The organism is Microcoleus sp. FACHB-672, assembly GCF_014695725.1.
Taxonomy (GTDB): domain Bacteria; phylum Cyanobacteriota; class Cyanobacteriia; order Cyanobacteriales; family Oscillatoriaceae; genus FACHB-68.
In genome coordinates, this window is the sequence record NZ_JACJOU010000031.1 from 115343 (window position 1) to 210108 (window position 94766).

Annotated in this window: 58 protein-coding genes and 5 pseudogenes (1 of these 63 cut by a window edge); 39 read left to right on the plus strand and 24 right to left on the minus strand. The window is 45.8% G+C overall.

What is annotated here, in order from left to right; all coding sequences use genetic code 11:
- The 6 genes from H6F56_RS22460 to H6F56_RS22485 form a co-directional block, all read left to right on the plus strand.
- Positions 1–2489: the 3' portion of a PAS domain-containing sensor histidine kinase gene (locus tag H6F56_RS22460; protein ID WP_190673106.1), read on the plus strand. It extends 634 nt beyond the left edge of the window; 2489 of the gene's 3123 nt are visible here — the last part of the coding sequence; its start codon lies off the left edge, out of view; its stop codon occupies positions 2487–2489.
- A 361-nt stretch (positions 2490–2850) separates the two neighbouring features.
- The gene (locus tag H6F56_RS22465) at positions 2851–6450 is read left to right on the plus strand and encodes a PAS domain S-box protein (protein WP_190673108.1); all 3600 of its coding nucleotides are present in this window, start codon (positions 2851–2853) and stop codon (positions 6448–6450) included.
- Positions 6451–6950: 500 nt separating this feature from the next.
- A complete protein-coding gene (locus H6F56_RS22470) occupies positions 6951–8432 on the plus strand; it encodes a PAS domain-containing sensor histidine kinase (RefSeq protein WP_309236615.1) in 1482 nt (493 codons plus the stop codon).
- A gap of 1153 nt (positions 8433–9585) precedes the next feature.
- Complete coding sequence (locus H6F56_RS22475) at positions 9586–13677, plus strand: PAS domain-containing sensor histidine kinase (protein ID WP_190673113.1); 4092 nt, start codon at positions 9586–9588, stop codon at positions 13675–13677.
- Entirely contained in the window at positions 13655–14362 is a 708-nt protein-coding gene (locus tag H6F56_RS22480; protein WP_190673116.1) for a response regulator transcription factor, read from the plus strand. Before H6F56_RS22475 ends, H6F56_RS22480 begins: the two co-directional genes overlap by 23 nt.
- Positions 14363–14799: 437 nt before the next feature.
- Positions 14800–16602: a putative bifunctional diguanylate cyclase/phosphodiesterase gene (locus H6F56_RS22485; protein ID WP_242032125.1), complete on the plus strand. Its 1803-nt coding sequence runs from the start codon at positions 14800–14802 to the stop codon at positions 16600–16602.
- 261 nt (positions 16603–16863) lie between these two features.
- Here H6F56_RS22485 and H6F56_RS22490 read toward each other — a convergent pair whose 3' ends face one another.
- Both H6F56_RS22490 and H6F56_RS22495 read right to left on the minus strand, forming a co-directional pair.
- Positions 16864–18189, minus strand: a complete 1326-nt coding sequence (locus H6F56_RS22490) for a HEAT repeat domain-containing protein (protein WP_190673122.1) — start codon at positions 18187–18189, stop codon at positions 16864–16866.
- A 321-nt stretch (positions 18190–18510) separates the two neighbouring features.
- Positions 18511–19050, minus strand: coding sequence for a ubiquinol-cytochrome c reductase iron-sulfur subunit (locus H6F56_RS22495; protein WP_309236616.1), 540 nt, complete (start codon positions 19048–19050; stop codon positions 18511–18513).
- Between the two features lie 686 nt (positions 19051–19736).
- Between H6F56_RS22495 and cobA the strand changes: the two genes are divergently transcribed.
- The gene (gene cobA, locus H6F56_RS22500) at positions 19737–20534 is read left to right on the plus strand and encodes a uroporphyrinogen-III C-methyltransferase (protein WP_190673283.1); all 798 of its coding nucleotides are present in this window, start codon (positions 19737–19739) and stop codon (positions 20532–20534) included.
- Between the two features lie 77 nt (positions 20535–20611).
- Here the strand turns inward: cobA and H6F56_RS22505 are convergent, their stop codons facing one another.
- Positions 20612–20893, minus strand: a complete 282-nt coding sequence (locus H6F56_RS22505) for a hypothetical protein (RefSeq protein ID WP_190673125.1) — start codon at positions 20891–20893, stop codon at positions 20612–20614.
- A 325-nt stretch (positions 20894–21218) separates the two neighbouring features.
- On the opposite strand from H6F56_RS22505, the gene H6F56_RS22510 reads away from it, so the two are divergent.
- The gene (locus H6F56_RS22510) at positions 21219–22184 is read left to right on the plus strand and encodes a hypothetical protein (RefSeq protein WP_190673127.1); all 966 of its coding nucleotides are present in this window, start codon (positions 21219–21221) and stop codon (positions 22182–22184) included.
- 223 nt (positions 22185–22407) lie between these two features.
- Positions 22408–24987, plus strand: a complete 2580-nt coding sequence (locus tag H6F56_RS22515) for an ATP-binding protein (protein WP_190673131.1) — start codon at positions 22408–22410, stop codon at positions 24985–24987.
- Between the two features lie 196 nt (positions 24988–25183).
- Here H6F56_RS22515 and H6F56_RS27125 read toward each other — a convergent pair whose 3' ends face one another.
- Positions 25184–25852, minus strand: coding sequence for an HPP family protein (locus H6F56_RS27125; protein ID WP_190673134.1), 669 nt, complete (start codon positions 25850–25852; stop codon positions 25184–25186).
- A 1661-nt stretch (positions 25853–27513) separates the two neighbouring features.
- On the opposite strand from H6F56_RS27125, the pseudogene H6F56_RS22525 reads away from it, so the two are divergent.
- From H6F56_RS22525 to H6F56_RS22570, 11 genes and pseudogenes are all read left to right on the plus strand, one after another.
- Positions 27514–29046: pseudogene (locus H6F56_RS22525) on the plus strand (ferredoxin--nitrite reductase); the annotation flags it as partial.
- 27 nt (positions 29047–29073) lie between these two features.
- Positions 29074–29394 carry a 2Fe-2S iron-sulfur cluster-binding protein gene (locus H6F56_RS27235; RefSeq protein ID WP_323799485.1) on the plus strand — a complete coding sequence of 107 codons (321 nt, stop codon included), beginning with the start codon at positions 29074–29076 and terminating at the stop codon, positions 29392–29394.
- A 168-nt stretch (positions 29395–29562) separates the two neighbouring features.
- Positions 29563–30897, plus strand: coding sequence for a CmpA/NrtA family ABC transporter substrate-binding protein (locus tag H6F56_RS22530; RefSeq protein WP_190673141.1), 1335 nt, complete (start codon positions 29563–29565; stop codon positions 30895–30897).
- Positions 30898–30975: 78 nt separating this feature from the next.
- Complete coding sequence (gene ntrB, locus H6F56_RS22535; RefSeq protein WP_190673144.1) at positions 30976–31824, plus strand: nitrate ABC transporter permease; 849 nt, start codon at positions 30976–30978, stop codon at positions 31822–31824.
- 174 nt (positions 31825–31998) lie between these two features.
- Positions 31999–34011 (plus strand): nitrate ABC transporter ATP-binding protein, encoded by a 2013-nt coding sequence (locus H6F56_RS22540; RefSeq protein ID WP_190673148.1) that lies wholly within the window; start codon positions 31999–32001, stop codon positions 34009–34011.
- An 87-nt stretch (positions 34012–34098) separates the two neighbouring features.
- Complete coding sequence (locus tag H6F56_RS22545; protein ID WP_190673151.1) at positions 34099–35499, plus strand: nitrate ABC transporter ATP-binding protein; 1401 nt, start codon at positions 34099–34101, stop codon at positions 35497–35499.
- A gap of 215 nt (positions 35500–35714) precedes the next feature.
- Positions 35715–37238: a NarK family nitrate/nitrite MFS transporter gene (locus H6F56_RS22550; RefSeq protein WP_190673154.1), complete on the plus strand. Its 1524-nt coding sequence runs from the start codon at positions 35715–35717 to the stop codon at positions 37236–37238.
- A 248-nt stretch (positions 37239–37486) separates the two neighbouring features.
- Positions 37487–39730 carry a molybdopterin oxidoreductase family protein gene (locus H6F56_RS22555; protein WP_190673156.1) on the plus strand — a complete coding sequence of 748 codons (2244 nt, stop codon included), beginning with the start codon at positions 37487–37489 and terminating at the stop codon, positions 39728–39730.
- Positions 39731–40275: 545 nt separating this feature from the next.
- On the plus strand, positions 40276–41874 hold the full coding sequence (locus H6F56_RS22560) for a ferredoxin--nitrite reductase (protein ID WP_190673286.1): 1599 nt from the start codon (positions 40276–40278) through the stop codon (positions 41872–41874).
- Complete coding sequence (locus tag H6F56_RS22565) at positions 41867–44104, plus strand: molybdopterin oxidoreductase family protein (RefSeq protein WP_190673159.1); 2238 nt, start codon at positions 41867–41869, stop codon at positions 44102–44104. The genes H6F56_RS22560 and H6F56_RS22565 overlap by 8 nt, the downstream gene beginning before the upstream one ends.
- Before the next feature lie 197 nt (positions 44105–44301).
- The gene (locus H6F56_RS22570; RefSeq protein WP_190673163.1) at positions 44302–44754 is read left to right on the plus strand and encodes a nitrate reductase associated protein; all 453 of its coding nucleotides are present in this window, start codon (positions 44302–44304) and stop codon (positions 44752–44754) included.
- A 48-nt stretch (positions 44755–44802) separates the two neighbouring features.
- On the opposite strand, the gene H6F56_RS22575 is transcribed toward H6F56_RS22570, so the two are convergent.
- Positions 44803–44973, minus strand: a complete 171-nt coding sequence (locus H6F56_RS22575) for a hypothetical protein (protein ID WP_190673166.1) — start codon at positions 44971–44973, stop codon at positions 44803–44805.
- A gap of 2 nt (positions 44974–44975) precedes the next feature.
- Between H6F56_RS22575 and H6F56_RS22580 the strand changes: the two genes are divergently transcribed.
- The 5 genes from H6F56_RS22580 (at position 44976) to H6F56_RS22605 (ending at position 51291) form a co-directional block, all read left to right on the plus strand.
- On the plus strand, positions 44976–45554 hold the full coding sequence (locus H6F56_RS22580; protein ID WP_242032127.1) for a PsbP-related protein: 579 nt from the start codon (positions 44976–44978) through the stop codon (positions 45552–45554).
- Between the two features lie 1181 nt (positions 45555–46735).
- Positions 46736–48238 (plus strand): mannitol dehydrogenase family protein, encoded by a 1503-nt coding sequence (locus H6F56_RS22590; protein ID WP_190673169.1) that lies wholly within the window; start codon positions 46736–46738, stop codon positions 48236–48238.
- A 4-nt stretch (positions 48239–48242) separates the two neighbouring features.
- Positions 48243–48962, plus strand: coding sequence for an HAD family phosphatase (locus H6F56_RS22595; RefSeq protein WP_309236617.1), 720 nt, complete (start codon positions 48243–48245; stop codon positions 48960–48962).
- A gap of 205 nt (positions 48963–49167) precedes the next feature.
- Positions 49168–50682: a mannitol dehydrogenase family protein gene (locus tag H6F56_RS22600; protein ID WP_190673174.1), complete on the plus strand. Its 1515-nt coding sequence runs from the start codon at positions 49168–49170 to the stop codon at positions 50680–50682.
- Positions 50683–50829: 147 nt separating this feature from the next.
- Positions 50830–51291: a hemerythrin domain-containing protein gene (locus tag H6F56_RS22605; RefSeq protein ID WP_190673177.1), complete on the plus strand. Its 462-nt coding sequence runs from the start codon at positions 50830–50832 to the stop codon at positions 51289–51291.
- An 81-nt stretch (positions 51292–51372) separates the two neighbouring features.
- Here the strand turns inward: H6F56_RS22605 and rd are convergent, their stop codons facing one another.
- Positions 51373–51531 (minus strand): rubredoxin, encoded by a 159-nt coding sequence (rd, locus tag H6F56_RS22610; RefSeq protein WP_190673179.1) that lies wholly within the window; start codon positions 51529–51531, stop codon positions 51373–51375.
- Positions 51532–52047: 516 nt separating this feature from the next.
- Between rd and H6F56_RS22615 the strand changes: the two genes are divergently transcribed.
- Positions 52048–52350: an FGGY family carbohydrate kinase gene (locus H6F56_RS22615; protein ID WP_242032128.1), complete on the plus strand. Its 303-nt coding sequence runs from the start codon at positions 52048–52050 to the stop codon at positions 52348–52350.
- Here the strand turns inward: H6F56_RS22615 and H6F56_RS22620 are convergent.
- The gene (locus tag H6F56_RS22620; RefSeq protein ID WP_190673182.1) at positions 52288–53598 is read right to left on the minus strand and encodes an APC family permease; all 1311 of its coding nucleotides are present in this window, start codon (positions 53596–53598) and stop codon (positions 52288–52290) included. The two genes, H6F56_RS22615 and H6F56_RS22620, sit on opposite strands and share 63 nt — an antisense overlap.
- A 194-nt stretch (positions 53599–53792) precedes the next feature.
- On the opposite strand from H6F56_RS22620, the gene xylB reads away from it, so the two are divergent.
- Complete coding sequence (gene xylB, locus H6F56_RS22625) at positions 53793–55235, plus strand: xylulokinase (protein ID WP_190673184.1); 1443 nt, start codon at positions 53793–53795, stop codon at positions 55233–55235.
- A 171-nt stretch (positions 55236–55406) separates the two neighbouring features.
- On the opposite strand, the gene H6F56_RS22630 is transcribed toward xylB, so the two are convergent.
- The 7 genes from H6F56_RS22630 to H6F56_RS22660 all read right to left on the minus strand — a co-directional run bounded on the left by H6F56_RS22630 (position 55407) and on the right by H6F56_RS22660 (position 68046).
- Positions 55407–56171: a glucose 1-dehydrogenase gene (locus H6F56_RS22630; RefSeq protein ID WP_190673186.1), complete on the minus strand. Its 765-nt coding sequence runs from the start codon at positions 56169–56171 to the stop codon at positions 55407–55409.
- A 124-nt stretch (positions 56172–56295) separates the two neighbouring features.
- Complete coding sequence (locus H6F56_RS22635) at positions 56296–57204, minus strand: carbohydrate ABC transporter permease (protein ID WP_190673189.1); 909 nt, start codon at positions 57202–57204, stop codon at positions 56296–56298.
- A 182-nt stretch (positions 57205–57386) separates the two neighbouring features.
- Positions 57387–58475 (minus strand): response regulator, encoded by a 1089-nt coding sequence (locus tag H6F56_RS22640; protein WP_190673191.1) that lies wholly within the window; start codon positions 58473–58475, stop codon positions 57387–57389.
- Between the two features lie 182 nt (positions 58476–58657).
- Positions 58658–60430 (minus strand): EAL domain-containing response regulator, encoded by a 1773-nt coding sequence (locus tag H6F56_RS22645; RefSeq protein ID WP_190673193.1) that lies wholly within the window; start codon positions 60428–60430, stop codon positions 58658–58660.
- Positions 60431–60504: 74 nt separating this feature from the next.
- Positions 60505–61227: a response regulator gene (locus H6F56_RS22650; RefSeq protein ID WP_190673195.1), complete on the minus strand. Its 723-nt coding sequence runs from the start codon at positions 61225–61227 to the stop codon at positions 60505–60507.
- Between the two features lie 23 nt (positions 61228–61250).
- Positions 61251–62354 carry an ATP-binding protein gene (locus H6F56_RS22655; RefSeq protein ID WP_190673197.1) on the minus strand — a complete coding sequence of 368 codons (1104 nt, stop codon included), beginning with the start codon at positions 62352–62354 and terminating at the stop codon, positions 61251–61253.
- Between the two features lie 16 nt (positions 62355–62370).
- The gene (locus H6F56_RS22660) at positions 62371–68046 is read right to left on the minus strand and encodes a PAS domain S-box protein (protein ID WP_190673199.1); all 5676 of its coding nucleotides are present in this window, start codon (positions 68044–68046) and stop codon (positions 62371–62373) included.
- 687 nt (positions 68047–68733) lie between these two features.
- Here H6F56_RS22660 and H6F56_RS22665 point away from each other — a divergent pair.
- The 10 genes and pseudogenes from H6F56_RS22665 (at position 68734) to H6F56_RS22705 (ending at position 78672) form a co-directional block, all read left to right on the plus strand.
- Positions 68734–69708 (plus strand): LysR family transcriptional regulator, encoded by a 975-nt coding sequence (locus tag H6F56_RS22665; protein WP_190673294.1) that lies wholly within the window; start codon positions 68734–68736, stop codon positions 69706–69708.
- A 99-nt stretch (positions 69709–69807) separates the two neighbouring features.
- Positions 69808–70872, plus strand: coding sequence for an anthranilate phosphoribosyltransferase family protein (locus H6F56_RS22670; protein ID WP_190673201.1), 1065 nt, complete (start codon positions 69808–69810; stop codon positions 70870–70872).
- Between the two features lie 272 nt (positions 70873–71144).
- On the plus strand, positions 71145–71282 hold the full coding sequence (locus tag H6F56_RS22675; protein WP_190673204.1) for a hypothetical protein: 138 nt from the start codon (positions 71145–71147) through the stop codon (positions 71280–71282).
- Between the two features lie 120 nt (positions 71283–71402).
- Positions 71403–72047, plus strand: coding sequence for a leucine-rich repeat domain-containing protein (locus H6F56_RS22680; protein ID WP_190673207.1), 645 nt, complete (start codon positions 71403–71405; stop codon positions 72045–72047).
- A gap of 276 nt (positions 72048–72323) precedes the next feature.
- Positions 72324–72620, plus strand: coding sequence for a hypothetical protein (locus tag H6F56_RS22685; protein ID WP_190673210.1), 297 nt, complete (start codon positions 72324–72326; stop codon positions 72618–72620).
- Positions 72586–74010, plus strand: coding sequence for a DUF6745 domain-containing protein (locus tag H6F56_RS22690; protein ID WP_190673214.1), 1425 nt, complete (start codon positions 72586–72588; stop codon positions 74008–74010). The genes H6F56_RS22685 and H6F56_RS22690 overlap by 35 nt, the downstream gene beginning before the upstream one ends.
- A 93-nt stretch (positions 74011–74103) precedes the next feature.
- A pseudogene (locus H6F56_RS22695) lies at positions 74104–76005 on the plus strand (leucine-rich repeat domain-containing protein); the annotation flags it as partial.
- 69 nt (positions 76006–76074) lie between these two features.
- Positions 76075–76422 (plus strand): annotated as a pseudogene (locus H6F56_RS26555) (DUF6745 domain-containing protein); the annotation flags it as partial.
- Between the two features lie 510 nt (positions 76423–76932).
- Entirely contained in the window at positions 76933–77799 is an 867-nt protein-coding gene (locus H6F56_RS22700; RefSeq protein WP_190673220.1) for an alpha/beta fold hydrolase, read from the plus strand.
- A gap of 96 nt (positions 77800–77895) precedes the next feature.
- The gene (locus H6F56_RS22705; RefSeq protein WP_190673223.1) at positions 77896–78672 is read left to right on the plus strand and encodes a calcium-binding protein; all 777 of its coding nucleotides are present in this window, start codon (positions 77896–77898) and stop codon (positions 78670–78672) included.
- Positions 78673–78870: 198 nt separating this feature from the next.
- Here the strand turns inward: H6F56_RS22705 and glp are convergent, their stop codons facing one another.
- A complete protein-coding gene (gene glp / locus H6F56_RS22710; RefSeq protein WP_190673298.1) occupies positions 78871–80133 on the minus strand; it encodes a gephyrin-like molybdotransferase Glp in 1263 nt (420 codons plus the stop codon).
- Positions 80134–80277: 144 nt separating this feature from the next.
- The gene (locus tag H6F56_RS22715; protein WP_190673226.1) at positions 80278–80541 is read right to left on the minus strand and encodes a hypothetical protein; all 264 of its coding nucleotides are present in this window, start codon (positions 80539–80541) and stop codon (positions 80278–80280) included.
- A 435-nt stretch (positions 80542–80976) separates the two neighbouring features.
- On the opposite strand from H6F56_RS22715, the gene cobO reads away from it, so the two are divergent.
- Positions 80977–81645, plus strand: a complete 669-nt coding sequence (cobO, locus tag H6F56_RS22720) for a cob(I)yrinic acid a,c-diamide adenosyltransferase (protein WP_190673229.1) — start codon at positions 80977–80979, stop codon at positions 81643–81645.
- 35 nt (positions 81646–81680) lie between these two features.
- Here cobO and H6F56_RS22725 read toward each other — a convergent pair whose 3' ends face one another.
- The 3 genes from H6F56_RS22725 to H6F56_RS22735 all read right to left on the minus strand — a co-directional run bounded on the left by H6F56_RS22725 (position 81681) and on the right by H6F56_RS22735 (position 87484).
- Complete coding sequence (locus H6F56_RS22725) at positions 81681–82379, minus strand: hypothetical protein (protein ID WP_190673233.1); 699 nt, start codon at positions 82377–82379, stop codon at positions 81681–81683.
- Positions 82380–82653: 274 nt separating this feature from the next.
- Positions 82654–83658, minus strand: coding sequence for an RNA polymerase sigma factor, RpoD/SigA family (locus H6F56_RS22730; RefSeq protein WP_190673235.1), 1005 nt, complete (start codon positions 83656–83658; stop codon positions 82654–82656).
- Between the two features lie 721 nt (positions 83659–84379).
- Positions 84380–87484 (minus strand): right-handed parallel beta-helix repeat-containing protein, encoded by a 3105-nt coding sequence (locus tag H6F56_RS22735; RefSeq protein ID WP_190673238.1) that lies wholly within the window; start codon positions 87482–87484, stop codon positions 84380–84382.
- An 819-nt stretch (positions 87485–88303) separates the two neighbouring features.
- Between H6F56_RS22735 and H6F56_RS22740 the strand changes: the two are divergent.
- Positions 88304–88508, plus strand: a pseudogene (locus H6F56_RS22740) (transposase family protein); the annotation flags it as partial.
- A gap of 128 nt (positions 88509–88636) precedes the next feature.
- Here the strand turns inward: H6F56_RS22740 and H6F56_RS22745 are convergent.
- From H6F56_RS22745 to H6F56_RS22760, 5 genes and pseudogenes are all read right to left on the minus strand, one after another.
- Positions 88637–88816 carry a hypothetical protein gene (locus H6F56_RS22745; RefSeq protein WP_190673240.1) on the minus strand — a complete coding sequence of 60 codons (180 nt, stop codon included), beginning with the start codon at positions 88814–88816 and terminating at the stop codon, positions 88637–88639.
- A gap of 235 nt (positions 88817–89051) precedes the next feature.
- Positions 89052–89882: a hypothetical protein gene (locus H6F56_RS22750; RefSeq protein ID WP_190673243.1), complete on the minus strand. Its 831-nt coding sequence runs from the start codon at positions 89880–89882 to the stop codon at positions 89052–89054.
- 233 nt (positions 89883–90115) lie between these two features.
- Positions 90116–91930, minus strand: coding sequence for a CapA family protein (locus tag H6F56_RS22755; RefSeq protein WP_190673247.1), 1815 nt, complete (start codon positions 91928–91930; stop codon positions 90116–90118).
- A gap of 30 nt (positions 91931–91960) precedes the next feature.
- A pseudogene (locus H6F56_RS27400) lies at positions 91961–92215 on the minus strand (carboxypeptidase-like regulatory domain-containing protein); the annotation flags it as partial.
- Between the two features lie 17 nt (positions 92216–92232).
- Positions 92233–93948: an HlyD family secretion protein gene (locus tag H6F56_RS22760; protein ID WP_190673250.1), complete on the minus strand. Its 1716-nt coding sequence runs from the start codon at positions 93946–93948 to the stop codon at positions 92233–92235.
- Between the last annotated feature and the right edge of the window lie 818 nt (positions 93949–94766).

Genomic DNA, 94766 nt, shown 5'->3' on the forward strand with positions numbered 1-94766 from the left:
CTCAACAAGAAGCATCACCCGACGGAATTTTAGTCGTTGGGGAAAATAGCAAAGTGATCTCCCATAACACCCGCTTTCGCCAGATGTGGGAGATTCCAGAAGGTACACTCGCTGCCGGTGAAGACCAACTTCTGTATAACTGGGTATTCGAGTGCTTGCAAGCACCCGAAGAATTTATCGCTAAGCTAGAGTATCTCGACGCGCATCCAGAGCAAACTAGCCACGATGAGATTTACCTGAAAGATGGGCGCATTTTCGAGCGCAACTCCACACCGGCATTCATTCCAGATGGCAGATTTGCCGGCAGAATTTGGTATTTCCGCGACATCAGCAAGGGCAAACCAGCCGAAGCCGAAACCTTGCAGCAAAGTGAAGAACTGTTCCGCACCCTTTTTGAGAAAGCAGCCGTTGGCATCGCGATCGCAGATCTCAAAGACAGACGGATTCTCAACAGCAATTCCGCATTGCAGCAGATGTTAGGTTACAGCGCCTCAGAACTGCACAGCAAGACGTTCTCAGACTTTACCCATCCAGACGATCTCGCCGCCGATCTTAGACTTCACCGGCAAATGATTGCCGGCAAGCGAGAGCACTTTCAACTAGAAAAGCGCTTCATCAGCAAACAGGGCCAAGTAATTTGGAGCCGGCTGAGTGCTTCAATTGCTCATGATCGTCAAGGCAAACCTCAGTTTTCCATTGGCGTGATTGAAAACATCACTGAACATAAGCAGGCATCAGAAGCCTTGCAACACAGCGAGGCAAGGTTCCGAAAACTCTCAACCAATATTCCGGGGGCAATTTACCAATTCCTGCTGCGAACCGATGGATCTGTTGCGTTTCCCTACATCAGCGCCGGTTGTGTCGAACTTTGCGGCTTAACGCGCGAACAAATTCAGCAAAATGGGCTTCTGCTGGTCGCCTGCATACATCCCGACGATCGGCAGCAGTTTGAAGAATCAGTCGCGCTAAGCGCCCAAACCCTGCAGCCTTGGCAGTGGGAAGGCCGATTGCTGTCGGGAGATTCCTGCAAATGGATTCAAGCGGCATCGCGTCCAGAACGAACCCCCACCGGCGATATTGTCTGGGATGGTTTGTTAATGGACATTACAGAGCGCAAGCAGGCGGAGGAAACCCTGCTGCGCGTTACCCAAGCTGTGGAAAGTGCCAGTGATGCTATTTCCATTACCGATGCCACCGGCACACCCATCTATCACAATCGCGCATTTCTAAATTTGTTTGAATACACCGTGGAAGAAATGATCGCTGCCGGCGGGCCATCTGCAATTTGCTCCGACCCTGCTGAGGCAGAGTCGATGATTTCATCACTGCAAGCCGGTCTTTGCTGGAGTGGGGAATTGACAGCTCAAAGCCGCACCGGCAAGACGATGCAAATTCTCTTACGTGCCAATGCCATTATCAACAAAGCCGGTGAAATGGTGGGAGTGGTGGGCATTCATACCGACATTACCGAACGCAAACGCTCAGAACTTGCCTTGCGCCAGTCAGAAGCTCAGCTAAGACAGCAAACCAAACAGCTTAAGCGCACACTGCAAGAGCTTAAAACAACCCAATCCCAGCTGATTCAAACGGAAAAAATGTCGGGTCTCGGACAAATGGTGGCCGGCATTGCCCACGAACTGAATAACCCCGTTAGCTTTATCTACGGGAATGTTGCTTATGCTAATGACTATATTCACGACTTGCTGGGGTTAGTCTCTCGCTACCAGCAGCGCGACCAAGCCAGACAGAGTGAGGGAGAGGCAGATGAGATTGCCCAATATGCCGAAGAAATCAATCTTGATTTTCTGCTAGAAGATTTACCCAAATTGCTGTCCTCTCTAAAAGCCGGTGCTGAACGCATCCGGGATCTCGTTTTAAGCTTGCGAAACTTTAGCCGCTTAGATGAAGCGCAAATGAAGCCGGTGAATATTCATGAGGGAATTGATAGCACGCTGTTAATTTTGCAAAACCGGCTCAGAGCCAAGCGAACTCAACCGGCAATTCAGGTGGTGAAAGAATATGGTGAACTGCCCCTCGTGGCGTGTCATGCAGGCCAGTTAAATCAAGTATTTATGAACATCCTCACCAACGCCATTGACGCCTTGGAAGAGGACGCAGAACCAGAAAATTCTCCTTCCGGCTTCACGGCGAGCACTTCCCCACCTGCCACGATTCGCATTCACACCTCACTCTCACAAACTCAAAAATCTCCCAGTAAGGACTTAGCACGCAGCACTTCTATCGTCATTCGTATTGCTGATAATGGTGCCGGTATCCCCTTTGAACTCCAAGGCAAACTCTTCGATCCCTTTTTCACAACCAAGCCGGTGGGGAAAGGCATCGGTTTAGGACTTTCCATCGCTTACCAAATTATTGTTGAGAAGCATGGGGGAGTTATAAACTGTTTTTCACAGCCTGGCGGGGGAACAGAGTTTGTCATTGAAATTCCCATTCATCAGAATATCCCAGCAGCAAGCCCATCCATTTAATCCACCAATCAGCCCTTTTCAAATTGAAGGATTTCCTCCTATAAAATCTGTTAAGGAATGAATTCAAATCTAGCTAAGAACAGGTAAATTCAAAGGAGACGTCCCATTTTTGTCAATTTGTAGTGCGGGCAAGATGCCTGCTTACTTTAGTCTCAGGGAGCATCTTGCTCCGAATTCAAAGCGTCACAGCTTAACAGCCTTTATCTTTAAGGAGAGAAAACACTGAACTGCCAGACTGGGTTGAGGAGCGAATCCATCTTTTCAACGGAACAATCAAAAAAATCCTTGAAAATCTTATTTATAACCTTGTAAAATTTATCAACTTTTATACTTGTGGCCAGTCATTCCACAAGCCTGAGCCATGCCTGTGAAAAACTCGCCTTTTGATTCATCAGACTCTGAGTGTGCAATTGACCGTTACCCTTTAATTGTCAGTCCCCACACCTCAGTCGGGGAAGTGATTGCTCTGATGAACCAGACACAGAGCAGTTGCGCGATGGTGGTGGAAACATCGGCAGAGATACCCGCTTTGCTAGGAATTTTTACAGAGCAAGATGTGGTGCGTCTGGCTACCGGCGAACAGCTAGGAAAATGCCGGCACAGCAAAATTACACGCGTGATGAATTCTTCGCCGGTTGTCATTTCGCCGGCAGAAACAGAAGATATTTTAGCTGTATATAACTTATTGTGCGAACATCAGATTCGTCACCTGCCGGTGGTTGATCTTGAAGGCCGGCTTGTCGGATTAATTACTCAAGAAAGCTTGTTGCACGTACTTCATAAACCCGGCAGCGACTCGTGTAGAAACCACTGTTTGATCAGCAACTTACAAACATCAGATAGTCGCTTACCTCCCACAGCAAGCGAGGGCGCTCGATTCCGCTCTCTGATTGAAAACAGATTATTAGATCTCGTTCATTGCGACACTCAAGCCATCATCACGCGAACTCAGGAAGAACAAGCGCCCCAAAAATCGCTGCTACAAGAAGAGGAGCCGGCGCAACTCGCTCAACAACTGCTGGAAGTCAAACTAGCAGAAGAATTGATATTTCTTCAAGCTTCCTTACTCGATCAAGTACGCAGTGCAGTTATTGCTACCGATAATGCCGGCAACATTATCTACTGGAATAAATTTGCAGAACAACTTTATCTGTGGCCGGCAGCAGAAGTCATCGGTAAATCAGTTGTTGAAATCTTATGCCTGGATACAAACAAAGCACTGGCTCAAGAAATTATTAACTCCTTGCTTGAAACCGGCCAGTGGGAAGGAGAATTTACAGTGCAGCGCAAAGACGGAACCAGCTTTGTCGCATTAGTCAGAGATTCCGTCCTGAAAAACCAGATGGGCGAAGCGATTGGAATCGTTGGCATCTCTGTTGATATCACCAAACGCAAGCAGATGGAAGAAGCGCTCAGGCAAAGTGAAGAACGCTTTCGCCGGCTTGTTGAAACCATGAACGAAGGCTTAATCATCTGCGATGCCAATGGACTCGCTACCTACGTCAACGAGAAGTTTTCAGCCATGTTGGGATATTCCTCAACGGCAATATTAGGCTGGTATGTTCTCCAATTTCCCCATAAAAATAATCAGGAACGTTTGCAAGAAGAAATTGCTAAGCGTCAGCGGGGTGAGAGCAGTTCTTATGAATTAGAATTGACCCGAAAAGATGGTCAAAAGTTATTTGCTCTCGTCTCTTCAACACCCATTTTAGACACGAATTCTCAACTTAAAGGAGCCTTTTCCGTATTTACAGATATCACAGACCGTAAGCGTTATGAAGAGCAATTAAAAAATAATCAGAATTATCTTGAAGAACTTGTTCAGCTTCGCACAGACGAAAAAACTAAAGTTATCTCACAACTGCAAAAAACCAACAAACGACTCAAACAGGCAATTGCCTCCCGTCAATTGATCGTCTCATCCTTGCGATCTTCCCAGCGTTTTATCCAGCGAATTAACGACACAACACCCCATATTGTTTATCTCTACGACCTGATTGAAGATCGCAATATTTATATTAACCAGCAGTTTACAGATCTGTTGGGCTATCCGACAACTGCCCTCGAAACAGCGGCAGCAAAATTTCTGGTAAAAATATTGCATCCCGAGGATCAACCAGCTCTCCAAAAACTACACCGGCAAACGATTAACGCTCAGGATGGAGATGTTGTTGAAGGCGAATACCGGCTACGGCACGCCAATGGCGAATGGCGCTGGTTTCGTAGTCGGCAAGTTATCTTTACCAGAGATAATGCCGGCGTGCCCCAGCAGATTTTAGGTACTTGCGCTGATATTACGGAACGCAAACAATCAGAAGAAGCACTGAGAAAAAGTGAGGATCGCTACCGAGCCTTTGTCGCTCAAAGTTCTGAGGCAATTTCCTGTTTTGAATTTGAGCCGGCAATCTCAGTTGAAATGAGCGAAGACGAGCAAATTCAACAGATTTTTCAAAACGCTCACCTGGCTGAGTGTAATGATGTCTTGGCTCAGATGTACGGCTTTAACTCAGCATCCGAAATTTCAGGCATCCGAATCAATAACCTCATTCCTGATATAAACCCGCACTATATTGAACAAGTGCGTGCCCTGATTCGTTCAGGCTACCGGCTCGACAAACTAGAATCCCATGAGGTTAACGCTTGGGGAGATGCCAAATATTTCTTAACCAGCGCCGTTGGCATTATTGAAAATGGCTTTCTCGTGCGACTGTGGACAACACAACTCGACATCACCGAGCGCAAACAGATGGAGGAAGCACTGCAGCTTACTCAGCAGCAGCTACAACATTTGCTTGCTTCCAGTCCCGCAGTGCTCTACAGCGCCGGCACTTCCCCCGACTCCGCCACGAACTTTATCAGCGAAAATGTAACGGGACTGCTGGGTTATCAACCTCGTGAATTTACAGAAGATGCGGATTTTTGGCGTCAGCACGTTCATCCAGACGACTTGGAAACAGCCTTGGCTAAGATGCTGGTGCTATTTGAGCAAGGACATCACACCTATGAATACCGCTTTTTGCGTAAAGATGGTTCTTATCGCTGGATGCGCGATGAAATGCGCCTGATTTGCGATGCCGGTGGTAATCCTTTAGAAATTGTTGGTTACTGGGCGGATATCACGACGCAAAAAGCGGCAGAGGAAGAAATTTATAAAGCCTTGGCGCAAGAAAAAGAACTTTCTGAACTGAGATCCCGGTTTATCACCCTCACCTCCCATGAGTTCCGCACGCCTTTATGCACGATCCTTTCATCTGCGGATCTGCTGGAGTTTTACCTCGAACAACAGACTTCGCAAAAATACTTACAACATATCCAGCGGATTCAAGTAGCTGCTGTCCACATGACGCAGATGTTAAACGACATTCTGTTGATTGGTAAATCTGATGCCGGCAAATTGGAGTGTTATCCTGCGGCGCTTAATCTAGAAGCGTTTTGCCGGCAGATGGTTGAAGAGGTGCAAAGCAGCAACGCTGCAGCCTCTCAGTACACAATTACGTTTAGAGGTTACGGTTCCTGTACGGACGCTTGGATGGATGAAAAGTTATTACGCCACATTTTTATTAACTTGCTTTCTAATGCCATCAAATATTCAGAACCCTCACAGCCCATCCTTTTTGAAGTAAGCTGTCCGCATGAAGAATTGATATTAAAGAATGAAACATGGGAAGCGCCGGCTCAACAACTTCTCAATTCTTATGGTTTACCGTTGAATGCTCCTGTCGTTATCTTTCGCATTCAGGACGGGGGGATTGGGATTCCTGTTGAAGATCAGCCGCGAGTTTTTGAGTCGTTTTATCGAGGCAGCAATTTGCACACCCAACCGGGCACAGGTTTGGGGCTGGCAATTGTTAAAAAATCTGTAGAGGCTCACAGTGGCCAGGTTCTGCTGGAAAGCGAAGTGGGTGCCGGCACTACGTTTACTGTGATCCTGCCGGTACAGCCCAACTGTTGCGGAACTTGAGGCAACCTCTGAGGGCATGAGCTAAGTTAAGCGGCTGAGAAAAGGCTTGAAACTATTTTTTCTGACAGCGCGACTAAATCGATTCTTCTCTATTGCTACACCCTTTTCCCTTACCGTACAACTCTGTACTTGTACGGAAGGGCTGAACCGTACAAGTACGGAAATCAAGTTTGTCAAATTTTACTGATGCTGCTTTCATCATCAGCAGTTAGCATCAAGATGTTGATAAGTTCAGCAACAGAGGCATAAAATTATGCCTCTGCGATCAAAATTCTTGCACCGTAGAAAAATCAGTATAGTTACATTTGTGTATTGACTTAGGGAATTATATACTAAAATTGAACATTACAAAAATATAGAATAAGACCCAAACGTATCAATAATATTTTTTTTAACTTGAACAATCCTAGGAATGATGGTGTATGTTTATCACTGACAGTAACCAGTTTAGAAATGAGAGCACGGTTAACACAAGTTTCCGTCAGGGAACCGCTGAGAAAATGCCTGACTCACTTCGTTCAATTCCTATGGATGCTGCTCCTGAAATTCATGAAGCTATCAATTATGTCTGGAATCTGCTCAAGCAACCTTTTGCCATCAACCAATTAACAAACCCTATGTCGGCTTGCAAACTTGGGCCTTGCGAAGAACAGCAAGGGTTACACGTAGAAGTGGAACAGCTCAAACAACAAATCCGAGCCAGTGAAGCTCGCTTCAAAAATATCATTGACAAGAATGCAGATGCAATTGTGATTGTTGATGCCGGCGGCATGGTTCATTTCGCCAATCCATCAGCAGAATGGCTATTTAATTGCACTGCCGTTGAACTGTTGGGCCAAGACTTTTTTGGCAAGCTGGTGGTAGAACGGCAAGCGTGTGAGATAGACACCGGCACGATCCGCAGGATTGGCCCAAGCACAAAGAAAGATACACGGGTTGTGCAAACGCAAGTCGATGTGCTCCGCACGGATGACCAACATCTCATTGCAGAAATGCGGGTTGTCGAGACTGAGTGGGAAGGACAAAGAGCGTTTCTGGCTTCCTTGCGCGATATCACAGAACGTAACCGTGCAGAGGAAGCCTTGCGCCAATCAGAAGCGAGATTGAGAGAGCAAACGCAACAGCTAGAAAAAACATTAAGCGAACTCAAACAAACTCAAGCCCAACTGGTTCAGAGTGAGAAGATGTCTTCTCTCGGACAAATGGTTGCCGGTGTGGCTCATGAAATTAATAACCCGGTTAATTTTATCACCGGCAATCTTGCTCACGCCCAACACTATGCCTCAGATTTGCTCAGCCTTTTGCATGTCTACGAACGGCACTATCCCAACCCCGTCCCGGAAGTTGTGGCTGAACGGGAAGCGGTTGATATCGATTTTCTCAGCGAAGACTTTCCCAAACTTATGTACTCCATGAATATCGGTGCTGAGCGTATCCGTGAAATTGTGGTATCGTTGCGTAACTTCTCTCGCCTGGATCAAGCCGAAATGAAGCCGGTGAATATCCACGAAGGAATTGACAGTACGCTCATGATTTTGCAAAGCCGGCTCAAAAGCACTGCCGGTCATTCAGGGATTTCGATAATCAAAGAGTTCGGTGTATTGCCCAAGGTTGAATGCTATGCCGGCCAGCTCAATCAAGTGTTTATGAATCTTATCTCTAACGCGATTGATGCTTTGGAAAAGCAGACGTCTCCACGAACAATCTCAATTTCCACCTCACTCAGTTCTAAGTCCACAGTTATTATTCGCATTGCCGACAATGGGCCAGGTATTCCTCTGTCTCATCAAAACAAGCTTTTTGATCCGTTTTTTACGACAAAACCTGTGGGTGCCGGCACTGGCTTAGGACTTTCGATTTCCTACCAAATTATTGTTGAAAAACATGGAGGCATTTTGAAATGCGTCTCGAAACCCAATCAGGGAGCTGAGTTTTGGGTTGAAATTCCGATTCGCGCTAACGTGCCGGTGGAAACCTTGTAACAGCGGGTAAGAATTATGGTTGACAAGGCAAAGGAAAGGCACGATAACTTAACCCGTTTCTTTTGCCTCTCCGTTTTTTTTGCAGCCCGGATTAGAAGGTGCTGCGCCTAGAACTAACCCGTTGCCGGCGTAAATGCGACATTTATATTCAATAATGATGTTTGATTTTGTCGTGTTATTTTAACGTGATTATTATTTAATTTAACAATTTTAATTATTTATTCATTAAATTATAGGAATTTATTTACACTTTTTTAAAATTTTGCTCTAATAAACTAAATTAACTATGACTATGAGTATGAATCCCGTTTATTTAAAATAAAATTCTGATGGTTCTTTGAAAAACTCATTTACTTTATGCGCGGCATTTTATAGAAATTTTATAAAAGGGTGTTAAAGAGCCTGGGATGCACCCAAGAATTTTTGCACAGGTTCATTCCTGTCTATTGAGCATAAATTTTTAGTTTTGCAGCAATATAGCATAAACATTGTTTGTCTTTCTTTTGAACGAGCGAGAGCTTGTAGAAGTTCTGTTGAGGAACCATTAGCAACCAATTAACAGTAAATTGGTATAAAATTGATAAAATCGCTTTTTCGCATAAACCGGCATATGTTAATTAAAAAAGTGTTAGTTATTACATTCCCTTATTTCAAGGCTCAGCCTTAACCTCTGCAACCGAAGCTGTCGGCCAAGCAAAACCGGCATGAAATTAAAGCTAAGGCTTGCTTATGGTTGAAAAATTAAAAATGAAGCGAAATAATTAACAAAAGGGAAAGAGCAAGAAAAAAGCAAATATTTGCATAGCTATAAATTTGTGAGAAAACCCAAGAATGACGTATGGCAGTTTTCAATTCCTTGGAATCCATAGTTGACAGCTTAACTTAAATATTGTTGTCATGATTGAACTTCTTATAGCAAAAGTTACAAATACTTCTAAACCACCTGTGTGCATCTGTGGTTTATATAAAAAAAACTTGATTTCGCCAAATTCATTATTAATCCGTTACTATAAAATAAATATCACTAAGTTTGTATTCAGAGCAATGCAAATTCTATAAAATTTTCCTTTCTATAAAGATTTATAAAAACAAAAAAATAATATTTTAAAGAAAATCTTAATCTTCGTAATCTTTCACTCAGGGAGACGATCAGATGCAGCAAAAAATGAGAAAAAATAGGGAGAAAAAAACAAAATTATTCCAAGAAAAAGCCTTAACCCAAGCGCTTCTAAATTTTACTACCGGCTCAGCCATCGTAGTTGATCCTACTGGCACGATCAGAGCATTGAACAAAACAGCAGCTCAAAGAATCGGAAAAATCCCCGATGAACTCATTGGGTTATCCCTTTACGATCTGTTACCAAGTGATATTGCCGGCACAAGAAAAACAAAATTTGACGAAGCCATTTGCACCCTTTTACCGCTACACTTTGAAGACAAAAGCAATAATCTTTATTTTGAAAATCATATTAATCCAGTCTGGGATGGCTTACAGCTAAACGCTTTAATCGTTTATGAGCGCGATATTACAGCCCTTAAGCAAGCAGAATCCGTAAAAGCCGGCAGTGAAAACGCAACCGGACAATATTACCGCGCCATTCTTGACGCCCAAAGCGCAACAATCTGCCGGTTTTTGATAACCGGCACCCTCACCTTCGTTAACCACGCCTGTTGCGAGTATTTTGGCAAAACATCAGAACAATTGCTAGGCGAGAACTTTTTCTCTCTTTTTCCAGAAAAAGAACGAGTGGAGATCCAACAAAACCTCGCATCCTTAACTGAAGAAAAACCCCACGAAACACTAAAGTTTTTTGCAAGCGAATCGAACGGAAATACTCGCTGTCAAGGGTGGGCAATTCGCGGTATTTTTAACCCGGAAGGGGTGCCGGTTGAATTCCAGGCAGTCGGAGAAGATAGGACGGCACAAGTGGAAGCCGAAACAACGCTGCGAGAGAAGCAACGTCTTCTCGAACGCATTACCGAAGCCACACCCAGTATTATCTATCTTTACGATCTTATCGAGGAGCGAAACGTCTATTGCAACCGCGCGATGTTTGCAAAGTTGGGCTACACACCGGCACAGATTCAAGCAATGGGCGCGGCGTTTCTCCCCAACGTCATGCACCCTGAAGATTGGGCAAAAGTACAGATTAACTACGAGAAATTTGCCGAAGCCAAAGAGGGGGAAATTGTAGAAGGCGAGTACCGGATGCGACACGCCAATGGCGAATGGCGCTGGTTTTATAGCCGCGATACCGTTTTTGCCCGCACAGCCGATGGCTGCCCGCATCTGCTGTTGGGGATCTCTGAAGACATTACCGAACGTAAACAAACTGAGCTTGATCTGCGTTCGTCTCGGCAGATGTTGCACTTGGTCATTGATAATATTCCGCAAGCAATCTTCTGGAAAGATAGAAATTCTGTTTACTTGGGCAGCAACCGTCTGTTTGCCAAAGATGCTGGGCTGGATTCTGTAGAAAACATTGTCGGTAAAACAGATTACGACTTCGCTTGGAAAAAAGAAGAAGCCGACTTTTTCCGCGAGTGGGACTGGCAAGTGATGGAGACAGACACCCCGCAGTATCACATGATTGAAACCCAACTTCAAGCCGATGGCAAACAAGCTTGGCTAGACACCAATAAAGTGCCCCTCCATGACGCCTCAGGAAAGGTAATTGGCATTTTAGGCACTTATGAGGATATAACTGAGCGCAAACAGATGGAGGAAGCGCTGCAAGCGAGTGAGGAGCGATTTCGTCTGTTGGTGGAGGGGGTGAAAGATTATGCAATTTATCTGCTCGACGCCCAAGGATATGTGAGCAGTTGGAATACCGGCGCAGAGCGTATCAAAGGATATTATGCCCACGAGATTGTCGGCAAGCATTTTTCTTGCTTTTACGAACCCAAAGAGCGGCAGTTAGGCAAACCGAATCAGCAGCTAGAAACTTGCGCCGCCACAGGTCGGTTTGAAAGCGAAGGCTGGAGAATTTGCAAAAATGGTTCGCGATTTTGGGCGAGTGCGACGCTCAGTGCCTTGCGAGATGAAGTAGGGCAACTACGGGGTTTTGCAAAAGTCGTGCGCGACATCACCGAACGGAAGCAAGCAGAAGAAGCATTGCAAAAAACCAATGAAATTTTAGGCATCAAAGTTGAAGTGCAGACCACAGAATTGCGTGTGGTGATCGAACAATTGCATCAAGAAATTGGACAGCGTACCCAGGCAGAGGCACAAGCGCAAAAAAGCCAGCAAAAGTATCGCTCAGTTGTTGATAGCCTCAAAGAAGTTATTTTCCAAACAGACACAGCGGGAGCGTGGACATTTCTTAATCCGGCTTGGTATGAAATCACCGGCTTTAGTGTTGAGGAAAGCTTAGGAAAGTTTTTTCTTGATTTCGTCCATCCCGACGATCAGCAGTGCCAGATCGAGCTGTTTCAACTGCTAATTAACGGCCAAAAAGATTACTGCCGGCAAGAAATTCGCTACCTTACCAAGCCTAATAACAACTCGCACAGCGGCTCTATCCGAGGTGGGATCAGTGAAGCGGCTGGCGGCTACCGCTGGCTGGAAGTGTTCGCCCGTCTAAACACCGACGATCCAGACAAATTCACCGGCATCACCGGCACCCTCAACGATATTACAGAACGCAAGCAAACCGAGGCGGCGCTACGGGAAAGTGAGGAACGGTTCAGACGAGCCTTTGAAGATGTGGCCACCGGCATGGCTCTCGTGGGACTCGATGGGAGTTACTTGCAGGTAAACCGTGCGTTGTCTGAGATGCTGGGTTATTCAGAATTAGAATTAACGGCAACAACTTCCCAAGCGCTAACTCATCCCGCAGACGTACCTCTGTGCTTGGAGATTCACCGCAACTTTGAAACCGGCCAAATCTACTGCCAGCAAGTGGAAAAGCGCTACATCCATAAGAATGGCCACACAGTTTGGGCGCAGCTGACAAAGTCCCTGATGTATGGTGCTGAAGGTCAGCCGCTTTATTATGTCTCACAGATCCAAGACATCACCGAGCGCAAGCAGGTAGAGGCGGCGCTGCGCGAATCAGAAGTGTTTTTCCGCCAGTTAGCAGAAAATGTTGACGAAGTCTTTTGGATCGTCACTCCAGACTTCAGCCAGATGCTGTACGTCAGTCCGATGTATGAACAAATTTGGGGTCGGTCTTGTGAGCAGGTTTACGCCTCACCCCTCTCCTGGCTAGATGCCGTACATTTAGAAGATCGGGAGCAGTTAATGCCAGCGCTTGCCGGTTCTATGGCTAAACTTCAGTCCTCTCAATCGAGCGAGATCGTCTTAAATCAGGAGTATCGCATCATCCGACCTGACGGATCTATCCGCTGGATTTGGGATCGCAGTTTTCCTGTTCGCAATGCAGCCGGTGAGGTTTACCGGCTCTGCCGTGTCGCTAAGGATATCACGGGTCGCAAACAGGCAGAAGAAGAACTTCATAAGGCGCTAGCGAAAGAGAAAGAACTTAGCGAATTGCGCTCTCGATTTGTGACAATGGTTTCTCATGAATTTCGCACACCCCTGTCCACTATCTTGTCTTCTGCAGACTTACTGGAATATTATTGCCAAGAATGGCCCCTTGAGAAAACCGAGAAAAAACTCGAACATCTCGTGCGGATTCAAACGGCTGCGGTTAATATGACTCAGTTATTAAATGATGTGCTAGTGATTGGCAGGAACGATGCCGGTAAATTGCCTTTCCACCCCACATGGGTCGATCTTCCTACCTTCTGCTGCGATTTAATTGAAGAATTCCAAATCAGTGCCGACAAGCTCCATATCATTGAATTTGTTCAAGTTAGACCAAAGCTTTCACACAATATAGAATCTGTCTACCGCAAATTTACTGAAGTTTTGGCTGATGAAAAGCTGCTGCGGCAAATCCTCAGCAATCTGCTGTCAAACGCGCTGAAATACTCCCCCAAAAAAGGACAAATCACATTTAAACTCGCTTGTCAGCAAGCACAAGCAATCTTCCAAATCCAAGATAACGGGATTGGGATTCCGCCAGAAGACCAACAGCGACTCTTTGAGGCGTTCCATCGCGCTAAGAATGTTGGAGATATCCCAGGAAGCGGCCTAGGGTTAGCTATTGTAAAAAGAGCAGTAGATATGCACAGCGGCTATATTACAGTTAAAAGTGAAGTTGGTATGGGAACTACCTTTACAGTCGCACTGCCATTAACCAACCGGAGCAACTTTGATGAAGAAGATTCTAGTGATTGAGGACGAGCAGCCTGTTTTAACCAATATCCTAGAGATTCTCACGTCCGGAGGATTCAACTCTATCGGTGCGGATAATGGTGAGTTTGGCGTGCAGTTGGCCAGGGAAAATACCCCGGATTTGATTCTGTGCGACATCATGATGCCAGTCTTGGACGGTTATGGGGTGCTGACTCAACTGAGATCCGAGCCGGCTACCGCAGCGATTCCTTTTATTTTTCTCACCGCCAAGGCGGATAAAACAGAACTGCGCCAGGGGATGAACTTAGGCGCAGATGACTATCTCACAAAACCTTTCCGACGCAAAGAGTTGCTCGAAGCCATTTCTACGCGGCTTGCCAAACACGCAGCGTTGATGCAGCAATATACGGCTGAACGCCAGCGTGCTGAAGCACTCAACCAAAAAATGCTGGAACTTCAGCACATGAGCGACACCCAAGAGGAACTCTTGAAGAAGCTGATTTCTGAGCTGTCCGATCCCCTCTCCAACATCAACATGGCAATTCGACTGCTGAAAAATCCCCCACCGGGAGGCCACAAAGAGCGCTATTTAGAGATTTTGCAAGAAGAATTTGAGCGCGAAATCGCTTTACTCAATCAGGTTTCTGAGTTACAAAGTCTGCTGACGCCAGATAATATCCGCCTTCTGCGTCAATTCAACCTGCTCAATCAAAAAAGCAGGAACTAAAATATGAGCTTGGTTGACGTGCAAAAGTCTAAGTACGTATGGGATTTTTACTTAAGGGGCGGGGATACCTGTTTTCCCAGAGTTGGCTTAAGCTATATCCAGAAGGTTTGTTTTGGCAGTTTTTCGATCAAGTTTGGATGTTGTCGATTCGAGGCAATTTCGATAGCTGAAAGCTACGCACCCCAACAAATTCAGCATCTTGGGCAGTGGATCACGCTTTGTCGATCAAACTTACCCGCTCCTCTGCTCAATAACGAATAAACTTTTTGTAAAAAAAATTAAAGGATATTTAAAACATGAAAAATACAATTTCTGCATAAAATCTGTTAGAAAATGAATTTTGGTTGTTAGACAACCGAGCCTTAATTGCTGAAGGCATTTGGTGAAAAGATTAACACTTGTTAGGTTGCATCTATCAATATGGCGGATAAGTCTTTATGCTGTTTTCAAATCTCCCGCAGTCTTTGCACGCTAAAGGTCTGATGCGAAAAATTCTGGTTATTGAAGACGAGGCTCTCGTCCGCGCTAACATTCTGGAAATCCTTGAGGCCGGCGGAGAGTTTGATGCCATCGGTGCAGAGAACGGTAAGATCGGCGTGCGATTAGCCAAAGAACACCTCCCCGATTTAATTCTGTGCGACATCATGATGCCAGAACTCGACGGATATGGTGTTCTCAATGAACTCAAAACAGACGCCGCTACAGCAGCAATTCCCTTCATTTTTCTCACGGCAAGGGCGGATAAAACGGATCTGCGTCAAGGGATGAATTTAGGGGCAGACGATTATCTTACCAAGCCCTTTCGGCGCACTGAACTGTTAGGAGTGGTGGCAACCCGTCTGGAAAAGCAACTTGCTGTGCAGCACCAATATAAGACGCAGCAGATGCAATTAATGGCGTCAGTTCAGCAGTTAGAAGAAAGACTGAATTATCTGATTCATTATGACAGCCTAACGAATCTTCCCAATCAGCAATTATTGCAACAGCGGCTGCAACAATTGCTGCTTCAAGCCTATCACCATCAACAGCAGGTGCCGATTTTATCTTTGGATTTAGATCGGTTCAACCGCATTAATGAAACCTTAGGGCACGCAGTCGGCGATCAACTTTTGAAAGCAGTCGCTAACCGGCTGATTCAATGCGTTGGAGGAGAGGCTAGCACGATCGCGCGTTTGAACGGCGATCAATTTGTGATTGTCTTGGCTCCCGGCAAGGACAATTGGGCGGCGGCAGAGAGTGCCCAGTTGATTCTTAATGCGCTTTCTCAATGTTTCGTGTTGAACGGTCATGAGATATTTATTACAGCTTGCATTGGCATCTCCGTTTATCCAGACAATGGGCCTGATCTGAGTATGCTGCTGCAACACGCGGATGCTGCGCTGTCTCATGCACAGGAACAAGGGGGAAATCACTTTCAGTTTTACACGCCCCAAATTAATGACTATTTCTCGAAAACGCTAGCTCTAGAAGCGAGTTTGCATTATGCGTTGGAACGCTCAGAATTTCAGGTTTACTACCAACCTCAAGTAGATTTTAAGACAGGACTGATCTCTGGTGCGGAAGCACTTTTACGTTGGGATCATCCGGAGTGGGGGTTTGTGTCGCCGGCAGAATTTATTCCCCTAGCAGAACAATCCGGCTTGATTCTGCAAATTGACCAGTGGGTTTTAGAGAGTGTTTGTACTCAGCTTGCCGAATGGAAATCTCGTGGTTTACCGCCTTTACGCATTGCGGTGAATCTGTCAGGCCGGCAGTTTCATCATTCCAATCTGTGTGAAAATGTTGTTCGGATTTTAACTAAAACCGGCATTAATCCTAGCTATTTGGATTTAGAATTAACCGAACGGATCATTGTGCAAAGAGTCGAAGAAAATATTACCACTTTAAAGCAACTTAAAGCTTTGGGAATTCAAATTTCTATCGATGATTTCGGCACTGGCTACTCTTCTTTAAATTACTTGAAGCAATTTCCTTTTGATACTTTAAAAATTGATCGTTGTTTTGTCTCCAATATTGCCAGTGATTCTAAAAACGCAGCGATTACCAAGGCCATGATTCAAATGGCTCACAGCTTGAATCTGAAAGTAATTGCTGAAGGCGTAGAAACTGAAGCTGAACTCGCGTTCTTAAAACAAAGTGAGTGTGATGAAATGCAGGGTTATTTATTTAGCCGGCCACTGCCAAAATCAGAATTTGAAAACCTTTTAGTATCAGGAAAATGTTTGAAAGCTTACAATTAAAAAATAATAAAATGAAACCTAAAAAAGTTTGCGATCAAGGCGAAAATTACTTAGCATGAGTTAATTTTTTTAAGATAAATATAGCATTTCTTACTTATATAAGGAGCAACAGATAACCCCTTTTGGAGGGGGTTTGGGGGGAACCTCCCAATGCCTTTCTGACTTTTATATTTCTTGACAAATTGCCTAGATTATCAAAGCAGTTGAAGAAATAGGAAAATAAGCCGGCTCCAGGCTGCCGGCTCACGTCACACCCACGCCTTATTCCACCACCGGCCACTCATTCAGCGCCAGAACAACGCCCGCTTTAAGCGCCGGCGTCAGTTGCTCATTAGTCGCCAACAGCTCTAATTGCTGACGGGCATTTTGAGGAGCCAGCTGCTTCAGCGCCGCAAGGGCATGAAGCCGCACCCCCACATCTAAGTCTGCCAGCAGATAAATCAGCGAATCTAAAGCCTGCCGGTGTCCCAACTGCCCCAACCCCAAGGCAATCGCTTTTCTGATGCTGGGATGCTGAATTAGGGGATGGGAAGAGTGCAGCAGATTCATCAGAATTTCAGCAGCGCGGACAGTCAGCGCCGGCAGTTCCATGCGTCCCAAAAGGGCCACGATTTCTTGACCCACTGCACACTGCGTTTGACCGACAAGCGCCTGTTGCAAATACTCCAGCGCCTCGGTGGTTCCCATCCACCCTAAAGCCCGGATCGCCTCGATTTGCAAAGGGACAGGGGTTGCGGACGAGCGCAGCACCTCAAACAACGCCGCAGATGCCGGTGCAGTTCTGAGCCGGCCTAGTGAAATCGCCGCCTGCTGGCAAACCTCAAAATTGAAATCCCACAACCGCGCTGTCAGCAGCTTGACCAAATCCAGTTCGTTTTGCAAATCGGGACGCAAACCCAAACCCATGACAGCTTCTCGTCTCACGGGTGCAGCTAAATCGTTCAAAGCATCCACCAGCACCGGCACAATGCGCGGATCGCGGAACGCAATCAGTGCTTCAATGGCAGCAGCCCTCACCAGCGCTTGCCCGTCCTTGACAACACTCAGCAGTGGCGCAATCGTTTGAGCGTTACGAATTTGGGCGAGTGCTTTCACCGCAAACAGCCTGGACTCTTCCTCTGCTAAAAGGCTGATTAAAGCATCGATTGCCGACGCCCCTAAGTTAGCCAAAGCCCCAGATGCCATTGCGTTTAACTCCTCACTTTCAGAGGTTTTCAGCAATGCTACGAGGGCGTGAATCACTGCCGGCTGATTAAATTCTCCCAGAATCCGACCCGCGAACCAGCGCAGTTCCAAATCGGCATCTTCATCTTCTAGAATTTCAATCAGCGGCTCAATCACTTCAGTGCCTAAACTTGGGAAAATTTTCGCAACATCCCAGCGCTCTTGAAAATCCCCCGCTTCCAAAATCTCTAACGCCCAAAGCAGCAGAATATTGAAATTTTCTTGTTCCGCCGGCTCGCATTTCTCAAGGCCACTTTTCTGATTTTCCCCCATGAGCAGCTGCTGCAAATGCTGGGTCAGTAATGACCAGTTTGCTTGCTGCTCCGCTAAACGCGCTTGCTCTAAAATCAAAACATTTGACATCGTTAAAGTTCAACGTTCCCAGGTGTTTTACAAAAATGCTTGCCAGAAATTAGCCTGCTGAGTTTCTGGAGTGGGATGTCCGCAAAATTTTGCCGGCCTTTAAATTAACCACGTTACTCTAAAATTATCCGGTTGAGCCGATGTTGATGTCAAACACTCATGATTTTTATGCAAAATACTCATATTTCCAGCAGCGTTATCAGGCAGACCAATTTTATTTATATTTTAAATAAGTTTAATTTCAGCGCATTTAAACATCAAGTTTAGCTATTTTTTATCAACAACAGCATCCCCGCAGGGATCGATGGGATGCTGCTCTCGTTAACTCACCTTGACTAGAACAGAATCGCCCTCTATTTTAGCTTCATAGGTTTTCAGCGGTTGTTTTGCCGGCCCTTTGAGGACTTTGCCATCAGGCGCGAAGTCGGAGTCATGACAGGGACATTTCAACACTTTTTCACCGGCTTGCCACACCAAACTACAGCTTTTGTGACTGCAGGTGGGATTGACTGCTAATAAGCTGCTGGCATCCGCTGGGTTACGGATCACCAAAACTGGGCCAACGGGGAGTTGTTTGTTGAGGATTTGGCCGGCTTTATCTAATTCGGCTACGCTGCCGACGGCTTGAAATCCCGTACTGCCTGCCGCAGATTGCGGTGTGGTTGTGGAATTGTTGGCTGATGGTGAGGATGGGTTGGTGGCTGCATTTGGAGAACACGCGGCAATTGCCACCGGCAAAGAAGTGGCTAATGCGCCGGCACCAACCCACGTTAAAAATTCACGACGATTCATAGCAGTTTCGGTGTTAATGGTTATGTATTTGGCGACTGAGGCTGGCAGAGTGTCGGTTCCCCGTTCCATTGAATGATGCCCCAAGCCTAGTATCTGCTTACACTCACGCGTAAAAAACCGCAAATTTACGCGAGTAGGGCTGGTAACGCTCAAATCTCTATGGTCAAAAGAAAATTTTATATAATTTTTAGGATACTATTAAATAAATTTAAGTGAGCGTCCAACGGGTTCAAATTGAGCCGAGTTGCTGGTTTCCACCGCAGTCAGACGGCTCAAAACTTGCCAAGGTGGGGTAATGAAACCGTTGAGGGGATATCCGAATTGGTTTGGTTGTGTCCTTTATTTCTTTGCCGGCATTGTTTACCCGCAATGCTGACTTTGTGGGATCTTTAGAGAGAAACGTACTTTTTGATACATTTTTAAATAAAAAAATCTGAAAGCATTTAAGTGCTGAACTTCTATTATTTTGAGTAAGTTTTAATTCAGTAAAATCACGTAGAGAATGGCGAAGCTTGGCAGGAGGGTGCATAATTTAAATAGGAACGTTGGTTTGATTTGTTTGATTAATGACGGTTAAAAAGTAAACTTATATGCTGACAGCAGATTGAAGCAATTCAACCATTCCAAGCACAGCAATAGTTTGTAATTAAAGATACGATTTAAGCCGGTTGAAATTCTAAATTGTAAAGTATAGATAAATCAGAACGCCTATGCCGCTAAACGCTCAAACTCTGTCTTCATTCGATGCCAACGCTATGACTGCTGAAACTTCTATAACCGATAACGAGAAGAAGCGTCTGGGGAAAGTTTATCTCGTAGGTGCCGGCCCAGGAGATCCGGGGCTACTGACAATCAAGGGTAAGACACTGTTAGAGTGCGCGGATGTGGTGATTTACGATGCCTTGGTTAGCCCGCAGATTTTGGCTTTGATTAGCCCATACGCGGAAAAAATTAATGCCGGCAAGCGCAGCGGGCGTCACTCTTTGTTACAAGAAGAAACGACACAACTGTTAATTGAACAAGCGCAGAGTCATGCGGTTGTCGTGCGGCTGAAGGGAGGCGATCCGTTTGTCTTCGGGCGCGGCGGCGAGGAAATGGAAGATTTGGTGGCTGCCGGTGTGCCGGTGGAAGTAGTGCCTGGGGTGACTTCTGGGATTGCCGCGCCGGCTTATGCGGGAATTCCATTAACGCACCGATCTTACAGTTCTTCGGTGACATTTGTAACCGGCCACGAATCGGCTGGCAAATATCGGCCTGATGTGAATTGGCACGCAATTGCTCATGGTTCAGAAACGATTGTAATTTATATGGGTGTTCGCAATTTGCCTTATATTATCGGTGAGTTGCGCGATGCCGGTTTGAATGTAGAGACGCCGGTGGCATTAATTCGCTGGGGAACTCGACCGGATCAAGAAGAACTGATTGGCACCTTAGCAACGATTGTGGAACAAGTCGAGGCGACGGGTTTTGAAGCGCCGGCAATTGCTGTGATTGGAAATGTGGTTAATCTCCATCAAGTTTTAGCGAGTTGCAGGCCGGCTGTGTTTGCCTAAAATAATCTCTTGGTTGCTTTGAGGGGCTGGCACGAATGCCGGCCTCCTTTTTTTTGAGAGGCCGGTAATCATTCTTTCTAAATACGAACTTTTAGCAAATCAATCACATCGGTACTCCACTTCAATTGAAAGCCGGCGTGATTGTTTTGGCCGATATATGGCAGCAGTACACTTAATCCCTTTCCTAATATTGTAGGTTCCCAGAGGTTGCTAATTTTCCGTTGCAAATTCATGGCTGCCAGTAGTTTGTTAATTGTAATCGCACTCATTCTCTTGCCGGTCTGCTTCTCTAATTCTTTTGCAATTTCAGTTGGCGTGAGGAATTGGGTTTGCGTCATCTGCGAAATCGGTAGAAACATAATTCAAATCACTCAAGTAAATTTATAAATTCAATTCAATTTATAAAGCTTTGGATTTTCAAATAAGGATTTTATAGATTTTGTTTGAAACCAATTTAAAGCCAATTACAAAGCAAAACCAATTTGAAGCCAATTTGTGATTAAGCTTTAAAATGATTGATATTTGAGGGTTGTTACCGGAATTCACCAATGCTTTATGGACTTTACATCTGAACCAGATAACAACAAAAGGGAAAATGCTCACTTATATCCTGTGCCCCCAGGCTTGCATCCAAAGCTCCGTCAGGCGTTTGACGACAGGTACAGGACAGGAAAGCTTCGTTTAATGAAGAAGTTTACAGATGACTGGAGCAGAGAACTCGGTATTACTCCGCCGAGAGAGCAAACAATACGAAATTTCTTAGAAAAGGAGCGGAATGTTTGCGAGTTCTGGCTTCTTGATGGGTTTTGCCAACTCCTGCTCGGATGTTCAGTTGATGAACTCCCACAAATCCAGCAAGCAAGTATCCCTCCTCAGAAAGACACCAAAATAGAGATAAGTGAGGACATAGGCGATGAGCACACCTTGAGCATCAGTGCGGTCAATCCCTTCCTTTACGAGAAGCCTGTCACCAACCCAAATGACTTCATTGGCCGAAAGCTGTTGTTAAATCAGCTTTTTGAAGAACTAGCAAGAGGGGGCAACCGTTCCCTTGTTGGGGAAGGGAAAATCGGTAAGTCTTCCATCTTATGGATGATTTGCAAATTGGGGCCAGAACGTCTTAGGCGACCCTCTGAAGCATTTATTTACCTAGATATGCGAAATGTTTATGATAAGCGAGATTTTTTTGAAGGGCTTTGTAAGAAATTGCAGATTAAACCTCCCTGTCGGGGCGGCAAGTTGAAGCAGAAACTAAAAAATCGAAATCAAAACTACATTCTTTGTCTGGATGAAATTGACAATATGGCTCATGAGGAATACTTCACAGAAAAGGAACGGGCAGAGTTATGTGGGCTTGCAGAGGAGGAGTGCAATCCTTTAACGTTAGTCACTGCTAGTGAAAGGCCATTAAGATATTTATTTCCTGATTCACCCAACAGATCATCCCCACTCGCCGGCCTCTGCCGCCAAATAGAGGTGGGGCGATTCTCACCAGAGGAAGCTCGTGAGCTTCTAACGCAGCGGCTAACGGATACAGGCATAACCTTTAGCGAAAGCCAAATCAGCGAGTTGGTGGCTGAAAGTAATGGCTACCCCGACATATTGCAACAAAAAGCTGCCGATTTGTACCGTCGTCTCACACAACAATAAACAATTCATGACAACCTTTTCTACTTATCGGGGTGAACTCCCTGAATCTTTGAGTCCGCTCAATTGGCGTCACTACTTTTTGCTAGCTTATTGTGTCTTCTTTCGTCCTACTGCTGTCAAATGCTACTTACACCAAGCTGATCCCTCTGTTTACCGCGATGAACTAGGGTGGAGCCTCTTGCGCCCTTTACCTCGTATCCGAGCTTACCGCAATCTTTACCTGATGATTCCTGGTTTGATTGTAGGGTTTTCTTTGCTGTTGAATCTGCCAGTTATGCTAGCGATTAGTTGGATACAGCATACATCAGTAAAATGGTTAGGATGGGCAGTTGTTCTAGCGTCAAGTCTACTCTTCAGCGTAATAGAGACCCTAGCATTAGGCGTGGCAGACGGCATAGGATTCGCAGTGACACACAATGTGTTAGCAAGTCTATTTTTCGGTGTAGCACACGGCATGGTACGCAGTCTGGTGTTCTCTTTAATGAGTGGCGTGATGCTTACTGTAGCTTTCAGTACGATATTCGGCCTAGGGTTCGGCGCTGTGAACAGTGTGGTTTGCAGTTTCATATTCTGCTTGTGGTTCGGTACGCAAAGTCATGGTCTAATCTCTGGCTTGGTGCTAGCTATGGTAGGTGTTGGGGGTGCTTTGCATCTTCCCTTTTATGCTTTTCAGCTTTGTATGGCTGGAAGCGTGTTAAGGAAAAAAGCGCATCCTGTTGAATGGGACGAACTAATTATATTGCCATTGCTTGGAACAGAAAGGATGCTTATCCAGTGCTTGCAGCAAGCTGAATTAGACGGACTAAGACTGATTGATCAAGTAGCTCAAAATCCTTTTCAGCGATGGGCAGCACAACGAGCTTTACAAATTTATTTACACAATCACCAAGAGCCAATTAAGTTCTTTTACACCTTGCTTTCTTGTAGTGATTTAAATGATTATATAGTTACACCTTTAAATGCCTTAGAGCCAATAGAGATAAAAACAAAAAAACAGTTGTTATTGGCTTTAATAGCAGGAAAACAGGGAACTCCTTACCTCCGTTTTCTGTCACGAGGAAAAATTTTAGCGCAAGTCGAACTTCTAATTTGGTGGATAACTACTCCACTGCGAGATCACCGCCGTACACTTTTAACGCGTTTCGCTGACATTTTATACGGACTGGAAACAACAAATTATTTTATTCTAGACTTAGAAAAAGAAATAAAAGGAGAAAAAAAAAGAGGAGAAAAACATGGTTTGTATTATTTATTTTTTCAACATTTAACTTCACAATCAGTTCAAGACTTAATAATATTTCCAGGCGGCAAAGAAATTATTTATTCATTTCAAGCATTAGCTACCTTTCTATCTTACGAAAATCTATCGGAGCTACCCAATGCCTCGAACCTTTTACTAGAGCTGCCCCCCCTTGAATCGGCCATCCGCCCCACAGTGCTGGCTGCATTAAATCGCTTGGGAAAAGTTGGTGTAGAGGTTGCCACTTACCAAACTGCTAGCAATCGATCTAACAAACTGGCTGCCTTAGCCCGGGCTACAGATGAGCTTGAGGCTATATATAAGTATGTTGTTTCTCAAGTAGTAACTCTAGAGCAGGCTCCTCTGGTGGTGATCATTCACCAATGGCGCAGGTTGGTGAGCGAAGTTGGCGGTAAGCTGGGGCGTGCGGTGGTGTCTGGCCCAGTGCAAAACCCGTATGTCGCTGGAAACCCAGTCACTGGCAACCTGTTTGTAGGACGTGAGGATATCCTTTGGCGCTTAAAGCAATCGTGGACAAAACCAGGACAATGCGACTCAGTGGTGTTATATGGACACCGACGCATGGGCAAAACTTCTGTTCTGCGAAACATAGGTGCATATCTAGAAGCAAACACGGTGCTGGTGATTATTGATATGCGGAGTGAGGTTGTAAATACCACTTCTGAGTTACTTTATGACTTAGCAATAGAACTGTTTGGCAGCCTCTCCCCAGCACAGCAAGAAAAATTGGGAGAACCAGATGAGCAACTCTTCTCTACCAATAACCCTTTTAGAGCCTTCAAGCAATTTCTTAAAAACCTCAACTTTGTCAGAGGTGAACAGCGATTTATTCTAGCTATAGATGAATTTGAAATTATTGAGGAGATGATTGAGGACAATCAGCTAGAACCACGCTTGCTAAATTTTTGGCGTAGTATGATTCAAAAATATGACTGGTTTATTATGGCTTTTATCGGGCTACATACCTTAGACGAAATGCGCCGAGACTACTGGAATCCTTTTTTTGGAAATCTCAAATCGGTTCCGGTCAGCTTTCTCTCTGATGGTGCTGCACAACAATTAATTAAACAGCCATCACCCGATTTTGATATTGAATATGAGTTAGAAGCGGTAAAACAAATTATAGAGTTAACTAATCGTCAGCCTTATTTAGTGCAGTTAATAGGCGATATCTTAGTTTCGCACTTTAATCGTCGCACTTTTGAGGAGGGCCAAGAACAAGAAAGGCGATTCACTGTTCAGAATATTGAGGATGTTATCGACTCCACAGAATTCTACGCTGATGGCGATGCCTATTTTAATGGTGTCTGGGTGCAAGCAAAAGACAGTCAGCCAGATGGACAGCTTGAGATTTTACGACAATTGTGTGTAAAAGGAATGTCATTGACGGAACTGGTTCAGGAGACTGGCTTGACGATCCAACAGGTACAAGCAGCATTAGAAACTTTGCAAAGGCACGATGTCATTAAGTTAGACGCTTCTCACTACGTTTATACCGTTGAGTTGATGCGTCGCTGGGTAAAACGGCAAGAAGGAGTATAAAGTAGTCACTCTAGGATTGCTGTTTATTATAAAAAGTTGCATCTGCCAATAATACCAGAAAAACCGGCTCAGTAATTTCACCGACACTCCTCCATCCCTTCAGTAAATCAGTAAACTACCGATACCGGCAAGCGCTTGCAGATGTGTCTTCAGCCGTGATCAAACTCATCCTTTGACAACAGCAAGATCAAAATTCTTACAGCCAGTGCTTAGGATAAGTCCTCTCTTCTGCAAGATTATTGAAAAGCACAGCACAGAGTACCAAAATAATAGAACCTTGTAGTGCCGGTGTTACCAGAAATTCCCAAGGAGCATTTGTCATCATTACGACTAATGCAATTGCTCCTGCAGGCGGGTGTAGCGTCCCAGTCATCTGCATCACCGCAATAGTTGTTGATACTGCCATTCCCATTGTCCAAGGTGACGAACCGAAAAGATGTAGAATCGTTAAACTGATGAAGGCGGCTAGGAGATTACCACCAATTACATTACGGGGTTGAGCCAAAGGACTGTCTGGTACACCAAAGATCAATACACTGGTCGCACCAAATGGAGCCATAAGCAGCGGAGTATTGGTTTTCATAGACAGGTAAGCCGTTGCTGCTATTGCTAGGAAACTGCCAAACCAACTCCAAAAAACGTGTCTGTGGTGAGGTTTATTTATAGGGCACGTTAGAGGACATGAATTCCACGTTCCACTTATCTTGAACCTGTAATTATCCCATTTCAGTTGCAAGTTTTTATAACTCCACCTCCCACTTATTTTGAACCAGTAATTTTTCCATCTGAGTAGAAATTTTTTATAACTTAATAGCCTTAGATAATAAGTGTAATTATTTTGCTTTTTGAGCGAATGTCCTTTCATAAATTCCCCAATAGTAAATAAGCATTAATCTTAAAAAAATATTCTTCTAAGTCTCTTTAAAACATAAGAATAAATAAAGCCAATCTATTTCTGGTTTGTTAGCAAAATAAGTGAATTAAATTTGTTGTTCATAGACTAAAAAGAGTAATGCAAGCTCCACGAGATTTATGTCTGATAGACAAAACATCTACTGCATTTCTCAACATTTTAATAACAAGATTTACAGAGACACATAGACACATTGATGCCTAGCTAACCAACTTGATAAAGTCAATGTCATGATTTCTTGACATTGTATCATTAAAATATTTTTAAATTATTTAAATAAAGCGTAATTTTTGTATAAAAACTTAGCACTATTATAAAATTTGCTTATCAATTTTTTCTATTAGTCCCAGAAGTTGGAGTGGTTATAAGACATGACCACAGCAAATGAAGTGGGACAGAAGAAATTTATAGAGTGTATATGTGAGCCGGGGTATCTTCTGAATATGCTCCCCAGCGAGCCATAATGCTAGCTAGTTAGCGCTTTGTTGTGATAAACCAGTTTTTTGTAGCCGGTTTCATCGACCGAGACAGTGTGGCTCACGGGCACAATCTGCTCAAGCTCATTCGTGATAATTCTAGAGAGCGAATCGGTTATCAAGCTTCAGGGGAGAGAGCAGTTCTCATTCATCAACAGAGATGCTGCAAGCCGAGTCCAAAATAGTGTTTAAGATTACAGCCCTTGCTTAGTTCTGAAAGTGTTGTTGTTTTCGTTTTGCGCCTTCCAACTAGCGCGACCCCTAAGAGAATGTCGTGCCGGTCTTGCATCGCTAATTGGGTAATTAGTGGCGAGGGCATTTTGTAGACCACCTTGCCATCGGGTTGGGTAATAGTTAGCCCACACCCGTTCACCAGTAGGGAATAGTCATATCTGTGAGGTGCATCCCCTGGAAATAGGGCTAGATATAGGTTTCCTGAACTTTACCCGTCCACTAACCTTGGCTGTTTTAACCGCGTTAGCTCCCTAGGATCATCTAGACGCTCAGACAAGACCAACATTTCCAGGGCTTGAGCAGCTCTCCTTCAAAAAGAAAGTTGCTAAGAAAAAACCGGCTCAGTAATTTCACTGACACAACGCCTTAGCACTGACAGCCTTCCGTACAATCACCCACACGAATTCATCTCAGCAGTCGTTGAAATTGATCCAGAATGCTCACTGTGAGCGGTTTGCTTAAATTTCACCCATTAAGATTTGTGTTTAGCGGCTTCAATCAAACACTTGATGTAAACAAACGCTTGATGTAAAAAACGCATCAGTGAAATGCATCGACTTCATATCTCGAAATATTTTGTAACTCAGTATACTAATTTTCCGGTTTCCAGCCTTTAACTTATCTACAACGCACTTTTGACAACCGCCTGACGGCTGATCATTCGCAATAAAGGAGCCTGAGCGTTATTCACCCAAAGCCATACCCCTCAAGGAATATAACCTTGCAACCAATTAGCAAAAATCTGAATGATAAACAAATGCTGCGATCTGTAACGAAATATACAAATAAAGTTTTCCTATCCCAGATATAAGCCAAAGAAAAAAGCTTTTAAACACCAGATCAACAGCGACTTCTCTGAAAAATTACTTCCCTGTAAACACAAAATCGAGAGCGAAAGAACCCATGACAGTAGCAGAGACACCAACAGCAAGCCTCAACAAATTTGAAAAATTTAAAGCCGAAAAAGATGGGCTAGCAGTCAAAGCTGAACTCGATCATTTTGCCGAGATTGGCTGGGAAGCAATGGATGCAACCGACCGAGAACACCGGCTCAAATGGTTAGGGATCTTCTTCCGCCCCGTCACTCCCGGCAAATTCATGATGCGGATGCGGATTCCCAGTGGCATCCTCAATGCTGTTCAAATGCGCGTCCTGGCGGAGACCATCCAGCGCTATGGCGGGGAAGGCTACGCAGACATCACAACCCGACAAAACCTGCAACTGCGTGGCATCAGAATTGAAGATGTCCCCGATATATTCAATAAACTCAGATCAGCCGGCCTCACCAGCATCCAATCCGGCATGGACAACGTTCGCAACATCACCGGCTCACCCGTTGCCGATCTCGACGCACACGAATTAATCGACACCCGCGATCTTGTCCAAAAAGTTCAAGACATGATCACCAACTGCGGCGAAGGCAACCCAGAATTCAGCAACCTCCCGCGCAAATTCAACATCGCCATCGAAGGCGGACGCGATAACTCCGTCCACGCTGAAATCAACGATGTTGCCTTTGTCCCCGCCTATAAAAATGGTCAACTCGGCTTTAACATCGTCGTCGGTGGCTTCTTCTCCGCCAAGCGCTGCGAAGCTGCAATTCCCCTCAACGCCTGGGTTCCCGCCAACGACGACGTGGTTGATTTGTGCCGCGCCATCTTAATTGTCTTTCGGGATCAAGGGCCGCGATCCAACCGGCAGAAATCACGCCTGATGTGGCTGATCGATGAAATGGGCCTCGAAAACTTCCGTGCAGCCGTGGAAAAGCAATTCGGGCGAGAACTGCCAACGGCTGCCCTCAAAGATGAAATGGACTGGGAAAAACGCGATCATCTCGGCATTTTTCCTCAAAAGCAACCAGGCTTAAACTTTGCTGGTATGCACGTTCCTGTCGGGCGTTTGTTTGCCGCAGAAATGTTTGACATTGCCCGCATTGCCGAAGTCTACGGTAATGGCGAAATTCGCCTCACCGTCGAACAAAATATCCTCATTCCCAATATTCCCGACTCTCGCTTAGAAGCTTTTTTAAGCGAACCCATCCTGCAAAAATTCTCCATCAATCCCGCACCTCTGACACGGGCGCTGATTTCATGCACCGGCGCACAATTCTGCAACTTTGCGCTGATTGAAACCAAAAACCGCGCGATGGCAATGATTGCGGAACTGGAACAAGAAGTGTCCTTGAGCCGGCCTGTGCGGATTCACTGGACCGGCTGCCCCAACTCTTGCGGCCAACCGCAAGTTGCAGATATCGGACTCATGGGCACCAAAGCTCGCAAAAACGGCAAAGCCGTCGAAGGTGTCGATATCTACATGGGCGGCAAAGTGGGCAAAGACGCCCATCTCGGCACCTGCGTTACCAAAGGTGTTCCCTGCGAAGACCTCAAGCCGATGTTGCGGCATCTACTCATCGAAAACTTCGGCGGACAGCTTAAAGGAGAAATCCTCGAAGCACCGGCAACACTGGCACAACCAAGCGACACTGCCCAAACAAACGGCGCAAAAGCCCCTAACGCCCAGCCGGCAGTCCTCGTCTTAGCGAAATCTGGCAAAGAACTCGCCTGTGACAGTTCCGAATTGATTTTAGATGTCGCAGAACGCGAAGGCATCGAACTTCCCAGCAGTTGCCGGTCGGGAAGTTGCGGCACCTGCAAGCAAACACTTTTAGAAGGAGAAGTGAAATATGACGCAAATCCCGAAGCCCTTGAAGACAGTGAGCGCAGTCAAGGCGTGATTTTAGCCTGTAGCGCTCACCCAGTTGGACGAGTCGTCATTGATGCTTAACTGCCGGCTCGCTTGACAAAACCCCTCCGCCATGGACGACAGGTAGCTTTGTTATTAAGTGATTCTGTGCCGGCTATGGTGTTGAGCCTGATAAAGGCTGTGCGAAAACAAACGGTGCTTGCTGAAAGACCACAACCAAAGAATTAACTAAAGACCCGGTAAATCAAGATGTCGAAACTTTCCAGACGTAAATTCATATTCACCGCCGGCGCAGCAACAGCCGGCACCCTGCTCGTTCATGGATGCAGCACCGGCCCTACAAACACCAGCAAAACAAACGCCGCTTCTACCCCCACACCGGCAGCCAACGTTAACCCGGCTGACGCCCCGGAAGTTACCACCGCAAAACTCGGTTTCATCGCCCTTACGGATGCCGCACCCATAATCGTTGCCCAAGAAAAAGGCTTATTTGCCAAATACGGCATGACGGGCGTGGAAGTTGTCAAACAAGCATCTTGGCCCGTCACCCGCGACAACTTAGAACTCGGTTCAGGCGGCGGCGGCATTGATGGGGCGCACATCCTCAGCCCCATGCCTTACCTCATGAGCTTAGGGCAAACCAAAAATAAACAGCCGCTGCCCATGTATCTGCTGGCACGGTTAAATACTAACGGTCAAGCCATTTCAATTGCCAATAGTTACAAAGATTTCAAAGTTGGCTTAGAAAGTAAAGGATTAAAAGATGCCCTTGCCCAAGCCAAATCTAGTGGAAAAGGTGATCTGAAAGCAGCCATTACCTATCCTGGTGGCACCCACGATCTTTGGATGCGCTATTGGTTATCTGCCGGCGAAGTTATTCCAGATCAAGATATTTCCGTCGTCCCCATCCCACCGCCTCAAATGGTGGCAAACATGAAAACCGGCAACATGGAAGCCTTCTGTGTGGGAGAACCGTGGAACGCGCAACTCGTGAACCAAGGAGCCGGTTATACCGCCTTAATCACCGGCGAACTTTGGAAAGATCACCCAGAAAAAGCCTTTGCCATGCGCGCAGATTGGGTGGATAAAAATCCCAAAGCCGCCAAAGCATTATTGATGGGAATTCTGGAAGCCCAGCAATGGTGTGAAAAGGCAGAAAACAAAGAAGAAATGTGCCAGATTGTCTCCCAAGCCAAATGGTTCAAAGTGCCGGCTAAAGATATCATCGAACGTTCCAAAGGCAATGTGGATTACGGCGACGGTCGCCCAGCCGTTCAAGCTAGCCCATTATTAATGAAATATTGGGCAGATAACGCTTCCTATCCCTACAAGAGTCATGACCTTTGGTTCCTCACAGAAAACATTCGCTGGGGTTACATTCCTGCCGACACAAAAACCAAAGAACTTGTTGACAAAGTCAACCGTGAAGACTTGTGGAAAGAAGCCGCCAAAGCCCTTAGTGTGGCCCAAGCAGAAATTCCTAGCAGCACATCTCGTGGCGTTGAAACCTTCTTTGACGGTGTCAAATTCGATCCCGAAAAACCCGAAGAATACTTAAGCAGCCTCAAAATCAAAAAAGTCTAGTCAAAGCCGGAGAAAAGGGAACTTCCCTTTTCCTCAAATCTTAGCTCCCCATTCACCCAGCACAATCTAAAAAACGAAATGACCGCCAATATTAGCAGAAATGGACGCTTCCCCACTTCACAGAATCCCATTACTAAATATCTGGGAAAAAACTCTAAGAAAGTTCTTCGACCACTGGTTGCCCTCATCGTTATTCTGGTAATTTGGCAAATCGTTTGCCCTCCCGGCTCAAAAGGATTGCCAGGGCCGATGCAAGTGATTGCGGAAACTTGGAACCCGTATATTATCAACCCTTTATTTGACAACGGCGGCACCGACAAAGGCTTAGCTTTGCAAATCTTCGCTTCATTGCAGCGAGTTGCGATTGGCTTCTCCCTATCTGCCATCGTGGGAATTGCTTTAGGAATTTTAATCGGCGTTAATAAACTTCTCTACGAAGCCCTAGACCCGATTTTTCAAGTTCTGCGAACCATTCCGCCTTTAGCTTGGCTACCCATTTCTCTTGCCGCTTTTCAACAAAGCAATCCCTCCGCTATTTTCGTTATATTTATCACTGCAGTTTGGCCGATTATTATCAACACAACTGTCGGCGTTCAACAATTACCCCAAGACTATCGAAATGTTTCCAGAGTCTTGCAATTATCCGGCCCGGAATACTTCTTTAATATTCTATTCCCCGCCACAGTTCCCTACATCTTCACCGGCTTAAGAATCGGCATCGGCTTATCATGGCTGGCAATTATTGCAGCAGAAATGCTAGTCGGCGGTGTGGGTATCGGCTTCTTTATCTGGGACGCCTATAACAACACCTTACTCAGCCAAATTATCGTTGCCCTGGTTTACGTCGGAGTCGTCGGACTTCTCCTTGATCGGCTCATTGTCTACATCGCCTCAATCGTCGTGCCGGCAGAACAAAAACAAGGTTAATTGAATTGGGGATTGGGAATGGGTCAAGGCTTCGCCAACCTAAAGGTATGGGCATTTATCCTTCTCTAGTCCCTCTCCCCTAGCCCATAATCCCTAGCCTCTCGCCCATAATCCCTAGCTTCTCGCCCCTAGCCCCTAATCCCTCTTCACCCTTCCCAAATTTCCAAAAATATTATGTCTGTATTTGTAGAAGTCGATCACATTGATAAAGCCTTTCCGCTGCCCGATGGAAACAGCTATGTTGCCCTAAAAAATATTGAACTGAAAATAAAAAAGGGAGAATTTGTTTCCTTAATTGGCCACTCCGGCTGCGGAAAATCTACCTTGCTCAATATCGTTGCCGGCTTAGATCGGGCAAGCAAAGGCGGCGTCATCTTAGAAGGCCGAGAAGTCAAAGGGCCAGGGCCTGACCGCATGGTTGTCTTTCAGAATTACTCGCTGCTGCCTTGGCTGAGTGTGCGTGAAAACATCGCCCTAGCAGTCAATCGGGTATTCAAGAACAGCCCCAAAGGAGAACGACGGGGCATTATCGAAAAGCATATCGACCTCGTAGGACTGCGACACGCTGCCGATAAGCGACCCGGTGAACTATCGGGCGGGATGAAACAGCGCGTCGCCATCGCCCGCGCCTTGGCGATTCGTCCTAAGTTGCTGTTACTTGATGAACCCTTTGGTGCCTTGGACGCCTTGACGCGGGGGGGACTACAAGAACGGTTGATGGAAATTTGTGAGGAAAGCAAAGTCACCTGCATCATGGTCACACATGATGTGGATGAAGCGTTGCTGCTGTCTGACCGGATTGTGATGCTCACTAACGGCCCTGAATCTCACATTGGCCAGATTTTAGACGTTCCCATTCCTCGCCCCCGCCACCGCATGGAGGTTGTGAACCATCCGAATTACTACGCCATGCGGAATGAAATTATCTACTTCCTAAACCAGCAGAAACGCGACAAGCGCCGCAAAGCCAAACAACCGGCATCTGTGGCCATTGCCCGTCATGGCTTAGAAAAGGTTAATTTAGACATCGGTTTTATTCCCCTCACAGATTGTGCCCCCTTGGTGGTGGCCAAAGAAAAAGGCTTCTTTAAAAAGCATGGTTTAGAAGAAGTTAATCTCAGCCGCGAACCGAGTTGGAAAGCCATTAGCGAAGGGGTGGCGACGGGACGCTTAGATGCCGCCCAGATGGCCGCTGCGATGCCCTTATCGATGACGTTGGGGTTGGGCTTGGCAAGGTCGGTGCCGATGGTTACTGCCCTTGTTCTCTCGCGCAACGGCAACGCAATTACCCTCAGCAAACAGTTATCTCAACAAGGTATTCGCACCCTCGCTGATCTCAAAGCGCTTGTTAACCAATCAGTTGACAAAGTTCATACATTAGGCGTGGTGAATCCCGCCTCAATGCACAACCTGATGTTGCGCTACTGGCTGGCTGCCGGCGGCATTGATCCCGACCGAGACGTGAATATCACCGTTATTCCATCGGCACAAATGGTTGCTAACCTGAAAGCCGGCAACATTGACGGTTACTGTGTCGGTGAACCCTGGAACTCTCGCGCTGTCTATGAAGATTTGGGCTTTGTTATCGCCACGGATCTTGATATTTGGCCGGGACATCCAGAGAAAGTGTTGGGTATGCGCGAGGAGTGGGTCAATCAACACCCTCAAACTCATATCGCCCTCGTCAAAGCCTTGCTAGAAGCTTGCGAGTATTGCGAGGACCGGCGCAACCGGGAAGAAATTTTAGGGTGGCTATGTCAGCCCCAATATGTTGGTTCCGCACCCGAATACACCCGCCCCGGCTTCATCGATCCCTACAACTTAGGTGCCGGCCAAAAACCCCAATCCTACCCCCGCTTCAACCAATTCCATGTTGAACAAACCAACTGCCCCGGACGAGTCGAAGGGTTGTGGATTCTAACCCAGCTTGCGCGTTGGGGCATAACTCCGTTCCCCAAAAACTGGATCGAAATCTTAGAACGAGTGCGCCGGGTCGATCTATACGGTGAAGCCGCCCGTCAGTTGGGATGGCCCGATGCCGAACCGGATCGGCACTGCTTCCAACTGTTTGACAGTATGGTTTTCAACCCCGACGATCCCATCGGCTATCTCAACAAGTTGACGATCCGCCGCGAAATTCGCATCGAAGAAGTCATCATTGATACCCCAACAACCGAAGCCGCCTAAGTCAGTGCTGAGTGCTGATCGCTGAGTGCTGAGTTAAAACATCTGCCAATCTCCAATCCCCAATCCCCCATTCCCAATTCCCTGATTATGCAATCCCTATCTAGCTCCTCTTTAACTCAAACCTCACAACTGTCACCTGAAAGCTCTAACCGTGAGCCATTTTTGGTTATTGAGAACGTCTCTAAAATTTACCCAACGCCTAAAGGGCCGTATTCAGTTGTGGAGAATGTCAACCTCACCGTTCATGAGGGTGAGTTTGTCTGCCTGATCGGTCACTCTGGCTGTGGTAAATCAACGCTGCTAAATATGGTTGCCGGCTTCCTCAAGCCAAGTGAGGGAGAGGTGAAACTGCGGGGATCGCTGATCACCAAACCCGGCCCGGATCGGATGATGGTGTTTCAAAATTACTCGCTGCTGCCTTGGAAGACTGCGTTTGAGAATGTCGCCTTAGGCGTGAAATCGGCGTATCCTGACAAAAGCAAAGCTGAAAGAGCGGCTATTGTTGAGGAACACTTGGCGCTGGTTGGATTGACAGAATCGGCGAACAAGCGGCCCAGTCAACTGTCGGGGGGGATGAAGCAGCGGGTGGCGATCGCACGGGCGCTGGCCATTCGGCCCCAAGTTTTGATTCTGGATGAACCCTTTGGGGCGCTAGATGCGATCACCAAGGAAGAGTTGCAAGAAGAACTGCTGCAAATTTGGCGCGAGTTTGGGGTAACGATCTTGATGATCACCCACGATATTGATGAGGCGCTGTTTTTGGCAGACCGGCTCGTAATGATGACCAATGGCCCAGCGGCGAATATTGGCGAGGTGTTAGAAATTCCCTTTGCTCGTCCAAGAAACCGGGCCAGCATCATGGAAGACCCGCGCTACTACGATTTGCGTAACCACGCTTTAGATTTCCTCTTCAACAAGTTTGCCCACACCGAGGAAGAACCGGCAGCACAATCGCAGCCAGTTACCTCGAAACCAGCTTCAAAAGCTCTAGCACTTAAAGCTTCAGCCGCCTTGGGACTGACAACGGTTGCGGCTGTGGCTGGGTTAAGTTTAATGCGCTCGCTTTCCACCTCAAAAAGTGCTAATCAGATGCCGCCGGCGCAACCCGTTGCAACGTCTCCAACTCCAGTTGCTACTCCCACACAGTCGGTTGTGAGCGCAACACCAGAAGTGAAGAATCTAGCCATTACTGACGCGGCTGAACTGGCAAATTTGAAGCAAAAGCTGTACGACCAAATTGACCAAAATTGGCAACAGATTCCAACCTTTCAAGAAAATTTAGTTTACTCGGTCAAGGTTAAAAAAGATGGGGAGATTGTCAGCTACGAATCTGTCAATCAAGCTGCCAAGGACTATCTTCAAGAAACTCCTTTTCCAACTTTAGTTAAGTCTACAGAAAATAAAGCCGGTGGCACTCCCCAAGAACCGTTTGCTCAGTACAAAGTTGTGCTGAACCCGGCGGGAATGCTAGAAGTGAATTCTCAATAAACACTAAACTGATAGTTTTCGTAAGGAATTAAATTAGTCGGCTGAACAAGACTTTTAAAGAGGCGCTGATGAATTAACATCAAAATGTAAATTACTTGAATCGCAAAACCAATTAATTATGATTTTATAAATTAATAAATAAAGTCATAATTAATTGGATAAAAATTTCAAAAAGCCAAAACAATGAACATCGTTAAAGATAAGAAGGGAGTGTAATGTTAAAAGGATTATGGTCTTTTCAGGGACGCTATCGCATCTTGCACCTGACGTGGTTTGCATTCTTCCTCACATTTGTTTGTTGGTTTAACTTCGCTCCTTTTGCCACCGTTATTGGCAAAGAACTAAGTTTAAGCCCAGAGCAAATCAAGACAATCGCAATTTGCAATCTCGCCCTAACAATACCGGCACGGATCATCATTGGGATGCTCCTAGATCGCTTTGGGCCAAAGGTCACATTCTCCACCCTACTAATTTTTGCGCTTGTTCCCTGTTTAGCCACTGCACTGTCTCAAGATTTTAACCAGTTGGTGTTAAGCCGGCTACTAATGGGCATTGTGGGCGCGGGATTTGTGGTGGGCATCCGCATGGTGTCTGAATGGTTCCCCCCCAAAGAAATTGGCATTGCTGAGGGCATCTATGGCGGCTGGGGCAACTTTGGCGCATTTGGGGCCGAGTTTGCCCTCCCTTCAGTTGCATTAGCGGCGGGCTTTCTCGGCGCGGGATCGTCAAACTGGCGCTTGGCAATTGCCCTCACCGGCATCATTTCCGCCATCTACGGCGTAATTTATTACAAAACTGTCCAAGACACACCAGCCGGTGTAACTTACAGAAAACCCAAGCGTAACGGTGGGTTGGAAGTAACCAGCGCCAAAAGTTTCTACGCCATGATCGCCATGAACTTTGGGTTAATTTTCGCCCTCGGTTTACTGGCATGGCGTTTGGCGCAACCAGCTATCGCCTTCCTCAGCACAAGCCAAATGTACGTGATCTGGTTTTTGCTGGCGGGTTTGTATGCGTTCCAAACCTACAAATCCTGGCAGGTAAACCGCGAAACGGTTGCCGGCCAAAAAATCTATCCTCCAGCCGAACGCTATGAATTTCGTCAAGTTGCCCTGTTAGAGTTTTGCTATATCACAAGCTTTGGTTCTGAACTCGCTGCGGTTTCCATGCTGCCGGCTTTCTTCGAGAACACATTTGCCCTAGAACACGTTGTCGCCGGCATGATTGCAGCCAGCTACCCATTTCTAAACCTAGTGTCTCGTCCCAGTGGCGGCTTGATCTCCGATAAATTTGGCAGCCGCAAATGGACGATGACCGCCGTCACCGCCGGCATTGGGTTAAGCTATCTGCTGGCACGCGGTATCAACCAAAGCTGGCCGATCCCCCTGGCGATTGCGGTAACAATGTTATCTGCCTACTTCGCCCAAGCCGGCTGCGGTGCCACCTACGGCATTGTGCCCTTGATTAAAAAAGAAGCCACCGGCCAAATTTCTGGAAATGTTGGCGCATACGGAAACTTCGGTGGTGTGGTTTATCTGACGATTTTCAGCTTGACAGACGCCCCGACTCTGTTCACGACAATGGGTGTGTCTGCCCTGATCTGCGCCAGCCTGTGCGGCTTCTTCTTGAAAGAACCGAAAGGCTCGTTTGCAGCACACTATGAGGAAGGACAAGCCTCCCAACAGTCGGTAGAGGCAGCCGATTCAATGCCCTTTGTCATAGACAACCGCAACGAATAGTTAAAGGAAAAGCAATCGCATTTGCTGAACAATAAATCGAAAGATACACAGATTCATGTCGGCAAATGCGATCCCTGATACAGAAGTGAGACAGGTCAAGCGTGAAAGATAAACTATAAATTGCAAACAAGTGCCAGGTGTCAAGAGAAACCTCTTCCTGAAACCTGAACGCTATTTTTCTTTACCCCAAACCTTTTGTTTCACTTCGCACCAAGCATCGATTGTTTATTAACTCAGTCGAAAGAATTATGACTGAATCAACTAAAACCCTCTGTCCTTATTGTGGTGTTGGCTGTGGCTTAGAAGTTTCGCCACCAGCAGTGGCCGGTAAGCCGACGCATCGAGACAGTAAAGGCAATCCCACATGGAAAGTCCAGGGGGATCGATCTCACCCCTCCAGTCAGGGAATGGTCTGTGTTAAGGGTGCGACAATTGCCGAATCTTTAGGAAAAGACCGGCTGAAGTATCCCATGATGCGCGACTCCCTTGATAAACCCTTTGAGCGCGTCAGTTGGGATGAAGCCCTCAACGCTATCGTCAACCGCATCGAAACCGTTCGCCTCAATCAAGGTTCAGATGCCATCTGTATGTACGGTTCCGGCCAGTTTCAAACCGAGGACTACTACATTGCCCAAAAACTGATGAAAGGGTGTTTGGGCACGAATAATTTTGATGCCAACTCCCGCCTGTGTATGTCCAGTGCGGTTTCAGGCTATATCCAAAGCTTTGGCTCCGATGGCCCACCCTGCTGCTACGAAGATTTGGAACTGACAGACTGCGCCTTTCTAATTGGCACCAACACCGCAGAGTGCCACCCCATTCTCTTCAACCGGCTGCGGAAACACCACAAAAAGAACCCCAACGTCAAACTGATTGTGGTTGATCCCCGCCGCACCACCACCGCAGAAGCCGCAGATTTACACCTCGCTATTCAACCGGGAACGGATATCGATTTAATGAATGGCATGGCCCATTTATTAATGCGCTGGGGTTATCTCGATAGCGCCTTTATTGACGAATGCACGGCAAACTTCCCCGACTATGCAGAGGTGATCGCCCAATATTCCCCGGAATTGGTCGCCAGACGCTGTGGCATCCGCATTGATGAGCTGGAAACCGCAGCAAAATACTGGGGCGAATCCCAGCGCGTTTTGTCTTTATGGTCGATGGGGATAAACCAGTCCTCGGAAGGAACCGCTAAGGTGCGAACCATCATCAATTTGCACCTGATGACCGCTCAAATTGGCAAACCGGGAGCTGGGCCATTTTCCCTCACCGGCCAGCCAAATGCAATGGGCGGACGGGAAGCCGGCGGACTTTGCCACATCTTACCGGGTTATCGTTTAGTAAAAAATCCCCAGCATCGAGCTGAGCTTGAACAATTGTGGGGATTGCCTGCCGGCCAAATTGCGTCGGAACGAGGTCTGACTGCTTGGGAAATGATCACCGGCTTGGAAACGGGTGAGGTCGGCTTCTTGTGGGTTGCCGCGACTAACCCAGCCGTGAGTATGCCCGATTTGGATCGTACCAAGGCGGCGCTGCTTCGCTCTCCCTTCACGGTTTATCAGGATGCTTACTATCCCACGGAAACAGCAGAATATGCTCACGTCTTGCTGCCGGCAGCCCAGTGGAGCGAGAAAACCGGCACCATGACCAACTCTGAGCGAGTTGTCACCCTGTGTCCCGCATTTCGTGAACCGCCCGGTTCGGCTCGACCTGACTGGGAAATTTTTGCAGAAGTCGGTCGCCGGTTGGGCTTCACGGAACACTTTAGTTTTGCAAATTCCGCTGAAGTTCATGCTGAGTTCGTTAAGGTAACAAAAAGCCGCCCTTGCGATATGTCAGGACTGAATTACAGCCGGCTACAGGCAGAAGGCCCAATTCAGTGGCCATGCCCGGAAGCAGAGGGGCAGAATCATGGTTTACCCGCTTTGCACCGTTCCCAGAAAACTTCAGCGAAACGTCTTTATACGGATTGCCGGTTTAATACGCCTGATGGACGGGCGCGATTTGGGGCTTTTCATTCTAAAGGACTGGCTGAACCCCCCGATCCCGACTATCCATTTGTGCTGACAACAGGCCGGCTTTATGGGCACTGGCACACCCTGACGCGTACCGGGCGGATTGAAAAGACGGCAGGAATGCACCCCAACCCGTTTATCGAAATTCATCCGCGTGATGCCCAAAAACTCGGCATTCAAGAGAACGTTTGTGTGGAAGTGCGATCCCGCCGTGGCTTTGCTCGCTTCCCGGCAAAAATTACCAAAGCCATTGCCCCTGGCACCCTATTTGTGCCGATGCACTGGGGTTTTTTATGGGCAGATAATGCAGAGGCAAACGTCCTGACTCATCCCGAATCTTGTCCCGACTCTCTGCAACCGGAATTAAAAGCCTGTGCGGTGCGAGTGGTGCCGGTTTCTGCTGAGCCTGTTTACTCTGAGCCGGCACACCAATCTGTTTTACCCAGTCGCTCTGCATCTCTTTCTGTGTGAAAGTAGGTTGGGTAGAGCGATAGGGAATTCTCTGTTCCACTTCGCCCAATATAAACAAAAATTCCAGACGTTGGGCGAAGTAATCGGTTGGGTAGAGTGATAGGGGCACCCAACATTTACAAGTATTATTTTTTTATATAAAAAATCAACTGAATACTTCTTCAGATAGATTTGCCGGTTTAAACACCTCGTTTGTAACAGACAATACGAAGTTCATTTATCTACCTGAGTAATCTAACAAAAAAGCATAGGCGTAGGTTGGGTAGAGCGATAGCAACACCCAACACCTACACGCATTTAAGATGTTGGGTTAAAAACTCAAGCTCCAAGCCAGTTCAGTTGGGTAGAGCAATAGCAACATCCAACATTTACAAGAATTTAAGACGTTGGGTTGATGAACCCAACCGACATCATGTAGCAATCATTTTTCCAATTGGTATCAGGCACAGTCAATACCAAGGTGATTGCCCATGCAACTAAGCAAGGAGGGTAAATCCATGCCAGAAGTCGAGAATTCTCCAGCAGTTATCAATAAATTTGAAAACATGACCAGCGCCACCGCGCCGGCTAAAAACGTTAACAAATTTGAAAGGTTTAAAGCTGAAAAAGATGGTTTAGCACTCAAAGATGAGCTAGATTACTTTGCAAAAATTGGCTGGGAAGCCATCGATGAAATTGACCGGGACGCCCGATTAAAATGGTTAGGTTTGTTTTATCGCACCGTCACTCCCGGCAAATTCATGATGCGGATGCGAACCGCCAATGGCATATTACCCAGCAGTCACATGAGAGTCTACGCTGAGGTGGTGCAACGCTATGGCGATGAAGGCAACGCGGACATCACCACGCGACAAAATATGCAACTTCGGGGAATTCGGATTGAAGATGTACCCGATATTTTTCGCCGGTTTCACCAGTACGGAATGACAAGTGTTCAAACCGGCATGGATAATGTACGGAATGTAACAGGTTCCCCTCTTGCTGGACTTGAAGCCGATGAATTAATTGATACACGAGGCTTGTGCCGTGCGGTTCAAGATATGATCACCGGCATGGGAAAAGGCAATCCGCAATTTACAAATTTACCTCGGAAATTTAACATTGCAATTGCCGGCTGTCGGGACAATTCTGTTCATGCGGAAACCAATGATCTTGCCTTTATTCCAGCTTATAAAAATGAGCAAATCGGCTTTAATATTATCGTGGGTGGAATGTTTTCTCCGAAGCGATATATTGAAGCAATTCCCCTCAATGCTTGGGTGACTCCTGAAGAGGTTGTCGCCGTCTGTGAAGCCGTTTTGCTTGTATTTCGTAATCACGGATTAAGGGCAAATCGGCAAAAAGCGCGGGTGATGTATCTTATTGATGAATGGGGAGTTGAGAAGTTTCGCGATGAAGTCGAAAAACAACTCGGTCATTCCCTAGAACCGGCAGCCGAAAAAGATGAAGTAAATTGGGATAAGCGCGATCATATCGGCGTTTTCAAACAGAAACAACCCGGACTAAATTATGTAGGGTTGCACGTTCCCATCGGGCGCTTATATGCCGGCGAAATGTTTGAAATTGCCCGAATTGCTGATGTTTATGGCAGCGGAGAAATTCGCCTGACGGTTGAGCAAAATTTACTGATTCCCAATATTCCAGATTCACGCATGGAAGCGTTCTTAAAAGAACCTATCCTGCAAGAGCGTTTTACCATTAATCCGGATAACGTTTCGCGCTGGTTAGTGTCTTGCACCGGCAGTCAATTTTGCGGGTTTGCCCTAATAGAAACGAAAAACCGCGCCTTAGCCATGATCAAAGCATTAGAAGCAGAATTAACCCTGCCCGAACCCGTGCGAATTCATTGGACAGGTTGCCCAAATTCTTGTGGACAACCGCAAGTTGCTGACATTGGTTTGATGGGGACAAAAGGACGCAAAAACGGTAAAGTTGTGGAAGCGGCAGACATTTGGATGGGTGGAAAAGTTGGGAAAGACGCCCGTTTAGGTGAACGAATCATGCAAGGAATTCCTTGCGAAGATTTGATGCCGGTGTTGCGAAATTTGCTCGTAGAAAACTTTGGCGCACAACCCAGGCAATCAGAATATTACAAACCGCCGATTGCAATGGCAGAAATAGAAGGGGAAAACAGTGATGAGTGAATCAATTAAAACCCTCTGCCCCTACTGCGGTGTTGGTTGCGGTTTAGAAGTTACGCCGCCGGCACAAGCGAACAAACCCACAAATCGGGATGCTCAAGGTAATCCGCTTTGGAAAGTACAGGGAGATCGCAGCCATCCTTCCAGTCAAGGCATGGTTTGCGTTAAAGGTGCCACCATTGCCGAGTCTTTAGGAAAAGACCGGCTGCTTCACCCAATGGTGCGAGACTCCCTTGATCAGCCTTTCCAACGTGTAAGTTGGGATGAAGCTTTTGATCGGATTGTCAATCGCATCCAAAAGATTCGCAGCAAGCGAGGCGCAGATGCCATCTGTTTTTATGGTTCTGGGCAACTGCAAACGGAGGATTATTACACCGCGCAAAAACTTTTAAAAGGCTGTTTGGGCACCAATAACTTTGATGCCAACTCCCGCCTGTGTATGTCGAGTGCGGTAGCGGCTTACATCCAAAGTTTTGGCTACGATGGCCCTCCCTGCTGCTACGACGATTTAGAACTGACAGACTGCGCTTTTTTAATCGGCACCAATACCGCCGAGTGTCATCCCATTATCTTCAACCGGCTACGAAAACATCACAAAAAAAATAAGAATGTCAAATTAATTGTCGTCGATCCTCGCCGCACTACGACAGCAGAAGCCGCAGATTTACATTTAGCCATTCACCCAGGTACTGATATCGATTTAATGAATGGCATCGCCCATTTATTAATGCGTTGGGGTTACATCGACACCGCATTTATTGACGAATGCACCAGCGGTTTTCCCGACTATGCAGAAGTCATTCGCCACTATCCCCCGGAACTGGTTGCCAGAAAATGCGGCATCCGCATGGATGATCTAGAAACCGCAGCCCGTTACTGGGGCGAATCTGGGCGCGTTTTGTCTTTATGGTCGATGGGGGTAAATCAATCGAGTGAGGGAACGGCTAAAGCCCGCACGATTATTAATTTGCACCTAATGACGGCTCAAATTGGCAAGCCTGGGGCTGGGCCATTTTCCCTCACCGGCCAGCCAAATGCAATGGGCGGACGGGAAGCCGGCGGGCTTTCTCTCCTGCTTCCGGGCTACCGTTTTGTCACCAATCCCCAACACCGGCAGGAAGTTGAGCAGTTTTGGAATTTACCACCGGGGCAAATTGCGCCCAAACCGGGCCGTTCTGCGTGGGATATCATCACCGGCTTAGAAGATAGGGAAGTGGAATTTCTCTGGGTTGTCGCCACCAATCCGCTTGTCAGTATGCCCGATTTAGAGCGCACGAAAGCAGCGATGAGCCGGTCACCGTTCACCGTCTATTCTGAGGCTTACTACCCCACGGAAACCGCTGCTTATGCCCACGTTTTGCTGCCGGCAGCCCAGTGGAGCGAAAAAAGCGGCACCATGACCAATTCTGAACGCGTAGTAACGCTGTGTCCAGCATTTCGCACGCCGCCAGGAGAAGCAAAGGCAGACTGGGAAGTGTTTGCAGAAGTGGGCCGCCGGTTGGGCTTTCCTCAGCAGTTTGCCTTCAAAAATGCCGCAGAAGTTTATGCAGAATACGCGCAGTTAACCCGCAATCGCCCTTGTGATCAAACCGGCATCAGTCATGAACGACTAAAAACAGAAGGCCCAATGCAATGGCCATGTCGGGAAGCAGGAGGGATGGGGTTGCCGGCTTTGCATCGTTCCCCTGTGGCTTCATCGAAAAGGCTTTACACCGATTTACGCTTTCACACCCCTGATGGACGGGCACGATTTGGGGCTTATCATTCTAAAGGACTCGCTGAACCGCCCGATCCCGACTACCCGTTTGTCTTGACAAATGGCCGGCTTTACGGACACTGGCACACCCTGACGCGCACAGGGCGAATTGAAAAGACGGCAGCAATGCACCCCAACCCGTTTATCGAAATTCATCCCCGTGATGCTCAAAAACTTGGCATTCAAGAGAATGATTGGGTTGAGGTGCAATCCCGCCGCGGAAAAGCTCGTTTCCCAGCAAAAATCACAAAAGCAATTACCGCCGGCACTTTATTTGTACCGATGCACTGGGGTTTTTTATGGGCAGACGATGCTGAAGCAAACGCCCTCACCCATCCCGCCTTATGCCCAGAGTCGAAACAACCGGAACTAAAAGCGTGTGCCGTGCAGTTAGTGCCGGTTGGCACACAGGTGAAGGCTGCCGGTGTTGGGGTTGAAGTGCAACCGGGTGTACTTTCTCCAGTTGCCTCTTTATGAAATGAATCGTAAAAAGGCGAATCGAATCTTGCTTTAATATCATATCCGTGACCTAATCCTGAATAAAACCCGACTGCTTCCTAGGGTGTGTGACTGACACACCCGAATCCTGCTTATTTGTGTTTCTATCGGTCAAAAAAAAGAAAGAATGAAGGATAATAAATAATGAAAATCGGGAATTAGTTATTCGCAATTCAATGACTGAGTTTTTTCAATTTGAAGAAGATTTTGTTGAGTCCCTGCGCTGCATTCCCATGCAGGTACGTCTTAAGTTAGATACCTGTGGAGTCAAGCTAAAACTTCCCCACTGGCACAAGTTTAACCAGGAAGAACGTCAAGCGTTGGTAGATCGTCCTTGCACAACACCGGCAGACATTCAAACTTACCGAGATTGGCTGCACGATTTGGTTGTGCAAAGCACCGGCACACCAGCATCTGATTTGCCGGTTGAGGAAAATCCGGCTTGGATGGATGAAAAAACAGTGCCGGCAAGTGTGCAGGAAAAGGCAGAAGAATGTGGCGTGAATTTACTGCCGGCGCAATGGGCGTCCCTGACTCCGTTGCGGCGATTTGCTTTAATCAAACTCAGCCGTTCAGGACATGAAAATAATAACTTCTTGCCGGCACTTAAGGAATTCAACCTAGTCTAAAATACTCCCGCAAAAAGGTAATTTTCTGATCCGTGAGGGGTTTGAGTTTTAAAACAGGAACTGAGGATTTTCTAATTCGTCCTGAAGCTGTGTATGCCGGCACTGTAAGGTAACGCATTCCTCTGCCGGTGTTCTCACTACACCGCCATCAAAACCCCCATCCGATTTAAGGTTTGGTGGTTTTCTACTGTAGCCGAATTTTCCTCTAGCTGGACTCAACTATGACTCTAAAGATGAAATTCAAGCTTCTGCTGGCAATTGCCGTCACAAATTTAGTTGTTTTAAACGCTTTTCCCGTGCCGGCTCAACTGGGAATCAGGACAAGTTTGGCTCAGAATAGTGCTGAGGTAAAAAACTGGCAACCTTATCAAATTCCCAATGAATTTTCAATTCGCTACCCATCAAACTGGTTTTTAGAAAGAAGTCCCCAACCTGCCGGCGCGACGCCTAGAGAATTGATCATTATCACCAACCTAAAACCAACCCTTGGCGGTGGCAGGGTTTCGCCCAATTTAATTAAGACGGATATCGCCATTGAACCTGATAATTTAGAAACAGTTGTCAATCAAATGCTCGAATCTGTTGAACCTGGAACTCGGTTAACTCGCAGAGGAAAAACGAAAGTGGGTGGGCGAGAAGCCTTAAGACTTTGGTTTGCCGGCGCAAACACCAACACAATTATTACTTTAATTCGTTACAACACGAATGAAACACTTTCTATGAAAAGTTATTATCAAAAAAATCACTCAGCCCTTCCAATCATTCAAACAATTCATGGTTCTGTTCGAGCGATAGAGTGAACCAAACTTTGTACAAACTGATATTGCTGCCCTATTCTCAACAAGTCCAAAATTTTGTAGGTTGGATAGAATAATCATCAGATCATTAGGGGAAAGACCAGAAAACCTGATCTTTCTCCTGGTCTATACGCGTTGATTCTCATTCTCATAGAGATTGTTCATTCCTCAATTTTTGTTCACAAGGCTTTCCTTAGTGCCAATAATTATAATAACATCGAGAACGATATTATCACTCTTCCTGAACTCATCAAGTTTTAGACCTGGCCGGCTGTATTGTCACGAGCAATGCTATGGGCTACTAAAAAGATATTGTCAAGTTAATTAAGAAACAAGAAGCTGACTATATTATTACTTTAAAAGGCAGCCAAAAATCGAGGAATCAGGGAGTATTGGATTCTAAATATCAATGCCCCTCAATTGTATGTGGTTCAGGAGCTAGGGGCAGAGGGTTATGCTAGCCAGGTTGTATTGGCAGAGTCCGATTTAATCGCACCTTTGGCATTTCCAAATTGTCAGGTGTCTATGGAGGATTTGCTCAGGAGGAGTGCAGATCCGAGTTTTGAGTTAGGAAACTTTAAAAATTTCTGGACAGACTGAAACGGACTAGCAGTGCTGTATCAGCCATGACCTACAGACAGGACTTTTCAACGCAAGCGTTGTTTTTTGGAGGCTTGCTACACAAACGCCAAACTCTAACTTAACTACTTGTAGTGAAGTATACCTTGATTATTATTATAAGTCCCTCTAAAGAATTCTTTGTAGATTCTCCGGAAGACAGAGCCTAGCAGCAACCAAGGAAAATAACATGAACGTGTAAAGAGTTATAGGGAAATCTCAAAGCAAAATTTAAAAGCAGTCTATTTGCGGCTTATACGGCAGACATTCGACTTACGCACTTGCCAAAGCTGAACAAAGCGGCAGGATGCGGCATACTCTTGTGCCTTACTTCAAGTTAATGACCAATAGCTCTTTGATTCTAATTAGGTTTACCTGATTTTTTCTTTCTCTAATTTACCTGTCAGGCCCCAATTACTTTGTGGTAATACGCTTCTTTGTAGATGCTACAGAAGAGGCTCGAAATTTTCGCACTTTCAGAGATTTGTGCTGCTTTTAGGTCATTGGCTGTATCCACAATGACCTAGTTTGATTTTACCTTATTATCCACTTATCTAAGAAATCTAATGGTTAACTTACTCAGACCGGCCAGTGTTTCAAGTTCTCGCCTCGGTACTGTAACGGGTTTGTGGAAGGAACAGTCTCCTTACGACAGGACGGCGCTTAATACTGGTATCGTCCATTTCGGGCCAGGTCGTTTTTTTAGGGGTCACCTCGCCTACATAATACATAACTATCTTGTACAGAAGGGTTCTCAAGAGCAGAAATGGGGGATTTGTGGGGTTAGCCTTAAGAGCCAACGCACCCTTAAGAGGTTGAAACCGCAGACATTCCTTTACACTTTGACCAAACACTCTAGTTCCGCTAAAAAGCGTGAGGAAGCAGAAGTTATCGGTTCTATCAAAGAAATCGTTAATGGTAGAGAGAAGTGCGACTATGTGCTTGAAAAGATGACATCTTCCTCTGTGCACCTTGTAACTCTGACAATTACTCAAGGAGGCTACCATCTAGACAAGAGTTTTAATCTCGACACAGCGAATGAAGACATCGCGCACGATCTGCAAAATCCTTCCACTCCTATCACTGCAATTGGCTTTATCGTAGAGGCGCTACGCCGACGACGCGACCGCTCAATGAACCCTTTCACCACCCTTTCTTGCGACAACCTCCCAAGAAACGGCGAGATCCTGCGAAAAGCAGTGCTAGCTTACGCTGAGGTGATCGATCCTCAGCTTACAGAATACATCAGGGATAATGCGACCTTCCCTAATACGGTTGTAGACAGGATTGTGCCTCAAGAGCAAGAATCCGACTATAACTACCCTAGGCGACTTTTGCAAGTTCGCGCTCGCGCACCTATTGTGACGGAGCCATTTTGGCAGTTTGTCGTGGAAGACAATTTCACAGGTGAGCGACCCAAGTGGGAAGATGTGGGAGTCATTATGACGAAAGACATCACTCCCTTTCTGTATATGAAGTCGAGATTCTTGAATGCGGTACACTCCTTCATAGCCTGTTTAGCGGTAAGAGCAGGTATAGAGTATATGCATGAGGCGATCAGGCAACCGGAAATCCACTTGTTTACTCGGCTTCTCATGGACGATATCGCAGCAGCAACACCCGTGCCTCGCGAGATGTGTGAACAATATATGGAGCAGGTGTTACTAAGGCTGAGTAACGAGGATCTTCCCGATCCTACTGAGAGAATCGCTTCAGAAACAGCAAGGAAAGTAGGCAAGTATATATTTCCGATACTTGAGGATGCTTATAGCCGAAAGGTAAACATGAAGCGGATTATACTTCCCGTTGCGGCGTGGCTTCTTGCAGTCAGAGAGGGGGCAAGCGAGTCTGGTCAGTCCTATCATGCCAAGGATACCGAAAGCGCAATTACAGCGATTCAAGAAGGCGCGGTGATTAGCGGGATTCTGGGATTGGAGAATTGCGAACAGACAGAGGTCGTTGATAATGAATGCCACCAAGCTTTGCAAGATCTTCAGACCCACGGACTATTGACTACGCTTAAGAATTACAGTGACGGAGGCTTTTTAAATGAAACTGCTTCAGCCTGATAAGGTGGTACTTTTCGATCATGATGGAACTGTCGTTGATAGTGAAACCATAGCCCTTAAGAGCGCGTGGAAGCTGACAAATGAAGTGGCTCGTGAGTTCCCTGGCGCTCAACACTATGAGCTTGAGGAGTTTGTTAAAAGCTTCGCCGGCAAACCTTACAGGGAAATACTCAAGAAGATCTACCCAGACTCATCGACCACTCTTAATGAGCGCGATATTGACAGGCTAGTAGCTCAAGAAGAAAAGAGAGCGATTGAACGGCTTAGTGTAGAGGCAAAAGCGACTGAAGGAACGCCTGAAGTGCTCTCTTCCCTGCGCGACGACGGATTTGAATATGCGCTAGTCAGTAACAGCAGCTTACAGCGACTGAGTGCTTGCCTTGGTGCAGCTGCCTTGACCGACTATTTCCCTAGTGATCGGATATTTAGCGCTCACGACTCTCTCCCCGTTCCGTGTCCCAAGCCGCTTCCTGACATCTACCTATATGCCGTGAAGTGCCTGGACGCTGAAGTTTCGGATTGCGTGGCAATTGAAGATTCTATCAGTGGGGTAGGGTCTGCCGTTGCCGCTGGAATTGGGCAGATTATCGGTTATGTAGGGGGAACTCATATCAGCGAGGAAGAACGAAGCAGCCGTGCCGATGCTCTTCAGTCGGCTGGTGCCCACCAAGTTATCGAGCGGATGCACGACCTTATCGGCTTATTATCAGCAACGCTAGTGTAAGGACATGGGGCATCAAGTGATCACTTGATGCCCTTAGCAGGATGTGTGAAAAGTCAGATTTTGTTAACAATAGCCTGGGGGACAACTTCATCGGAGATCAGTCTTGCGCTCAACCTGCCATGCAGAGCCGGCAAAATTGACTCCACCTTTTTCACACTTCCTGCAATACCGATAATAAGGCGTCATCACAAGGTCATAAATTAAGATGAACAGCAATACCAGCACAGGCTCAACAATCAAGCTGAATCAAGCATCCCTGTCTCGTTTACCTGGAAACGCTCGCGTACCCCAGTACGATCGCCGGCAAATTACTAATGGAATTGTGCATATTGGGGTTGGTGGATTTCATAAATCGCATCAAGCGCTCTATCTGGATGATTATTTCCATCAGAATCCGGGTAGTGATTGGGGAATCTGTGGTGTTGGATTGCTGGACTATGACTATGACAGGCGTATGCGGGATGCGCTGCTGTCCCAAGATTGTTTGTATACCTTAGTTGAGCGCTCGCACTCAGGAGATCGCGCTCGAATCATCGGCTCAATCACTCGCTACCTGTTTGCACCAAACGATCGTCAAGCAGTTATTGAAGCATTAGCAGATCCCAAATGCCGAATTGTGACTCTAACGATCACTGAAAGCGGCTACTACTACATTGAAGGAAGTGGCGAATTTGATGTGAACCACCCAACGATTCAGCACGATTTGCAACATCCTGACCAACCCATCGGGACATACGGTTTTTTAACAGCCGCACTCGAAAAGCGACGTAAACAGGGGTTAGCACCCTTTACCGTACTGTCCTGCGACAATATCCAGGGCAATGGCAACACGGTGCGGAAAATGCTAACGACATTTGCCGAAATGCGCGATCCAGAGTTAGGACGTTGGATTGCTGAACACGTTGCGTTTCCCAACTGCATGGTTGATCGCATTACTCCGATGACAACCCCAGCAGATATCAAAATGGTAGCGGAACAGTTTGGTATTGATGATGCATTTCCAGGCGTCGCAGAGCCTTTCATTCAGTGGGTAATCGAAGATACTTTTTGCGCCGGCAGACCCGATTGGGAATCCGTTGGCGTACAGATGACTAGCGATGTTCATCCCTACGAGATGATGAAAATTCGGCTGCTCAACGCCAGCCATATGTTGATTGGCTATCTCGGCTCTCTGGCCGGTTATACCTACGTTTATGAAGTCATGGCAGACCCGTTATTCCGGCAAGCAGTCGCTAGCCTGATGGACGAGGTGACACCAACGCTCCAAGCTGTTCCTGGGATTGATTTAGACGAGTATAAAAAGACTCTTATTGAACGGTTTTCCAATCCTAAAATTCGCGATCAGCTGCCGCGCCTGTGCCTGAATGGATCAGCCAAAATTCCTAAGTTTGTTTTAGGGTCGCTCCGCGATAAATTACAACTTGGAGGTGCGATTGATTACCTAAGTTTGACAATTGCTGCTTGGTGTCACTATCTCAATGGTTATGACGACCAGAACCGTCCTATCCCCATTGATGACCCCTTAGCTGATATCCTCACTCAACAAGCCGGCTCAGGTAAAACAGATCCCAAACCCTTGCTCAGCATCTTTGAGATTTTTGGAGATTTAGTACAGTCGCCACGTTTTGTCGAGACTGTTGCAGACAAGTTGCGTAGTTTACAGGAGTTTGGTGCTAAAAGAACGCTAGTCTCACATCTTGCACCAATACATAAAGACTAGTACCACTTGTTACTAAAGATGGAAGAATGTTCACCAGATTTAAGCTACAATCTAAAAGTTAATCTTTATCTGATGTTCGATAAAAAACTTATCAAAAGCTAATTCGACTTGGCGTAAACTTAGTTCAACAAGAGGGAATCGATCGATATGGATGCTATTGAATTATTGGAAAAAGACCATGCTACAATTCGCACTCTCTTCTCAGGCATTGAGAAGACTCAAGACTCTCAAGAATTAGAAGAGAATTTTACAAAGCTTGCCAAACTGCTAACACTTCATGCTCGGTCTGAAGAGTTAGTCCTCTACCCACAAGCAAGTACTTGTACGGGGACTGAAGACCTAATCGAGCATGGATGGAAAGATCACCATAAAGGAGATGAAATGATTTTAGAAATCAAGTCTCTCGCTGCGGATCAATCGGAATTCAAGCAGAAAATTGGTGAGTTGCAAAAGTTTATGGAAAATCATCTGATCGAAGAAGAAAACGAACTTTTCCCAAAAGTCCGGGAGTGTCTAAGTCCCGAACAAAGGCAGGAGTTAGCTTCTGAGTTAACTGAGACTAAAAGCGAACTTGTCGATAAAGTTGTGGATGAGCTGGAACATAGTTAGCCAAACAGCTTTGGAAATCAGCAAGTTAGAGCTCTGTACCCTTCAGAGCTAGAGAGCTTTTTGCGAAACTTATCACCTTCACTAACTAGGTTCAAAGTTGTCTTCTGTGACTCCGCACTGCGGACAGATCCAGTCATCAGGTAGATCTTCAAATGCAGTACCAGGTTCTAGTCCAGCATCTGGATCGCCTTTGGCTGGATCGTAGATATATCCGCAAACCTTACATGTATACTGCTGCATAATTCTCGCTGCTCCTAATTAAAACTTCAACTTTTAGCACTTCTAATATCATCCGGCTCACCCAAGCGACTTAGATCCGCATATTCGATTGTTGATCGCAATTTAGCGGTGTGTCGTTTTATCTATTCCAAAGCTCTTGAGTTCGACCTCATTCTGCTCGGCTGCTGACGCCTTCCACTCTAGTAAGCTAACAAAATGCTAGGGCTATTCCCTCTGTCACAAGGCAGAGGTTCTACAGTAATATTCTGCCAATTGCTATGTTTTAATAAACAAGCTGTCTAAAATACGCTAGTAATATTCTGCCAATTGCTATGTTTTAATAAACAAGCTGTCTAAAATACGCTAGCTAATTTTCTCGATCGGTTATAATTAGAGTGGAGCTTTTCACGTTAATCTATCGACAACAATTAATAATCTCACATCTTGCACCAGTTTAAATATACTATCACTTAGTCTAGATCCAGGGTACCCACAAGGGGAAACCCTACACGATTAAAGTATGTGAGGACTAGCCTGATGCTGCTTGGCATTGATTTAGGAACAGGCTCTGCTAAGGCATTGCTCCTAGCGACAGAGGGAACGGCAATAGGTGAGGCGTCAAGCTCCTATCCTGTTCATGCACCTCACCCCGGATGGGCTGAGTCGGAGCCAAGGGATTGGTGGTTAGCTGTTGGCGAGGCGGTTAGGAAGGCGGTGGGAAATTACACTGATCAAGTACAGGCGATCGCACTTTCAGGGCAAATGCATGGTGTTGTCCTAGCGCTTGCTCACGGCATTGCGGAGCAAAATCAGAAGCATTCCTATACCTGTAAACCCTAACGCCAAAATGTGACTTTCCCGAGAGGCGAAAGCAACGAGAACTAGGTTGGAGATTAGCGCTAAAGCCGGAATCAGATAAGGAACCTGAAAGCCATCGGCTCGGGGTTCTCGGCGTTTAATGACTAGCAGTGAGATGTTGACCAGACAGAACATTGCAAGAATCAAGGTTGCGGTTGTTCCAGCTAGGAATTGAAGCGTACCTGAAAGCGCGAGAAAGATAGCTAGCGGCAGAATGATAAGCAGCGTTCGATAGGGAGTTGCTCGCCGTGGATGTAATTTTCCTAACCAAGCTGGAAGCAGCCCTTCTCTGGACATGCCGAAGAGCAATCGCGATGCTGTGACAAAATTCAGCAAAGCAGTATTTAGAACGGCGAACAGGGCGATGAGTGAAAAGACAACGGCTGGAAAATTTGGCTGCGATCGTCGAACCACATCGAGAAGAGGAGCGCTTGAGGCGGAAAGCTCAGCCGGACTTAGTACGTTAGTGGCAAGCCAGGAGACGAGAACATAAACGACACCCGCAATTCCAAGGGCAAACAAGATGGCTTTCGGAACGTTGCGCTCAGGATTTTTCACTTCCTCCGCAACATTCACAATATCCTCAAAGCCAATGAAGGCGTAAAAGGCGAGTGCCGCTCCCTGCATGATCGCCGTCCAACCAATGGCTGGCATGTTGGGTCCGGGACTTGCAGGAGGATTACCCGTGCCTGCTCCACCCCCGATTATAAAAAGAGTCGAGACTAGGATAACGATGACAAGACCCGAAACTTCTAGAGCCGTGCAAAAAATATTCAGGGCTGAGGACTCCTGCATTCCCCTAAAATTGACAAATGCAAGAGCTGAAAAGAGAGCGAGGATAATCAACCAAGCTGGAATGCCTGGAGCAAAAGCGTTTAGATAGCCGGCAAACGCTTTTGAAAGAGTCGCCATCGAAACAAGGCAGGTACAAAACATCAACCAGCCTACAAGAATTGAGAGCCAATCCGTGCGAAACGCTCTGTGGATGAAAGTGGCGACTCCTCCGCTTTGGGGAACTCGACTGCCGAGTTCGGCATAACTTAAAGCTGTGAGTGCCGCAACAGTCATTGCTGTCAGGAAAGAAACCCAAACCAAAGAGCCGGAAAGTCCCGCAATTTTTCCGATCACTGCATAAATTCCGGCACCGAGAATATCACCAACCCCGTAAATCACCAGGGTAGGCAATCCAAACACTCGCTTCAGTGAATCCGCTTCCGCATTCGGTTCCATAGCATTTCTCTTGTCCTTTTATTCTCCCAATCGTGTCATCTTTCTGCTCGTCAGTATAGAGGGTGGAAGCGCGATCGCACTTGCGCGGCACGAATTATGTAGAAGTCTCACGCTCTCCGCGTCCGGAGCGTCCCCGTATCAATCATCTGTAGCAAACTTAAGGAGAAAGGATAAAGTATTTGAGGAATAACCTAATGCTGCTTGGAATAGATTTAGGAACAGGCTCTGCTAAGGCATTGCTCCTAGCGACAGACGGAACCACTATAGGTGAAGCATCAAACTCCTATCCTGTTCATGCACCCCACCCTGGATGGGCTGAGTCTGAGCCAGGGGATTGGTGGTTAGCGGTTGGCGAGGCTGTGAGTAAGGCAGTGGGAAATCACGCTGACCAAGTACAGGCGATCGCACTTTCAGGACAGATGCATGGTGTTGTCCTAGCTTCGGAGTCCGGTCAGCCTCTGCGCCCTGCTATCCTCTGGGCAGATACTCGCTCTAGTGCCACGCTTCGCGCTTATCATTCGCTCGATGCAGCTATTCTAGAGCGATTGGGCAACCCGATTACGGCTGGAATGGCCGGCCCCACTTTGTTGTGGCTGCGAGAACACGAGGCTACTGTCTACACCGAAGCGCGTTGGGCACTCCAGCCAAAAGATTGGCTGCGGTTACGGATGACTGGAGAAGTTGCAACTGAACCATCTGATGCTAGTGGTACTTTGCTTTACGATGTTGTGTCGGACGACTGGGCAGGGGAAGCCATCTCAGCCCTGAATCTACGTTGTGATTGGTTACCAAAAATTATCCCCTCTAGTGCGATCGCCGGCTACCTGACGGCTGATGCTTCAGAGCATCTTGGCTTAAGAGTTGGCTTACCTGTTATCGCCGGTGCTGCGGATACGGCAGCGGCGGCACTTGGTAACGGACTACTAGAGCCTGGTTCGGTTCAACTAACCATTGGCACCGGCGCTCAAATCATTACTCCTCGATCGCAACCCATTATCGATCCTCAGGGTCGTACACATCTCTATCGAACCGCCCTACCTAACCAGTGGTACACCCTTGCAGCCATGCAAAATGCGGGGTTAGCGCTTGAGTGGGTGCGAGGTATCCTCGGCTTGAGCTGGGAGCAAGTTTATGCTAAAGCCTTTACTGTTCCCCCAGGATGTGAAGGGTTGACATTTTTGCCATACCTCACAGGTGAGCGAACTCCACACCTTGACCCATATATACGCGGGGCATGGGTAGGGCTTGGACTTCATCACACACAGGCGCACCTGATGCGGGCAGCTTTAGAGGGAGTTGCTTTTGCCTTGCGACAAGGTTTTGAGGCACTTGAGGCAACAGGTTTTAAAGCGACAGAACTGCGTTTAGCCGGCGGTGGAACGGCAGAAATGCCTTGGAAACAATTACTGACTGATGTATTGAGAATACCCCTCTATGCAACTACCGTCGCTGCTGCTTCCGCGCGGGGTGCAGCTCTCCTGGCAGGTATCGGAATTGGTGTATACGCAGATGCTAATGACACGAGCAAACTGGCAGCCACACCAACGCTTGCTGCAACTCCCCAATCAGTTGATTCAGTCTTAGAAGAGGCTTGGATGCGATATCAAGGACTTTATCCACGGCTTAAAAAAATCTGATAAAAGTTATGCCTCACGGGAGAAGAACTAGAAGGTATCTATAAATTAATTAGAGCAATTCTCGAAACTATGAGGTACATTAGCAACAATGAGCAAACCTGTTACCAATATTTTTTTGATTCACATTAAGTATTGCGTTAACGATGCCATCGATTAAATCTTTTTTCCTGGTTAAACAGCAGATTGTCCACCATCTATGACAATTTCAGATCCTGTAACAAACTTGGATTCATCTGAAGCGAGATAAAGAATTGCATAAGCAACATCATCAGGTTGACCCCAAACTTTGAGGGGAATGTCTTTTACAACCTGATTCATCCGTTCCTCCCGTTCTTCGCCACTAAGAAATGGCTCCCACAAAGGTGTTAAAATTGCTCCAGGCAGAATAGAATTGCAGCGAATTTTATAGCCTTGCTGGGCACAATACAGGGCGATAGATTTAGAGAACTGCTGAACACCGGCTTTACTCGCCCCATAAGCCGTGGCAAAGGGAGTCCCGATGATGCCGGCATAGGAGGAGACATTCACAATTGAACCGCCTCCATTTTCTTTCATCACAGGAATCGCGTATTTACATCCCAGAAACACGCCTTCCATATTCACACTCATTACCTGACGCCAAGTCTCCAAAGTTGTGGTTTCTGGATTTTGTGGAGCTGTCATGCCGGTGACTCCCGCACAATTCACCAAAATATCCAACTTTCCAAACTCAGTGATCGTTTGAGAAATCACCGATTCCCAAAGGTTTTCATCCGTTACATTATGCCAGAGAAAAATTGTGCCGGCATTTTCCTCAAGCGCTTTACCCTCGCTCTCATTCATATCTGTTATGACAACTTGAGCGCCTTCACGTACAAGCATTTGAACAGTCGCTTTACCAATTCCTGAAGCGCCTCCCGTTACGAGAGCAACTTTTCCTTTAACCCGTCCCGTCATCAATTTATCCTTCTCTACTTTCTATTTTCTTTCAAAATAGAGACGTTAGCGCAGCGTGTCCCTATAGAGAATATGTGCAAAACCGGAATATTTCCCTGAAAAATTACCAAATAGCACTAAGCAACTAACCGACTCTTCCGCGTATATCTGCTAGCTTTAAATTAATAACAGATAATCCCAAGATCAATAAAAACAGCACTAAACCAATTGTACAAGCGTAGCTCATTTCTAATTCACGAAAAGCCTTTTCATAAAGATAATAGACAATAGTTTTAGAACTGCTTCGCGGCCCTCCTTGAGTCATAATATAGACTTCTTCAAACACTTTGGTTGCAGAAATTGCTGAAATTACCGCTACCAATAATAAATAAGGTTTCATTAAAGGAACGGTGATATCCCAGTGCTTGCGAATGCCATCTGAACCATCAATCGCACCGGCTTCATACAGCTCAGCAGGAATCGCTTGCAAGCCGGCTAAATAAATGACCATGTAATATCCCAAACCCTTCCAAATCGTAACCGCCATGACGCTAAAAAGGGCGAATTTGGGGCTAGTCAGCCAGGGAATTCCCTCACCGGCACGCACCAAACCAAGTATTTGCAGCAGTTGATTCAGCAAGCCGGTTTCTGCATAAAGCCACTTCCAAGCAATGCCGGCAACCACCATTGAAATCACCACTGGCGTATAATAAGCCGCCCGAAACCAAGCGATTCCGCGCAGTTTTTGATTAACCAAAATCGCAAGCCCTAGAGGTGCCGCAACCAAAATCGGCACGACACAAATCAGATAAAGTAGAGTATTCCAAAGCGTTTGTAAAAAAATCGGATCAGTGAATAATTTCTGGAAATTAGCTAACCCCACCCACTGCGGTGCTTCAGTTAAATCATATTCAAAGCGGGTGAAACTCAAGTAAAAAGCTTGAAATGCCGGCCAAAAAACAGTCAGCCCCAGCAACAACAGGGCGGGCAGCAAAAATAGATAAGGCGTGAGGCGCTGCCAGTTAATACTAGAGTTTAAGGATTTTAGATTCATTTTTTATTGGGGGACTGGAGGCGACAGGCTAGAAACTTCCAATCCCTAATTTTACGTTGGCGGAGCATATATGGGCATTTCCTGTGATCTTAAATTATGATTTAGACTGCGATTTTACAGGAAATTAACACCCTAAAAAAAGAAAAACACAAGAAAATAAGAGAAGTTAAAATCGGCAGCCTTCAACAGGGAAGCATCACAAAAACTGTGGTTTCTTGGTTAGGGACACTCTCAATATTTAATTGACCTCCGTGTAATTCTGCTAAGCGTTTAGAGAGGCTTAGCCCTAACCCCGTGCCTTGCTGTTCATATATCTTACGCTCAAATTGCATATAAGCTCCCACCTCAGCAATTTGTTCCGCTGTCATGCCTCGTCCCTGATTCGTAACAGACAGAATAAACTGGTTATTTTCTATACGGCTAGTAAGGTTAACCGGCGTGCCACTATCAGAAAATTTAAAAGCGTTGTCCACCAGTTCTTCAACGAGCTTCATGAGCCGCTCAGATGAAATATTCGCTCTGACTTCTTGAAGCTCTAAGTGCAGATCCTCTGCGCGACAGACTTGTTTTGCGTGTGATACAGCAGCATTTTTAATGATGCTTTTGCCAAAGCTTGTCTCCTTGCTTCGCAGTTCTTTCACCCGCTCTGGATCAGTGGCCATTAGCTCTAGTTCGGCATAAAGCAAAAAATTTTGAGTGAGCCGGTATAACCGTTTTCCAGACAGATGGATATGCTCTAACATTTCCCGAACTTCTGCTGGTTCAAAAGAATTGAAATCCTCAAGAAGAAGTTCTGAAAAAGCGAGAATTCCATTGAGAGGAGTCCGCAGTTCGTGTGGCAACGACAGGATAATACTACTGCGTAATTTTTCGAGCTTTTGGGCTTGTTGGCGCTCAATCGCTGCTTGCTTTTCGAGCCGAGTGCTGATCGTTCTCAGCAGTTCTTTAATGGTACAAGGCTTGGGTATATAATCGTCTGCGCCTAGTTCCATTCCCTTTCGAGTCTGTGCTTTGTCAGCAAAAGCAGTCAGGAAAATGAAGGGAATTGTTGCTGTCAGCGGATCTTTACGCAATGCTTCTAGTACGGCATAACCATCGATTTCTGGCATCATTACGTCGCACAAAATTAAATCCGGCAAATGTTCAGCAGCCAGTTGAAGGCCAATTTTGCCGTTTTCCGCTCCGATTGCTTTGAAATTTTCCGCCTCAAGCAATTCTCTAATGTTCTCGCGGATTTCACTCTCGTCTTCTATGATTAAAATCTTAGTCATTTGTCAGCTATCATTTGTCAGTTGGCAGGGTCGTAACCAAAGGGCAATCAATCTCTGAATCTGTCTTTTAAGTTATCCTATGATCAGTTTTTCCGATATCATGAGCCGGCGCTGATTGCAAGTTGTCAGTTTGAAAAGTTTTACCATTAATCATCCCCTCATTCCTCATTACACACCATCCTTCAGATAGAATTTTGTGGAAGTTGCAATCGATTACCGCCGGCTAGTAATTTTTCAAACTCGGAACTTGGCACAGGCCGGCTAAAATAGTAACCTTGAATTTCATCACATTGATGCTGGTATAAGAAAGCCAGTTCGGCTTCCGTTTCTACCCCTTCTGCAATTACCTTTAAGTTTAGCTGATGAGCTAGTTGAATTAAAGCGGTCGTAATCGCTGTATTTTTAGCATCTTTGTGAAGATTACTGACAAAGCAACGGTCAATTTTCAAAATATCAAATGGAAATTGCCGCAAATAGCTTAATGACGAGTAACCTGTGCCAAAATCATCGATCGCTATCTGCACTCCAATCGCTTTTAAAGCATCTAGCTGCCGGATTGCTACCTCTGGATTTTGCACAAGGGTGCCTTCAGTCAGCTCTAAATCTAAATACTCAGGATTGAAATTTGTTTGAGCTAATATCTCCACAACGCGTTGGCGCAAATTGAGTTGAGTGAATTGCCGGCCAGATAAATTCACCGCCACGCGTAAAGATTCATACCCATTAGCCTGCCACGCTTGGGTTTGCCGGCAAGCGGTACTTAAAACCCATTCCCCAATCGGTTCAATCAAGCCGGTTTCTTCAGCCAGCGGAATAAATTTTGCCGGCGAAATAGAGCCGCGAACTGGATGATGCCAACGCAAAAGTGCTTCGCAACCAACAATTTTGCCGGTTTGCAGGCTCACTTGGGGCTGGTAGTGTAATGCAAGTTCTTCGCCTTCTAAGGCATAGCGTAGCTCGGTTTCTAAAGCTAGCTGATCAGAATCTCCAACAGGGAAAGCCGGCGTGTAAAATTCACAACCATTTCCCCCCTGCTGCTTCACCTGATCCATCGCCTTTTTGGCATATTGTAGTAATTTATCTAGTTCGCTGCCATGACGAGGATAAAAAGCGACACCAATGCTAGGAGTAACAAAAACTTCTCTACCGTTTATAAAAAAAGGCCGGCATAAATTGTGTTGCAGAATTTGAACGGATTCGGCAGCCGCTTTTTTGTGTTCAACAGGTGCTAGAATAATGGCAAATTGATCGGCATTTAAGCGAGCAACTATGCTGCCCTCACTAACTCGATTTGTGAGCCGATCAGCCACAGCTTTCAGTAATAAATCACCAAACTCATATCCTAGGGTCTCATTAATTCGGCTAAAGCGGTCTAACCCTACACACAAAATTGGTAGAGTTAAAGATTCCAAGTTTTTTGTTGGGGATTTATCAGGATCTTTTGCTGCAAGTGCAGCAATATTTTGATTGAATCGATCTTGTAAAGACAGCCGATTTGGTATCTTGGTTAAGCTGTCGAAATAAAGCAAATTATTCAGCCGAGTTGATGCTTGGTTTAGTTGTGTATCGTATTGCTTTTGCAAAGCAGCGGATTTTTTCAGCCGCGTTGCAATCGCCCTCAGCAGTTCATCTGGTGTACACGGCTTCGTAAGATAATCATCCGCACCTAGATCCATGCCGGCACGCACATCAAGCCGGTCGGTTCTGGCCGTCAGAAATATAAAAGGAATGGTTGCCGTACTCGGATCATTTCTTAACGCATTCAAGACGCTGTGGCCATCCATTTCCGGCATCATTACATCGCAGATAATTAAATCTGGCAATTCTTCGGTTGCCCTCTGAAAACCGATTAGCCCATTTTCCGCCCCGATGGCTTCAAACGCCTCTAACTCCAGCAGTTCTAAAATGTTTTCCCGGATTAATTCTTCATCTTCTATGACTAGAATTTTTGGCATACTTTCAGCAAGTTATGAACAGCTTTACAATTTGTTCTCTCAGCTTTAATTTTCCTTACTTTCCTCTAGAAACGCTACTCACTGGAATTAGAATTAGAATTAAAGGCTCTTATAAAATTCATTCTGCTAAGAAGCTTAGCATTTTCAGGGGTAAGCAAATCTTGCAAGCTAGCAAGCTGATTAATGATTGCGATTTCGCGGGCGCACTCTTCTTGTAAAATTTTGATATAGCGGCTGCGAGCTTCTTCAGTCGGAGCAACTTTTAGCATTTGAATTGCCATCGTGATATTCGACAGCGGATCGCGCAACTCCTGAGAAAGGCTTTGTAGCAAATCTTCTGCGGTGGTGTTCATCCGCTGAAGCTCTCGCACTCTTTGCTGTAACCCTTTGGCTCGCTCGCGCTCAGCTGCGTATTGTTCCTTATAGATAGCCTGTTTTTCTAGCCGAATGGAAATTGCTTTGAGCAATTCATTTGTAGTACATGGTTTCGTTAAATAATCGTCTGCCCCTAACTCCATACCTTTTCGCGTAGAACTTCTGTCATCTTTAGCAGTAAGAAAAATTAAGGGAATTGTCGCCGTCACCGGCTCGCTTCTTAAGGCTGTCAGCACAGCATAACCATCAAGGTTTGGCATCATAATGTCGCAAATAATTAAATCGGGCAAATATTCTCGCGCTAACTGAATGCCTAGCAAGCCATTACTTGCCTCAAGCGCCTCAAAATTTTCTGCATCTAATAATTCTAAAATGTTAGCGCGTACTGCTTCATCGTCTTCAATAACTAATATTTTTTTCATTTTCAGGGTGAGAAAGATCCAGACTAAACATGGTTTCTCATTGGCAGCGTCACCGTAAATGCAGTGCCGGCACCCACTTCACTTTGACACGATATCTGCCCACCGTGCAAGTCCACAGCTCTTTTAACAATGGCCAATCCCAGGCCGGTTCCAGAAATAGTCCCAACGTTTGTTCCTCGGTGGAAAGTCTCAAACAGACGTTTTTGATCTTCTGCGGTAATGCCGATCCCTTTGTCTTCAATGCGAAAAACTGCCTGATCCTGCTCACAGGTGAGTTCAAACTTAATCGAGCTTTTTGGGGGAGAATACTTAATCGCATTAGAAAGCAAATTACTGAGAATATGCCGCAACAGTTTTTCATCCATTTTGGCTTCAGTACAGTCCCCCAGGCAAATCCACTCAATGGGGTGCTGATAATCCGTGTTGAGTTGCATTTCTTCCATGATTTCTCCGCAAAATTTTTTCAACTCTACACCCGTTGGGTTAAATTCTAGTTTGCCCGCATCCGTTTGGCCAATCACCAAAATGTAATCTAACATTTCAGTCATCTGTTTGATAGCGGTTTGAATTCGATGTAAATGAGTGACTTTTTTCTCCTCTGTCCATCGATCTCCGTAATTTTCTAGTAAAGTCGCAGAAAAAAGGATCGTAGACATGGGAGTGCGGAACTCATGGGAAACCATCGAAACAAAGCGAGACTTCAGCTCATTCAGTTCTTTTTCTTTTTCCAAGGCTTTACGAACTTCTGCTTCCGCCTTGGCTCTTGCCAAAGCAATTTCTAAAGTGGTGTGTAAATCTCTTTCTTCAAAAGGCTTGACGATATAGCCAAAAGGTTTAGTTTTTTTTGCTTTTTCTAAAGTTGCTTCATCCGTATGAGAAGTTAAAAATACCACAGGAACCTGATAGAGCGTGCGAATCACTTCAGCCGCTTCCACGCCATCCATTTTTCCTTGCAGCATAATATCCATCAAGACTAAATCTGGATGAATTTCTGCAACTTTCTCTATCGCTTTTTCTCCCGAAGAAACAATAGCCTCCACCGCATATCCCAAATTCTTTAAACTATTTTTTAGATCGAGAGCAATAATTCTCTCGTCTTCGACGATAATAATACTTGCCTTAGCCATTCTTCGTTCCTATTTTTTAATTTATTCCAAATTTAATTATAAACTTAGTCCCATGAGCGGTATTTAAATCAATGCTTCCCCCAAGTTGCTCAGCCAAATTAAAAACCAACTGCAACCCTAATGAATCGGTTTGCTCTAAATCAAAATCTGAAGGCAAACCTACTCCATTATCGCTGATCAGTAAACTATATTCATTTTCTCTTTCTAAAGAAAATTCTACACAAATTTCCCCACACAAATCGGGGGTAAATGCGTATTTAATCGAATTAGAAACCAATTCATTAATGATCAACCCACAAGGAATTGCTGTATCAACATCAAGGGAAATATTATCAACCCTTAATTTCAACTCAATCGCCTGGGAAGAAACTCCATAGGAACTAAATAAATTTCCTAAGAGGTTGCGGATGTAGTCGGATAAATCAATTTTAGCTAAATCTGAGGAGCGATACAATTTTTCATGAATCAGCGCCATTGAACGAACCCGGTTGTAGCTGTCCTTAAACAGCGCCTGTGCCTCAATATCCTTAAGGTATGACGATTGCAACTTAAGCAAACTGGAAATAATCTGCAAATTGTTTTTAACGCGGTGGTGAATTTCTTTAAGCAGCACCTCTTTCTCTTTCAGGGAAGCTTTTAGCTGCTCCTGTGCCTGTTGGCGTTCGGTAATATCAATTGCCACTGAAACAGCAGCAGCGCCTTCCTGGTATTTCTGAGCAGCGATCAGGTAACTGCGCCGGCAACCATTCACTTGTGCCTCAATCACTTGGTTGGCGGCTAGCTTAGAACCGGCAAAAAACTGACGCATAAATTCACCAAACTCCGAGCCACCCTCAAAAAAGCCGAGTTCTTGACCGGCAAACGCTTCTGGAGACAAATTAACAGAAGCAGCCAGATGCCGGTTCACGCCGAGATATTGCAAATCTGAACTGATCCAAGAAACAAAACCTGGCACAGCATCTAAAACCGCACGCAATTGAGCCTTAGCAGCCTGTAGCGCTTCCTCTGCTTGCTTGCGTTCAGTGATGTCTGTTCCAATCCCAATAAAGTGAGTGAGAGTACCGTGATCATCATAAATGGGGGCAAGACTTAACTCATTCCAAAATAAAGATCCATCTTTGCGGTAGTTGCGTAAAACGACGCTGCACTCTTGCCCTTGTTTAAGCGCACGCCGCAGTGCTATTAAACCGACTTGATTCGTCTCCCTGCCTTGCAGAAACCGGCAGTTTAGTCCAAGGACTTCTGCGGCGCTGTAACCCGTCATGCGCTCGAAAGCAGGATTAACATAAATCAGCGGCATATCCGGTAATCTGGCATCGGAAATCGCAATTCCATTGCTGCTGGCTGCAATTGCCCGTTCCTGTATTTTTAATATCTCCTCGACCTGCTTGCGCGCACTGATGTCGCGACAGACACAAATTAACCCACCATCTGCAATCACAGTCAGCGACACGTCTGCTAAAAATGTCGTGCCATCCCGTTTCTTGCCCGTTGCTTCTCCTTGCCAATTTCCCTTTTGCCAAAGTCCGGGTAAAATATCGGACTCAAAACGCTTAATTTCATCTGGATAATACATTTCTTGCCATCCTTTGCCGGCAAGTTGACTCACGCTGTCATATCCAAATATTTTGACGTGAGCCTCATTCATGTAGATATATTGACCTTCACTATTAAGAATAGCTATACCATCCATTGCCGCTTCCACGGCAGCTAACTGTCGCTGTAACGTCTCCTCAGCCTGCTTGCGCTCGGTAATGTCCATCACCACCCCGCTCATTCCCACAGGCCGGCCTGTGGGGTGGCGCAGAGCCTGGCCCTTAGCGGCAACCCAGTGGATGCTACCATCTGGCCAAAGAATGCGATGTTCGACATCACAGGATTTTCCTTCCTCCAAACTGCGAGAGATCGCCTGATTCAGATACTCGCGATCCTCTGGATGGATAGGATTGAAATAAGCCTCCCAAGTTCCAGGGAATGAGCCACTGGCAAACCCAAAAATTGATTCGGTTTTCTGGGACCAAGTTATCTTGGCCGTTTCAATATCCCAATCCCAAGTCCCCATCTGGGCGGTCTTGAGAGCCAGCCGCAGCCGCAACTCACTTTCACGCAGCGCCTCTTCTGCTTGCTTGCGCTCGGTGACATCGCGAGAAACAGTTACAAGTGCCTCCACCTCCTCGGTGTCTGGGTGGCGGACACTCCTGCCGGTGGATTCAAACCAGATGTAACGGTTGTCTTTGCAGCGAATGCGATAAGTGACGGTATAGGTGTCCGGCTGCTCTAGCAAGTTGGATTGGCACGTTTCGATCACCGGCACATCTTCTGGATGGAAAAACTCATAAGCGGAGTGGCCCACCAGTTCCTCCGGCTCGTATCCCAGTAGTGTGCGGCACGCCGGCGAGGTGTAGAGATAAACGCCCTCTGGGGTATGCCGGCTAATCATATCAGTCGCATGATCTGCCATCAACCGATAGCGTTCCTCGCTTTCTCGCAGAGCCGCCTCTGCTTGTTTGCGGTCGGTAACATCACGATCCATACCGCGATAACCCCGGAACACCCCATCTGCATCAAAAACCGGCGCTCCACTGGTTTCAAGAATAACCTGCCGGCCATCTTTGTGAATGTTTGTGTTTTCCACACAGACTAAGGGCTGTTGAGTTGCAACCAGCGGCCCAATAATGGTTGAAACGCGAAACGCTTCTGGTGGAGGCATTAAGTCAAAAGGTGTTTTACCCAAAACTTCCTCAGGTTCGTAGCCCAACAAATCGCGCACTTTAGGACTGGCGTATGTGTAGACAGCATTTTCATCAATTTCCCACACCCAGTCGCTAGTCGTTTCAATCAAATTGCGAAAGCGATCTTCTGAGTCTCGCAGTGCTTCTTCCACCTGCAATTTATCGGCAATTTCCCTTCGTAATTGTTCGTTCGTCTCGCTCAACTCTGCTGTGCGCTCTTGCACTCGCATTTCTAACTCTTGATTGACTTTTTGCAGCGCTTCTTCTGCTTGTTTAATAACCGTAACGTCCTCATAAGTGCCGAGAATTCCCACAACATTGCCGGCACTGTCATGCAGGGGAATTTTATTCGTATCTGCCCAAGATTCTTTGCCATCCGCTTGACGCTGGGTTTCGATGATATGAAATTCGGGCGTATCGGTTCCCATCACGCGAGCATCGCACTCGCGGAACCAGTCGGATTCCTCTTTTTTCCAGGCTAAATCGTAATCTGTTTTGCCGACAATCTCTTCAGGCGTATCAACACCGGCAACTCGTGCAAAGTTACGGTTGCAACCCAAATAAACAGAATTTCTATCTTTCCAGAAAATCAACTGCGGAATATTATCCATCACCAATTGCAGCATCTGCTTTGACTCTTGCATTGCTTTCTCAGTTAGCTTGCGCTCGGTGATATCGTTGCAAACAGCGAGGATATAGCGTGATTGACCATCTGAAGATATCAGCGGCTTTTTAATAGTCTGGAACCAGCGAATTTCTCCATTCGGGCTACTGACGGTTTCTTCTGGAATAATCTTGGGCTGCAACGCGCTCATTACTTGTTGATCGGCAGCCAAAAACTCCTCGACTTCTGCGGCATTCGGATTAAAATCTGCATCTTTTTTGCCGAGTAAATTGTCAACCGTTGTTCCATAAATATCGGCAAGGGCTTGGTTAACTAAAGTAAACTTTCCTTCCCAATCTTTGACAAAAATTAAATTAGGGTTGGTATCAATGACATGACGCAGAAACTCTTGTTGTTCTTTTAAAGCCAGTTCTGCCCGCTTGCGTTTGGTAATATTCAGGACGGTGCCTTCGCAGTAAAGCAGTGCGCCCTCGGCATTCCTTACAGCATGGGCATTCTCGGAAATCCAAATGATGCTGCCGTCAGCGCGATAAACTTGAGACTCAAACTCGGATACGCTTCCGTACTCTTGTATCAGTGCCATGAACTCGTCGCGTCGCGCTGGATTGACGTAGAGTTGCCGTCCAATGTCTGTGAGGTTGGCAATGAGTTCTGCCGGCGAGTTGTAGCCATAAATGCCGGCGAGGCTAGGATTGGCGCTGATGTAGCTTCCATCTGGTGTGGTTTGAAAGATGCCCTCAATCGCATTCTCGAAGATGCTGCGATATTTGGCTTCGCTTTGTTGCAAGGACCTTTCCACCCGTTGTCTCTCCCGCTGTTCCGCTTGCACCTGTTCACTGAGTTGGACTTGCTCAATGGCGAGGGTGCAGCGATCTCCAATTAACTTGACAAACTTCACTTCATCTGAATCCCAGATTCGTTCACGATCGCACTGATGCAAGGCGATCTCACCTACATAAGATTGCTGCCCGATCAGTGGCACAATCAAAATCGCGCGAATGCCGCACTCGTCAGCAGATTGCTGAAGTGCCGGTGCTAGCGAGTCATCAATGCGCGGCAAAATGAGGGGTTCGCCTTGAGCTAAGGTGTGGTGATAATTCCCAGAAAAATTACAATGGCTGCCGGCAAGACTTTCCGGTTGGGTTGCCTCTTCTGACATCTCGCAAGTCGCCATTTGAGTGCGGGAATCTGGCCAAAAAATCAGGCAACGGCTAGCTTCAAGCGCTTTTCGCAGCTGGTTGGCAGTTGTTTGCAAAATTTCATCCAAGGGAACTTGCTTACGGACAGCTTTGCTAATAGACTCAAGTATCCGGATCTGCTGGGCTTGTCGCTTCAGTTTTTGAGATTCTTGCTGAATTTGCCGGAAGTTTGCTTCAGCTAGCGCTGTGCGCTTTTGCATTTGTTTTATAAATTCGTTGTTGCGACGCAGTAAAAGTTCAATTCTTTTAGGTTGAAGTTGATCACCGGCAGGCTGAGGGGTTTTTACATTTTTGTACGTTTGCGCCGGCTCAAAAACTTGTAGCAAGTCGATCGCTGTAACAGTCCCCAGCAAAATTTCCTGAGTATTTTCTCGCGCCGTGACAAAAACCGGCTGCCGGTGCTGTAATTGCTGATACGCTGCCAGCAGAGAATCTTGTGGGGTTAGGGTATTTGCCGGCATTCTCATCAGTCCACAAGCCGGTGTTGTGGCAAGATCGAGCAATTGCGCCCCAGCTTGCACGATGTCCCACTCTGTAACAATTCCCAGTAGGATGGGTGGCTGGATATCTGCCGACTCAGTTTCTGATGAGATCGCAACCCAACTGACTTGATGTTCTATCATCAGTTGGGCAATCTTCTGCACCGGCGCATTCATTGGCGCGGTTATGATCTGCCTTGACATCACCGCTTCAACCGGCACCCCATTGAGGAGCTCAACTGCCGGCAGAACTTGCAGAATGGTTTCCCCAGTGATCGCGCCGATGAATGCACCAGAATTGTCCAAAACCGGCAGGTGATCAACCCGATGCCGGTGTAATAAGGATACGGCAGTGGAAAGATCTTGATTGTCAGTCAGCGTCAGGGTAACTGCCGGTTGAGTGATCGCTTCGCCAAGTTTTAGCTGTGCTAAATTTATCCCCCTGGTAATTAACCTCAGTGCATCTCGCTGGGTGAAAATGCCAAGCGGAAGCGCTTGAGGGTTGAACTGTGCCGGCAAAACTTGTTCGGGTTGCTGAGATTGACTCATCAGTACCAAGACATCTAGCACCGACGTGTCAGCGGCAACGCGCAAAGGATGCCGATTAATTGCCGGTTCTATGGTGGGCCAATTGAAAGACAGCTTGTTCAGTTGCATCACTCGTTTTTTGTCCTGTTTTTAAGAGAACTCATTTATCTATTTGTTGTCATCGGTATTAATAAGTAACTTTGAGATCGGGGCTTTTTGTAATGTACGCAACAAAACCCACAATTAGCTGTTATGCAAATAATTTTATTGATTGAAAAGAGGGGCAAAAGGGGTGAGGGATAGAAAGACTGAGGAATGCTGAGATATTGCTCTAAATTGGCTGCACGTTAGCTTATGGGGCAATTATTTGCCGACAAGCTTTTCAGCCGACACGATGCCGGCTAGAAATATTACACCCTCTCTAGGATTTTTATATTTCCAGAGAATTTGCTTGAAAAATTAGTGAAAATAGGCAAATTTGAAGTTTCTTGGCACAGATTTTTCTAAAAATCACAGAAATCTGTTGCCATCATTACTCAAAAAAATTATTGATATGTTCTACCATATCTCAGTTTTTCGGAAATGGTTGTGCCGGCAGGAAACAATGAGTTAAGTTGATGTAAAGAAAAGCGGTATTTTGTATATTCAAATTCACAATATTTATTTAATAAAAACTTAGAGAGCAGCAGGATAGCGGATGAGGGATAGCGGATGAAGTGAGAATTCCTGCTTTTGCTGTATCAAACTCTACCGAACGAAACGGGTAAACCGGCTAAGGTTTGTAAAGAACTAAATTGTGATCTAGGCTACACCACCATGCGGTTAGAGCAGTTGCAAGCCTTCTTAGCAGTCGCTGAAACCGGCAGCTTTCAGCAAGCAGCCCGAAAGTGCGGCGTCACGCAATCAACCATCAGCCGGCAAGTACAGGCGCTAGAAGCCGACTTGGGTTTGCCGTTGTTTCACCGAACAGCGCAGGCTAAGCTGACTCTAGGAGGCGAACGCTTTTTCCCTCACGCCCGCAAAATTTGTCAGGAGTGGGACAATGCCACGCAAGAATTAGCGGATTTGCTGGCAGGGAAACAGCCAGAACTTTGCGTTGCCGCGATTCACTCGGTGTGCGCCTACACCTTGCCGCCGGTGTTGCAAAAATTTGGTCAAAATTATCCAGAGGTGCAGTTGCGGGTAACTTCCCTCGGCAGTGATCGCGCCTTGAAAGTTCTGAAAGATGGACTGGTGGATATTGCGATCGTCATGAATAACCGCTTTTTAACGGCGAGTCCCGATCTAGTGGTGGATGTGCTCTACAACGAACCGCTAGAGATATTAATGGCAGGCGATCATCCCCTGACTCAGTATGAAGCGGTTCCCTGGAAAGAATTAGGGCGTTATCCGCAAGTGCTGTTTAAAGACGGTTACGGAATGCAGCGCCTCGTACAAGAACAATTTGAACGGCGGGGAATGAAGTTGCAGACGGCGTTGGAGTTGAACACGCTGGATGCTTTCCGAGGTGTGGTGCGTCAGGGAGAAATGATTGCGTTGTTACCGAAGTCTGCCCTAATTGAGGCGCTAAGCGATCCCAGCCTTGCAATTCGCTCAATTGAAACCGACAAAGATAAGCTTGGTGAGCCGGCTTTAACCCGTCAAGTGGTGCTGGTAACGTCTCGTGATCGACTACAAATTCCGCCCATTCGGCGCTTCTATGAACTGGTGCATGAATTAGTGCCGGCGAATTTTAACCAATTACCGGGAAAAAAGCAGTCAACCCCGACACAACCCGTTCAAGTCGCATAATGCTTTAATCGAGCATAGGCGATTTGGTGTTTTTTACCATTTTGCAAAAGAGCTGCAAAAATCCAAAATGGTATTTAGATGTTGGGGGGAGTCACAGGCATGAGCAACGCATTTCGGGAATTACTGCGGAAAGTGGGCAGTGGCAACCACACCGGCAAAAATTTAAGCCGTGAAGAGGCAGCCGCCGCAACGAGGATGATGTTGCTAGAAGAAGCAACACCGGCTCAGATCGGGGCATTTTTAATCGCCCACCGGATCAAGCGCCCCACCGGCGAGGAATTGGCGGGGATGCTGGATGCTTATAGTGAACTGGGACAAACATTGCAACCTGCCGGTTTTAGCCGCCCTGTAACGGTTTTAGGCAGTCCTTATGATGGGCACGATCGCTACGCGCCGGTAACTCCGATAACCGCTTTAATCTTAGCAGCGGCTGGGGTGCCGGTGGTGTTGCATGGCGGTGATCGGATGCCGACGAAAGAAGGCGTTCCGCTGATTGAAATTTGGCAAGGTTTGGGCGTTAACTGGGATCGTCTGGATATCGGGCAAACTCAGCACGTCTTTGAAAAAACGCTATTAGGATTTGTTTATCTACCGAACCATTTTCCCCACGCTTATCAAATGGTTCCTTACCGTTCCCAAATTGGCAAACGTCCCCCTTTCTCAACACTAGAGTTGATTTGGTGCCCTTATGCCGGCGACGCTCATATTATTGCAGGATTTGTCCATCCGCCCACAGAAGGAATGTTCCAAGATGCATTAGCATTGCGAGGCATCCAGCGGTTTACAACCGTGAAGGGATTAGAAGGCAGTTGTAACTTATCCCGCGATCGCACGGCGATTATTGGCATTCAAGAACCCGATGTCCCTTTTGAGCGCATCCTTCTGCCTCCCCGTGATTATGGTTTTGATGGCAGTGATCTGCCTTTTGAGTCTAACGCTCAGCTTGTGGAACAGATGCAGGCAGTTTTGCAAGGTAAACCTTCTGAATTGATGCAGTCTGCAATTTGGAATGGTGGGTTTTATCTGTGGCGTTGTGGTGTGTGTGCAGATATGCCGGCGGGAATTGCTCAAGCTGAAGCCATGCTGACAAAAGGTGCTGTTGCTGAGAAATTAGCGGAAATTAGTAAAGCGGTTTCTTCTGTGCAATTGACTCCCCAAGTTTGATCGGATGTTTATGATCAGCCGGCAGGGTTAATATGTTGTAGGGGCGTAGAGCATTCGGGCAGCCACTCTTCGATGTTATTGCTACAATTCTCTTTCCCAAGACTACGCCCTTAATAGAGCAATTATCAATATAGTAGCTCTCACTAGGGTAGAGATGTTAGGTCAAATTCGCTTTTTTCTCTTTTTAAGCTGATAGTAATCGCCTACAAGATAAAAGGTTTGTGATGAAAGTTTAGGTGCAGCGATAAAGATCCAATGCGAGGGTTGACTGTATGAAGACCCAACTCAATCTGGCTGAGTTGACTAATTTTGCTGACTGGTGCCGCGCCAAAGATAGCTTACCATCAGAAGCGAAGCGTACCGTCGAAGCATTGCTAGAACTGGTTGAATGGAACTATGTCTGGAGTTGAATGCCGGCTCAAATTATGACAGCGCTAAAGAGTGAGAGTAAAGAACGTATCTTTTTAGCCTGCAAAGAGTTAGGTCTTAGCGACTAATACGACGAGTTTCCTTTGGAGGATGTAAAGAGTTTGTTACCTGACGATCTCAGGACAAATCTAGAGAGTGAGAGTTCAGAACGCATCTTTTTAGCCTATACAAAATTAAGCCTTCAGAGCTTCTTTTGCGGGTCTTCCTACTCCTACGGCTATTCCTACCAGCTTACGGATCTACGTCCGTTGGCATCGTTCACCCAGCGAACCAGCCTGGATCTTAATGGTTGGAAAAGTGAGAACAACAGCTACAGCTACGGCAAACTGTCCGACATTAACATTCTTGCGAACTTCACGAACCTTACTGAACTCAATCTCGGCAAAAATAGCATTACAGGTCTGAGTCCTCTGGCTGCTTTGACCAAGTTAAGAGTGTTAGATCTCTCAGATAATCCCATCACCGATCTGTCTCCCCTCAGTGCCTTGAAGAAACTGACGGATTTGAAGCTTGATGGATGCCAACTGACAGAGGAGATGGATTTTAGTCCGTTGCTGGCGTTGACTCAACTACAATCTTTGGATCTGTCCAGAAATTTGATTGGTGATCGCTCCTTAGAAACGATCACACGACTGACAACGCTGAAAAATTTAAATGTTAGCTACAACCGAATTACAGATATCAGACGGCTGGAAACCTTACCGAACTTGTTACAGTTACGTTCTGTACGTGCATGGGATTGGTAAAATTGCGTCGAGATGCCGAGCGGTACAAGAACCCTTACACAACACCTTGAAAGAGCTGAAAACAAAGCAGTTTTGTCTAAGAAATGGCGATTGCTCGACTTATAGAACTGCAATCTCAGAGCAAACAACTATCTAACTACCGCCATAGCATACAGCGATTTTATTTTTCAGCAAAAGCTTTTTGAAATCACTATTTCGGGTTTACCAGTATCAGAATTACATTTTTATACTACAATAAACTACATGATATAACACGAAATGGAGTAAAAATAAGCGATGCAACCCCTACGTCAAGGCGATGTAATTTTGATACCCGCATCTGAAACGGTTAATGAAGCCAAGCTCGCACATTTAACGCTGGCAGAAGGCGAGGTGACAGGGCATCGCCATCGCATCACTCAGGGCCAAGCAGAACTGTATGAGCGAAATGGAACCCTGTATCTGAAGGTGCGATCTCGCACAGCACTGTTGACCCACGAAGAACATCAGCCGATCGCGATTCCTAAAGGTGACTGGATGGTACGAATTCAGCGCGAATATGAACCGGAAGGATGGCGATATGTTGCCGACTGATCTATCGCCCAAAGCTCAACAGATAATCAATCGATTATCTGCGATCGATTACGAAAACCCGCACATTTGCGAACAGCAAATTCGAGATGCGTTTTCCCGGCATCTCATAGCACTGAACCTGCACGATCGCTTTGTTGAGATTTATCGATCCTTTTATGCGGCATTTGATGCAGCGTGGGAGGATACCTATGATGCGACGTGGGATGCAGCGTTTGAAGCAGCCCAGAAGGCTGTGAGTGATGCAGCGTGGGAGACTGCGAGTAAGGCGGCGCGTGATGCTGTAAATCATTTTATGAGTGAAGCGGCGATGGAGGCTGCAAGGAAGGCTGCATTTGATGTGGCGAGTGATGCTGCATGTGATGCTCCACATGTTGGCGCGGTTCAGGCGGCGTGGGAAGCTGCGTTTAAGACAGCGCAGGAAGCTGCGTGTGATGCTGCACTTAGAGCTGTGAATAAGACCGCTAGCGATCCTCTGTGGAATGTGGCGTGGAATGATGGGTTTGATAGGGCGTTTTCTCAGGCGTGGCATGATGCGAAGGAAGCGGTGAAGGAGGTGGCAAATGGTCCTGTGCCTAGGACTGGGTGGGATGATGCGTGGAATGCTGCGTTTAGGTCTGCGTGGAAGAGTTGGACTGATTGTGATTATGCGCGTGATCGCGCGTTTAAGGCTGCGAGTGATGCGGCAGATTTTAATCTGGATTTTGCTACGTGGTGTGCTGCGAGGGGTAGTGCGAGAAAAGCAGCCTCCATCGCAGTATGTGATGGTGTTCTGGGGGAGGCTGTGAGTGCAGTGGAGTGCGCTGTTGTGTGCGTCAATTCCACGATTAGCAGCCCTCAGCACGAGCAATTGTGTGCTGTATGGATGCCCTTTGTAGATGCAATTGAAGCGGGGTTGTTTGATTTTTTGGTGACACCAACAAAAGTCATTGCCCTCACCCTGCCGGTGATGGGAATTGAGGAAAATCGGCTTCATCAGCTTCACGCAGATGGTCAGCCTGCTGTTCAATGGTCAGACTGGGAGCGCTACTATTTTTGGCATGGAACCGAGATTCCCCAGAAGTACGGAGCGGTTTTGTCACAGAATTGGCGATCACAATGGCTGCTGGAAGAACCAAACGCAGAATTTCGGCGCGTGTTGATTCAAGGAATTGGCTACGATCGCATCGTGCAAGACCTTGAAGCCATAGAATTAGATGCTTGGCGTGAATACTCGCTGTTGAAGATTCAGGCAGATATCGATCTTGAACCGATCCATCTGTTAAAAATGACTTGCCCTAGCACGAATCATATTCACGTTTTGCGCGTTCCTCCTCACCTCACTTCTGCCCGTGAAGCCATTCGCTGGGTAAATTGGGATGTTGACTCCGAAACTTTTGTCGCAGAAACCTAAAAATTGCTGAACTGGCAATAATCGCACAACTTTCTTTTAGCAGGTTTGATTGTAATTGCTCTCCCAAACAAATTTGAACACCTGGAGAATCTCATGAAACTAGATTTATCGCGCCAAGGACTTAAAGAACTTCCATCTGATTTTTTTCAACAGTATAAAGACTTGGAAGAACTTAATCTAGAGCAAAACAACCTTGTCAAGTTACCCGCTGAAATTTGTGAATTACAAAGCTTAAAAAAACTTATTTTAAATCATAATAGTTTAACGGAATTACCAGCCAAAATTGGTAAATTACAAGATTTACAAGAACTCGAATTATGGAATAACAATCTTACAGTATTACCCCCTGAAATCGGATATCTAAGGAATTTAAAGAACCTCAATATATGGGGAAATAAGCTTACAGAGTTATCCTCAGAAATCGGTCAATTACAAAATTTACAAGAACTAAGTTTGACTTACCCTAAATTTACAACATTACCACCGGAAATTGGTCAATTGCAAAACTTACAACGACTCCTTTTATGGATAGATCGGAGTATAAAATTGCCATCTGAAATTTTTCAAATCAAAAACTTACAATATCTTTTTCTACAACTATCTGTAAATGCAGATTATATCCCAGTATTTCTACTACAGATTCAAGAATTGCAAAATTTACAAGAACTCAAGATAAGTAGCAACGAGATCACAAAAATACCACCAGAAATTGGACTGTTAAAAAACTTAGTAAAACTTAATTGGAGAAGTAAACTTACAAAGTTACCCTCAGAAATTGGTCAATTACAAAATTTACAAGAACTTAGTTTAACTTCCAATCAGATCGCAAAATTACTACCAGAAATCGGACAATTCCAAAGTTTGAAAATCCTCAATTTAAGCAACAATCAACTTACAGCATTACCACCAGAAATTGGACAACTGCAAAATTTACAAGTCCTCAATTTAAAGGAGAATGAACTTACAGCATTACCCCGGGAAATTGGACAACTGCAAAATTTACAAGTCCTTAATTTAGAAGAAAATGAACTTACAGGATTACCACCGGAAATTGGACAACTACAAAACTTACAAACTCTCATTTTATATAATAATGAAGAAATCGAAACATTACCATCCGATATTGGTCATTTAGAAAATTTGCAAGAACTAAAATTGGGAGGAACATGGACATCCAGTATCACAAAATTGCCGCCTGAAATTGGAAAACTACAAAACTTACAAAAGCTAATCGTATTGTCCGGTAAACTTACAGAATTGCCGCCTGAAATTGGAAACCTGCAAAATTTACAAAAACTCGAATTATGGAAAACTCATCTTACGGAATTGCCACCCGAAATTGGACAGTTGCAAAATTTACAAGAATTCCATCTAATAACTGATAAATTGCCACCCGAAATTGGACAGTTGCAAAATTTACAAGAACTCCATCTAGCGACTGATAAATTGCCACCCGAAATTGGACAGTTGCAAAATTTACAAGAACTCCATCTAACGACTGATAAATTGCCACCCGAAATTGGACGGTTGCAAAATTTACAAGAACTCCATCTAACAACATATAATGGTATAAAATCACTAGAGAAAATTGGACAATTGCAAAATTTACAAAAACTTATAATAAAGACATATAATCTTATAGAATTGCCACCCGAAATTGGACAACTGCAAAACTTAAAAGAAATTCATATAATTTGCCGAGATATCAAAACATTGCCACCGGAAATTGGACAACTTAAGAACTTGCGATTACTGAGCGTGTCGACTTTAGAGGATTTGGGATTCCAGGGTAATAACCTTACAAAATTGCCAGCGGAAATTGGACAACTGCAAAACTTACAACGGCTCGGGTTAAGGGACAATCAGATCACAGAACTGCCGCCCGAGATTGGGCAATTGCAAAACTTACAACAACTTCATCTAGAGGACAATCAGCTTACAACGTTGCCACTCGAAATAGCACAATTACAAAACTTGGCAGAAATTTCTTTAAGGGACAATCCCATTCAAAATTTGTCAGCACTCGCTAACCATCCCAATCAAAAGTTGAAAGTTTTGGCCTTTGGGGTTGAACTTCCTCGGCAATACTGGACTCATCTCAGCCAGTGGAAAGCAGAGTGGCTGCTCACCGAAAGCAATGCTGAAATTCGCAGACTATTGATTCAAGAAATTGGCTACGATCGCATCTGTGAGGAACTTCAATCTACAGAACTCGATAGTTGGCACGAATATAGCTTGCTCAAAATTGATGCGAATGTGCATGATGAACAGATCCATCTGTTGAAAATGACTTGTCCTAGCACGAATCGGATTCACGTTTTGCGGACACCACCTGATATTACTTCGGCGCGAGAGGCGATCTCTTGGTGCAATTGGGATATCGACCCCGAAGCTTTTGCAGTAGAAACCTGAAAATCGATGGAGCGACATCGCCAAATGTAAAGGATTTGAATCAGGAGGACAGGGAAGAATGGCTTGCAATTCTGCAAAAGAAATAGCCGTCAAAACGCTTAGCGTATCAAAATAAGCGCCATAAGTCTTGTGATACGGCCCTGTCAATTGCTCAAATTCATTCAAAGATGAAAACCATTGAATCATAAAGGCTAATACCTTAACTCCCGATTCTCTTATATTAGGAAATTCCACCGGATAAGCCATTGCCCGTTTAACTGTATTGGACAGGGGGCTAAATTTAGCAAGGTACGGTTACCCTCTATTAAGTCTCAAACAGAGAACCCACTGTACAATAGCAGCGTTCCGTAATTAACAGGGTAGGCGAACTTGCGCCCGTTTGTACTACTAGAATATAAGATTACATTCTTAACATAGAAATTAAGAATTTCCACCTTAGAACAGAACGCGAAAATTGAATAATCCTTTATAATCTAAACTTTAAATATCAATTAGATTGAGGAAACATTCATGTCTGTATTAGAAGGTTCTTGGACGCACGAATATATCACCACGAATGGAGTGAAACTTCATTATGTCACCCAAGGGGAAGGCCGGCTGATGCTGATGCTGCACGGGTTTCCAGAGTTTTGGTACTCTTGGCGGCATCAAATTCCAGAATTTGCCAAAAATTATAAAGTGGTTGCCGTTGATTTGCGAGGCTACAACGACAGCGACAAACCGAAAGAACAGTCCGCTTATAAAATGGCGGAATTTATTAAGGATGTAAAGGGAATTATCACAGGTTTAGGTTATGAAACCTGCGTACTCGCTGGACATGATTGGGGAGGCGCGATCGCCTGGAGCTTTGCTTACGCATATCCGGAACTGGTGGAAAAGTTGATTATTCTCAATCTTCCCCATCCGGCAAAATTTTCTCAAGGGTTAATGACTCCCCAACAATTGTTGAAGAGTTCCTATGCGTTTTTCTTCCAACTGCCGGGGTTGCCGGAATCGCTGTTGCAGTGGAACGATTATCAAGCAATTGGCACGGCTTTAACAGGTATGGCGGTGAATAAAAGCACGTTTTCCCCAGCAGATATTGAGGCTTACAAAAATTCTGCTTCCAAGCGGGGTGCGCTAACTGCCATGCTAAATTACTACCGCAATGTCTTTCAAGGCTTTTTAAACCCGCAGAAATGGGGAATCCTGGAAGTTCCAACTCTGATGATTTGGGGTGAAAAGGATACCGCCCTTGGCAAGGAATTAACTTACGGCACAGAAGCTTATGTGCGAAATTTTCAAATTCACTACATTCCCAATTGCAGCCATTGGGTGCAGCAGGAGCAACCTCAGTTGGTGAATCAGTATATGCGTGAGTTTTTGAGCCAGAATTGATTAAAGTTTGTATAAGCCTCGCTTTTATACATGGGAGATTTTGATGCAATCGCTTAAGATCGCAAGAGTGTTACTTGCATTCTAAGGTTCTAAGCGATGGCAGATTTGTTCGGAGATAATGGCAACAACCAGCTCGAAGGCAGCGCCCAAGCTGACTTGGTTCGCGGCTTTCAAGGCGATGATATCCTCTACGGTCAGGATGGAAATGATTATATCGAGGCGGCTGAAGGCAATGATAACGTATTCGGCGGAGAAAATAACGATACATTAATCGGCTTCGATGGAGACGATTATTTTGAAGGCAATCCGGGCGATGATTGGGTGTTTGGGAATCAGGGAAATGATGTAATTTATGGCGGTGCCGGCAGTGATATTCTCTTGTGCGGTCAAGGAGATGATCAGGTTTATGGAGAGGACGGCAACGACTATCTGAATGGCAATATCGGCAACGATGATATTGATGGCGGTGCCGGCAATGATACCCTGAACGGCGGTCAAAATGATGATTTTCTTTACGGGGCATCCGGTAGTGATCTGCTATCCGGCGATTTCGGCAATGACTTTATGAGCGGTGAAGATGGTGACGACACGCTGATTGCCGGCTTTGGTCAAGATGATATGAATGGAGGCAACGGTAATGATCTATTTTTATTTGCAAGTGGCACGGGTTATGATTTAATTGAAGACTTTCAGGCTGGGCGAGATCGGATTGGGTTAACGAATGGTTTAACTGTTGGGGATTTAACGATTGCGACCAGCCCCACGGATTCAAGAGATTCTGTGATTCAAGTTACCAGAACCGGCGAGTATTTAGCGGTTATCTATCGGGTGAGTGCTTCAGACGTTGATTCGTCTGATTTTCAGGTTTTTTAAGCCGGCTTTTCTGTTTTAAAGGCAATCAATTCTCTCTCTGCCGGTTTGGTTAATTAAACTGGGTGCATCCCAGATTTACAAAATATTGTCCGGGGGAGCATCTTGCTCCCTAAAATAAAGGCAAGCGGGCAAGATGCCCGCACTAAAAATTTCCAATGTAGGTGCAGTGTGTCGTTAGGGATAAGCAGATAGATCTATTTAATGACTCACCGGCAAGCCGAGTTGCATCACTTCCACACATTCACCGGCAGAAATCAATTTTTTACCCACCGGCACGACTGCTAATCCGGTTGTTTGGGCTAAATTAATTAAATTTCCTGAGCTGTGGCTGCCACCGGCAAGCTGAAATCTGTACACACCATCAATTAAATGCAGTTGCCCCCAGAGGTAACTTTCCCGCTTACCATCTGATCGCAAGTCATATTGGGTTCGCGCTGGCAAAAACACTGGCTGCCAACCTTTATATAACCCCGCTAACTTTTTCACTGCCGGCTCGACGAAGCGCCAAAATGTAACTAAGCTGGAAACGGGATTTCCCGGCAAACCGAAGTACAAAACTGATTGCTGAGTGGAAGAAGGCGGAAATGTGGCAACCGTTAAAGGTTTACCGGGTTTGATGGCAACTGAGGTGACGTGAATTTTGGCTCCCGAAGTTGCCAAAATTTCATCAACATAATCATAATCGCCCACGGAAACGCCGCCGGTGGAGAGAACCACGTCAGCAGTCGCGACGGCTTTAGCAATGGTCTCTTTCAGCGCCTCTGGTTCATCCGGCACAATCCCTAACAGCACCGGCACTGCACCGGCTGCTGTCACGGCTGCGGCTAAAGCATACTGATTGGAGTCTACAATCTGCCCCGGTTGCAGCGGTCGCTCAGGCGTGACGAGTTCGTTGCCGGTGGAGATAATCGCCACACGGGGACGCCGGTATACTTTCATTTGAGTACACTGAGCAGCTGCGAGTACAGCTATTTCCGGTGCCTGAATTGCAATCCCCGCCGGCAGCAGTGGGTTGCCGGCTTTGTAGAATGAGCCTTGGTGGCGCACAAACGCGCCCGATTCTGCCGGCTCGGCTAGTATAACCACGCGATCGCCCTCGCGCCGCGTTACTTCCTGGATTACCACCGTATCTGCACCCTCTGGCATCATTGAGCCGGTGAGGATACGGGCGGCTTGTCCTGGTTTAATCACGACTTGGGGTTTATAACCGGCTGGAATCTCTTCTACAATTTCTAGCTGTACGGGTTGCTGGGCGTTGGTGCCGGCAACATCTTTATAGCGCACCGCATAGCCATCCATTGCCGAGTTATCCCAGTGAGGAAAATCTAGCCGGCTCATCACCGGCACTGCTAGGATGCGCGAGTGGGCTGAGAGCAAGTCCACAACCTCAACGTCCTGGTGGTGATCGAGAGGTTCAACCAAATCTAAAATGATTGACTCTGCTTCTTTAACCGGCAACATAGCCATTTTCCCTGTTTCCAAACCTGTGCGTCCGTTTCAACCCTCAAGTGAGACTTGAACGTGAAAAATTAAGAACGAAGAATATTTTCACTTCTCGCGCTTAATTCTTCTTTTTCAATTGTCCCCCGCACCGGCAGTTCTGCTTCACGTTTCATCCCGTTTTTCTTCGGGATTGGGGGGAGTTTCGCCAATTCCCAGCTGCTTTTTAGATTTTTTCAGTTGACGCCAAAGCCGCTTAATGTCTTCATAAGCTTGTTCTGGAGAAATTTTGCCACCTGTTTCTAAAGCGCAGATAATCGTTACTTTTTGCGCGAATTCCTGTAAATTCGCGTCAAATGCCAAGTTTTCGGGCGTAAACTTGCCATAGAAGCGGCTGCGCGGCGATAAAAAATCAGAGGGTTCTGCCATAGGTCTATCCACCTTTTGTAAAATTTTGTATCTGGGCTATATTGCAATTAGATAACTGCTGCGCTGACTCGTTGCCGGTTGAAGTTGTGAGTGCCGACGATTGCCATTGGATCGAAGTGAATAGCAATGACGCTTCTGTTACATCATTGTAACGATTCTCCGTTTTTAATCTATTCTTAATCCAAGCTTAACCGGCAGGCTATGAATTGCAACCGGCACTTTGACATAAAACTAAAGCTCCAACAGTTTTGCGTTAAAGTTGCGGGCAATGGGAAAGCCCCATTCCTTGTGAAATTTCTAATAAAGTTTGGTTTGAAGCCAAGATGAACCTCTAAAATTTAAAATCTAAAATAGTCGTAAAACAGTTTCACCGTCTGTTTAATCTAAACAGATCGGGAGAACCCTTTCCCATTGCCCTAAAAACAGAGAGTCCTGATGCAAACAAATACCGAACTCAACGAGAATCAAGATGTGGAAACCGATACCCTTGAAGAGGAGACATCGCTAACGCCTGATCGCTATCAGCAGAAGATGCAGCGACGCAAAGAAGTGCAGGAAGAGCGGCTGGCGGCACGAACCCAAGAAAAAGGCTTGATTGTCGTGCACACCGGCAATGGGAAAGGCAAAACCACAGCAGCGCTGGGAATGGTGCTGCGCTCGCTGGGACATGGCTATCGGGTGGCAATTGTACAATTTATTAAAGGTGCCTGGGAGCCAGCGGAAAAGGTTGTGTTTAGCCGGTGGGCGGATCAGCTAGAGTTTCACGCCCTAGGAGAAGGATTCACCTGGGAAACCCAAGACCGGCAGCGTGATATTGAAAAAGCCCAGCACGCTTGGCAGACGGGTTTGGAATTTATCCGCAATCCTGAATTTAAGCTGGTGCTGCTTGATGAAATTAATGTAGCCCTCAAACTCGGTTATCTAAGCGTTGAAGAAGTGCTGGCCGGTTTAACGCAAAAGCCGGCAGACTCTCACGTGATTCTCACTGGCAGAGGCGCACCGGCTGCCCTTATTGACCAAGCAGACCTCGTAACTGAAATGACTTTAATTAAGCATCCCTTCCGTGAGCAAAACGTTAAAGCGCAACCCGGCATTGAGTTTTAAGTTTTAAATAACCACTAAGAACAGTAGAAATTGCTTTACTGGTTCCAGACTTGCTGTTGATAGGTTTCTGTACAGGTACTAAGGATGCGCCGATCGTTGGCACTGAAGCTGCCGATCGGGTGCAAATTCCGAAGTGGGACAGAATAGGGATAAGTTGTTCGTTCGTAGCTATTAACAATGGTTACGTCTAAGCGTTGTGACTGAGCACTGCCGAATACGCAGTCAAAAGAAGAACTCGGCATATAAAAAGCCCCGATCAGTCGGCCACGTCGCACTTCAAATACCATATAGGCTTTCCCCACCTGTTCGGGTTCTGGATCTTCGCCAAACAGGTAAACTCCATCGGCTAAAAGCTGGCTCTCAGTTCCCATGAAGGTATCTGAGGACGGTAATTCATCTGTGGGATGAAACTTGTGTACCGACTGCGGCGCAGTCACTTTTGTCCCAACAGCCTCAGCACAATCAGCAGTTGCCGATAATTCAACCGTCATGGGACGAAACTTATGCGCCGGCTGCGGTGCAGTCACTTTTGTCCCAACAGTCTCTAGCTCACAGTCAGTGGTTTTCGGCAATTCACTAATCGAACGAAACTTGTGTGCCGGCTGCGGCGCAGTCACTTCAGTCCCAACAGCCCCTAGGGTGCAGGAAGCAGTTACGGTAGCAAATATGCTTTTCGCTACGAATCCCAAAGCTTGGGTTCGCTTCGCTTGCGGCCTAGAGAAACTGTTCAGCATTTGAAAGCTCGATGAAAGGAAGTGGACAAATCTGTTGCACACCCTGATTGTCCCCCTAGAGGTTTCAACAATTAATCCCAGATGAGAATCCAGGTACAGCAATAGCTGTTTACATAACCTTCAAATCGGTTACTTTCAATTTCTGAAGACAGTTACAAATGTTCATAAAAAATATGGCGGAAAAATATTTCCGCCACACATCGCATATAAAAAGTGAAAAAGAGGGGAGGGAAAATTCTTAAATTCCCCCTCCCCTCTTATCTAGCCTGTAGTCTTAGCTAGCCAAATACTCGCGTACATTGGCCTGCCGGCGGCGTAGCTGCGCTAAAGCTTGGTGTTCAAGCTGGCGCACTCGCTCCCGACTGAGACTGAGTTGCTCACCCACTTTTGCCAGGGACAACTCGCGGCCATCCTTCAAACCGAAGCGCAAGCTGATAACTTCCCGCTGTTGCGGAGTTAATTCTGCCAGCAGCGTCTCCAAGTCCTGGCGCAGCAATTCCTGCGTGGTGTAAATTTCGGGAGAAGCGGCTTCATCCTCCAGCAAGTCTTGCAGTTCCGTGTCGTGGTTGTCTCCAACGCGGATATCTAAAGACACTGGGTGACGAGCCATTGTCAGATATTCGCGGATCTGAGCCGGCTCTAAATCAAGAGCTTGACCAATTTCAGCCGGCGTGGCGCTGCGACCAAGCTGCTGAGTCAGTTCTCGCTGTACTTTTTTGATTTTGTTCAGCTTTTCGGTAATGTGGATGGGCAAGCGAATCGTCCGTGCTTGCTGTGCGATCGCCCGCGTGATTGCTTGGCGAATCCACCAATAGGCATAAGTAGAGAATTTGTACCCTCGCGTAGGGTCAAACTTTTCCACGCCTCGCTCTAAACCGAGTGTGCCTTCTTGAATCAGATCCAGCAACTCCAGATTACGCTTTTGGTATTTCTTAGCGATCGCTACCACCAAACGCAAGTTGGCTTCAATCATCTTTTGCTTGGCACGCTGTCCCACCAACAGAATTCGGCTGAGTTCGGCTTCAGAAATCTCTACATGAGAAGCCCATTCTTGCTGGTTTGGTTCACGGTTCAGCTTGGCAGACAGTGCTTCTTTGGCTTCGACAAAAACCATCATTTGCTGCACTTGCTTACCCAAGACAATTTCTTCCTCGTGGGTTAACAGTGGCACCCGCCCGATCTCGTGCAGATAGGTTCGTACGATATCAGCCGGTGCAGATGGCCGTGCGCCCATATAAGTGGGGTTGGCGTTCATGGTACGGTTTTTTGCAGTGGGCATGGGTGACTCGTGACTCCCTAACGTATAACAAACTATTATTCACCTGCCTGCTCTAATGGGCAGGAACTCGCGCTTTAGTCGGTTGCAGCTTCTATAAGCTCTCTCGTTTAGGGCTAGCGATCGGCACGAACCTAGGGCCAACCCCCCTGGCAACAGACCATAAATACTGACAGTATCTTTAAGTCGAACTCGGTATGAGTTTACTTTTTTCTATGTTAATCCAATTGTAGACTCCCGTAAATACCCCACGGTTCTTTCTCAAGTCTGATATTCTCAAGCTTTCCCAAAATTTAAGAAACAACGATCTCGCCGACCTCTTCTTTACCTGAGACTTATTTCCACTCAACGCAAAACCCCCTTATTTCTATGATGAACGAGCGATTGTGAACTGGGTAAGGAGGGGAGAGTGCGATCACCGAACCTTTACAGGCAGGAAATAGGGTGATAACCATACGGTTACTTTGCTTAGTTAATTTCAGTCGGCATACCCAGGAATTCGTTTGCTGAGCTTGCTTGCAAAGGATAGTTATTGTAGGACAACCGACTGCTACGCCGAATGCTTTTACAAATTCGTTTTTAGACTGCTACCAGTAATTGAACAGATTCCTCTGCATTAATTGCAGATATGTCGCTTATAAAAAGCGAAAAAACAGATTAATTCTGTGCAGAATTTCCCATCATGACGGCAACAAATTCCTGCCCTCTCTTCTGCCATGCCCCATTAAGGATTATCAACAGAAGTTGACACGGCAGGGATAGTCAGCTTTTGACGGGTGGAAATGGGTGTGCCGGTGCCAATTTGAGCAAAAGCGAGTTGGCTGCCTCTTTGCGACCCGATTTCGACATCTGTAAATACGACTGTTGATAGATGGGTGACTGGATCGATATAACTTGAGAAAAAGTTGCCACTCGCTTCGGAGGTGCCAATTTTTAGCTTAAAGTTTCCGGGTAGTTTTCTGCCAATGGGTAAGCCGGTTATTTGGCCAGAAACTTTTCCGTCTATGGGTTCATTGAAGGTTAATTTTAACGCGGGGATATTTTCTTCTAAAATAACAGCCCCAGGAATAAACGCCGGCTGTCCGCTTTCAAAGGCTCCAATATCGGGTGCCGCACCCGCAAAGCCATCGGTGAAGGGTGCTAGAATTTGGCCGGCATCAATCGCAGAAGACGTGCCTTGTAGTTGATAATCTCGAGCTGCCGGCGCGATATATTTCGGATCGGTTTCAGCAGCAACAATGTTGTTTTCAAATATGATATCAGCTCTCGGTTTGGTTCTGCTCAATTCTGAATAAACATTGTTTTTGAGAACAGTGCCGGCAAATGTGTTGCCGGTGGGTTGGAACCAGATTGAATCATCAAAAGTATTGTTGTAGATGTTGTTAAAGATTGCCGGATCATTGATGCCAGAACTTCTAGGTCTTAAAGCGAGTCCTTCTGAAGAGGCTTCCCAAACAACATTGTGATGCACATTAAAATTGTAAGATTCATCCAGATAAATTCCGGGGCCACCATAGTAGCTCAAATCGTAATTTAACAAAGATTTGATATCGTGAACGGCGTTATAAGCGATTTGACTGCCTTTTCCATCTGTTTTAAAGGCGAGAATTCCACCATTATCAGAAAGTTGCAAGCCGCCGTTATAAGCTTCGTTATACATGACACTGACGTTATCCAGATCACGAAGATTAATTAGGGGTGTTGCGCCATTGTTAAACAAGGTATTATTGACGATCTGAGTTTGGGTGCCGGCGGCAACAATGGGTGCAGCATCTAAGCCGGCATAAGCGGTATCGTGAATAACAGAATTGGAGATTTTAGTGCCAATACTATTTTTGTCGATTCTGACGCCGCTATCATAGCTATAGGCAATGTGGCTATTGCGAATTTCGTGATAATTTCCAGCCAGTTTGATACTGGGGGTGCCAACAAGATATAAACCCGGAATAACTTGAGAGTGCGAACCATACTTCACATCAATTTTGTCTAAAAGGATGTGGCTGCTACTTTGGTTCGTATTGATATTTGCCCCAAAAATATCAATGCCTTCAACGGTGATATGGGATTTATCTCTCAGTTCAAAAGCCGTAATTCTTGCTTTGGCTTCAACGGTAGAAACTGCCGGATCTCCGCTGTTGGGTGCCCACAGATACAAGGTAGTCGAGTTGGGATCATAAAACCACTCCTTAGCTGTATCTAAAGCCGAGTAGCTGCCCCATAGATAAAAGTAGTTAGATTCTTGAGGTTTATAAAATTCAGCCGCGCCCCACTTAAAGTCAAAATTGATTGTACCCGGTGCGGAACTGGTGACATCTCCTGTTTGAGGGTGCCAATTTAAGCCAGGAACAAAATTAATTTTCGCGTCATTCCAGAAGTTAGCCGGCTGCGTTAAATCTGAATCTGTATAAGTGCCGGTGATTATCGCATCTCTAGAGGCATTCGGATTATTAACAGTTCCCGTATCTGAAACGGCATTATCTAACCGAGTTACTTCAGCGGGATTTTTATCAATATTTGGCCATCGGGCTTCTACCATCATTTGCCCATTCACAAAAATTTGGTTATTGCCTTCACCCAAATCCCCATTCATGGGCGCTTTGTAAATATTTCCTTCATGTAAATTCCAATTGGTTACTAAGTCTGCCCCACTGACGATTACTTCTTCATCTTTGTAGGGTTTAAAGGTAATGGGTTGATCAGCAGTTCCCGAATTAGCGGGAGTAATTTTTTCTCGATAGGTGCCGGCTCTAATGTAAACGGTATCTCCAGCTTGAGCAACGGTGGCAGCTTTTTGAATTGTTTGGAAAGGTTCTTCAGGAGTGCCGGAATTTTCGTCGGAACCGGCAGGCGAGACATAATAACCAGGCGGGAATACTTCAGGAAGTGGTTTGGGTGTAAAAATGAAATCATTCGGGCTAATTTGGTCTGCGTCAATGCCCTTTAATACGGCTAAATACTCGCCAGTGAGTTTGTCCTCAATAAGAATATTGGGAAGGTTTTCTACTGTATTTTGAACGATGTTGAGATCTTCAAAGGTCAGGGGTTCGATTAACTTAATTAAATCTTCGTTGTTGACAAAATCTGTGATAAAATCAGCATTGGCAACAGCAGGGCCGCCGGTTCCCTGACCAATCACAAAAACGTCACTTCCCAAACCACCGGCAATTGTATCTGCACCAAGATTGCCGGCAATCGTATCATTGCCAAGATCGCCGGATAAACTATCGTCGCCGGCATCGCCATTTAAACTATCTTCCCCTTGCCCTCCTTGTAATGTATCGTTTCCTTCACCGCCAAGTAAATTATCTGCCTCTACATTGCCATTTAAATAATCGTTACCGGCATCACCGAAAAGACTATCACTTCCTTCATTGCCGATAACCGTATCATCTCCCAATTCGCCATAGCTGAGATCATGACCCAGATCGCCATAAACTTGGTCATTATCTTGGCCGGCTTGCAGGGTATCATTCCCTGTACCCCCGTGGAGAATATCATCTCCTTGATTGCCATAGATGTAGTCATTTTCCTGATTTCCATTAATATAATCATTAGCTCCCAATCCCAGGATCACATCACCACCTGGAATCCCTAAAATTAAGTCTCTTTGGCTTGAGGCTTCTAAAAAATCAGCATTTTTCGTCAGATAATAAGCCGCATCAAACCCACCGCTAGGACTGCGTCTTTCACTCAACCCATGCAGCGAGAAATGTTCCCAACCAGAACTATAAACACCCCCGTCAACCGCTGCTTTGACATCAATATTTTGTCCTAAGTAATAGGTTTCGTCGTAAATCGAAGAAAAGGCCGCAAGTTCTGGAGAAGTCATTAGAGATGCACCTCAAATTTTCTGAAAAATTCTAACTTTAAATTGGTGTAAACTTATTCCGCCTCTCCGGCCAAATCGAGAGTCGATAGAAAATTTTTCTAACTGCTGTGACTAATGGATGAAAGCTAACGTTCCCTGAGCAACAAATTGTTACATTTATCAATGTTTCAAAATCAAAAATTCCTTACCTTTATAAACGATAATTTCTGAGCTAACAACCGAGTTTATACTGAGGCTTTTTAATTTAAAATTGGGCTCTTGAGGAATTAAACGAGCCTACCAAGCGCGGCTATTCCCAAGATAAAATTGGGATCTTAGTTTGAACTTTAAGCAATGAAAAGACCCCTTGCCAGTTCGTTCCCTATGATTAACACTTGCCTCTGAAATCTTAGAGCTTTAGAGATAATTACCTAATTTTCAAAGCCTTTAATACGCAAAGAAAAAGGCTTTTACCAGAAAAGCCTGAGTCGATTATGGACGAATCCAGCAACCTGACCCTAACTTTGGTAGAGTAGATGCAAAATTTCAAGTTTTAAAAGGGTCAAGCCTTTCAGAGCAGTTTGATATTTGTAGAGTAGTAGATGCAACCCTGAATGGGTTATCTGTTAAGGATCATAGCCTGAGTGTGACACAGTCAGGACTGGAACCTCAATCGAGATAACGCGCTTATTCTACCATAAAATTTATATCTAGCATCTAACAAAATTAATATTAAACTCACCATCTTTGGGAAGAGAATGCCTAAACTGTTAAAGCAGGGTAACCGCATCTAAAAGAGAGCGCTCAAGAGTGTAAGATAGAGAGTTTGCCACCTCCCCCATGCCTCCTATTATCTAATCGAGGGAGCTTGTCTGCCGGCCTGGAGCAATACTTTGGTGAGATTGCTGACCCAAGAGTCGAGTGCACCGGCGCTCATCAATTGCTCGACATCCTTGCTATCGCCTTGTTTGGGGTGCCCGCAGGGGCAGATAGCTCGGTGGCAATCGAAACCTATGGCAATGCCAAACGCGCCTGGTTGGAGACATAGCAAATTTTGGATAGGTCTTTATGGAGAAAACTGGTTGATCGCTTTCTACTCCTGCCAGTTATAGGTCGAGGAAATGCTTAATTATATGTCCAACAAAAAATCATTTTATCAACGAGGCTTACGAGCTATAACTCTGATTCAGCAACCACGTTAGCTCTGTTGTCGCCTCCTGAAGAAGTTCCCCCATACTGATGTACTACTTGCCCCAAAACTCTTGCCAATCCTTCCACATCACTGTTGAACTCGCTTAAGCCGTACCCATGTAAACTGTGGTAATCATAGTGCGTTCGTACTATGCTTACCACAGACAAAAAATCGACTGAAGCCCTCGCTACATCAAAGTTTCATCGATTGTACCCAGTAAGGAGCGACTGAAAACAGGCTCAAAGTCGCTTGAGGCAACAGTTTTGCGCTTTTGGCAGGGGGGAACTTCAGTTTAATCCGAGTCCAAGCACTGAAAAGTAAGCTATTTGCAGTTTAATTCGAGCCTGATTTACTCGTTTGCAAGCCCAAGCCTTCTTGGAAAGCAAGCCACTACAGCTATTCCAAACGAGCCAAAGCTACTGTGGTTAGACGCTTACGAGAGTTATGAGAATTAGACCAACGATAACCAATGGCTTGACCAGCTTCATCTGCAACTAGGATAATATTCCCAGTTCCAAGGCCAGTTGCTTCTGTTTGATAGCGAGAGTCACTTTGCCCGTGGGGAATAGCAGTTGAATCAATAATAGGGACAATAATTTCATTAGAGCGGGTGGGATGCTGTCGAATAGTACCCCCAACGATCATCATGTGTCCTGTATTATCGGACTCTATATTGGCAGGCTTGAGCCATGCGATAATATCTCCAGGTGCAAGATCAGTAACTTGTTCAAGCGGTTTCCAGTGACCTTCTACCTCTCCTGGTGGTAAGGATGTGATAAATCTAACGAAATGCTTAGCGAGGGGGCGACGAACACTTGCCTCTTGGAGAGAATCGAGCGCTTCCGGGACACTGTAGGTGAGTGCGTATTTCAGGAAGCCTGAACAGTCATAGCGAAATTGACCAATTGCTTCATCAACTTGAGTTTTATGTGAATAAGTAGTTGTTCTTATAAGGTTAAGTTCGCGGTTTGCTTCATCTAGCAAAGCTGCGGCTGCTTGGCTACGCGGCATTGAGTGGAATGAATTAACTGGCTCAACTACCTCTAACTCTCGTCTGTTGTCAGTTCTATCTTGAATTGCTGCCTCTCTACCTGCCGATACTGGTTCGCTTGCTCCTAAAATTTGGGGCAAGTGAGAGAAGGACGTCACTTTACGAGAAAAGGGTTCTCCATGAACTACCAGATGAACTAGAAGGGTAGTTATAGCTATAAATAGCCATCCTTTCATACTGTTGTAACCTCATAACATAAGCTCCAGGTGAGAGATAGCTTTCGCTATTTATCGCGATCAGAGATAAGTTGTGAAAAGGGGGCATAGCTTTGCCCTACGCATGGGATTCTTCCTGCACCCCGTTCAAGTTCTAAAAAGTATCGCTATAGCTCTTCTAGAGCATATGAAAATCCAAATTCATCTTTTTCAAATCTCGCTTTGAGCTGGTAGGAAGTTTTTTTAACCCTCCCTTACTGTTGTAACAAATCTAGGGGAGACGGATTGTCGAGATTGACCAATGTCTCAGCTCCTGGTAAGAACTCTTTGCGTAAAGTTAATTCTCCTGTTCCAGTTACTTTGGCATAGTTATAAAGCAGACTGAAGGGTGTACCTGGAGGCTGCCACCTAATAATACGAATATTATCGAAGTCTGCTGTTGCCTCGCCTTGCTTGGGAGCTTGCAGCCTCAAATAGAGTCCAAGTGCAACTGTGTTGCGTGGTACCGTCACATTAAGACGAAAAGGTGTCCATGTATTGTCTTGTGTGACGATTAGCGGTTTCATCTGCTTTGCCTGGGATTTTCCCCTGGTCTGGGAGTACCAGCTGATTTGTAAGCTAGACTGTACATCCTTACGAGAGCGCATCATTCCGACGATCGATAGTTCTGAACCGGGTTCAACTAGAATTCGATGGATAGGCGACAAAATAACATCAGATTCATTAAATCCCTTTCGCTGAAGACGTACTCCTCCTTTACCTTCATAGGCATATTTAGCGTCTTCTAATTTGTCAACGCCTGTAAATGCCCAAAGTGCTTTGCCTTGGTGTTGTTCATCTGCAATCTCATCTTCAAACCCGCCGACCCACAACAGATCTCGGCCTAACCTCAAACTGCCGGTTCCAGAAAAGTTGGTTACCCACCATCCCTGATCCATCCGGAAAATACTATCTTTACTAGCTTTAATTGGCAGCGTGACATTGCGATGGACTCTACGATCATTCACGTCAATTTCCATTGCGCCATCTGCAACTAAGAAGGGGCCGAGATCGCGTCCTGCCGCACCTCTAGCCACAAAATCAGCGAGCTCGCCCGTGACGCCTTTCGGTAAGTAACCATCTATCATCAGCGGTTCAGTGTAAGCTTGCACGACTTTGCCATTTCGTAGATGAACCGCTAATAAGTAAGACTCAAACGTCGGCCATACAGTTTGATCAAAAAGAAAGTTGCCTAACGTCCAGGCCACAAGCGATGAACTATCCCAATTGAAGCCACTCACTACATGAGGGTGATGATTGATGACCAATGTCGCGCCAGCCTCACGAGCTGCAATTGTCAGCCGGCGTAAATTCTCACTTGGTGTGTGCTGGTACTCGTTGCCGCCGTGAATCATGAAGACTACAGTTTTATACCTTGCTTGGGCTGACCTAATTGAATTGCGAATTTGATTCTCATCGCAACTTGCCGCTCCCCCTTTGGGCTGAGCATCTAACACAACATAAGTCTCTGGGTGTTCTGCACCAGAAATGGTTGTACAGCCAAGAAATGCGATCACTTGCCCACGTATGTTAACCACTGCCGGCGTCCAAGCTTGCTGCTCAGTTGAACCGGCACCAAAGTACCCTGCCCCCGATTGGAAACCTGCTTGATTAAGAGCCTCTTGTGTATCCTGAATTCCCTGCTCTAGCACATCATAGAGATGGTTATTAGCAAGACCTATCACATCGATACCAACATGACGTAGAGCTTGAGCAGCCATAGGGGCACTGGCAAAGACATAGTCTTTAGTCTGATGGAAGTGTGGAGGGCGGCGGAGCTTAGGGTTAAGATAAGGCTGGCTAGTCAGGGGAGATTCCAGATTACTGATAGTGAGGTCTGCGTTCTCCAAGAGGGGCTGAACATATTGAAGTAGTGCCTTGTGTTCATCAATTCCGCTGTTGGGCTGTAGTAGACCATCACGGGTGTTGCCATCTTCATTGGGATCGTAGAAGCGGCGTCCCAACATGACATCCCCGGTAAAATGCAGGGCAATGGTTTGACCATCATTAGGCGTTAAGCGTATAAGCACGGTTGCACTAGGGTCTGCTGCTCTCGTCCGTGAAATAAAGCTAGTATGTTTAACTGTGACCCATTGCGGATCGGCTTGTGCGAGTGCAAGCTGGAACCAACCATTTGAGTCAGTCTTGGTTTGCCCAGATGATATTCTGACTAATGCTCCAATGACAGGCTCTCCATCCAGGCTAACAACACGACCCTTAATTACCTCTTTCGGCTGTGATGAGACAGTTGAAGTTAATTTACATCCAGAACACAAGAGTGCAATTGATAATATTGCGATACAGAGTTGACGCATACTAAAAAGTGGGCAAACTACTTGAGCCAAAAGGCTAATCGATTAAATAAATTTGTCTGTTTAGGAATGCTGAGAATTACAGGCATTCCGCTAGCTGCCATCAGTTGATTATTGTTTTCGGGGGATAGGTTACTAAGGGTTAATTGTACATAGACCGATTTACTCTTTGAATCTTTGGTTTGCGTGACTCCAATTAAATTGGGTGGTGAAGTGGCTGGGTCAATCTTAGTAATATGAGCTTGATACTCTTCATTGATAGTAGGAATGAGAACTGTAGCAGGTTTGCCAATGCTAATTTGATCGGCTTGATCTTTGGTTAAATAAGCATCAATAGTGGGCGGTACTTGTTCTCGTTGCCATACCATGACTGTTTCGCGGGGTCTCACTGGATTACCCGATGCCTTAGTTACTCTCACGACTGACCCTGGAATTGGAGCTTTATACACTACAGAGAAAGAATTACGAGAAAATAAGGTTTTATCTTGCGAAGGCTGTAGCAGATATTGGCGTTGAGGTTCAGAGATTTGCAGTTCTTGCACTCGTTGATTTAGCAATTGTTCTGAAGCACGAACTTTTTGTGATACTATCTGCACAAGTTGACGTTGTTTTTCAACTTCAACTGTAAAGCGGGGTAAGTCACTAATTAGGTTCTCGCCATCGTAAAAGTTTCCCTTTTGTGCAGATTCAACTGAAATTTGAGCAACTGTATATTGAGATTGGGCTTTTCTGAGCTTAGCTTCTACATCAGCAAACCTAGATTGAGTAGATTCAAATGCTTGTTGGCTCACGGCTCCTTCTTGAACGAGGCTGGCAAATCTTTCTAAATCTTTTTTTGCTATTTGATGTTGTTCGGTTTGGGCTGCAACTTCGGCACGAGCAGAATCAAGTTCAGTTTGACTAATTTTTTGATAAGATTGCTGCTTTTCAATCTCTTGTTGGTTGAGTAATTCAGCTTTCCTTAAATTAGCCTGAGCTTCAGCTAACTCTACCCGACTCGACTGAATCTCCCGATTCAGAGCATCTATATCTCTTTCCGCTAACTCATCATTTTTGATGCTGAATAAGGGCTGTCCGGGCTTTACATTCATACCCTCATAAACGTAAAACTCATCTAAAATTCCCTGTTCTTTAACAATTACAGATTCAACTGGAGAAACTACAGGCCCGGTAGGTTTAGCGACGACTGCTGATTTTATCTGCAAGTTCGTTAATGAATCATAAACTGCTTGTAAGCTAAAATATCCCAAAACACCCCCAATTACTACATAGATGCCGGTGTAGAGTACGCGCTTTGATCGCAAACGTGGCCATGCAGAATCAGAATCTTGAGAACGTTGAGAGCTACTAAAGCTAGGTTCAGGAAGCTGATTAGGCTGATTTAGAAGCGTGATTTTTCCTTTGTGTATCTGGTCAATCGTATCCTGTAGTAAATCTTTTTCCAGCTTTGTGAGATTGAGAAACTGCGCTCCGAATTTGTCTCTACGAGCAGATAACCAAATCACCTCAATTAAAGTAGTGATTTGAATATTAGTGAATTCCTTACCACCTTTGTTCAGATTAAGTTGTAACTGGAGTGGCAAGCAATCACCAGTCTTCACATCTTGATCGAAACCAACGATTTTGAACCCATTTGTACTCCAGTTTTCAACTTTATACTGGCGTTCTTCAATGAGTACCAAAGCAGGTTCATTGGTACGCTCATGTTGCCTCTTTTCTTCAACTCTTTTGTTCATTGTTAACTCGCTTTTTTATTGCAAAATTTTAGTTGCTAGAGGGGCTAAATAAGCTGATACCGTATTAGCTACAAAAAGAGCAATTAATGCGGTTAGTAGATTCAAAGTCATGTAATTTATAACTTTTTTGTTTGCATACAAAATACTATCATTCACATACGACATCATGGCAATAATTACAAAAAGATTGCCACCTTGAAAGGGCAGTATATCAAAACCAAGATTTATAAACAGAAACTCTGTAGTCCAGACAAACAAAGTACTGAAGAACTATGCCACAACATAGCGTTTTAATCTTATCAACAACGTAAGTTGACAAATGGTTTGGACAACTAAATAGACGGTAATACAACCAATCAAAAAAAGTATAGCGCTTATTGGTTTCACGAATAGAGCTGCCGCTACAGGTGCTACCATATAACCACCTGAACGGATATCTTTGAACCGATATATTAAATAGCTTACACCTAAAGCAACATAAAATTGGAATAAATGATTAATGAATTTTCAAAATCTCCTTGCTAGGGTAATAAACTCTCAGTGTGTCAAAATCTATATTAAATAAGGATGCACCTATCGAGTAGATTCCTATAAGAATAACAAACGTAATTAAAGTAGTATAGCGTTTCTCGAATAACAGAGGTACAACAGTAATGGGGAGCTGTTGAGGGTGTAAAGATGAAAGCCTACTCACTGGACTTGCGGGAAAAAATAATCCAAGTGTATGAGAATGAAGAAATATCGCAACGGGAATTGGCGAAACGATTTTGTGTAGCCAAAAGCTTCATTCAAAAGTTAATAAAACAGTAGAGAGAAAG

Coding starts and splice junctions, on each gene's coding strand:
- H6F56_RS22630 (WP_190673186.1), bottom strand. CDS start 56,171: ATGACGGGACGGGTTAAAGGAAAAGTTGCTCTCGTAACGGGAGGCGCT.
- H6F56_RS22510 (WP_190673127.1), top strand. CDS start 21,219: ATGAAGAAGTTTACAGATGACTGGAGCAGAGAACTCGGTATTACTCCG.
- H6F56_RS22465 (WP_190673108.1), top strand. CDS start 2,851: ATGCCTGTGAAAAACTCGCCTTTTGATTCATCAGACTCTGAGTGTGCA.
- H6F56_RS22605 (WP_190673177.1), top strand. CDS start 50,830: ATGGATGCTATTGAATTATTGGAAAAAGACCATGCTACAATTCGCACT.
- H6F56_RS22655 (WP_190673197.1), bottom strand. CDS start 62,354: ATGGCTAAGGCAAGTATTATTATCGTCGAAGACGAGAGAATTATTGCT.
- H6F56_RS22490 (WP_190673122.1), bottom strand. CDS start 18,189: ATGTCAAATGTTTTGATTTTAGAGCAAGCGCGTTTAGCGGAGCAGCAA.
- H6F56_RS22530 (WP_190673141.1), top strand. CDS start 29,563: ATGTCGAAACTTTCCAGACGTAAATTCATATTCACCGCCGGCGCAGCA.
- H6F56_RS22570 (WP_190673163.1), top strand. CDS start 44,302: ATGACTGAGTTTTTTCAATTTGAAGAAGATTTTGTTGAGTCCCTGCGC.
- H6F56_RS22635 (WP_190673189.1), bottom strand. CDS start 57,204: ATGAATCTAAAATCCTTAAACTCTAGTATTAACTGGCAGCGCCTCACG.
- H6F56_RS22620 (WP_190673182.1), bottom strand. CDS start 53,598: ATGGAACCGAATGCGGAAGCGGATTCACTGAAGCGAGTGTTTGGATTG.
- rd (WP_190673179.1), bottom strand. CDS start 51,531: ATGCAGCAGTATACATGTAAGGTTTGCGGATATATCTACGATCCAGCC.
- glp (WP_190673298.1), bottom strand. CDS start 80,133: ATGTTGCCGGTTAAAGAAGCAGAGTCAATCATTTTAGATTTGGTTGAA.
- ntrB (WP_190673144.1), top strand. CDS start 30,976: ATGACCGCCAATATTAGCAGAAATGGACGCTTCCCCACTTCACAGAAT.
- H6F56_RS22715 (WP_190673226.1), bottom strand. CDS start 80,541: ATGGCAGAACCCTCTGATTTTTTATCGCCGCGCAGCCGCTTCTATGGC.
- H6F56_RS22670 (WP_190673201.1), top strand. CDS start 69,808: ATGAGCAACGCATTTCGGGAATTACTGCGGAAAGTGGGCAGTGGCAAC.
- H6F56_RS22560 (WP_190673286.1), top strand. CDS start 40,276: ATGACCAGCGCCACCGCGCCGGCTAAAAACGTTAACAAATTTGAAAGG.
- H6F56_RS22480 (WP_190673116.1), top strand. CDS start 13,655: ATGAAGAAGATTCTAGTGATTGAGGACGAGCAGCCTGTTTTAACCAAT.
- H6F56_RS22545 (WP_190673151.1), top strand. CDS start 34,099: ATGCAATCCCTATCTAGCTCCTCTTTAACTCAAACCTCACAACTGTCA.
- H6F56_RS22555 (WP_190673156.1), top strand. CDS start 37,487: ATGACTGAATCAACTAAAACCCTCTGTCCTTATTGTGGTGTTGGCTGT.
- H6F56_RS22640 (WP_190673191.1), bottom strand. CDS start 58,475: ATGACTAAGATTTTAATCATAGAAGACGAGAGTGAAATCCGCGAGAAC.
- H6F56_RS22650 (WP_190673195.1), bottom strand. CDS start 61,227: ATGAAAAAAATATTAGTTATTGAAGACGATGAAGCAGTACGCGCTAAC.
- H6F56_RS22660 (WP_190673199.1), bottom strand. CDS start 68,046: ATGCAACTGAACAAGCTGTCTTTCAATTGGCCCACCATAGAACCGGCA.
- xylB (WP_190673184.1), top strand. CDS start 53,793: ATGCTGCTTGGAATAGATTTAGGAACAGGCTCTGCTAAGGCATTGCTC.
- H6F56_RS22725 (WP_190673233.1), bottom strand. CDS start 82,379: ATGCTGAACAGTTTCTCTAGGCCGCAAGCGAAGCGAACCCAAGCTTTG.
- H6F56_RS22735 (WP_190673238.1), bottom strand. CDS start 87,484: ATGACTTCTCCAGAACTTGCGGCCTTTTCTTCGATTTACGACGAAACC.
- cobO (WP_190673229.1), top strand. CDS start 80,977: ATGCAAACAAATACCGAACTCAACGAGAATCAAGATGTGGAAACCGAT.
- H6F56_RS22580 (WP_242032127.1), top strand. CDS start 44,976: ATGACTCTAAAGATGAAATTCAAGCTTCTGCTGGCAATTGCCGTCACA.
- H6F56_RS22470 (WP_309236615.1), top strand. CDS start 6,951: ATGCCTGACTCACTTCGTTCAATTCCTATGGATGCTGCTCCTGAAATT.
- H6F56_RS22495 (WP_309236616.1), bottom strand. CDS start 19,050: ATGGAACGGGGAACCGACACTCTGCCAGCCTCAGTCGCCAAATACATA.
- H6F56_RS22690 (WP_190673214.1), top strand. CDS start 72,586: ATGAACCGGAAGGATGGCGATATGTTGCCGACTGATCTATCGCCCAAA.
- H6F56_RS22665 (WP_190673294.1), top strand. CDS start 68,734: ATGCGGTTAGAGCAGTTGCAAGCCTTCTTAGCAGTCGCTGAAACCGGC.
- H6F56_RS22540 (WP_190673148.1), top strand. CDS start 31,999: ATGTCTGTATTTGTAGAAGTCGATCACATTGATAAAGCCTTTCCGCTG.
- H6F56_RS22645 (WP_190673193.1), bottom strand. CDS start 60,430: ATGCCAAAAATTCTAGTCATAGAAGATGAAGAATTAATCCGGGAAAAC.
- H6F56_RS22475 (WP_190673113.1), top strand. CDS start 9,586: ATGCAGCAAAAAATGAGAAAAAATAGGGAGAAAAAAACAAAATTATTC.
- H6F56_RS22685 (WP_190673210.1), top strand. CDS start 72,324: ATGCAACCCCTACGTCAAGGCGATGTAATTTTGATACCCGCATCTGAA.
- H6F56_RS22515 (WP_190673131.1), top strand. CDS start 22,408: ATGATTCCTGGTTTGATTGTAGGGTTTTCTTTGCTGTTGAATCTGCCA.
- H6F56_RS22675 (WP_190673204.1), top strand. CDS start 71,145: ATGAAGACCCAACTCAATCTGGCTGAGTTGACTAATTTTGCTGACTGG.
- H6F56_RS22505 (WP_190673125.1), bottom strand. CDS start 20,893: ATGTTTCTACCGATTTCGCAGATGACGCAAACCCAATTCCTCACGCCA.
- cobA (WP_190673283.1), top strand. CDS start 19,737: ATGACTGCTGAAACTTCTATAACCGATAACGAGAAGAAGCGTCTGGGG.
- H6F56_RS22565 (WP_190673159.1), top strand. CDS start 41,867: ATGAGTGAATCAATTAAAACCCTCTGCCCCTACTGCGGTGTTGGTTGC.
- H6F56_RS22700 (WP_190673220.1), top strand. CDS start 76,933: ATGTCTGTATTAGAAGGTTCTTGGACGCACGAATATATCACCACGAAT.
- H6F56_RS22550 (WP_190673154.1), top strand. CDS start 35,715: ATGTTAAAAGGATTATGGTCTTTTCAGGGACGCTATCGCATCTTGCAC.
- H6F56_RS22705 (WP_190673223.1), top strand. CDS start 77,896: ATGGCAGATTTGTTCGGAGATAATGGCAACAACCAGCTCGAAGGCAGC.
- H6F56_RS22485 (WP_242032125.1), top strand. CDS start 14,800: ATGCTGTTTTCAAATCTCCCGCAGTCTTTGCACGCTAAAGGTCTGATG.
- H6F56_RS22760 (WP_190673250.1), bottom strand. CDS start 93,948: ATGAACAAAAGAGTTGAAGAAAAGAGGCAACATGAGCGTACCAATGAA.
- H6F56_RS22590 (WP_190673169.1), top strand. CDS start 46,736: ATGGTTAACTTACTCAGACCGGCCAGTGTTTCAAGTTCTCGCCTCGGT.
- H6F56_RS22615 (WP_242032128.1), top strand. CDS start 52,048: ATGCTGCTTGGCATTGATTTAGGAACAGGCTCTGCTAAGGCATTGCTC.
- H6F56_RS22750 (WP_190673243.1), bottom strand. CDS start 89,882: ATGAAAGGATGGCTATTTATAGCTATAACTACCCTTCTAGTTCATCTG.
- H6F56_RS22600 (WP_190673174.1), top strand. CDS start 49,168: ATGAACAGCAATACCAGCACAGGCTCAACAATCAAGCTGAATCAAGCA.
- H6F56_RS27125 (WP_190673134.1), bottom strand. CDS start 25,852: ATGAAAGGACATTCGCTCAAAAAGCAAAATAATTACACTTATTATCTA.
- H6F56_RS22730 (WP_190673235.1), bottom strand. CDS start 83,658: ATGCCCACTGCAAAAAACCGTACCATGAACGCCAACCCCACTTATATG.